General features: G+C 30.8%; 109 protein-coding genes, 1 pseudogene and 4 riboswitches (1 of these 114 running past the window's edge). Of the genes and pseudogenes, 75 read left to right on the forward strand and 35 right to left on the reverse strand.

The features are described 5' to 3' along the window. Positions 1-801: the 5' end (the start) of a methyl-accepting chemotaxis protein gene (locus JOC70_RS06780; RefSeq protein ID WP_204598132.1), read on the reverse strand. It extends 915 nt beyond the left edge of the window; 801 of the gene's 1,716 nt are visible here — the first part of the coding sequence; its start codon is at positions 799-801; its stop codon lies off the left edge, out of view. 247 nt (positions 802-1,048) lie between these two features. Between JOC70_RS06780 and JOC70_RS06785 the strand changes: the two genes are divergently transcribed. From JOC70_RS06785 to JOC70_RS06845, 13 genes are all read left to right on the forward strand, one after another. Beyond that, positions 1,049-2,107: an AI-2E family transporter gene (locus JOC70_RS06785; protein WP_204598133.1), complete on the forward strand. Its 1,059-nt coding sequence runs from the start codon at positions 1,049-1,051 to the stop codon at positions 2,105-2,107. A 385-nt stretch (positions 2,108-2,492) separates the two neighbouring features. Next, the gene (locus JOC70_RS06790; protein ID WP_204598134.1) at positions 2,493-3,425 is read left to right on the forward strand and encodes a ribonuclease H1 domain-containing protein; all 933 of its coding nucleotides are present in this window, start codon (positions 2,493-2,495) and stop codon (positions 3,423-3,425) included. Between the two features lie 71 nt (positions 3,426-3,496). Then, positions 3,497-4,303, forward strand: coding sequence for a hypothetical protein (locus JOC70_RS06795; protein ID WP_204598135.1), 807 nt, complete (start codon positions 3,497-3,499; stop codon positions 4,301-4,303). Positions 4,304-4,929: 626 nt separating this feature from the next. Beyond that, entirely contained in the window at positions 4,930-6,243 is a 1,314-nt protein-coding gene (locus tag JOC70_RS06800; protein ID WP_204598136.1) for an aspartate kinase, read from the forward strand. Between the two features lie 618 nt (positions 6,244-6,861). After that, positions 6,862-7,353, forward strand: coding sequence for a metallophosphoesterase family protein (locus JOC70_RS06805; RefSeq protein WP_204598137.1), 492 nt, complete (start codon positions 6,862-6,864; stop codon positions 7,351-7,353). 299 nt (positions 7,354-7,652) lie between these two features. After that, positions 7,653-8,576 (forward strand): ribokinase, encoded by a 924-nt coding sequence (gene rbsK, locus JOC70_RS06810; protein WP_204598138.1) that lies wholly within the window; start codon positions 7,653-7,655, stop codon positions 8,574-8,576. A 27-nt stretch (positions 8,577-8,603) separates the two neighbouring features. Then, entirely contained in the window at positions 8,604-8,999 is a 396-nt protein-coding gene (gene rbsD / locus JOC70_RS06815; RefSeq protein ID WP_204598139.1) for a D-ribose pyranase, read from the forward strand. Between the two features lie 14 nt (positions 9,000-9,013). After that, positions 9,014-10,519, forward strand: coding sequence for a sugar ABC transporter ATP-binding protein (locus tag JOC70_RS06820; protein WP_204598140.1), 1,506 nt, complete (start codon positions 9,014-9,016; stop codon positions 10,517-10,519). Positions 10,520-10,567: 48 nt separating this feature from the next. Beyond that, on the forward strand, positions 10,568-11,503 hold the full coding sequence (locus JOC70_RS06825; protein ID WP_204598141.1) for an ABC transporter permease: 936 nt from the start codon (positions 10,568-10,570) through the stop codon (positions 11,501-11,503). Positions 11,504-11,544: 41 nt separating this feature from the next. Further along, a complete protein-coding gene (gene rbsB / locus JOC70_RS06830) occupies positions 11,545-12,456 on the forward strand; it encodes a ribose ABC transporter substrate-binding protein RbsB (protein ID WP_204598142.1) in 912 nt (303 codons plus the stop codon). 277 nt (positions 12,457-12,733) lie between these two features. Beyond that, positions 12,734-13,732, forward strand: coding sequence for a LacI family DNA-binding transcriptional regulator (locus JOC70_RS06835; protein WP_204598143.1), 999 nt, complete (start codon positions 12,734-12,736; stop codon positions 13,730-13,732). A gap of 61 nt (positions 13,733-13,793) precedes the next feature. Next, positions 13,794-14,234: a bacteriohemerythrin gene (locus JOC70_RS06840; RefSeq protein WP_204598144.1), complete on the forward strand. Its 441-nt coding sequence runs from the start codon at positions 13,794-13,796 to the stop codon at positions 14,232-14,234. Positions 14,235-14,254: 20 nt separating this feature from the next. Continuing rightward, on the forward strand, positions 14,255-16,828 hold the full coding sequence (locus JOC70_RS06845) for a 3'-5' exonuclease (RefSeq protein ID WP_341534864.1): 2,574 nt from the start codon (positions 14,255-14,257) through the stop codon (positions 16,826-16,828). 286 nt (positions 16,829-17,114) lie between these two features. Here JOC70_RS06845 and JOC70_RS06850 read toward each other — a convergent pair whose 3' ends face one another. Further along, positions 17,115-18,146 carry a glycoside hydrolase family 25 protein gene (locus tag JOC70_RS06850; RefSeq protein WP_204598146.1) on the reverse strand — a complete coding sequence of 344 codons (1,032 nt, stop codon included), beginning with the start codon at positions 18,144-18,146 and terminating at the stop codon, positions 17,115-17,117. Positions 18,147-18,340: 194 nt separating this feature from the next. Between JOC70_RS06850 and JOC70_RS06855 the strand changes: the two genes are divergently transcribed. Next, complete coding sequence (locus tag JOC70_RS06855) at positions 18,341-18,667, forward strand: YqfO family protein (RefSeq protein WP_204598147.1); 327 nt, start codon at positions 18,341-18,343, stop codon at positions 18,665-18,667. A 356-nt stretch (positions 18,668-19,023) separates the two neighbouring features. On the opposite strand, the gene JOC70_RS06860 is transcribed toward JOC70_RS06855, so the two are convergent. After that, positions 19,024-19,218, reverse strand: a complete 195-nt coding sequence (locus tag JOC70_RS06860) for a HepT-like ribonuclease domain-containing protein (RefSeq protein ID WP_279381239.1) — start codon at positions 19,216-19,218, stop codon at positions 19,024-19,026. Between the two features lie 507 nt (positions 19,219-19,725). Between JOC70_RS06860 and ptsP the strand changes: the two genes are divergently transcribed. From ptsP to JOC70_RS06920, 12 genes are all read left to right on the forward strand, one after another. Further along, positions 19,726-21,342: a phosphoenolpyruvate--protein phosphotransferase gene (gene ptsP / locus JOC70_RS06865; protein ID WP_204598148.1), complete on the forward strand. Its 1,617-nt coding sequence runs from the start codon at positions 19,726-19,728 to the stop codon at positions 21,340-21,342. Positions 21,343-21,380: 38 nt separating this feature from the next. Further along, complete coding sequence (locus JOC70_RS06870) at positions 21,381-23,393, forward strand: glucose PTS transporter subunit IIA (RefSeq protein WP_204598149.1); 2,013 nt, start codon at positions 21,381-21,383, stop codon at positions 23,391-23,393. A gap of 193 nt (positions 23,394-23,586) precedes the next feature. Further along, positions 23,587-25,056 carry a hypothetical protein gene (locus JOC70_RS06875; RefSeq protein WP_204598150.1) on the forward strand — a complete coding sequence of 490 codons (1,470 nt, stop codon included), beginning with the start codon at positions 23,587-23,589 and terminating at the stop codon, positions 25,054-25,056. Between the two features lie 156 nt (positions 25,057-25,212). Continuing rightward, positions 25,213-25,689, forward strand: a complete 477-nt coding sequence (locus tag JOC70_RS06880; protein ID WP_341534873.1) for a sigma-70 family RNA polymerase sigma factor — start codon at positions 25,213-25,215, stop codon at positions 25,687-25,689. Between the two features lie 2 nt (positions 25,690-25,691). Then, the gene (locus tag JOC70_RS06885; RefSeq protein WP_204598151.1) at positions 25,692-26,582 is read left to right on the forward strand and encodes a hypothetical protein; all 891 of its coding nucleotides are present in this window, start codon (positions 25,692-25,694) and stop codon (positions 26,580-26,582) included. A gap of 935 nt (positions 26,583-27,517) precedes the next feature. Beyond that, on the forward strand, positions 27,518-28,159 hold the full coding sequence (locus JOC70_RS06890) for a GTP-binding protein (protein WP_204598152.1): 642 nt from the start codon (positions 27,518-27,520) through the stop codon (positions 28,157-28,159). A gap of 105 nt (positions 28,160-28,264) precedes the next feature. Continuing rightward, positions 28,265-28,588: a hypothetical protein gene (locus JOC70_RS06895; RefSeq protein WP_204598153.1), complete on the forward strand. Its 324-nt coding sequence runs from the start codon at positions 28,265-28,267 to the stop codon at positions 28,586-28,588. A gap of 57 nt (positions 28,589-28,645) precedes the next feature. Then, positions 28,646-29,371, forward strand: coding sequence for a TIGR03943 family putative permease subunit (locus tag JOC70_RS06900; RefSeq protein ID WP_204598154.1), 726 nt, complete (start codon positions 28,646-28,648; stop codon positions 29,369-29,371). A 148-nt stretch (positions 29,372-29,519) separates the two neighbouring features. Continuing rightward, the gene (locus tag JOC70_RS06905) at positions 29,520-30,452 is read left to right on the forward strand and encodes a metal ABC transporter solute-binding protein, Zn/Mn family (RefSeq protein ID WP_204598155.1); all 933 of its coding nucleotides are present in this window, start codon (positions 29,520-29,522) and stop codon (positions 30,450-30,452) included. 62 nt (positions 30,453-30,514) lie between these two features. After that, the gene (locus JOC70_RS06910; RefSeq protein ID WP_204598156.1) at positions 30,515-31,024 is read left to right on the forward strand and encodes a hypothetical protein; all 510 of its coding nucleotides are present in this window, start codon (positions 30,515-30,517) and stop codon (positions 31,022-31,024) included. After that, positions 31,011-31,322, forward strand: coding sequence for a nucleoside triphosphate pyrophosphohydrolase (locus tag JOC70_RS06915; RefSeq protein WP_204598157.1), 312 nt, complete (start codon positions 31,011-31,013; stop codon positions 31,320-31,322). The genes JOC70_RS06910 and JOC70_RS06915 overlap by 14 nt, the downstream gene beginning before the upstream one ends. 266 nt (positions 31,323-31,588) lie before the next feature. Beyond that, complete coding sequence (locus JOC70_RS06920) at positions 31,589-32,170, forward strand: hypothetical protein (RefSeq protein ID WP_204598158.1); 582 nt, start codon at positions 31,589-31,591, stop codon at positions 32,168-32,170. 45 nt (positions 32,171-32,215) lie between these two features. Here the strand turns inward: JOC70_RS06920 and JOC70_RS06925 are convergent, their stop codons facing one another. The 3 genes from JOC70_RS06925 to JOC70_RS06935 are packed head-to-tail and all read right to left on the reverse strand — an operon-like array spanning position 32,216 to position 35,099. Then, positions 32,216-33,007 carry an ABC transporter ATP-binding protein gene (locus JOC70_RS06925; RefSeq protein ID WP_204598159.1) on the reverse strand — a complete coding sequence of 264 codons (792 nt, stop codon included), beginning with the start codon at positions 33,005-33,007 and terminating at the stop codon, positions 32,216-32,218. Between the two features lie 5 nt (positions 33,008-33,012). Further along, positions 33,013-34,080 (reverse strand): FecCD family ABC transporter permease, encoded by a 1,068-nt coding sequence (locus tag JOC70_RS06930; protein ID WP_204598160.1) that lies wholly within the window; start codon positions 34,078-34,080, stop codon positions 33,013-33,015. After that, on the reverse strand, positions 34,080-35,099 hold the full coding sequence (locus tag JOC70_RS06935) for a FecCD family ABC transporter permease (protein ID WP_243429066.1): 1,020 nt from the start codon (positions 35,097-35,099) through the stop codon (positions 34,080-34,082). Before JOC70_RS06935 ends, JOC70_RS06930 begins: the two co-directional genes overlap by 1 nt. 197 nt (positions 35,100-35,296) lie before the next feature. On the opposite strand from JOC70_RS06935, the gene JOC70_RS06940 reads away from it, so the two are divergent. Next, positions 35,297-36,256: an ABC transporter substrate-binding protein gene (locus JOC70_RS06940; RefSeq protein ID WP_204598161.1), complete on the forward strand. Its 960-nt coding sequence runs from the start codon at positions 35,297-35,299 to the stop codon at positions 36,254-36,256. 786 nt (positions 36,257-37,042) lie between these two features. On the opposite strand, the gene JOC70_RS06945 is transcribed toward JOC70_RS06940, so the two are convergent. After that, positions 37,043-39,631, reverse strand: a complete 2,589-nt coding sequence (locus JOC70_RS06945; RefSeq protein WP_204598162.1) for a putative bifunctional diguanylate cyclase/phosphodiesterase — start codon at positions 39,629-39,631, stop codon at positions 37,043-37,045. Positions 39,632-40,034: 403 nt separating this feature from the next. Next, on the reverse strand, positions 40,035-40,457 hold the full coding sequence (locus tag JOC70_RS06950; RefSeq protein WP_204598163.1) for a GNAT family N-acetyltransferase: 423 nt from the start codon (positions 40,455-40,457) through the stop codon (positions 40,035-40,037). A gap of 276 nt (positions 40,458-40,733) precedes the next feature. Between JOC70_RS06950 and JOC70_RS06955 the strand changes: the two genes are divergently transcribed. From JOC70_RS06955 to JOC70_RS06990, 8 genes are all read left to right on the forward strand, one after another. Then, positions 40,734-42,566: an ATP-binding protein gene (locus JOC70_RS06955; protein ID WP_204598164.1), complete on the forward strand. Its 1,833-nt coding sequence runs from the start codon at positions 40,734-40,736 to the stop codon at positions 42,564-42,566. A 9-nt stretch (positions 42,567-42,575) separates the two neighbouring features. Beyond that, on the forward strand, positions 42,576-43,154 hold the full coding sequence (locus JOC70_RS06960) for a response regulator (RefSeq protein WP_204598165.1): 579 nt from the start codon (positions 42,576-42,578) through the stop codon (positions 43,152-43,154). A 17-nt stretch (positions 43,155-43,171) separates the two neighbouring features. Beyond that, positions 43,172-43,711: a hypothetical protein gene (locus JOC70_RS06965; protein WP_204598166.1), complete on the forward strand. Its 540-nt coding sequence runs from the start codon at positions 43,172-43,174 to the stop codon at positions 43,709-43,711. A 16-nt stretch (positions 43,712-43,727) separates the two neighbouring features. Beyond that, positions 43,728-44,126 carry an NAD-binding protein gene (locus JOC70_RS06970; RefSeq protein WP_204598167.1) on the forward strand — a complete coding sequence of 133 codons (399 nt, stop codon included), beginning with the start codon at positions 43,728-43,730 and terminating at the stop codon, positions 44,124-44,126. A gap of 31 nt (positions 44,127-44,157) precedes the next feature. Beyond that, positions 44,158-44,808, forward strand: coding sequence for a potassium channel family protein (locus JOC70_RS06975; protein ID WP_204598168.1), 651 nt, complete (start codon positions 44,158-44,160; stop codon positions 44,806-44,808). Between the two features lie 122 nt (positions 44,809-44,930). Next, positions 44,931-46,457: a TrkH family potassium uptake protein gene (locus JOC70_RS06980; protein ID WP_204598169.1), complete on the forward strand. Its 1,527-nt coding sequence runs from the start codon at positions 44,931-44,933 to the stop codon at positions 46,455-46,457. Then, a complete protein-coding gene (locus tag JOC70_RS06985) occupies positions 46,436-46,918 on the forward strand; it encodes a hypothetical protein (RefSeq protein WP_204598170.1) in 483 nt (160 codons plus the stop codon). The genes JOC70_RS06980 and JOC70_RS06985 overlap by 22 nt, the downstream gene beginning before the upstream one ends. A 22-nt stretch (positions 46,919-46,940) precedes the next feature. Continuing rightward, positions 46,941-47,621: a Crp/Fnr family transcriptional regulator gene (locus tag JOC70_RS06990; protein ID WP_204598171.1), complete on the forward strand. Its 681-nt coding sequence runs from the start codon at positions 46,941-46,943 to the stop codon at positions 47,619-47,621. A gap of 109 nt (positions 47,622-47,730) precedes the next feature. On the opposite strand, the gene JOC70_RS06995 is transcribed toward JOC70_RS06990, so the two are convergent. Beyond that, positions 47,731-48,231 (reverse strand): TspO/MBR family protein, encoded by a 501-nt coding sequence (locus JOC70_RS06995; RefSeq protein WP_204598172.1) that lies wholly within the window; start codon positions 48,229-48,231, stop codon positions 47,731-47,733. A 173-nt stretch (positions 48,232-48,404) separates the two neighbouring features. On the opposite strand from JOC70_RS06995, the gene JOC70_RS07000 reads away from it, so the two are divergent. From JOC70_RS07000 to JOC70_RS07040, 9 genes and pseudogenes are all read left to right on the forward strand, one after another. After that, complete coding sequence (locus JOC70_RS07000; protein WP_204598173.1) at positions 48,405-50,111, forward strand: methyl-accepting chemotaxis protein; 1,707 nt, start codon at positions 48,405-48,407, stop codon at positions 50,109-50,111. Positions 50,112-50,300: 189 nt separating this feature from the next. After that, positions 50,301-51,107, forward strand: a complete 807-nt coding sequence (locus tag JOC70_RS07005) for a formate/nitrite transporter family protein (protein ID WP_204598174.1) — start codon at positions 50,301-50,303, stop codon at positions 51,105-51,107. A gap of 12 nt (positions 51,108-51,119) precedes the next feature. After that, entirely contained in the window at positions 51,120-52,145 is a 1,026-nt protein-coding gene (gene asrA / locus JOC70_RS07010; RefSeq protein WP_204598175.1) for an anaerobic sulfite reductase subunit AsrA, read from the forward strand. After that, entirely contained in the window at positions 52,138-52,935 is a 798-nt protein-coding gene (gene asrB, locus JOC70_RS07015; protein ID WP_204598176.1) for an anaerobic sulfite reductase subunit AsrB, read from the forward strand. The genes asrA and asrB overlap by 8 nt, the downstream gene beginning before the upstream one ends. Positions 52,936-52,949: 14 nt before the next feature. Continuing rightward, positions 52,950-53,918 (forward strand): sulfite reductase subunit C, encoded by a 969-nt coding sequence (gene asrC / locus JOC70_RS07020; protein WP_204598177.1) that lies wholly within the window; start codon positions 52,950-52,952, stop codon positions 53,916-53,918. Between the two features lie 116 nt (positions 53,919-54,034). Continuing rightward, the gene (locus JOC70_RS07025) at positions 54,035-54,466 is read left to right on the forward strand and encodes a hypothetical protein (protein ID WP_204598178.1); all 432 of its coding nucleotides are present in this window, start codon (positions 54,035-54,037) and stop codon (positions 54,464-54,466) included. A 137-nt stretch (positions 54,467-54,603) separates the two neighbouring features. Further along, a riboswitch (Fluoride riboswitch) is annotated at positions 54,604-54,662 on the forward strand. Positions 54,663-55,035: 373 nt separating this feature from the next. Next, entirely contained in the window at positions 55,036-55,308 is a 273-nt protein-coding gene (locus JOC70_RS19500) for a CrcB family protein (protein WP_204598179.1), read from the forward strand. 72 nt (positions 55,309-55,380) lie between these two features. Next, positions 55,381-55,440, forward strand: a riboswitch (Fluoride riboswitch). Between the two features lie 122 nt (positions 55,441-55,562). Then, positions 55,563-56,873 (forward strand): annotated as a pseudogene (locus JOC70_RS19505) (voltage-gated chloride channel family protein); the annotation flags it as partial. An 828-nt stretch (positions 56,874-57,701) separates the two neighbouring features. After that, positions 57,702-57,867, forward strand: a riboswitch (M-box (ykoK) riboswitch). Positions 57,868-58,064: 197 nt separating this feature from the next. Continuing rightward, positions 58,065-59,306, forward strand: coding sequence for an NRAMP family divalent metal transporter (locus JOC70_RS07040; protein WP_204598180.1), 1,242 nt, complete (start codon positions 58,065-58,067; stop codon positions 59,304-59,306). 124 nt (positions 59,307-59,430) lie between these two features. On the opposite strand, the gene JOC70_RS07045 is transcribed toward JOC70_RS07040, so the two are convergent. Both JOC70_RS07045 and JOC70_RS07050 read right to left on the reverse strand, forming a co-directional pair. Further along, positions 59,431-60,192 carry a CPBP family intramembrane glutamic endopeptidase gene (locus JOC70_RS07045; protein ID WP_204598181.1) on the reverse strand — a complete coding sequence of 254 codons (762 nt, stop codon included), beginning with the start codon at positions 60,190-60,192 and terminating at the stop codon, positions 59,431-59,433. A 33-nt stretch (positions 60,193-60,225) separates the two neighbouring features. Further along, positions 60,226-60,411, reverse strand: coding sequence for a DUF6440 family protein (locus JOC70_RS07050; RefSeq protein ID WP_204598182.1), 186 nt, complete (start codon positions 60,409-60,411; stop codon positions 60,226-60,228). A gap of 224 nt (positions 60,412-60,635) precedes the next feature. On the opposite strand from JOC70_RS07050, the gene JOC70_RS07055 reads away from it, so the two are divergent. After that, positions 60,636-61,106: a methylated-DNA--[protein]-cysteine S-methyltransferase gene (locus JOC70_RS07055; RefSeq protein WP_204598183.1), complete on the forward strand. Its 471-nt coding sequence runs from the start codon at positions 60,636-60,638 to the stop codon at positions 61,104-61,106. Between the two features lie 320 nt (positions 61,107-61,426). On the opposite strand, the gene JOC70_RS07060 is transcribed toward JOC70_RS07055, so the two are convergent. Then, positions 61,427-61,891: a DUF2892 domain-containing protein gene (locus JOC70_RS07060; RefSeq protein WP_204598184.1), complete on the reverse strand. Its 465-nt coding sequence runs from the start codon at positions 61,889-61,891 to the stop codon at positions 61,427-61,429. A 233-nt stretch (positions 61,892-62,124) separates the two neighbouring features. On the opposite strand from JOC70_RS07060, the gene JOC70_RS07065 reads away from it, so the two are divergent. Further along, complete coding sequence (locus tag JOC70_RS07065) at positions 62,125-63,114, forward strand: hypothetical protein (RefSeq protein ID WP_204598185.1); 990 nt, start codon at positions 62,125-62,127, stop codon at positions 63,112-63,114. 306 nt (positions 63,115-63,420) lie between these two features. Here the strand turns inward: JOC70_RS07065 and JOC70_RS07070 are convergent, their stop codons facing one another. The 3 genes from JOC70_RS07070 to JOC70_RS07080 all read right to left on the reverse strand — a co-directional run bounded on the left by JOC70_RS07070 (position 63,421) and on the right by JOC70_RS07080 (position 67,667). Next, entirely contained in the window at positions 63,421-64,821 is a 1,401-nt protein-coding gene (locus JOC70_RS07070; RefSeq protein ID WP_204598186.1) for a hypothetical protein, read from the reverse strand. A gap of 219 nt (positions 64,822-65,040) precedes the next feature. Then, positions 65,041-65,979, reverse strand: coding sequence for a DUF2935 domain-containing protein (locus JOC70_RS07075; RefSeq protein ID WP_204598187.1), 939 nt, complete (start codon positions 65,977-65,979; stop codon positions 65,041-65,043). Positions 65,980-66,236: 257 nt separating this feature from the next. Continuing rightward, positions 66,237-67,667 (reverse strand): hypothetical protein, encoded by a 1,431-nt coding sequence (locus JOC70_RS07080; RefSeq protein WP_204598188.1) that lies wholly within the window; start codon positions 67,665-67,667, stop codon positions 66,237-66,239. 237 nt (positions 67,668-67,904) lie between these two features. Further along, a riboswitch (SAM riboswitch) is annotated at positions 67,905-68,015 on the forward strand. Between the two features lie 73 nt (positions 68,016-68,088). Between JOC70_RS07080 and JOC70_RS07085 the strand changes: the two genes are divergently transcribed. From JOC70_RS07085 to infC, 4 genes are all read left to right on the forward strand, one after another. Beyond that, a complete protein-coding gene (locus tag JOC70_RS07085; protein WP_204598189.1) occupies positions 68,089-69,045 on the forward strand; it encodes a methionine ABC transporter ATP-binding protein in 957 nt (318 codons plus the stop codon). A 3-nt stretch (positions 69,046-69,048) separates the two neighbouring features. Beyond that, positions 69,049-69,690, forward strand: a complete 642-nt coding sequence (locus tag JOC70_RS07090) for a methionine ABC transporter permease (protein ID WP_204598190.1) — start codon at positions 69,049-69,051, stop codon at positions 69,688-69,690. Between the two features lie 32 nt (positions 69,691-69,722). Then, entirely contained in the window at positions 69,723-70,538 is an 816-nt protein-coding gene (locus tag JOC70_RS07095; protein WP_204598191.1) for a MetQ/NlpA family ABC transporter substrate-binding protein, read from the forward strand. A 110-nt stretch (positions 70,539-70,648) separates the two neighbouring features. Further along, on the forward strand, positions 70,649-71,137 hold the full coding sequence (gene infC, locus JOC70_RS07100) for a translation initiation factor IF-3 (protein ID WP_204598192.1): 489 nt from the start codon (positions 70,649-70,651) through the stop codon (positions 71,135-71,137). Between the two features lie 96 nt (positions 71,138-71,233). On the opposite strand, the gene JOC70_RS07105 is transcribed toward infC, so the two are convergent. Further along, positions 71,234-72,442: an alanine--tRNA ligase gene (locus JOC70_RS07105; protein WP_243429067.1), complete on the reverse strand. Its 1,209-nt coding sequence runs from the start codon at positions 72,440-72,442 to the stop codon at positions 71,234-71,236. Positions 72,443-72,616: 174 nt separating this feature from the next. Here JOC70_RS07105 and JOC70_RS07110 point away from each other — a divergent pair, with 174 nt between their 5' ends. Then, on the forward strand, positions 72,617-73,006 hold the full coding sequence (locus JOC70_RS07110) for an ACT domain-containing protein (protein WP_204598193.1): 390 nt from the start codon (positions 72,617-72,619) through the stop codon (positions 73,004-73,006). A gap of 88 nt (positions 73,007-73,094) precedes the next feature. After that, positions 73,095-73,433: an arsenate reductase family protein gene (locus JOC70_RS07115; RefSeq protein WP_204598194.1), complete on the forward strand. Its 339-nt coding sequence runs from the start codon at positions 73,095-73,097 to the stop codon at positions 73,431-73,433. 116 nt (positions 73,434-73,549) lie between these two features. Here JOC70_RS07115 and JOC70_RS07120 read toward each other — a convergent pair whose 3' ends face one another. Both JOC70_RS07120 and JOC70_RS07125 read right to left on the reverse strand, forming a co-directional pair. After that, positions 73,550-74,017 (reverse strand): GerW family sporulation protein, encoded by a 468-nt coding sequence (locus JOC70_RS07120; protein WP_204598195.1) that lies wholly within the window; start codon positions 74,015-74,017, stop codon positions 73,550-73,552. A gap of 15 nt (positions 74,018-74,032) precedes the next feature. After that, positions 74,033-74,590, reverse strand: coding sequence for a hypothetical protein (locus JOC70_RS07125; protein ID WP_204598196.1), 558 nt, complete (start codon positions 74,588-74,590; stop codon positions 74,033-74,035). Positions 74,591-74,860: 270 nt separating this feature from the next. Here JOC70_RS07125 and JOC70_RS07130 point away from each other — a divergent pair, with 270 nt between their 5' ends. Next, the gene (locus JOC70_RS07130; RefSeq protein WP_204598197.1) at positions 74,861-75,430 is read left to right on the forward strand and encodes a DNA-3-methyladenine glycosylase I; all 570 of its coding nucleotides are present in this window, start codon (positions 74,861-74,863) and stop codon (positions 75,428-75,430) included. A 59-nt stretch (positions 75,431-75,489) separates the two neighbouring features. Here JOC70_RS07130 and JOC70_RS07135 read toward each other — a convergent pair whose 3' ends face one another. Further along, the gene (locus JOC70_RS07135; protein WP_204598198.1) at positions 75,490-75,729 is read right to left on the reverse strand and encodes a GIY-YIG nuclease family protein; all 240 of its coding nucleotides are present in this window, start codon (positions 75,727-75,729) and stop codon (positions 75,490-75,492) included. A 170-nt stretch (positions 75,730-75,899) separates the two neighbouring features. On the opposite strand from JOC70_RS07135, the gene JOC70_RS07140 reads away from it, so the two are divergent. After that, positions 75,900-76,577: a hypothetical protein gene (locus JOC70_RS07140; RefSeq protein ID WP_204598199.1), complete on the forward strand. Its 678-nt coding sequence runs from the start codon at positions 75,900-75,902 to the stop codon at positions 76,575-76,577. Between the two features lie 126 nt (positions 76,578-76,703). Here the strand turns inward: JOC70_RS07140 and JOC70_RS07145 are convergent, their stop codons facing one another. Then, positions 76,704-77,003, reverse strand: coding sequence for a spore coat protein (locus tag JOC70_RS07145; RefSeq protein ID WP_204598200.1), 300 nt, complete (start codon positions 77,001-77,003; stop codon positions 76,704-76,706). A 1-nt stretch (position 77,004) separates the two neighbouring features. After that, on the reverse strand, positions 77,005-77,217 hold the full coding sequence (locus JOC70_RS07150; protein ID WP_204598201.1) for a hypothetical protein: 213 nt from the start codon (positions 77,215-77,217) through the stop codon (positions 77,005-77,007). A gap of 163 nt (positions 77,218-77,380) precedes the next feature. Between JOC70_RS07150 and JOC70_RS07155 the strand changes: the two genes are divergently transcribed. Beyond that, positions 77,381-78,295 (forward strand): hypothetical protein, encoded by a 915-nt coding sequence (locus JOC70_RS07155; RefSeq protein ID WP_204598202.1) that lies wholly within the window; start codon positions 77,381-77,383, stop codon positions 78,293-78,295. Between the two features lie 136 nt (positions 78,296-78,431). Next, on the forward strand, positions 78,432-78,914 hold the full coding sequence (locus JOC70_RS07160) for a PIN domain-containing protein (RefSeq protein WP_204598203.1): 483 nt from the start codon (positions 78,432-78,434) through the stop codon (positions 78,912-78,914). A gap of 179 nt (positions 78,915-79,093) precedes the next feature. On the opposite strand, the gene JOC70_RS19160 is transcribed toward JOC70_RS07160, so the two are convergent. Further along, positions 79,094-79,915: a ferritin-like domain-containing protein gene (locus JOC70_RS19160; protein WP_243429068.1), complete on the reverse strand. Its 822-nt coding sequence runs from the start codon at positions 79,913-79,915 to the stop codon at positions 79,094-79,096. A gap of 285 nt (positions 79,916-80,200) precedes the next feature. Here JOC70_RS19160 and JOC70_RS07170 point away from each other — a divergent pair, with 285 nt between their 5' ends. Further along, positions 80,201-80,707 carry a GNAT family N-acetyltransferase gene (locus JOC70_RS07170; protein WP_204598204.1) on the forward strand — a complete coding sequence of 169 codons (507 nt, stop codon included), beginning with the start codon at positions 80,201-80,203 and terminating at the stop codon, positions 80,705-80,707. An 18-nt stretch (positions 80,708-80,725) separates the two neighbouring features. Further along, positions 80,726-81,922 (forward strand): oxygen-binding di-iron domain-containing protein, encoded by a 1,197-nt coding sequence (locus JOC70_RS07175; RefSeq protein WP_204598205.1) that lies wholly within the window; start codon positions 80,726-80,728, stop codon positions 81,920-81,922. 789 nt (positions 81,923-82,711) lie between these two features. Here the strand turns inward: JOC70_RS07175 and JOC70_RS07180 are convergent. The 3 genes from JOC70_RS07180 to JOC70_RS07190 all read right to left on the reverse strand — a co-directional run bounded on the left by JOC70_RS07180 (position 82,712) and on the right by JOC70_RS07190 (position 85,022). Further along, entirely contained in the window at positions 82,712-84,097 is a 1,386-nt protein-coding gene (locus JOC70_RS07180; protein ID WP_204598206.1) for an MATE family efflux transporter, read from the reverse strand. 300 nt (positions 84,098-84,397) lie between these two features. After that, positions 84,398-84,826, reverse strand: coding sequence for a DMT family transporter (locus JOC70_RS07185; RefSeq protein ID WP_204598207.1), 429 nt, complete (start codon positions 84,824-84,826; stop codon positions 84,398-84,400). Between the two features lie 40 nt (positions 84,827-84,866). Beyond that, complete coding sequence (locus JOC70_RS07190; protein ID WP_204598208.1) at positions 84,867-85,022, reverse strand: hypothetical protein; 156 nt, start codon at positions 85,020-85,022, stop codon at positions 84,867-84,869. A 230-nt stretch (positions 85,023-85,252) separates the two neighbouring features. On the opposite strand from JOC70_RS07190, the gene JOC70_RS07195 reads away from it, so the two are divergent. Beyond that, positions 85,253-85,750: a QueT transporter family protein gene (locus JOC70_RS07195; protein ID WP_204598209.1), complete on the forward strand. Its 498-nt coding sequence runs from the start codon at positions 85,253-85,255 to the stop codon at positions 85,748-85,750. Positions 85,751-85,850: 100 nt separating this feature from the next. On the opposite strand, the gene JOC70_RS07200 is transcribed toward JOC70_RS07195, so the two are convergent. Together JOC70_RS07200 and JOC70_RS07205 are read right to left on the reverse strand one after the other, a co-directional pair. Continuing rightward, positions 85,851-87,434: a glycoside hydrolase family 57 protein gene (locus JOC70_RS07200; protein ID WP_204598210.1), complete on the reverse strand. Its 1,584-nt coding sequence runs from the start codon at positions 87,432-87,434 to the stop codon at positions 85,851-85,853. A 5-nt stretch (positions 87,435-87,439) separates the two neighbouring features. Next, positions 87,440-87,820 (reverse strand): DUF4912 domain-containing protein, encoded by a 381-nt coding sequence (locus tag JOC70_RS07205; protein WP_204598211.1) that lies wholly within the window; start codon positions 87,818-87,820, stop codon positions 87,440-87,442. A 267-nt stretch (positions 87,821-88,087) separates the two neighbouring features. On the opposite strand from JOC70_RS07205, the gene JOC70_RS07210 reads away from it, so the two are divergent. Further along, positions 88,088-88,672, forward strand: coding sequence for a flavin reductase family protein (locus tag JOC70_RS07210; protein ID WP_204598212.1), 585 nt, complete (start codon positions 88,088-88,090; stop codon positions 88,670-88,672). A 65-nt stretch (positions 88,673-88,737) separates the two neighbouring features. Here the strand turns inward: JOC70_RS07210 and JOC70_RS07215 are convergent, their stop codons facing one another. Together JOC70_RS07215 and JOC70_RS07220 are read right to left on the reverse strand one after the other, a co-directional pair. After that, on the reverse strand, positions 88,738-89,442 hold the full coding sequence (locus tag JOC70_RS07215) for a DUF421 domain-containing protein (RefSeq protein ID WP_204598213.1): 705 nt from the start codon (positions 89,440-89,442) through the stop codon (positions 88,738-88,740). Between the two features lie 133 nt (positions 89,443-89,575). Further along, positions 89,576-91,063: a flotillin family protein gene (locus JOC70_RS07220; protein ID WP_204598214.1), complete on the reverse strand. Its 1,488-nt coding sequence runs from the start codon at positions 91,061-91,063 to the stop codon at positions 89,576-89,578. 399 nt (positions 91,064-91,462) lie between these two features. Between JOC70_RS07220 and JOC70_RS19510 the strand changes: the two genes are divergently transcribed. Beyond that, positions 91,463-92,434: a CAP domain-containing protein gene (locus JOC70_RS19510; RefSeq protein ID WP_204598215.1), complete on the forward strand. Its 972-nt coding sequence runs from the start codon at positions 91,463-91,465 to the stop codon at positions 92,432-92,434. A gap of 182 nt (positions 92,435-92,616) precedes the next feature. Next, positions 92,617-93,489: a CAP domain-containing protein gene (locus tag JOC70_RS07230; protein ID WP_243429069.1), complete on the forward strand. Its 873-nt coding sequence runs from the start codon at positions 92,617-92,619 to the stop codon at positions 93,487-93,489. Between the two features lie 110 nt (positions 93,490-93,599). Here JOC70_RS07230 and modB read toward each other — a convergent pair whose 3' ends face one another. Beyond that, positions 93,600-94,256, reverse strand: a complete 657-nt coding sequence (gene modB, locus JOC70_RS07235; RefSeq protein ID WP_204598217.1) for a molybdate ABC transporter permease subunit — start codon at positions 94,254-94,256, stop codon at positions 93,600-93,602. 69 nt (positions 94,257-94,325) lie between these two features. Next, on the reverse strand, positions 94,326-95,105 hold the full coding sequence (modA, locus tag JOC70_RS07240) for a molybdate ABC transporter substrate-binding protein (RefSeq protein WP_204598218.1): 780 nt from the start codon (positions 95,103-95,105) through the stop codon (positions 94,326-94,328). Between the two features lie 265 nt (positions 95,106-95,370). On the opposite strand from modA, the gene JOC70_RS07245 reads away from it, so the two are divergent. The 3 genes from JOC70_RS07245 (at position 95,371) to JOC70_RS07255 (ending at position 98,547) form a co-directional block, all read left to right on the forward strand. Then, positions 95,371-96,603: a M16 family metallopeptidase gene (locus JOC70_RS07245; protein WP_204598219.1), complete on the forward strand. Its 1,233-nt coding sequence runs from the start codon at positions 95,371-95,373 to the stop codon at positions 96,601-96,603. A gap of 46 nt (positions 96,604-96,649) precedes the next feature. After that, the gene (gene recX / locus JOC70_RS07250) at positions 96,650-97,294 is read left to right on the forward strand and encodes a recombination regulator RecX (RefSeq protein ID WP_207755246.1); all 645 of its coding nucleotides are present in this window, start codon (positions 96,650-96,652) and stop codon (positions 97,292-97,294) included. 80 nt (positions 97,295-97,374) lie between these two features. Further along, complete coding sequence (locus tag JOC70_RS07255) at positions 97,375-98,547, forward strand: transglutaminase-like domain-containing protein (protein WP_243429070.1); 1,173 nt, start codon at positions 97,375-97,377, stop codon at positions 98,545-98,547. 51 nt (positions 98,548-98,598) lie between these two features. On the opposite strand, the gene JOC70_RS07260 is transcribed toward JOC70_RS07255, so the two are convergent. The 3 genes from JOC70_RS07260 to JOC70_RS07270 form a co-directional block, all read right to left on the reverse strand. Beyond that, positions 98,599-98,952 carry a tetratricopeptide repeat protein gene (locus tag JOC70_RS07260; RefSeq protein ID WP_204598221.1) on the reverse strand — a complete coding sequence of 118 codons (354 nt, stop codon included), beginning with the start codon at positions 98,950-98,952 and terminating at the stop codon, positions 98,599-98,601. Positions 98,953-99,060: 108 nt separating this feature from the next. Continuing rightward, positions 99,061-99,864 carry an ABC transporter permease gene (locus JOC70_RS07265; protein WP_204598222.1) on the reverse strand — a complete coding sequence of 268 codons (804 nt, stop codon included), beginning with the start codon at positions 99,862-99,864 and terminating at the stop codon, positions 99,061-99,063. Beyond that, positions 99,864-100,625: an ATP-binding cassette domain-containing protein gene (locus tag JOC70_RS07270; protein ID WP_204598223.1), complete on the reverse strand. Its 762-nt coding sequence runs from the start codon at positions 100,623-100,625 to the stop codon at positions 99,864-99,866. Before JOC70_RS07270 ends, JOC70_RS07265 begins: the two co-directional genes overlap by 1 nt. 343 nt (positions 100,626-100,968) lie before the next feature. On the opposite strand from JOC70_RS07270, the gene JOC70_RS07275 reads away from it, so the two are divergent. From JOC70_RS07275 to JOC70_RS07320, 10 genes are all read left to right on the forward strand, one after another. After that, a complete protein-coding gene (locus JOC70_RS07275) occupies positions 100,969-101,292 on the forward strand; it encodes a hypothetical protein (protein WP_204598224.1) in 324 nt (107 codons plus the stop codon). Positions 101,293-101,294: 2 nt separating this feature from the next. Continuing rightward, positions 101,295-102,338 carry a V-type ATPase subunit gene (locus JOC70_RS07280; protein WP_204598225.1) on the forward strand — a complete coding sequence of 348 codons (1,044 nt, stop codon included), beginning with the start codon at positions 101,295-101,297 and terminating at the stop codon, positions 102,336-102,338. Positions 102,339-102,358: 20 nt separating this feature from the next. After that, positions 102,359-104,350: a V-type ATPase 116kDa subunit family protein gene (locus JOC70_RS07285; RefSeq protein WP_204598226.1), complete on the forward strand. Its 1,992-nt coding sequence runs from the start codon at positions 102,359-102,361 to the stop codon at positions 104,348-104,350. Positions 104,351-104,373: 23 nt separating this feature from the next. Beyond that, complete coding sequence (locus tag JOC70_RS07290) at positions 104,374-104,799, forward strand: ATP synthase subunit C (RefSeq protein WP_204598227.1); 426 nt, start codon at positions 104,374-104,376, stop codon at positions 104,797-104,799. Positions 104,800-104,817: 18 nt separating this feature from the next. Then, positions 104,818-105,126: a V-type ATP synthase subunit F gene (locus JOC70_RS07295; protein ID WP_204598228.1), complete on the forward strand. Its 309-nt coding sequence runs from the start codon at positions 104,818-104,820 to the stop codon at positions 105,124-105,126. Between the two features lie 18 nt (positions 105,127-105,144). Next, positions 105,145-105,762 carry a V-type ATP synthase subunit E gene (locus JOC70_RS07300; RefSeq protein WP_204598229.1) on the forward strand — a complete coding sequence of 206 codons (618 nt, stop codon included), beginning with the start codon at positions 105,145-105,147 and terminating at the stop codon, positions 105,760-105,762. 6 nt (positions 105,763-105,768) lie between these two features. Continuing rightward, on the forward strand, positions 105,769-107,541 hold the full coding sequence (locus JOC70_RS07305) for a V-type ATP synthase subunit A (protein ID WP_204598230.1): 1,773 nt from the start codon (positions 105,769-105,771) through the stop codon (positions 107,539-107,541). Positions 107,542-107,543: 2 nt separating this feature from the next. Then, a complete protein-coding gene (locus JOC70_RS07310; RefSeq protein ID WP_204598231.1) occupies positions 107,544-108,923 on the forward strand; it encodes a V-type ATP synthase subunit B in 1,380 nt (459 codons plus the stop codon). Further along, positions 108,923-109,531, forward strand: coding sequence for a V-type ATP synthase subunit D (locus JOC70_RS07315; protein ID WP_204598232.1), 609 nt, complete (start codon positions 108,923-108,925; stop codon positions 109,529-109,531). The genes JOC70_RS07310 and JOC70_RS07315 overlap by 1 nt, the downstream gene beginning before the upstream one ends. A 151-nt stretch (positions 109,532-109,682) precedes the next feature. After that, positions 109,683-113,987 carry a 2-hydroxyacyl-CoA dehydratase gene (locus JOC70_RS07320; protein WP_204598233.1) on the forward strand — a complete coding sequence of 1,435 codons (4,305 nt, stop codon included), beginning with the start codon at positions 109,683-109,685 and terminating at the stop codon, positions 113,985-113,987. Between the two features lie 79 nt (positions 113,988-114,066). Here the strand turns inward: JOC70_RS07320 and gltS are convergent, their stop codons facing one another. Next, positions 114,067-115,257 carry a sodium/glutamate symporter gene (gene gltS / locus JOC70_RS07325; RefSeq protein ID WP_204598234.1) on the reverse strand — a complete coding sequence of 397 codons (1,191 nt, stop codon included), beginning with the start codon at positions 115,255-115,257 and terminating at the stop codon, positions 114,067-114,069. Positions 115,258-115,343: the final 86 nt, after the last annotated feature.

The following is a 115,343-nucleotide window of genomic DNA, read 5'->3' on the forward strand; positions in this document are numbered from 1 at the left end:
CTTAAAAGACTCAAGTATGGATGAAACATTATCCACAGTTTGCTTAACTGCACCTGTAAGTTCTCCAATTTCAGATTCGTTTACAGGAAGATTGACATCTACAGAAAAGTCTCCTTTAGACACTTCAATTAAAATATCTCTTAATTTTTTAATAGGGTTTATAAGTTTAGTTGTATAAACGTACACGTTTACTAAAGTAGATGCAATTAGAGCAAAGGTTAAAATCATTAAAAGTATTATATATCTAGCTAGCACTGCTTCAGCTATTTTTAGCTCTTTGGCTGACTTGTCATCTATGCTATTTTCGAATCTTATTAGCGCATCTGTTAAAGCATTTGACTGAGTATCATAATTAGAATCAAACATTAATTGGCGTGCTTTATTAAAGTCCTTTTGTGCAACTGCCTTAACTGCTTCTTGCTCTATTTGTCTTAATGCATCAGATGATGTCTTAGCTTTTTCAAGTAAACTTAGCTGTTCCTCAGGTATATCAAGTTTTATTAAATTTTCTTTTGCATTTTCCATAGATTTAGTTTGGTTTAATTCTCTCATGTAGTTATCGTAATGTTCCTTTTCGCCAAATTGAACATAACTTCTTGCTTCTGATGATAAATAATCAGTGGCATCTCCAAATTTTAATCCCAAATCTTTAAGATTCGTTCTTTTAGCTTGTATATTTTGTTCCGTTTTAAATGCCATTTTAATAAGTACGCCGCCGCTAATTAATAAAATTGCAAGGACGATTGCAATGGTACTTAAAATGCGATTAAGCGTAGATTGTTTCATTGCTTTTTTTCTCATGTTGATAACCCTCTTTTGTAAAAATTTTTTATAATATTGAAGATTATACCATATAGTGCAACAAATAGCTAATGCCAAAAGTAAATTTATTTTTAATATTTAAATACAAATTTATCTTGAAAAGCTAATATAATATTTCAATTAACCACAAGCAATTCAGCGCTTGATACTATAGAAAAGAGATCGGGGCTTGAATTTTAAGGTATAGGGGGAAAGTGAATGGTTAATACTAATTTTGAATTAGAAAATGGGGGCGATTATTATAAAAACTAAAACTCAAATAATTCAAATATTAGTAATAATAAATTTAGGGATACTAGTCTTTATTTTATTGGGAAGATTAAGTATTATTCATAAGCTTATGCTAACTATAGCTAAGGCATTCTTAATTCCTCTGTTTATTTCAGCACTGCTATTTTATATAATAAGACCTCTCAATGATATTTTTATAAAAAAGGGACTTACTCGAGGCAAAGCAAGTTTACTTTCATTAATAATATTTACATTTATTTTAAGTGGATTATTATCTTATTTTAGTAAATATGCATATGGACAATTCGAACAACTTACAAGACAGATGTGGGCAATTTTAAATAATAAAGAACAAATTGATGGATTTATGAGTTGGATAAACAGTTTTATAAATGTAGGTAAAATATATGCATTAATAGCAGCCTCTGCTACAAATTACATTCAGCAAATAGGATATAATTTTATGAGAGTTATAGGATATTTTATGAATGCATTTTCCACAGTATTTCTTATAGTAGTTATAGTCTTTTATATGCTTAAGGATGGAGATAAGTTTAAAGATAAGATTTTAAGGATGATACCTACAAGGCATAAAAAAGTTTCAAATGAAATATTGTCTGAAAGTGATACCATACTTAGCCATTATGTCACAGGTCAAGCAAAGGTAGCATTGTCACTAGCCAGTATGATATTTTTAGGCTATAAAATTATAGGGATGCCAAATGCACTACTTCTTTCAACCATAACGTTTATACTTGCATTTATACCCTTTGTAGGATTTTTTATTTCAATGATAATTCCTGTGGTCATAGCAATAGGAATGGGACTCCCTATGTTTTTAAAGCTTATAGTTTTATTTATCATTGTTCAAACTTTAAAGGGAAGAGTTGTAGTACCATTAGTAATGGCTAAAAGTATGAACATACATCCTTTAACTGATATATTTTTGGTAATAGGGGCAATAGCCATAGGAGGACCATTTACTGCTTTTGCAATAGTACCAATATATGCTATTATAAAGAATATAGTGATGATATTTTTTAATGCTAGATAGGTAGTGTGGTCTTTGCATCTAGGAAAGCAGTTCATTTCGCTAAGGGCGGCTAATCTTCTAAAATTCAAAATTTCTAAACCTTCTAAACTCGCTAACGCTCAAACAATAGAAGGCTCCTAACGGAATTTTAAATTTTAAAAGAAAGCCGCTCTAAGGCTTATTCAATGCTTTCTACGATGTAAATACCATACTCTATAAGCATTAAAAAATATCTTTATGTAAACTGATATATTTAAGGAGAGAATTTCGCTTTGCGAAAGTTCTTTTTAGATCTATATAATTAAAGAAATTCAACGATACGAATTTCATCAATAAGTAGTTTAAATGATATTTTTAATGTTGATTCTATACTTGGTAATCAACATTATCTTAAAAGGAGGAACATATGGGGAAAAAGGTTTACGCAATTAAAGAAGGGTACGATTTTGAAAGTAATAAAAAGATAGAAGATTTAATAGTAGGCACTTGGGCTGAATGCTTAAAATATGTTAAGGGAGTTAAGGGGGCTAAATATAAAAGCTTTGAATCCATGGCGGAAGCTAAAAGTTTTTTAACTGATACAAAGAAGCTCTTAAAGAAGGGTGAGGATTCATATCCTTTAGATATACCTCATGCATATGTAGATGGAAGTTTTAATATGTCTACGGGTAAATTTGGGTATGGACTAGTAGTGGTTTGTGATAATGTGATAGAGTATATAGAAAATGGAGCACCAGAGGATGATTCTAAAAAGGCTTTAAGGCAAATTGCAGGAGAGCTCAAGGCTTCAGTTAGAGCAGCAGAATATGCAGTAGAAAAAGGATATAAAGAAATTGTAATTCTTCATGATTATGAAGGGATTTCTCATCATGCAACAGGATACTGGGAAAGAAGAGATAAGTCATCTGAGGAGTATTACAATACAATGAATAGGCTTATGACAAATCATAATCTTAAGGTGATTTTTGTAAAGGTAGATAGCCATACCGGTGATCTTTATAATGAAATTGCTGACGAGGAAGCTAAAGCAGCCATAAATATGGAGCTCCCTAAGATTACATTGAAATGGCTTAAGGAACATAAAATTAAGGTAATAAATGAAGAGATTAAAGAAGAACTTTTAAATATAACATCTCAAAGTGTAGAAGAAAACATAATAGTATTAAATAATAACATTGAAGATATTAACCCAGTTAATAATGATGAAAATATAGAGATTGTAATATCAAAACTTATTAATGCATATAAAGAGAAGGATATTAACTTACATAAATATATTAAAGGATTAAATGATAGCTTGAAAGATGAAGTGATATTGGAAATGATAAAGAAAATTTAAATTCTATTAGCACATTTTTAAAAAAGTCTTCATATTATATAACGTAACATTTTAAAAATAGGGGTGTAAATGTGAAAAGAAATATGAGGAGTAGGTATTATCAAGAAATGTACAGGGATGATAACGAAATAAATAAGAGTAAATATGACTCAGATATGAATAACATGGATGACATTTACAATATTAAGGACATAGGGGATACAGATAACGTAGCTGGAGTAAAAGATGTTTACGACATGGACGACATGAATAATATGACTGGAATGAAAGACATATATGATATGAGCGACATGAATAATATGACTGGAATGGAAGACATATATGATATGAATAATATGAACAATATGACTGGAATGAAGGACATATATGACATGAATGATATGAATAACATGACTGGAATGAAAGATGTTTATGATATGGATGATACGGAAAACTCAATGATGCATCATTGTATGGATTGTCCAATGTCACAAGGATTACAAGGGACACAGACAGGCAGACCAATGTGTCCAATGATGGGTATGCATGATATGCACCACGGAATGTGTCCAATGATGGGTATGCACGATATGCACCATGGAATGTGCCCAATGATGATGTGCTGCATGCCATGTGGAATGCATCCAATGATGGGAATGCACGGTATGCACCATGGTATGTGTCCAATGATGCCAGATGTACAGGGAATGTATGATATGGATGACGATGATGATTATGATAAGTGCCATAAAAAAGTAAAAAGTAAAATGAAAGAAAATAAATGTAAGTGCGGTATGAAGGATATAGATGACATAAAAGATCTTCATGATAAGAAATGTGGTAAACATGACAAATGTAAAAAACATCGTATGTATGGAATTTATTTAGACGAAGACTAGAAAAAATACGGTATTTTTAATGTTAAATCTTTCGTCTGGGTTCTGCATTTAAGAAACCGTTCACTGCGCAAAGAATCTCTAATATCTCTAAATTTCAACCACCTAAACTTTCTAAACTCGCTGTAGCTCAGACAGTAGAAAGTTTTTTACGGTGTTTTAAATTGAGAGATAAAGAGCTTCTAATTGCTTGTTCAATGCTTTCTACAATGCAGAACTCAGACTAAATTTAACATTAAAAATGTCCTTATCTACACTGCTGAAGGAGGGAATTTCGTTTTGACGAAATTCCTTTAAATTTATAAATATTATCCGCTCTCAGCGAAATGAACGCATAAAGATCTTTTAGGGCGGCAGCCCAGGACGGTATAAGAACTTACACTAAATAAGTGAGGAACTTTAATTTAAAAGTTAACGCTTTCTTAAATTCAAATCCTATACGGAAGATTCAACATTAAAAACGTCTCAAATTCCTTTTTAGATTAGAATTAACAATTGAAAACTTTATGGTAAAGTAATATAATCTTATTAATTTAATAACTTGTGAATTTGTTGCGCTAATTTATTAAATTAAGGGGCAAAAATTGATAATTATTTGACAAAAAACTAATGAAATAGGGGGCTTTTTTATGAATGAAATTATTGTAGCAAAATTTGGTGGCAGTTCTTTAGCAGATAGTGAACAATTTAAAAAGGTAAAGTCAATTGTAATGGAGGATTCAAGAAGAAAATACATAGTTCCTTCAGCACCGGGAAAAAGATTTAAGGAAGACTATAAGATAACTGATTTATTATATCTTTGTCATGCCCATGTTGAGCAAAACATTTCCTTTGAGGAAGTATTTAATATAATTGAAGAAAGATATATGGGGCTTGTAGAAGAATTAAATCTAGATTTAGATATAAAAAGTGAACTTAATATAGTAAGAGAAAAGGTTAAAAATGGGGCGAGTAAAGATTATACAGCGAGCAGGGGAGAATATCTAAACGGACTTATACTTGCAGCTTATCTAAACATTCCTTTTGTTGATCCTAAGGAATTGATATGCTTTAATGAAAAAGGAGTACTTGACTTAGAAGTTACTGTTAAAACGGTAAATGAAAAGTTATCAGATATCCCAACAGCGGTAATACCAGGGTTTTATGGTGCCTTAGAAAATGGAGATATAAAGACATTTTCAAGGGGCGGTTCAGATATAACAGGATCTATAATATCAAGAGGAGTTAATGCAGCTCTATATGAAAACTGGACAGATGTTTCAGGATTTTTAATGGCAGATCCAAGAATAGTAGATAATCCAAGAAATATAGAAAAAATAACTTATAAGGAATTAAGAGAGCTTTCTTATATGGGAGCTACAGTGCTTCATGAAGAAGCTGTATTTCCAGTAAGAGAAGCTGGAATACCTATAAATATCAAGAATACAAATAGTCCTGAAGATAATGGAACTCTTATAGTTAGTGATGATAACTTTGAAAATACATACAATACTATTACAGGGGTAGCAGGTAAAAAGGACTTTACTGTAATAACAATTGAAAAGACAATGATGAATGCTGAAAAAGGATATTGCAGAAGGGTACTTTCTATCCTTGAAGATCATAATATGGCATTTGAACATATGCCTTCAGGAATAGATAACGTATCTGTAATAGTTTCTAATTCAGAGTTAAATGGAAAGCTTGAGGAAATACTAGAAGAAATAAGATTTAAATGTAAGCCTGATTTTATAGAAGTTCATGGAGATATGGCTTTAATTGCTGTAGTAGGTAAGGTTATGAAAAGAAATGCAGGAATTTCAGCAAAGTTATTTAATGCATTATATGAAAGCGATGTAAATGTTAGAATGATTACTCAGGGCTCCAGTGAAATAAATATAATTATAGGGGTTGAAAATGGAGACTTTGAAAAAGCACTAAAAGTTATATATGAAGCGTTTTAATGTTGAAACACAAGTATGAAATTTGCATTTAGGTAAGCGTTCGCTTCGCAAAAAAGGACTAATATTTCTTCATTTTAAAACACCTAAGCCTTCTAAACTCACTTCGTTCAGACAATAGAAGGCTTTATACGGTGTTTTAAAATCAGAAATAAAGTCCTTTTAATGCTTGCTCAATGCTTACTACAATGCAAATTCCATACTTGTAAAATCAACATTAAAATCATAGTTAGCGTGTGCTTAATGGCTTTCTACAATGCAAATCCCATGCCTTTGTATTCAACATTAAGAATTCAGTGTTGAGTGGTAACTGAAAAATACTTTCTACGATGCAAATTCCATACTATAATTCAACATTAAAACATGGTTGGTATGTGTGCGGAAGGAGGAAATTCTGTTTGTACAGAATTTCTTTGATAACTATTAACTATTTAGTATTAAGTATTAATTTTTTTTAGCGTTAGGCTCATACAGGCTAGAGATTAATAGTTAGTGATTAGGGATTGATAAATAGAAAATATAATAAAAAGTAAAAAAATCGATAAAATACTGATAATCAGTGCCTTAATTAAAAAATATTTCATATCATAATATGTAACAAAATTATAGGGCGGTGTTTAAATGAAGATAGGGGTAACAGCAGATACCCATTTGAGTAAGCATCCTGAAAAAATAGAAGAGATTATAAAGAGATACTTTTCTGATGTGGATTTAATTATTCATTTGGGGGACTTTACCTCAATTGAGGTGCTTCATAAAATGCAAAAGTATAAAAAGGTTATTGCAGTTTACGGAAATAATGATAAGGGAAAACTTACAGAGGAACTTAGGCAAAGTGAAATAATAAACATAGAGGGCTATAAAATTGGACTTTATCATGGGCATGGTTCTGGGGAAAATACCATGGATAGAGCATATAATGAATTTGAAAAAGATAAGGTTGATATAGTTATATTTGGACATAGTCATCAGCCTATTATAAAGACTAAGAGAAAAACGCTTCTAATAAATCCAGGCTCTCCAACTAAAAAACTTAAGGAAAGATGGTACTCCTATGTGCTTCTTGAAATTACTAAGAAAAAGATAGAAGCAAAGGTTGTATTATATAATTAAAATGAAAAGCACTAATCTAGAATTGTGATTATGTGCTTTTTTATATTTATCATTTATTAATGTTTAGTTATCCTTTTTTTGGGAACAATAAAGTTTGTTAATATATTGATAAATAGGTTGTTAAATTTAAGGCAAAGTATAGCATAATGTTAAACTGGTTAGTATAAGTAGTATAGCACATTGGTGTAATTCAAAAAAAATATGTCATGTAAAACGTTGACATTGAATATATAATATTATATAATTTAGTAAACCGGTTTAGTAAATCGGTTAAGTATTGTTAGGTGGGTGAATACTTAATGAAAAATAGTATTTGTGTACTAGGAAGTCTTAATATGGATATAGTGCTTAAAGTTCAAAGAATGGTTAGAAGCGGAGAGACGATACTTGCTAAGGGATTTGATAAAATTCCAGGAGGTAAAGGCGCTAATCAGGCAGTAGCAGCAAGAAGACTTGGAGCTAACGTATATATGGTAGGTAAAGTTGGAAACGATGACAATGGCAACAGCCTAGTTGAAGCTCTTAAAAATGATGATGTAAACTTAGAATATTTATATACAGATGAAAAAGAACCTACAGGGATGGCAATAATACCTGTAGATGATGAAGGAAATAACTCAATTATAGTAGTTTCTGGATCAAATATGGCTATAACCAGTGAAGATATTAAAAAATCAGAAAAAGCTATAATAAATTCAAAGGTGCTTATAACTCAATTTGAAACACCAGTTGAAGTAAGTATAGAAGCATTTAAGATGGCAAAGGAAAATGAAGTTATAACTATATTAAATCCAGCGCCAGCAAGAAAAGTCCCAGAAGAACTTTTAAAATATACGGATATAATTGCGCCAAATGAAACAGAAGCATATGAACTTACAGGAATAAAAGTGGATAGTGAAGATACAATAAAGGAAGCTGCTAAAACTTTTTTAGATAAAGGAGTTAAATTTGTATTAATAACTTTAGGGGAAAGAGGAGCAGCGCTTATTTCAAGGGATGAATTTTGTATAGTCCCAGCTCATAAGGTTAAGGCTATAGATACAACTGCAGCTGGAGATAGTTTTATAGGTGGTGTGGCAACAAAACTTTGTGATGAGGAAAGCTTAAACTATACAGTTTTGACAAAAGCAGTAACTTTTGCAAACAAGGTTTCTTCAATAGTAGTACAAAGAAAAGGAGCTCAAACGTCACTACCTACACTTGAAGAAGTAATGAAAGCTTAATTATTATTAGATATGGGAGGAACACCGATGAAAAAGACCCCATTATTAAACAGCGAAATATCAAGAGTTATATCTCAAATGGGTCATACAGATAGTATTGCCATAGGAGATGCAGGTCTTCCGATACCTAACTCAGTTGAAAGAATAGATTTAGCGGTTATAAAGAATTTACCAACATTCATAGATACATTAAAGGCAATTTTAACTGAACTTGAAATAGAGGAAGTTGAAATTGCAAGAGAAATAAAAGAGGCTAGCCCTGAAGTTTATGAGAGTATAGCAAAAGAAATAGGAAACGCAAAAATTACATGGATAAGTCATGAAGAATTAAAGGAAAACTTAAAAAAATGTAAGGCAGTAGTTAGGACAGGAGAGCAGACACCATATGCCAACATAATTTTAAAATCTGGCGTAGTTTTTTAAAGGGGGAAATGATTATGGAGAATAAGACACCTCTATTGGAAATGCAAAATATATCAAAATCGTTTCCAGGGGTAAAAGCCCTTCAAAATGTAAACTTAAAAGCTTATGGTGGAGAAGTAATGGCTCTTTTAGGTGAAAATGGAGCAGGTAAATCCACGCTTATGAAGATTTTAAGTGGTGTATATACAAAAGATGAAGGAAAGGTTTTTATAGAAGGTAAAGAAGCAAACGTAACAGGAATAAAAGATGCTGAGGCTCTAGGTGTATCTATAATACATCAAGAATTAAGCTTGCTTCCGAATCTTACCATATATGAAAATATATTTTTAGGAAATGAAAAATATAACGGTATTTTTAGAAAATTAGACAAGAAATATATGATAGAAAAAAGCAGAGAGCTTTTAAGTAGAATTGGATTTACTACAGATCCAAGTACTATGACATCCGACTTAACTGTAGGGGAAATGCAGATGATAGAGATAATAAAGGCTGTATCCAAGGATTCTAAAATAATAATTATGGATGAGCCAACTACTGCACTTACAGATGTGGAGACAGAAAAGCTATTTGAAGTTATAGAAAAGTTAAGAAGTGAAGGAATAGCAGTAATATATATATCTCATAGAATGGATGAAATATTTGCAATATGTAATAGAGTAACAGTTTTAAGAGATGGACAGTATGTTGGAGAGGCAATGGTAAAGGACGTAGATAAGGACAGCCTTATTGCTATGATGGTAGGAAGAAAACTTGAAGAACAATTTCCTTATAGAGAAGAGAAAAAGGGAAATATAGTTTTAAAGGTTGAAAACTTAAGTTACAAAAATAAAGTAAAAGATGTTTCTTTTGAAGTTAAAGCTGGAGAAATAGTAGGGTTTGCAGGCCTTATGGGATCTGGTAGAACTGAGACCGCAAAAACTATATTTGGAGAATACAGAAAAACTTCAGGCGAAGTATATATAAATGGAGAAAAGGTCAATATAAATTCTCCAAAAGATGCTATAACACATGGGATAGCATATCTTTCTGAGGATAGAAAGAAAGAAGGATTAGTGCTTAATATGACTGTTGGAACAAACATGACATTAAGCAATCTTAAAAAGTATGAAAATACATTTAAGAGAATAGACACTAAAGAAGAGCTTAGGGAAATTAAAGAGTATATAGAAAAACTTTCAGTAAAAACTCCTTCTCATGCTCAAATGATGAAAAATTTAAGCGGTGGTAATCAACAAAAGGCAATAATTGCAAAATGGATCATGCTATCACCTAACTTACTTATAGTAGATGAACCTACAAAGGGTATAGACGTAGGAGCTAAAAAAGAAATTTATGAAGTTTTAAATGAACTTAAAAAAGAAGGAAAAGCAATAATTATGATTTCTTCAGATATGGCAGAAATACTTGGTGTAAGTGATAGAGTTATTGTAATGAACGAAGGAAAAGTTACAGGAGAGCTAAGTCGCAGCGATGCAACCCAGGAAAGCATAATGAAATATGCAGTAGGAATTAGAGAGTAATCAGTTGTTAATAACTAATGATTAGTGAAAATGAAAGGGGAAGAACTGATGAATAAGGATGTAAAGAGCACGCTTTTGAAGTTTAAATCATTACTTGGATTAATAGTTCTTTGTGTGATTATATCAATTGCAACTCCAAGATTTTTAAATATAAACAATATATTAAACGTACTAACTCAGGTTTCTGTTAATGCAATACTTGCAATAGGAATGTCTTTTGTAATACTTACTGGAGGAATTGACCTTTCCGTAGGCTCAACTTTAGCACTTGCAGGAGCAATAGCAGCAACTTTTGCTAAAGGAGCGGGTGGTGGAATAGTGGTTCCACTTTTAATAGCAATTGTCTTAGGCGCTATAATAGGACTTTTTAATGGTGTATTTGTTTCAAAGGGCAAGATGCAGGCGTTTATCGTTACCTTAGCAAGTATGACAATATTTAGAGGAGCAACTTATGTATACACTAATGGTACTCCGATATCAGGGATTTCTGGAAACTTTATAAACATAGGAAATAAGAAAATAGCAGGAATTCCAATGCCAGTTCTTATAATATTTTTAGTTTTCATAATAGCTTGGTACATTTTAACTCAAACAAGATATGGAAGATATGTATATGCACTAGGTGGAAATGAAGATTCAGCAAGGCTTTCAGGTATAAATACTGATAAAGTGAAAACACTAGTATATGTAATAAGTGGAATTACTGCAGCACTTGCAGGAGTTATAGTTACTAGCAGAGTAGGTTCTGCTTCACCAAATGCTGGAGCAGGTTTTGAATTAGATGCAATAGCAGCAGTAGTACTTGGAGGAACAAGCCTTTCAGGTGGAGAAGGTTCTATAACAGGAACTTTAATAGGTGCTATGATAATAGGAGTTTTAAATAATGGATTAAATCTTATGAATGTTTCTCCATATTATCAGTCTATCGTAAAAGGTGCAGTAATATTATTTGCTATATTACTTGATAAGAGAAGTAAAAAATAATTAAAAAATAATTAAAAAATTAATAAATGGAGGAGTTTAAAATGAAAAGAACAAAGGTAAAAATGCTTTCACTTGCTCTAACTGGAATGCTTATGCTAGGAGGTCTTACAGGCTGTGGACAGCAAGCAGGACAGAAAAAAGATAGTAAGAAAATTGGTCTTGCAATATCAACTTTAAACAATCCTTTCTTTGTATCTATGAAGGAAGGCGCTGAAAAGAAGGCTAAGGAACTTGGATATGAATTAGTAGTTTTGGATTCTCAAAATGAAGCTGCAAAAGAAAGATCTAATATTGAAGATTTAGTACAGCAGGGAGTTGCAGCAATAATTGTTAACCCAACAGATAGTGATGCAGTAGTAAATGCTATAAAAGTTGCAAATGATGCAGAAATTCCAGTACTTACTGTAGATAGAAAGTCAAATGGTGGAACTGTAGCAACTCATATAGCTTCTGATAATGTTAAGGGCGGACAAATGGCAGCAGAATTTATACTAAATAAATTAGGCGGGAAAGCAAACATAGTTGAACTTCAAGGAATACCAGGTGCTTCTGCAACAAGAGATAGAGGTACAGGGTTCCACAAAGGAGTAGACAATAAAGCTGGGGTTAAGGTTGTATCAAGCCAGCCAGCAGATTTTGATAGACAAAAAGGATTAAGCGTTATGGAAAACATAATACAGGCTACTCCAAACTTTGATGCTATATTTGCTCACAATGATGAAATGGCATTAGGTGCTTTAAAGGCATTAAAAGGTAAAAAAGCTTTAGTTGTAGGATTTGATGGAACAGCAGATGCTATAAAAGCTGTAGAAGCTGGAGAAATGGCAGCTACAATTGCACAACAGCCAGATTTAATGGGAACTATGGCTATTGAAAATGCAGTTAAAGTTATAAAGAAAGAAAACGTGGAAAAAGAAATACCGGTAGATTTAAAAATTGTAGAAAAGAAATAATTTAGTAACTAGTGGAGGTACTAGGTTCTAGGAATAAGGAGATAGGAAATGTAGAAAGTTTTTATATGGAAACTTTCATCCAGTTCTAAACCCTAAGTCCTAATTCCTAGTACCTTTTTACTCTATAGGAGCTTTTTTTATACTATATGTTGTAATTAATTTGTACAAATGGCTTACTATGTTATAAAATAAATTAGGATATATGAATTTATTGAGAGATTTACCATAACTAGTAACTATTGATTTTTAACTATTAACTAGAACAAGAGGGGTTTTTATGAAGAAAATTACAATGAAGGATATAGCTGAAATGGCTAAGGTATCTAAGACCACTGTATCTATGGTTTTAAATAATAGAGAAACAAATATAAGTGAGGAAACTAAAAATAGGGTGTTGGAAATAGCAAACAAATATAATTATATTCCCAATTCTATTGCAAGAAGCTTAAGCACAAAGAGAACAAATACTATAGGAATAATTTTACCTGATATAACAAATCCATTCTTTTCTGAAATTGCAAGGGCAATAGAAGATGGAGCAGGAAGCTTAGGGTATAATGTAATATTCTGCAATACAGACAATGAGGAAGAAAAAGAAAAGAGATACACGCAGCTTCTCATAAGTAAGCTTGTGGATGGAGTTATATTCATTTCAGGTGGAGAAGGATATCAAAGTATAAAGGTATTAAAAGATAATAATATTCCCTTTGTAGTGGTGGACAGACATATAGAACTTGAAGAAGAACATTACGGAGTGTATGTTTTAAACAAAGAAGGAATACGAAGGGGAATGGAGTATTTATATAATAAAGGAAAGAAAAAAATTGCCTTTGTGAAGGGGCCTTATGGCTTAAAGACCTCTGAAGAAAGGTTTTTAGGATACAAAGAGTGTATGGATATAAAAGGATTCTATGATGAGGCTTTAGTGGCACAAGGAGACTTTACTATTGAAGGTGGAATAAAGGCTACAGAAGAGATATTAAGTAAAAATGAAAATGTAGATGCAATATTTTATAGTAATGATATAATGGCTTGTGCAGGCATAAAATACCTTATAAAGAAAGGTATAAGAATACCCGAAGATATAAGTGTAATGGGATTTGATAACATAACCTTAGCAAGTTTTTTTGAGCCAGAACTTACAACTTTAGCACAACCAATATATTTAATGGGAAGAGAATCCTGCAAAATGCTTATAGATTTAATCCTGGAAAATCCTATAGATAAAAATCAGATATATTTTGAAACAGAACTTATTGTTAGAAAAACAGTCTAGAATATATATTTAGTTAGTTTAATTTAAAGATTAATTATTAAATAAAAAGGAGGAGATGAAGGTGTTTGAATGGAAAGAACAATATGACACTGGGGTTAATGCAATAGATGAGGAGCATAGAAGACTTTTTGAAATAGGAGGCCAAATATATGCTTTAGCTAAAAACGATAATTACATTGATTACTATGATAAAATAATGGATCTTATAGAAGAACTTAAAAGTTATACTGTGTATCATTTTAATAATGAAGAAAAAATAATGAAACTTTATGAATATCCTAAATATGATGAACAAAAAGACATGCATTATAAGTTTATACAAAAGATTAATAATTTAGACTTAAAGGCAATAGATGCAAACCAACAAGGATCGATCTTAGAACTTCTGGAGTTTGTATGTAAATGGATAGAAAGTCATATATTAAAGGAAGACGTTCAGATAAGAGATTATTTAGAAGATTTAAAAACAGGAGTAAAACTTAAACTAGGAAAAAGATACTAACTAATAATATGGAGGGTACTGTGCTAAATTTTAATAATGAGCTAGCTAGCTGTAATGAAAAGCAACTTTCAATAGTACAGGAATTAGACAAAAATGTACTGCTATTGGCTTCAGCAGGAACGGGAAAAACCAGAACACTATGTCTAAGAATTGCAAATATATTAGAGGGAAAAAGGGCAGCGGCAGAAGAAATACTATGCTTAACCTTTACAAATAGAGCATGCAGGGAAATGACAGAAAAAATAAGTGAAATGCTTGGAAAGATTGGACAAAGAGTAAGAATAAAAACATTTCATAGTTTTTGCTTTGATATTATAAAAGAAGAGGCAAAGGAACATACGGACATACCTTCTGATTTTATAATATATGATGAAGAAGACACAAAGGAAGTAATAGGGGAGTTTAATATGAATAAATTTCCTGTAAACTCCCTTCAATCCTTTATAAGAGAGGTTAAAGAAAAAAAGGCAATTTATAAACAAGGTACTTATGAGGAAATAATAGCTTCATTATATAAATATGATATGGAAAAGATAAAAGCCATATGTGTAGATAATAACTATAAGGTAAGGCTGGATATGGTAACCTATCTTGAAACCTATGGGGCTAAATTTATAGAAGCCTATAATTCAAGGCTTTCAGAAAGACATGCAGTGGATTTTGATGATCTTTTATTGAATTGCAATGAATTATTTTTAAAGGAAAAGATAGTAGAAAAATGGAGAAAAAAATTTAAGTATTTACATATAGATGAAGTTCAGGATACAAGCGAACTTGAATACAACATCATTTCTAAATTGTTCCTTAAGAATAACATCTTGATGTGTGGTGATAAATTTCAAACCATATATGCTTGGAGAGGATCTAATCCAGAAATTATACTTAAGAAATTTAAAGAAGATTACACTCCTACATTTGTTGCTTTCGATGAAAACTATAGAAGCAGCGAAACACTCTTAAATGCCTCCTATGAATTTTTAAAAAATGCCTTTAATGAGGAAGTAAGTGAAATATATAAAGATGGGATAGAATCTAAAGTAAGCTTTACAGGAGATAAGATTAACCTTAAAATTGCTTCAGATTTTAATGAAGAAGCTAAGTGGATTTTTCATAATATAAGTGCTCTTAAACAGCAGGATGTAAAAAAAATTGCAATACTTACAAGAGGAAATAGAACAGCTAAAGATTTAAGCTCTATTTTTACTATGATTAATGCAAGCCTTACTAAGGAAAAAAGGTTAGAGTTTTTACTTGTGGATGATTTTAAATTTTTTAGACGACAAGAAATTAAGGATATACTTTCTTATTTAAAATTAATTAAAAATCCTTTTGACTATACAAGTCTTAGAAGAATAATCAAAAGATTTGTAAAAGGGGTAGGAGATAAGAGCATAGAAGAAATAGAAAGTAAAGATGCTAAGGCGCTTGGGATTAGGCTTACAGATTTTATTAATAGCTTTACACTAGATTATGGAGAGCCTTATAGACCACTTTTGGATGGCTTAAGTGGGGGAAATGTAGTTATATTTGATGTGGAGAGCACAGGAGTAGATACTGAAAAGGATGAAATAATTCAAATATCTGCAGTGAGAATAAATGATGAGGGTAAGATACTAGATAAATTTGAAAAATTCTTAACACCCACAAAAAGCGTTGGAACTTCCTATGATGTTCATGGATTTAGTGATGATTTTTTAAAGGAAAATGGAGAACCTAAAGAAAAGGTTTTAAGAGAATTTAAAGAATATGTGCAGGATAGAATTGTACTTGGACATAATGTATCCTATGACATAAATATTTTTAATAGCGAGCTTAAAAGGTTAGGTTTAGGATATGCAGAATTTATAACTCATTTTGATACCTTGGATTTGAGCAGAAGATTTTATCCAAAACTTAAAAATCATAAGCTTGAAACCTTAAGTAATTTATTTGATACGGAAGTAAAATCTAGCCATAATGCCATAGATGATGTACTTGCAACTAAAGATATACTTTTAAACATCTTAACAGATAAGCTTTTACCTATTCTAGATGAAAGAGAAGAATTTTATAGTAGATATAGTGAAAAGTTTATGGAGCTGTGCGATGATATTAATGATTTAAGGGAAGAAGCAAAGATTGCAAGAACCTTTGATATCATTACACACATAGTAAATATTTCAGGAATAAAGGATGTATATAGTAAAGAGCCTCAAAGAATTGAAAATGTAAGGAATCTTTACCTCATAGCTAAAGAGGGAGATAATGAAACAATGGGACCAATGGAAGCTTTAGCAGAATTTTTAAAACTTACAGCTCTTTCAAATACTGAAATAGAAAGTATAACTTCAAAGAGGCCTAAAATTCCAATTATAACAGTGCATCAAGCAAAGGGAGCAGAGTTTGATCACGTATTTTTGGCAGGTCTTCAAGAAATGATATTTCCAAGTTACCAATCAGTAAAGTCAGGTGACTTAAGGGAAGAGGCAAGAACCTTTTATGTAGCTATGACCCGAGCTAAGAGAAATTTATATTTGAGTGCTTCAAGAAATGGTGGCAAAAAGCCAAGCAGGTTCTTGGATATGATACCAAAAGAGTTTGTTGATAACAACTAATTGATATCAGATATAAACAGAAGCATGATTAAATAAAAGGAAAATGCGACATTTTTAATGGTGAATGTTCCGTATGGGATTTATATCTAAGAAAGCGTTCATTTTGCTAAAAACGGCTAATATTTATAAATCTAAAATATCTAAGCCTTCTAAACTCGCCTTAGCTCAGACAGTAGAAGGCTCTTAACGATATTTCAGATTTATAAATAAAGTCGTTTTAAAGCTCATTCAATGCTTTCTACGATATAAATCCCATACTGCATTCACCATTAAAAATGTGTGCATATTAGTCGATGGGATAATCAAATTTATCAGGATAATTTAAAAATAAATTAGAGTCTCCTTGTGTAGAATTATTACCACGATATCTATTTTGAGGTACTATTACGCTAGTTCGTCTAGTTGAAAAATCTCCGTCTGTGTCAAAGGCTTCTATGGCAACTTCAATTCCTCTATCAGGTCTAACTCTTACTCGACTTAGAGGAATTACATAGGAAGTGGCATTTTTGCTTAAGGTAGTTATATAATTTGCATTTGCAAATAAGTTATATCCATTTAAGTCTATGTCAGGGTTCTTATTCCATGAAACATAAATATTTTTGCTATCCATAGTTGCACGCAGTCCAGAAACTGGTACAGGAGGTCTTAGAAGATCTATGCTGTCAGGACCCCAGTTTAAGTCTACAGGATTGCTAACACCTCTTATTATTCCGTTTTCTGTATACTGCCAAATTCTCCATCTTGTCCAGCCACCAGCATCTCTAGGAATTGGTGGGTTTCCTGGAATGCTTGGATACATTGCTATCCATAAAGGCATATGACTAACAACAAATCCACGGCCTGGAATGAAGAAATTATTATAAAGTTCAATAAAGAAAGCTCCAGTATATAACATAAGTTGTCTTCTAGTTAATCTTTCAAAGGTGGATTCAAACCTCAATATCCAATTAAGTAAAACTGAAGTAGGTATGGACCTATCAGTTGGGGTCTCAACGTCAACAACAGGGAATATATCGCCGTAATCTCCTTCACCAAAAGCTGCCTCTAAGGTATTTGCGAAGTCAGTAGCTTGAAGTTCTGCAGTTCTTAAATCATAATTTGGAAGTGCATAGTGATAGGCACCAACAGGAATTCCAAATTGTCTAGCACCTCTCGCAAATTCAAAAAATTTCCTATCTATTCTAAATCTGCCGGTACCAGAACCGGATGCTCTAAGATATATAAAGTCTACAGTTCTAGCTAGCTCTTGAAAGTTTACGTTTTGACTAAATTCATTCAGGTCTGTTCCAAAAAGGCTATTATCATTTCTAGGTTGCATTGATTCCTCCACAAAAAAAGTTCTCTTACATAGTATATTAAGTTAAGCACCATTAGGTGACATATTTTAGTTGTAGAATATTAGAAATTTATTTTATTATAGTAAACAGAAAAATTGATATTAGCCTAAATAAGGTAAATAATATATTAAGAGAAAAGAAATAAATATGTGATTTAAGAAAGGATGTATGTACTATGGATATTAGTGTAGTAAAAATAGAAACCTTCATTCCAGAGGAATATGTAGATAAGTTAAGAGAAGCTTTAAACGAAATTGCAGCACTAAGCATCGGAGGAAATTATGATAATTGCATGGCAGTTTCAAAGGTAACAGGATATTGGAGGCCGCTTAAAGGCGCAAATCCATTTGAAGGAGAAGTAGGGGAGCTTTCCAGTGAAGAGGAGTGTAAGGTAGAATTTTGTTGCCTTATAGAGGTGGCAAAACAAGCAGTGGAAACAATAAAAAAGGTGCATCCTTATGAAGTACCTGTAATAAATGTTATGCAGCTATTAAACTTCTAGAAATATTACGACATTTTAAAATAATGTTGAACCTACCGTATGAGATTTGCATCTAGGAAAGCGTTCATTTTGCTAAGAGCGGCTAATATTTATAAATTTAAAATACCTAAGCCTCCTAAACTCGCCGTAGGCTCAAACAGTAGGAGGCTCTTAACGGTATTTTAAATTTATAAATAAAGCCGCTCTAAAGCTCATTCAATGCTTTCTACGATGGAAATCCTATACTATATGTTCAACATTAAAAATATCACCTACAGCTGCTGAGGGAAGAAATTCAGTCAACTGAATTTGTAAAATATTTTAGGAATTAGTACATAAAAGTCTTTTAGGGAGGCAGCCCTGGAGGTTACAAGAAATCATAGCAGTAAATGAAACGAATAGAAAAGTTTAATTTGATAGTATGATAATAAATTGTTGTTTATTATATCATAAACTAATCCTCTATCTAATTTCATATAATCGTGGACCAAGATATTTCTAAATCCAGCCATATTACATAAGTTATTTTTTAAAGTTTCATTAATTATTTTATCTCCTAAAATATTCACCATTTTTTATTTTTTCAATCATTGTATTATCATATATATCTGAGTAGTATTTAAAATCAAAGTACTCTCGCAAAGATAAAGATTCAAAATCAGCTCTTTCATCATGATCTTTGATAAATATTCCCTTATGAATTATTTCATATATTAATAATAAAGAAGAAACACTATTTAAGGAAACAACATCTACGTCTTTCTTAAAAAAAGTTTTACCTTCTTCTATAATATCGCCTCTTTAATCACCACCAAGTTTAATCTTAAAATATTAATGTTAATTGTAAGTATATTAACCATTATATTATAGCACATACTTATAAATTTCAGACATACCATCCAAGTATTTAGTGACAATGCAACTAAATCATTATCTTTATAAACAAGTTTCTATTGTTTTAATTATTGATTTTTCGTAAATACTAACCATAGATTGATGATATGCATACAAAATTGATACATATGCAAGATAGATTAATGAAAATAGGGGTTGTAATAAATATACGAGGAGGAAAAGTAATGAAAAAAGGTATAGCTGCGTCAAATGGATATGCTATAGGGCAAGTATTTATAAAAGAAGATAAAGAAATTTCTATAGTAGAAAGAGTTATAGAAGATTTAGAGGAAGAAAAAAATAGACTTCAAAGTGCTATAGAAAGTTCAAAAGATCAATTAACAAAGATAAAAGAAAAGGCAGAAAGAGAACTTGGAAGTGAGAAAGCAGCAGTTTTTGAAAGTCATATTATGCTTTTAGAGGATCCGGAATTTACTGGAGCTGTTGCTATGAATATAGAGTCAAGCAAGATAAATGCGGAAAAGGCGTTAAGTGATGTTATAGAAATGTATATGGGTATTTTTGCTGCTATGGAAGATGAATATATGAGAGAAAGAGCTGCAGATATAAAAGACGTTGGGAATAGAGTACTATCTAACTTAGCAGGAACAGTAGAAAATGCATTAGAAGACTTGAATGAAAACACAGTAATTGTAGCGCATGATTTAACTCCTTCTGATACTGCTGGGCTAGATAGAAGCAAGGTTATTGGATTTATAACCAATATAGGTGGAAGAACATCACACAGTGCAATAATGGCAAGAACCTTAGAGATCCCTGCTGTTTTAGGTTTAAATGATATAACTGAAAGCGTTAAGAATGGGGATATAGTAATTGTAGATGGATACCAGGGAATAGTCTTAATTAATCCAGATGAAAGTACTATATCTAATTACAGGCAGAAAAAGATAGATTATGATAAGGAAAAAGAAGAACTTAAAAAGCTTATAAATGTAGCAACCGTGACTAAGGCTGGAAAGCACGTAGAAGTTTCAGGAAATATAGGTAAGGCAGAAGATATCTATCAAGTTCTAGAAAATGGAGGAGATGGCGTAGGATTATTTAGAACAGAATTCTTATATATGGATAGAAATGATATGCCATCAGAAGAAGAACAATTTGAATCATATAAATATGTGGCTGAGAAAACAGAAGGTAAACCAGTGGTTATAAGAACACTTGATATTGGTGGAGATAAAAAATTACCATACTTACCACTACCTAATGAAATGAATCCATTCTTAGGCTATAGAGCTATAAGACTTTGCTTAGATAGAAAAGATATATTTAAGATACAATTGAGAGCATTACTTAGAGCATCTGCTTTTGGTAACATAAAAATAATGTTCCCGATGATAGCTTCCTTAGAAGAATTCTTAGATGCAAAAAAAATACTTAAAGAATGCATGGATGAGTTGAAGAGAGAAGGAAAGGACTTTAATGAGGAGCTGGAAGTTGGAATAATGGTGGAAATACCATCTGCAGCTATTTATGCAGATGAACTTGCAAAACATGTAGATTTTTTTAGTATAGGAACTAATGACTTAATTCAATATACTTTAGCTGCTGATAGAATGAATGAGAAAATTTCATATCTATATAATCCGAAACACCCTGCAGTTTTAAGGCTGATAAAGATGACAATAGATGCTGCGCATAAAGAAGGAAAATGGTGTGGAATGTGTGGAGAGGCAGCAGGAGACGAAGATATGATACCAATTCTTGTTAAATATGATCTTGATGAATTTTCTATGAGTGCAACTTCCATATTAAAAGCTAAACAAATTATAATGAACAACTAATATATAAGAAGCTTAATAGAGCAATAGGAGGTATTATTATGAGAAAGATATTTGCTGTCTTGCAAAAGATAGGTAAATCGTTAATGCTGCCAGTATCTGTTCTACCAGCAGCAGGATTGCTATTAAGATTTGGTCAACCAGATTTATTAAATTTACCCTATATGGCTCAAGCAGGAGATGCTATATTTAGCAATCTTCCAATGATTTTTGCCGCTGGAGTTGCTATTGGTTTTACGGGTGGAGAAGGTGTTGCAGCTTTAGCTGCTGTTGTGGGTCAGTTTGTTTTGCAAGCAGCTATAAAAGTAGCAAGTGCTAGCGGTGCGGCAGCACTCGCTACAAAACTTGCCTCTGAGCAAGGAATAACATTAGAAGCATTTATGAAAACAGCAGCCTATACTGATGTAGTTTCACAGACAACTATTAATATGGGTGTTTTTGGAGGTATATCAATAGGTTTAATATCAGGTGCTCTATATAATAGATTTCATGATATAAGGCTGCCACAAGTTCTTGGATTCTTTGGGGGAAAGAGATTTGTACCAATTATAACTTCCCTTGTAGCTTTAGTCTTTGGAATTATTGGAGTTAGCATTTGGGCACCTATTCAAAATGGAATAAACGTATTTTCACATTGGGCATCAACTTCTATATTAGGACCAGCGTTTTATGCAGCAGGCAAAAGATTATTGATTCCAGTAGGATTACATCATATGTATTATCCTGCATTCTTATATCAATTTGGAGAATATGTATCAAATGGAGTAGCTTATTTTGGTGACTCTCCAAGATACTTTCATGGTGATCCTACTGCGGGATATTTCATGGCTTCAGAGTTTCCAATATTGATGTTTGGACTTCCAGGAGCTGCTTTAGCTATGATTGCAGCAGCTAGAAAAGAAAATAGAAGAAAAGTATCTGGCATGATGATTTCAGCTGCATTTGTGGCTTTTCTTACAGGGATAACAGAACCAATTGAATTTTCATTTATATTTGTAGCACCTATGTTATTTGTATTTCACGTTGCAGCTGCATTCTTATCTGGTATTATTACAAGTTTATTAAATATTAGACTTGGGTACACTTTTTCAGCTTCCTTTATTGATTATCTATTGGGATTTAAATTTGCAGGTAATCCATGGTTAATGTGGTTAGTTGGATTAGCTTTCTTTGCATTATATTTTGCAGTTTTTTATTTTACAATTAGGGCTTTAAATTTAAAAACTCCTGGTAGAGAAGATGAGGAAGAAGCAGTAGTAGCTCCTATAAATGCTAAAGGTAGTGAAAAAGCTGCAAGGGTACTAGAAGCAATAGGAGGAAAAGAAAATATTGAAGTTTTAGATGCCTGTATCACAAGGCTTAGGCTTACTTTAAAGGATCCGTCAAAGGTTGATAAGGGTACACTAAAAGCACTTGGAGCGGCGGGAATATTAGCTGCAGGCAATAGTATTCAAGTTATTTTTGGAACAGAAGCAGAAAAAATTAAGGATAATATAAAAGCTATTATAGCAAATGGAGGTTATGTTAAACCATGTAGTAATGAGACAAAAGAAGAACTTAAGGAAGTAGCTATCGATGATAATAAAAACGCTGTTAAAGGTTCTTATTCATTATATAATCCAATTGATGGTGAAATTGTTGAACTAGAAAAGGTTCCAGATGATGCCTTTTCACAAAAGATTTTAGGAGATGGCTTTGCAGTGGTACCTTCTGGGAATAAGGTGTATGCTCCAGCAAGTGGAGAAATAACAGTATTGTTCCCAACTAAGCATGCTGTGGCAATTACAACAGAAGAAGGATTAGAAATTTTAGTTCATATAGGAATAGATACAGTTAACTTAAATGGTGAAGGATTTACAGCTAATGTTGAACAAGGTGATAAAGTTAAAAAAGGAGATTTATTAGTATCTTTTGATGCCGAGTTTGTTGAGAAAAATGCAAAGAGTTTAATTTCTCCTGTAGTTATAACCAATATGGAAAAGGTAGAGAATCTTACAGTTGACTTCTCGAAAAAGAAGGCTATGGAAGAGGCCGCAAAAATTATAACGAAATAAAATTTATATAAGAAGTATTAGAGAGGGATCTATGTTATCTCTCTCTAGTACTTCTTTATTTATATATGTAATAAAGTCGTTGATTTTTCTATAATAGCACTGATTTATTACCATTTTAATATTATATATTACAACATTAAATACTTTAAAAGTTGAGAAACAATAATTTTAAAAATTAGGGGGAAGATTTATTATGGGAAGATGCTATGAAGATGATTTTATATGCAATCCAAGATGTAATGAAAATAATTTTATATATAAACCAATAAAAACAAAGAAATGTTCTAAATGCGGTAATTTGCTGGAGAATCCAAGCTTTGAGGCAGGTTTAACTGACTGGGTTACAAATAACGTAAGTGCATCAGGAGAAAAACCCTTTGAGGGAACAGCTATAGCAAGAATGGGACAGACAGCGCCTAGTATGTTTCAAGATGTTCTATTAAATAAAAACTGTAGAAAGCCATTGCTATTAAGTTTTGAAATTCTTCCAAGTCTTATTGAATTTGATGTGTTTGTTGGTAATCTTATAGTAGAGGTACTTTGGCTGAATGATGAAGGAGAGATTATAGGTACTGGACTTAGAACTCTTATACCTGAGGAAAGAACATCTATTACTCAAAATAGATTGACCTTTGTTGAGATAACTGATTTGCCACCTAGTGATGCAGCTGCGGCAAGACTTCAATTTAGTAAAGGATCAACAACTGATAATTCGAAAAATTTACTAGATATAGATCAAGTAATACTTGCCCCAATAGATTCAATTAATTTAGTAAAAAATTCAGGATTTCAATTAGCTTTAACAAATTGGAATGCCATTGATACCACAGCACAATTTACAAATGTTTATGAAGGAACGGGAACAGCGGAATTGGATGCTAATGGTAGAGTTTTTCAAAGTATACCAATTAATCAATTGCCCCGCAATTCTAAGTTTTTATTGAGTTTTGCTGTTATTGCAAGTTTTGATGTAGGCTCAATTAGAGCTCAAGTTATATGGTTAGATAAATTTGGATCTCCTATTGGAACAGGATTAGATTTATTAATAAATGGAGGTGTATTTGAGGATCAGCTTAACTACACAACCTATGTAGATATAACTAATGAAGCTCCTAAAAATGCAGTTACAGCTGAAATTAAATTTATAAACACCAATGCTCTCAATGTGTTTCAAATAGATAAAGTTATATTTGCAAGGGTTATGTCAACAAATCTTTTGCAAAATCCAAGTTTTGAAAATGATTTAACATTAAGTCCGTGGATAGGGGAAGGAGCTAATGTAGTACAATCTATTAAATCATATGAAGGGAATAGACTTGTAAGAATTGATGGTAATGGAGGGTTCGTAAGTCAAGAGGTCCCAGTAGAATCAAAGCAGTGCTATCTTTTAAATTTTGGATATGAACCTTTTAGTTCTGATGCTTCTGGAAATTTGCTTGCAGAAGTATATTGGTTGGATCAGAATGGACAAGAAATTGGACTTGGACTTAGTATTAATCATAAAATTGATTTTGAAACAGGTGATAGATTGCTAACCTATTTAGGAGTTACTGAGGCTGCTCCAGATAATGCAGTTAGAGCAAGAGTACAGTTCTCCAGATCCGTTAGTGTTGAGGCGATTGCAATTGATATAGATAAAGTTGTATTTGCACGACTTGTATAAAATATAATTAGGAAATTCTGCCTAGGCAGAATTTCTTTTTTATTTGAAACTTTTTGCGTAGTAATAAAGTCTAATGGGTGTAATAATTGTATCAGCTGATGCTTTAAAATATATTGGGGGGTGTGAGCTATATTTAGCTTTACAAGAAATAAGATTATTAATGATAAGGAATTTGAAAATTTAATAAAAGAAAATAAGGAAAGGTTATATAAAATTGCATATAGTTATGTAGGAAATTCTTACGATGCTATGGATATTGTTCAGGAAGCAGTTTATAAGGCCTATGTTAAGAAAAGTAATTTGAAGCAGCCTGAGTATTTTATAACTTGGATAACGAGGATATTAATTAATTGTGCTATGGATTTCTTGAAAAAGTCAAAGAGGGCAACGAATTTTGAAGAGAATTTTTATGAAGCTGATAAAAGGAAGATTAGTTCAGAAGAAATAATTGATTTGTATTCTGCTTTAAAGGATCTAGATGAGAGGTCAAAAACTATAGTAGTCTTAAGGTACTTTGAAGATATGACACTTAAAGACATTTCAAATATTCTTGATTTGCCACTAAGCACTACTAAGACCATACTTTATAGAGCACTTGGCAAGTTAAAAATAAAATTAGAGGAGAATGATTAATTATGAGTAAAAAAATAGATGAGTTTAAAAAGAGCTATGATGATATAGAAATTCCAAAGGAACTTGATGATAAGATTAATTCAGCAATAAAAAGAGCAAAAATAAGAAAGAAGTTTAATGTAACAGGGGGAGCAGTAGCAGCGGCAATTGTTACTTTTACCTTGTTTATAAATACCAATGCTGCATTTGCAAAAAGCATGAGTTCAATGCCAGTACTCGGAAAACTAGTTCAAGTTCTTCAGTTTAATAAGGGTATAGGATACGGTGGAAATATAACAGATGGAGCAGATATATCATCCATAGAGAACGCTAATAAGGGTAATACCTCAAAAATTACAATCAATGTATCAACCATTATGAATACTATGAATAAGTTTAAAGTGGAGTATAAGGATTATCCAAGTACTATGATTTTTACAATGTATGGAACAAGAAATATGAGTGCAGAAAAAGAATTTGAAGAACTAAAAAAGAACCCTTTCATAAAAGATGTTTATAAAATAATAACCTTAGATGATTCTACCGTAAGATTTGCAGTAGTCTTTAATTCCCCAGTGCAGTATGAAATAAAGGAGTATAAAGATCCTGCTAAAATTGAAATAAGCTTAAAAAAGCTTAAGTATGATAAATCAAAATCTATATATTCTGTTAGAACTGCATCTTATGAAATGGGAGAAGGCATTGGGATGGTTGATGAAATGTTTTTGTACGTTGAAGACAGAAGGATACTAAAAGATGAAAGTGAAAAGTTTGCTGTAGAGCTTAAATACTATGACTCTAAAGAAGAAGCTGAAAAAGCTCTTAACGATTTTAAAAATGAATTTGGAGATATAGTTAAGTTATTCATTGAAGAAAGAAAAGAAGGGAAAGCTCTAAAAACTATTCAACAGTAGATGATATATTACCACGTTTTTAATGCTCTGGGTCATATAGAATTTTCATCTAGGAAAGTCATTGAGTTATGGTAACATCTCAGCAAACTGAGATGTGCTGATTTATAACGAAATCATAGATTTCTATAAATCATGCAATAACGGCTAATATTTATAAATTCAAAATACCTAAGCCGCCTAAACTCACTGTCGCTCAGACAGTAGACGGCTGTTAACGGTATTTTGAATTTATAAACAAAGCCGTTCTAAGGCTTATTCAATGCCTTCTACGATGAAAATTCTATGCTCCCAGAGCATTAAAAAGTTCTTTATGTGAACTACTAAATGAAGAAAGTCAGCTAACTGAATTTCTAAAATATTTTAGAACCTAGCACAGAAAGATCTTTTAGGGCGGTAGCCCTGGAGGTTACAAGAACTTATACGAGATAAATAGAAAACTTAATTTATAAGTTAAATATAAGGCAATCTTATGAAAGATTCTTAATAAAAAATAGAATAATTAATATTTTACGACCTATCGGTCTGCGGGCCTACCAGCCCTTTGCCAAGTGTTAATTTATTAAAAAGGAACTTTCGCCAAAGCGAAATTCCTTCCTTTAGTAAGGTAAGCGTGAAGACATTTTTAATGGTGGATTTAGTATGAGATTTGCATTGTAGAAGGCTTTGAACAAGCAATTAGAAGCTCTTTATCTATGAATTTAAAGCACCGTAAAGAACTTTTTACTGTCTGAGCGACAGCGAGTTTAAAAAGTTTAGGTGATTTAAATTCATAAATAGTAGAGCTTCTTTACGCAGTGAACGCCTTCTTAAATGCAAATCCCATACGGAAGATTCAACATTAAAAATGTCGTAATATTCTTTTTGTATCATATAAGATTTTTTTCAAGCATAACTATAATATTGTGGAAAGCGCAAGAATTATAAGGAGTTGAATTATGGAAATTAAGAGTGATATTGAAATAGTGGCGGGAGTTTTGGGCTCAGGAAAAACCTCACTTATAAATGCACTACTTAATATAAATTTAATACCTAAAGAAAAAGTTCTTATTTTACAAGAGGAAATAGGAGGAAGAGAAATTGAGAAAAGATTTAAACAAAATAGTAATATAATAATTAGGAGTATTTGCACTGAACAGCCACTTACAAAAGAATATTTTAAGTACTTAGCAAATTTACATCATCCTAATAGAATCATAATTGAAATGGATGAAACAAAAAATCTAGAAGAAATACTTGGAATGCTAAATGAATCAGAAGTGAAAAAAATTAGTAAAGTATCTACTATATATTATGTGGCAGAGGCTCAAAACTTTGAAAATTATTTAAAAAACAATAATTCATTTTTAGTACCTCTATTAACTCACAGCAATTTAATACTTTTAACAAAATGTATATTTTTAAGAAAAGGCCAATGGGAAAGTATAAAGCTTGCTATAGAAGATATAAATCCAAAAGCTTTTATGCTAAGAGCAGACAGTATGGGAAGTATTGAAAGAGTACTTAAAGAATCTCATTTAATAGATAGAGGCATACTTAAGAAGTTAAGATTTAGGCTTAATAAAATTCTATGTATTTAATGAAGGCTTTAAATACTGTTAGTTGCGGGGGAGGGATTAAGCATAGAGAGATATTCATATTTAACTTTTAAAAACCTCATAAAGCTTATAGGAACAATATTAATTATGTGGGCTTTATGGATAATTTTTGTACTAAATGGAGAAGAACTTTTAGGACATGGATTTAAAGAATTTTCTATTATATTTATAAGCATATTACTTACAGCACTTCCATTTATATTATTAATATCATTTATAACTTCATTTATCCAAGCTTTTTTTAGCCAAAGTGTAATCTCAAAGAGAACTTTTAAAAGTAGGAAAGTTTTGAAGTATAATAACCAATCATTAGATATTTCTAAATTGCTGCAGGAAACTACTTATAAATTCATGCTTATAGGAAAATATTTTATATTTGGTGCTTTAGTATATTCTTATTTGTATTTTTAGTAGTTTTAGATTCAACTATTAATGATATTTTAAGGTGATATTATGAAGAGATTTAATATGGAACATTTATTAAACTTTATAGTTTTATTTAGTTTGGTCACAGCACTATTTTATTTGATTAAAACAGGAAACATAAATAACTTGTTACATCCTCACATGCAAAAGTTAACTTTAATATCCTTAGGTGGGTTAATAATTCTTACTATAAATGAGTTTTTTAATATATTTTCAATGATTGAGAAAAAAAAGTTAAACATTATAGGATATGAAATATTTTTTGTAACCATAATTATAGGAATGTTTGCTTCAGTAGGTGGAATGCATGTGCATGAAAATACTAATAAAAATATAATTTTAAATTTTACTGAAAAAAGTAGCAATATTAAAGGTGATACACATGAAAGTGCAAATGTTGAAGCTATAGCAGGCGGAAGTATAATAATTGATGAAAAAAATTATTTATATATGATAGGGAAAATAAACGAAGATAGGGATGTATATAAAGGAAAAAGTATAGTTTTAGAAGGCTTTATATTTAAAAATGATAGTTTTAAAAATGATAAATTTATAACTGCACGATTTGTTATGAAATCTAGTGCTATAGATGCTCAAATAGTAGGGATACTTTGTAAGGATAAGGACTCTTCTAATTTTAAAATAAACGATTGGGTAAGAGTTGAGGGAATAATCGATTATGAAAAGGTTTCTGAAAAAGACTTAACTGTATTAAAGGTTAAACGGATTCAGAAGGTTGAAAAACCAGAAAATAGCTGTATCTATTAACTTTTATACTGATTTGTTTAATAAATTGTAAACCCTGTTGACTTTATAGGTGGCTGAAACTATTATTAATATAGTCTTTGGTTTAAAAAATTATTTATGAGTGATTTTTTAAACCAAAGACTTATTTTTAAGCTACGAGGTGAAAAGTTTGTTAAAGAAAATCATGCGATCTATAGCAATTCTTGCAATCATGGTAATTTTTCCCGGATGTGCTAATGATTCAACAGTAAATGGTGATAATAAAGATCTACCAAAAGGCTCTGATAGTAAAGTTCCTGTTGTGGTAACTTTTAATCCAATGAAGGAATTTGTAAAGGCAATTGGAAAGGATAAAGTACACATAACCACTATGATACCTACTGGAATGGTTCCACATAATTTTAAGCCGCGAAAAGAAGAGTTAAGTCATTTAAAGGCAGCAAAGCTATTTGTGTATAATGGTATGGAAATTGGTGAATGGGTAGATGAAACACTTGAAAATATTAATAATAAGGATTTAATTGTTGTAGAAGCATCAAAGGGAGTAGAGTTTTTACAAAATCCCGAAACAAAAGCAGGGAAGTATTATGGAAACTATGATCCCTATACTTGGTTAAGTTTAAAAAATGCTCAAATAGCATCAAAAGATATAAAAGAGGCGCTGGTTAAAATAGATCCTAAAAATAAAGATTACTATGAGAAAAACTATGATGATTTTTCTGCAGATTTAGATAACTTATATACAGAATATAAGCGTAGATTCTCTCAGGTTAGCAAAAAAGTAGTATTAACGGGGCATCCAGCATTCGCATATCTATGCAGAGAATTTGGACTTGAACAGGTAAGTATAGAAAATTATATTTCAAAATCTGTACCATTGAAAGAAGAAATAAATAAATTGTCTAAATACTTTAAAGATAACTCTATAAAGGTGGTTCTTGTAGAAAATGGGGAAAATATTGATATTTTAAATGCTCTAGAAAGAGATGTAGGAATTGAAGTTAAAACAACATATTGTATGGAAAAAGGACAATCGGATAAAAGTTATATAGATAGCATGAGAATTAATTTAGATAACATATATGCGAGTTTAGCGAAGTAGGAAACTACTTCGCTTTTATGTTATAATTAAGTTAATGTATTACAATAATGGGGGACTTAGGAATGCAGCTTATATATATGATATTTATAATTTTTTTTATGTTTTTTATTATAATGATAGGAAGGGAAACTTATTTTATAATAAGATATTTTAGATATGATGGAATTAAAGTAAGAGGTAAGTTTTGGAACAATGCTTTCTGGTGTGTATTTAATATAGGAATATATAGTTTGCCTATTTTTATGGGATTAAAGTCAATGGAATATGAGTATAAAGTTATTATTTATATGAATTTAATAATGATTTTATTCAATATAGTAAGTATATTTTCTAAAGGAACTAATATTTTGATAAATGAGGAGGGAATAGTTTATCAAGGAAAGATATATCCTTTTTCAAAAATGGAGTATTGTCATATAGATAAAACGAATAAATTACAGTTTAAAGGTAAAAATTATAAAGATATAATAAAAACTACTTCAACCATAGAGTTTGATATAAGCGAAGAGGATAAGTATGAAATAAATTCCTTAATTAGAGGAGGAGTGAAAAACACAAATGAGTCTATGTAATAAACTTGTGAGAGATAAAATACCTGAGATACTGGAAAAAGAGGGCAAAAGGTATGTAATACAATATGCAGAAAAAGAAAAGATGTTAGATTTATTAAAAGATAAGCTTAAGGAAGAAGCAAGAGAATTTTTGCAAGATAACAGTTTAGAAGAACTTGCAGATATAGTTGAAGTAGTTTTTTCTTTAGCTAATGAACTTGGCTACTCAGAGGAAGAAGTTTTAGTTAAAAGAACTGAAAAAAGAGAAGAAAAGGGCGGCTTTGAGGAAGGTATAGTACTTGAAAGAGTATGTGAATAAAAAATTTTCATGAATGTTTATATTTTGTAGCTTAAAAAAGTTTTTGTTAAAATAATATTTATAAGACAGCAAATAAGAATATTAGATAAAAATCGGAGATAATCCGATTTTTTTATTGCTCGTTTTCTCAATATTAGAATTGTATACTTACCAACTATATTTTATTTAATTAAATAGGCATTTAAAGCTGTTTGTTTACATATAATTGTATAAAAACAGCAAGTGGAAACTATTAACTATTAAATAAAATGCGGGGGGATTAAACTATGCATATAAAGGATTTAATTGAGAAGTACGGAAGTGATTTAAGCCATCTTACTTTAGAAGACTTTAAAGATGTGGATTTTACTAAAACTTATAGGGATATATTAGAAAATCATAAATACACAGTAACTCACCTTCCTAATCTACCAGAGCTTTTTCAAGTTATAAAAGATAAGAGCTTATATTTAGGTTATATTCCAGATGGAGATTATTCTAACTTTAATTTTCAGGATGTAAATTTAAATGGATGCACTTTTAACGAAAAGTCAATTTTACCTAGTGATTATGACTTATTTCAAAATATAAGATATAAAAGTTTAGAAGAAGTAACCTTACCAAAAGGAGATTATTCCAATTATGATTTTACAGATGTAAGTGTTTTTGGGACAACATTTACTTCAAGCTCTATAATTCCTAGGGACTTTTTTAGTAAGGTGTATAAAAAAAGCGTAAAATATGCATTATTACCTTTAGCGGATTATACTGACTACGATTTCCAAGGAGCAGACTTAAATATGGCATTTTTTAGACAAGGTTCTGTGCTTCCAGAAGAACTTAAAAAATCAGCAGTGAATCTTTCATAGCTATTAAGCCTAGTTGTTTTAAACTAGGCTTTTATAATTTACTATTTATATTACCTCATCGAGATACTGATATGTTATGCACATAGGAGTTTTAAACAAAGGGCACTCAATTATTTTTGAATTTATTCCAAATACATCTTTAATAAGTTTTTCGCTAATAACTTTTTTAGGGTCTCCTTCAGCATAAACCTTACCATCTTTTATTGCAATTATATGGTCTGCATATCTGCAAGCTAAGTTAATATCATGTAAAACTATAACAATAGTTCTCTGTTCTTTTTTATTTAGCTCCTTTAGCAAGTCAAGTACTTCAATTTTATACTTTATATCTAAATGATTTGTAGGCTCATCTAGTAAGATAGTATCAGTTTGCTGTGCCAAAGTCATAGCAATCCACACTCTTTGTTTTTGACCACCAGAAAGATCTGAAATTCTTTTATGTTTAATATCACTTAAGCCAGTTTTCTCTAAAGCATAATCTACAATTTTCTCATCTTCCTTGCTCCATTGACTAAAAAAACTTTGATAAGGATATCTACCTTGCTTTACAAGATTGAATACAGTTAAATCAGATGGAGCTGAAGGAGTTTGAGTGAGTATAGCAAGCTTTTTAGCTATCTCATTTGAAGACTTTTCAAATATATTAATATCATCTAAGAGGACTTGTCCAGATTGAGGTTTTGCAAGTCTTGAGATAGTTCTTAGTAATGTAGATTTCCCACAGCCATTACTACCCACTAATATAGTTATTTTATTTTTAGGTATAGTTATATTTATATCTTTAAGTACTATATAATCATCATAAGCTAAAGTTAAGTTTTTTGTTGATATACTCATTTTTACTACCTCCTTTTAAGAGAATCTTGATTTTTAATTAAAAGATATATAAAAAATGGGGCACCTATTCCAGCAGTAAATATTCCTACCGGTAAATCTAAAGGAGAAAATAAAGTTCTGGCTGCCACATCTGATAAAACAACAATTATTCCACCCACTAATGTGGATAGTGGAGCTATATTTTCAAAAGATGAATTAGTTAATTTTCTAGATATATGAGGAGCAATAAGTCCTACAAAACTAATTCCGCCGCCAACTGCTGAAGCACCACTGGCTAAAGCAGCACTTAAAATCATAAGTATAAATCTATTTTTTTCTACTAAGCTTCCTAATCCCATAGATATACTATCGTCTAAATTTTGCATGTTTAGCTCTCTAATGTATATCATGGTTATTAAAAATAAAGCCAAAAACCAAAGGGATAACAGCTTAACATGGGTCCAATTAGTGCCATATACTGTTCCAGTAATCCATAGTTGAGCTTCTTTTATAAATATAACAGGCCCATTAATTATAAGTATTGACGTCAATGCTTTTGCTGCACCTGCTATAGCTATACCAATCAGTATAAGCCTGTAGGGAGTAACCCCTTTTTTAAAGGATAAAAGGTAAACTAAAATTACTACCAAGAAGGCACCAGCAAAGGCAAATATAGGCATATAAAATATACTAGTTGTTAAGGCGTTATTCTTAGGGTCAGTAAATAGTGTTAAGAAAATAAGTGCACCTACAGATCCACCATCTGTTATTCCCATAATATTTGGAGCTGCAAGGGGATTCTTGACAACTCCCTGGAGTATTGCGCCAGATAACCCTAAAGAACCTCCAACTAAAAATGCAACTAAAGTTCTTGGCAGTCTTATAGTGTTAACAATTAAGGAATTTCCACCAGTAAGATTTCTATCAAATAAAATTTTAATTACTTCAATAAAGGATAAATTTTTCTGCCCTATGCTTAAACTAAATATTATGGACAATAATGATAGAATTATAGTAATTAGTACTATAAGAGCGCTTCTTTTTTCATATATTAAAGAAAAATTTCCTTTTCTAAATATCAAAAACTTTTTCATCAGTTATTTTCCGCCTTTCTAGCTATATAGATAAAGAATGGGGTACCTATAATAGCTGTAACTGCACCAACAGGAAGTTCCTTTGGATATATAATAAATCTTGAGGCAATATCCGCAGATAATAAAAATATAGATCCTAGGACTATACTATAGGGTATTACCCATTTAAATTCAGAACCAACTAAGAAACGAGTAAAATGAGGAATAACTAAACCTACCAATGCAATTGGGCCTGCAACTGCCACAGAAGCACCAGCAAGTATAACCACTAATAAGATTATGCTAAGCTTTAAGAATTCTGTATTTAGTCCTAGACCCTTAGCCATTTCCTCACCAAGAGAAAATATATTTAATTTATCTGAAAGTAAAAAACAAACTATCCAAGCTATAACTAAAAATGGCATTACTTTTAATAACAAGTCTAAGCTTCTACCTTCAACAGATCCAGTAAGCCAGTATAAAATTTCTTCCATAGTTTTCTCATCTTTATATAATACAATTTGAGTAAAAGACATAAAGAATGCAGAAATTGCAGCACCGGAAAGAGTTAAGTCAAAGGTTTGAACAGAACCCTTTAAGCCTCCAGCTAGTCCATATACAAGAATTACTGCTATAAAAGCTCCGATAAAGGAAAAGAGTACAGCAAAATCTTGAGATAAATTAGGGAAATAACTATATATAAAAACCATAAAAAATGCAGAACCAGAATTAATACCAAGTAATCCTGGAGAAGCCATAGGGTTTTTGGTAAGAGTTTGCATGAGCACTCCAGAAAGGCTTAAGCTTCCACCTATAAATAATGCAGTTAGAGCTCTAGGAACTCTAGAAGTTTTTAAAATTATCTGTTCAGTAGTGTTTTCATAGTTTGTATATGTATTTAATAAATCCCAAGGGGAGGTCTTTATATAACCTAAAAGCAAGCTGCCTAAAAAACAGCATGCTAAAAAAACAATAAGTGCAGCTAATACTATAAATTTTGATTTATTACTTTCTAAATTAATTTTTTTAATCTTAATCAAGATAAACATCCTTTCATATATACTATATAAGTGCGTGTAAAGTTTATTGAAATAGTTCACTTTTAATATAAACTATTATCAGCTAATCGTCAATGAAAATCATTAACAAATGTAACTGAAAATCATTTGCAATTACAAAAGGTTTATGATAATATATAAATCGTCATAAAAAATAAATTTTTAAAAGAGGTGTACATATGAAGGCAAGAAAAATTTTAAAGACTTTAGCAATATTAACTGCATTTGCAAGTATCACAGCATGCTCAGGGAAGAGTAATGAAGTAAAACCAGAAGCAATTGCAGAAAGCAATAAAAGAGTAATAGAACATGCTATGGGAAAGACAGAAATAAAAGGAGAGCCTAAAAAGATAGTAGTACTTACAAACGAAGGTACAGAGGCATTATTAGAGCTTGGAATCAAGCCAGTAGGTGCTGTTCAGTCATGGACAGGAGACCCATGGTATAAACATATAGAAAAAGAAATGGAAGGCGTTGAAAACTTAGGACAAGAAAGCCAAGTTAATATAGAAGCAATAGCAGCTTTAAATCCAGATTTAATAATTGGAAATAAAATGAGACATGAAAAAATATATGATCAGCTTTCCAAAATTGCACCTACAATATATTCAAATACATTAAGAGGCGAATGGAAAGATAACTTTAAGTTTTATGCAAAAGCATTAAATAAAGAAAAAGAAGGAAATGAAATAGTTAAAAAATTTGACGATAGAGTATCAAGTATATCTAAATTAGCAGGAGACAAATTAAAGACAGAAATATCTATAGTAAGATTTATGCCTGGTAAAACAAGAATTTACCTAGGAGATACTTTCTCTGGGACTATTTTAAAAGAAATAGGATTTGCAAGACCTGAAAATCAAAGAAGTAATGAATTCACTGTAGAAATAGGAAAAGAAAGACTAAAAGAAGCAGATGGACAAGTTATGTTTTACTTTACCTATGAAACAGGGGATGGTAAGGGAACTGCTAGAGAAAAGGAATATTTAGAAGATCCTATGTTTAAAACATTAAGTGTATCTAAAAACAATAGGGTTTATAAAGTAGATGATGCTATATGGAATACAGCTGGAGGAGTTAAGGCCGCAAATCTTATGCTTGACGATATAGAAAATCTAATTAAATCAAACAAACTATAGAAGTATTACGACATTTTTAATGTTAAATCTTTCGTATGGATTCTGCATTTAAGAAAGCGTTCATTTTGCAAAGAAGCTCTAATATCTCTGAATTTAAATCGCCTAAACTTTCTAAACTCGCTGCCGCTCAGACAGTAGAAAGTTTTTTACGGTGCTTTAAATTCAGGGATAAAGAGCTTCTAATTGCTTATTCAATGCTTTCTACAATGCAGAATCTATACTAAATTTAACATTAAAAATGTCTTCATCTGCACTGCTAAAGGATGAAATTTCGTTTTGACGAAATTTCTTTAAATTGACACTTATCAAAGGGCTGGTAGGCCCGCAGACGGATAGGCCGTAAGATATTAAGTATTCTATTTTTTATTAGAAATCTTTTTTTATATTCCCATATCTTTAATTTATAAATTAAACTTTTTCCTTTATTCCTTACAGGCTCTTGTAGCATTCCTGGGCTGCCGCCCTAAAAAATCTTTCTGTGCTAGATTCTAAAATATTTTAGAAATTCAGTTATCTGAATTTCTTCCTTCAGCAGCTTATATGAAGAACTTTTTAATGCTCTGGGAGCATAAAATTTTCATCGTAGAAGGCATTGAATGAGCCTTAGAACGGCTGTATTTATAAATTTAAAATACCGTTAAGAGCCGCCTACTGTTTGAGCGACAGCGAGTTTAGGCGGCTTAGGGATTTTAAATTTATAAATATTAGCCGTTTTCGGCGAAATGAACGCCTTCCTAGATGAAAATTCTATACGACCCAGAGCATTAAAAATGTCGCAATATCCTTTTAACGTATAATAGGTGCTGTCATTAAATTTCTGTTATCTATGACTTCTAAAAACTCAGAAACTTCTTCAAAGGGTAAAGGCTTGCTATAGTAGTAACCTTGAATTTCATCACATTTTTGCTTTTTTAGTAGTGCCCATTGTTCTCTGGTTTCAACACCTTCAGCAATTACTTTAAGCTTAAGATTTTTAGCAAGAGATATAACTGTATCTACTATAGATTTAGAATCCTCATCTCTCACCATATCACGGATAAAACATGCATCTATCTTTAAGGTGTTTATTTTAAAATGTTTTAAATATTGTAAGGAAGAAAAGCCTGTACCAAAATCATCTAAGGAGATACTAACTCCCATCGAATGAAGCTTGTTAAGTATATTAATTGTAAGAGCTACATCTTGAACAGCTATGCTTTCTGTAATTTCGAGTTCAAGCCATTTTGAATCAAGACCTGTTTCTTCTAATATTTTTTGTACTTTATAAGCAAAGTTAATATCAAGAAATTGCTTTACTGAAAGATTTACAGCAACTTTAATAGGTTTAACGCCCATATCTTGAAGTAATTTATTTTGTATACAAGCTTCTCGTATAGCCCATTCTCCAACTTCAATAATAAGGCCTGTTTCTTCAAGAATTGGTATGAATTTAGATGGAGGTATTATACCAAATCGCGGGCTATTCCATCTTAAAAGTGCCTCCATGCCTATTATGCTCTCTGTATTTAAAGATTGCTGAGGCTGATAGTAAAGTATAAACTCATTGTTTTTAACTGCCTGCCTAAGACTGCTTTCCAGTTTTAAGTTTTCATTTAATTCATCGTTCATTGAGCTATTGAAGAACTTATATGAGCTCAATCCAGAGTTCAGTTTTGCTCTATACATTGCCATATCAGCATTTCGTACAAGGGAAGCATAGTTTTCTCCATCCCTTGGATAAACTGAAATCCCAATACTTACGCCAATGTAAAACTCCTTGTTTTTAAATACAAATGGAGTAGATAAAGCAGTTATTATTTGATCAGCTATAATAGCTAAATCACTTTCCTCACTTATATTAGGCACTAATACTGTAAACTCATCGCCGCCCATTCTAGAAAGTATACCAAGAGAGCCTATAGCTAAATTAATTCTCATTGAAACCAACCTTAAAAGTTCATCTCCAAAGTGGTGGCCCAGGGTATCATTCACAATTTTAAATCTATTTAGGTCTAACAGCATAACCCCAAAAGTTTCATTATCACTAGCAGCAACTTCGTTAAATTTATCATTAAAGGCAATTCTATTCGGAAGTTTGGTTAAAGGGTCCTCATAAGCCATAGTTTCAAGAGCATGTCTTGCTATATTGACTTGATTAAATTTCTCCTTTAATTTATCTGAAGTTATTTTAAAGTTTTCAATTAAGGTGGTATATTCATGGACTAAACTTGAATTCCAGTTTATAATCTCATTATTAAAAATCTTATTTGGTAGATTTGCAGTTGTAATGGTAAGTTCTTTTATAGGTTTTGTCAATGCATCAGAAGCTATTAACGCTAATACAAGCCCTATAATAATTAAAAGTGTTATAATAGATAAGGTTTGAATAAAGAAGTATTCCATTTGTTCATAATAAGGCTTAATGGGTGTTTCTATAATAACTCGAAATCTAGTATTATCAATAGTAAGCTTTAATTCTTTAACAACTAAAGAATATTTCAACTTACGCATAGGAGATAAATTTTTATATGTAGGATACAACAAGACCCCATAGTTTCCTAAATGTATATTGGCTTCTTTATATCCTGAAATGGTGTACTTAACTGAAAAGTTTCTATTAGGATTACCAACAGATATAACTTTATAATTATCATCAGCTAGAACTACAGATTGATTGTTACCAAAGTAGTCAGTATTTATGGCCTCATAAAGTGAATTTATATTTATGGATTTTGTAATTATAAATTCTGATCTCTTATTTATCTTATATTCTAGATCCTTTATTGTATCAGTAAGTTTAATTCTATAAATTATGATGACAAGAATTATAGAAGGAATTAATATGCAACCTACAACTATATTAAAAAATATTCGACTTACAGGTATCAGGGTATTCTTGGTGTACTTTGTAATTTTCTTCTCAAGTTGAAAATGAGTTAAAATTATGCTTGCAAAGAACGAATTTAATATACCATTTATGATTGCTTTAAGCGATATTATGGTTGCATGATAAGATTCAGTATTAAATACAAGCTTTGAAAAGATTACAGATATAGGTACACCGACAAAGATCCAAAATATAAGGTCACTAACAATTAAATATTTATTCCGTTTTTGCAGTAAAAAAACTATAAGTATTTCTAAAGGAAATATGATAAGTGAATCCCATCTATTTAATAAGGTATAGTTATGCAAGCTTGCTAGTATACTTATGAAAATAGCAGGTGTAACTCCATATATATCCATAATTAAAAATGCAGCTATACTCCCAAAGAAAATATATATACCTAGAAACGAAGTTATTGCAAAATAATTTAATGCAATAGCTAAAGTGGATAAAATCAAGAAATAAATTATTGACCTTTTATTAATAATCAAATCTTTATTGTATAACAATTTCACCTACTCCTAAACTGTATAATAATGATTTAATATGCATAAATCAATATATCTCAATTCATTGAGATATTTCTTTGCATGATTTGTAAAAATCTATGATTTTGTTATAAATCAGCACATCTCAATTCATTGAGATGTTTCTTTGCATGATTTGTAAAAATCTATGATTTTGCTATAAATCAGCACATCTCAATTCATTGAGATGTTTCTTTGCATGATTTATAAAAATCTATGATTTTGCTATAAATCAGCACATCTCAATTCATTGAGATGTTTCTTTATTAATGTTAACATATTATGAAATTTTTAGGAAGTTATTTTGTGTAGAATAGAAGACTTGATTTAAATAATTTATGGAAGTTATCCTTTGATTGTAAATTGTAAAACAAGATCCTTTTTACTACTCAGTGAATCCCTTAAGCTGCATTACCTCAGCATTCTTAAATAGTGCCATACCAGTTTTCATCTTTTTAAAGCCTAAACTTTCATAAAATCTTTCTTTGCCAATAGCTGCATATAATATGAAATTACACTGAGGAATGGATTCTATTATATTTTCAATAATCATTTTACCAATACCCTTTCCTTGATACTCGGGTATTACTGCTACATCATAAATTCCAGCTTGATAGGCTTCATCTGAAAGGGCTCTTCCAAAGCCAACCAGCTTCTCATTATCATAAACAAACACTGCAGTGTAACTATTGTCAAACGCTCTTTTATGAATCTCTGCATCAAAATATCCCATTCCAACTTCCTTTAAAATCTCAGGTACTAAGTTCCAATTTACATTCGATGAGTCATGTGTGATTCTTAAGTTCATTAGTAATACCTCCAAAAGTTTTAATTTAGTATATACAATTTTATATTAACAAATAATAGTATTAAATTGCATATAAATATAAAATTACTTATAAAAACATTTAAAATGTGAATAAAAATCATATATTTAATTTTCTTATGTACTAAGAGCAATGTAGTGAAATTATTTTTAAATTATATACAAATAAGTCTTTATTACTTTCTTTAGTGTAGGTATATAAGATTGATGGTATATTGTAATGTCATTATACTTAATAGTGTTTTAGGAGTGATATTTATGATAAAGGGTTTAAAACAAAAGTTAACTACTATATATCTAGTACTTGTATTAATTATTGCAATGGTAGGGGGCTCAGGTGTAGTTACACTTAGCAATTTAAAAGGTGCTGTAGAGGGACTTATGATAGCAAATTATAAAAGCATTAATGCAGCTAATAATATGATGGAAGTACTAGAGAAGCAGAATATAAATATTATCAATTATATACACATGGGAAATTCACAAATTACAAAGGAATTTTACAACAATAGTAATGAGTTTTATGAATGGTTCAATATAGAGTCAAGTAATATAACAGAAACAGGAGAAAGGGAATATGTAGAACAAATAAAAAATGAATATGTAGATTTTATGAGGCTATTCTCAAAACTTCAAGAAATAAGAAATACAAAAGGAACTGAAGAAGCTTTAACTTTTTATGATAATGAAGTTATATCTTCCGTTACTTTAATTAGGAAAGATTTAAGGGGGATATCTACAGTAAATGAACAAGTGATGTTGAAAAATAAGGATTTGGTTACAGGTGATGTAAGAAATTCAACGCAATTTATTTTGATATTATCCATAACTTCAGTATTAGGAGGGTTCTTCTTATCTATATTTTTGATAAATAAATTTTTAAAGCCTATTTATTTATTAACAGAGACTATTAAATTGGTGAAAGATGGAGACTTGAATCAGCAAACTCCTGTTATTTCAAATGATGAGATAGGTGTACTTGCTAAAGAATTTAATAATATGATTAAAAGACTTCAAGCATTTGAACAAAGTACTTTAGGAAAGCTCATGGAAGAAAGAAATAAGTCTATAACTATAGTTAAGAGTATATCTGACCCATTAATAGTGTTAGATACTAGTTTTAAAGTAATGGTATTGAACAAAGTTTGTGAAAAGTTTTTTAACATAAAAGAAGATAAAGCTATAGGAAAACACTTCTTAGAGGTTATAAGGCATGGAGAATTATTTGATTATATATGGGAAACCTATGAAGGAAATGAAGAGACTACTCCAAGGATAATGACAATAAAAAATAATAACAAAGAATACTACTTTAATATAACTCTTTCTGTAATAAAAAATGGATCGTCAACTATAAACGGTATTATAGTATTTCTTCAAGATGTAACTGAATTAAAAGAGTTAGAAAAGATGAAAAATAACTTTGTATCCTCTGCTTCTCATGAATTTAAAACTCCACTAACATCACTTATGATGGGGGCAAGTCTCTTAATGGAGAAAAATATGGGAGTTATAAATGATAAACAACAAGAAATTATAAAAACTATTCAAGAGGATGCAGATAAACTTTTAAATTTAGTAAATAATCTTTTAAAGCTCTCTACAATGGAATATGATAAGTCTTTGTTTAAGCTTAAAGAAGAAAATATTGAAGATATAATTAATAATTCGGTGAAAGATTTTTACAAACTGGCTGAAAGTAAAAATGTAGAAATATGTGTTGATATAGAAAAAAAATTACCTAAAGTAATGGTAGACTTTGAAAAACTTACATGGGTAATAAATAACTTATTAAACAATGCATTGAAATTTACAACATCAGGAGATGAAATATATATAAGCAGTTATAAAAATCATAGCAAAATATTTGTATCAATTAAGGATACAGGTATAGGAATATCAGAAGAGTATGTAGATAAAATTTTTGATAAATTTGTTCAAGTTAAGGGGCAGGACTCAAGTAATTCAGGCACAGGACTTGGACTCGCTATTTCTAAACAAATAGTGGAAGTACATTCGGGAGAAATTTGGTGCGAAAGTGAATTGGGAAAAGGAAGTAATTTTATTTTTACTTTGCCGATAAAGAATTGAGGTGGAAAAATGAAAAAAGCTTTAGTAATAGATGATACTAAGAATATAAGAACGCTGTTAACAACTTGCCTCGAGATGAATAACTATGAAGTTATAACAGCTAAAGGCGGAGAAGAAGCAGTTAATGAATTTAAGAGACAAAAGTTTGATATAGCTTTTTTAGATATAAAGATGCCTGAAATAAGTGGTACAGAGGTATTAAGACAAATAAGAAGTTTGAAAATTAATACACCAGTTATAATAATGACAGCTTTTGCTACAGTTAAAAATGCAGTGGATTGTACCAAACTAGGTGCTGTAGCCTATTTGCAAAAACCATTTACTTCAGAAAAGATTAAAAGCTTATTAAATGAAATTGAAAAGGATGAAACATTAATTACAGATATAAGCGGTTATATTAGTTATTCTAAAAAACTTATAAAAGAAAATAAGCCAGAAGAAGCATTGAAGTTTTTAAATAAAGCATTAGCCATGAAAGCCAACGATGGACAAATATATTATTTGATAGCAATATGCTACAAACGCATGGGCAAAGAAGAAGAATGCAGGAAGTTCTACAAAGCAGCTCAAGTTTTTGATTATAAGTAGTGTAAGGAGATTTGATTATGTTTAAAGATTATTGTGATTTTAATCATGAATGCATTATAAATTTTATTGGAAATATAATTGAGGGGGAATATGGAGTAAATAAAATCCACAAGATATTTTTAATAACAAAAAACAATATAGCCTATGATATGTTTTGTAATTTGCAGCATGCATCTGAAACATTAGTGTTTTCAAGGGGAAATAATTTAGATAAGACACTTCTTTTATATACTTTACTAACATCTGCTGGATTTGACTGCAATTTATGTTATGCAGTAGTTAAAGATAACTCAAAATTAATAAGTAGAAGTGGAAAAAATGTAAAATGGTTTTATGTAACAGTAAATTATTTTGGAAAGTTAATTGAATTCGATTGTAGTTTTGATAGAAGTTTTATGAATGCAGCCCAAATAAGGCATATTTCCCAAAGTTGGGATTTTAAGCTAGAAAATTATGTTTATAAAAATGAAAAGTTATTCAATGTAGTTAAAAGATGTTCTATAAATATGAAAGAAAGAAACGATGAGTTTTCTGAACTTGTTTGTACAAGCTATTAAAATGGAGGATATACATATGCATGTTATAATTGTAGGCTGTGGTAGATTAGGAAGTACCATAGCAAGATATTTAGGAGAAAATGGACATGACGTAGTTATTATAGATAATGATGGAGAGAGGCTTAATAATGTAGAAAGCTCATTTAATGGAATAAAGATAAAAGGAATAGAATTTGATACAGATACTTTAATGGAAGCCGGAATAGATAAAGCAGATATATTTTTAGCACTTACACCAGATGATAATAAAAATATAATGGCATGTAAAATAGCAAAAGATATTTTTCAAGTTAAAAAAGTAATAGGAAGGGTTAGTAATTTAAATATGGAAAGTGCTTATTTAGATTTAAGTATAGATGTGATAAATCCAATTAAGTTAGCAGTAAATAGTTTAAATGAAAAGATGTTTAGTTAAATAATTCTATTATTTAAAAGGAGATTTTGATATGAAAGCGCTTGTAGTTGGGGGAGGAAAAGTAGGGTATTATTTAGTAAAAACCTTAAAAAGTAAGGGGTATAAAATAACTCTTATAGAAAGAGATAAAACTTTATGTAACAAAATTGCTGAGGAGTTAGAAATAGACGTAATATATGGAGATGGAACAGATATAGAGGTCTTGAGAGATGCAGGTATATATGATACTGAAGTAGTAGCAGCAGTAACAGGAAAGGATGAAGAAAACTTTACCATATGCCAAATAGTAAAAATGAAATTTTGTTATTGTGAAACTATTGCTCGTATAAACAACCCTAAAAATAGACAAGTATTCAAGGCATTAGGTATCGATAAGACTGTATGTAGTACAGAAGTAATTGCAAATCTTATAGAAAGTGAATTAAATCATAACAAAATAAAGGTAGTGCAACCTTTAGATAAAGGAGAAATGATTTTAGTAGAGGCTGTATTAGATAAAAAGAGCAAGTGGAAGGATAAAACTATAAGTGCTATTGATGCACCAGAGGGATGTGTAATAGTATCTATATATAGAAATGACAAAATTATATATCCTAAAGGAAGTATAGGATTAAAAGAAGGAGATAAAGTGTTTATAGTTGTTAGCATGTCTAATAAATGCATCTTAGAAAAAATACTTTAAGGAGGAGCAATTGTGTTAAATAAGAAAAAGATATTAAATGGAGTAATAATGGAAGTTATATTTACATCTATACTTGTAAGTACAGTATTTATGATTAATATTATTATAATGAGGTAAATGCTATGATAAAAACAAAACACTATAATTTAAAGTTGATATTATATTATACAGGATATATCATTTTGGGAATTGCCATGCTTATGTCAATTCCCTTAATTACAGCCATATTTTTCAAGGAGTGGAATGTAGTACTAGATTTTATTATAAGTATGAGTATTTCTGCAAATATAGGTATTTTATTTATAATATTTTGTAAGAAAAGCAAGGATATTATAAAATTTGAATGGAAACATGGCCTTGTAATAGCAGCCTTTTCTTGGATTATATTGACATTGTTATGTGCCATACCCTATTGGTTAAGTGGAAATTTCAAACAATTTATTGATGCTTGTTTTGATGTAATGAGTGGCTTTACTACTACAGGACTTGTACTAATACAAAATCTTGACCATGTATCTTATGGGTTAAATATGTGGAGACACATAATAACCTTTGTTGGTGGGCAGGGAATGGTAGTTATGGCTTTATCTTTTCTTGTAAGAGATACCGTTGGAGCATATAAGATGTATGTTGGAGAAGGTAAAGATATAGAATTGGTGCCTAATGTAAAAGGTACTGCTAAAATTATATGGATCATAAGTATGATATATTTGGTTTTGGGAACAATTTTTCTATGGGTTAATGGGATTTTTATAGGAATAAAGCCTGTATCAGCTTTTTTTCATGGATTATTTATATATATGTCAGCTTGGAGTACGGGAGGATTTGCTCCTATGACTCAAAGTTTAAACTATTATCATAGCTTAAGTTTTGAAATTACATCAATTATATTTTTTACAATAGGTTCCTTTAATTTTGGGCTTCATTATGCTATTTGGCAAGGAAATAAAAAAGAGATTATGAAAAATATAGAAACTCAAAGCTTTTTTATAACCGCTATTTTAGCTAGTTATTTCGCAGTTATAGGATTAAATAAGTTACAAGTATATGATAATGCAATAGCCATGTTTAGAAGAGTAGTATATAATATACTTTCAGCTCATACTACCACTGGTTTTGGTAATATATATGCAAGACAATTTGCTTTACAATGGGGAGATTTTGGATTACTTATAATAATTATTGCTATGCTTATAGGGGGTTCGGCTTGTTCTACAGCTGGAGGAGTTAAGGGACTTCGTATAGGAATTTTATTTAAAGGGTTAATAGGAGAAGTAAAAAGGCTTTTATCTTCAGAAAGAAAGATAAATATAATAAAATATCATTATATTAAGGATAATGTTTTAACAGAAGGCATATTTAAAAGTTCTTCTATAGTAGTTATATGTTATATAGTTCTTTTTACTTTAGGAATTGCTATAGGAGTATATTATGGATATCCATTAGCTAGTGCAGCGTTTGAATCTGCATCCGTAGCAGGAAATGTAGGTTTGTCTATAGGAGTAACAAACGCAGATATGCCATATTTAATGAAGCTATACTATATAATTGCTATGTATCTTGGAAGACTTGAATTTATGTCTGTATTTGCTTTAGCGGGATTTATTATTGGAGGTATTAAGAACATATGCATAAAATGTTTAAAATAATTTTAGTACCAGTATTAGCGATATTTATGACTTTTATAGTATCAGCTGAAGAAAACATAAGCTTGAATGATTTAATAGAAAGATATAAACAATATAATAATAAAACTGTAGTTGTTACTGGGGAAGTTATAGGGGAGCAAATGAAAAGAGGAGAATATAGCTGGATAAATATAAATGATGGAACAAATGCTATGGGGATTTGGGTAAGAAACGATTTAGCTGAAAATATAAAAATATTTGGTAGTTATAAGAATAAAGGTGATATAATTCAAGTAAAAGGAGTATTTCATATAAATTGTGTAGAGCATGGCGGAGATATAGATATACATGCAGATAGTTTATCTATTATGGAAAGAGGATATAATATTTCTCATCCTATCCAATCTACTAAAAAAACTGTTGCAAGTATTTTAACTATAGTAAGTATGATCTTAATATTTTTATATTATAGAGTAAAATAAATTTAAAATGGAGATATAAAATATGGACTTGGGAAATTATATTAATGGCATAAATATCTTTAAAGAAGTAAATAAGGAGGCCCTGAAAGCTTTAACAGAAAGAGCTAGTATACTAAAGCTTAAAAAAGGTGAAAATCTCTTTATGGAAAAGACAGAAGTTACTAATATATATATTGTAGTAGAAGGAAATGTAGTGCTTTATAGGTTATCAGAAGGTGGACAAAAAAAGATAGTATATATATTAGGAAAGGATTATGTAATAAATGAAGTTATAATGGATGGAAAATTTGCATCAATTAGTGCAGATGCCTATGAAACTTCGTTGATTTTATCAATACCTAAAGATAGTTTTATGAAGGCAATGAGTCTTGATTGGGATTTTAATTATAAGATAATATGCTCCATGTCTAAAAAAATAAGAAGACTTTATAGGCAGCTTAAGAATACTGTTCCTTTAAAAATAGAAAGAAAGGTAGCAGCAAAGCTTTGGAAGTTATCTAAAGACTATGGAAAAACTGTTAAAGATGGAGAAGAAATAGCCTTAAGTATTACTGTAAACGATATGGCAGAAATGCTTGGAAGCTCTAGAGAAACTATATCCAGAGCAATTAAAGAACTTAAGGAACATGAACTTATAGTTACAGATAAGAGAAAAATAATAGTAAAAGACAGAGAAAAGCTGGCAGAGTTTTTTAGGAAGTAGAAAAAGGCTTAAAGTATTCTTTTAGTAACCAGTAGCCAGTTATAGAGTTTTTGCGATGCAAAACTATATTTCACTGGTTACTTGTTACTGTTTTGCTTGGTAGAATATGTTACATTTCATTGAGCATCCATATGGAAAGGTTCAAAACTCCTGCAAAAGATACCCAAAGTATATAGGGAATTAAAAGATAAGCTGATATCTTATCATGTTTTGCAAACTCAAAGGTGGTTAAAAGAATAAACACAAGAAGTACAAGCAATTCTATAAAAGCAAGTCCATAAAGGTTAAATCTAAAAAATATGAATGTCCAAAGTAAATTTAAGCCAAATTGGATGAAATAATATACAAGTGCTCGTGTAACATATTTCCCTTCCTTTTTTAATAATAATATTCTATAAAGGGCAATGGACATAAGTAGATATAGTATTGGCCACACAACTGCAAAGACCCATCCTGGAGGGGCAAAGGGCGGTGTTATTAAATTTGAATAAGTTTCTCTATTAGACATTCCAAAATAACTAGATAATGCAGCTATTCCTTCTGTTAAAATTATAATAGAAATTAACAATGGAATATTTCTTTTCCCATCTACTTTAAAGATATTTTTCATTTTCCATACTCCTTTTAATATTAACCAATATAAATATATTCCTTAAATTTTAGTTTATGTTACAGTAAAGCTTTTATGTGAATAAAAGTTTGAATATATACTCACTTTTCTTAAGTTGCCTTATTATATTACGAAAAGTATATTATTACCGAAAGGGGATGGAGATAAGATAAATGAAAAATATAAAAAGTATAAATATAAAAATTACATTACCTATTTTTGTTATGTTTGTTATTTTTGTCAGTGTTACGATTGTCCAAATTAGGGCTGTACAAAATAATTTATCAGAAGTAAAACAAATGAATGAAAAATACTTTGCTACGCTTTCAAAGGCAGAGGAGTTAAAGTTAAATGTTGTTCAAGTTCAACAGTGGCTTACAGATATTAGTGCAACAAGGGGAGCAGAAGGTTATAATGATGGTTTTGAAAAAGCAGAAGAGCATGCGGCAGGCGCGAAGAAAAATTTACAGGAGCTTATAGAAATTAATCCTGAAAATAGTAATGAGATACAGGCTATCGAAAAAGCTTTTGAGCCTTATTATGAAACTGGTAAAGTTATGGCTAATGCATATATTACTGGAGGTCCCAGCAAGGGAAATGCTACAATGCTTAAGTTTGATAAAATGGCCCAGGAAGTAAATGGACAAGTAGATAATTTTAAGAACAATTCTAATGAAAATATAAAAAATGTTATTGCAGATATACAAAGAAATATACATGTAACAATGGGTATAATGGGAATTTCAATTATTATAGCTGTAATAATACTTATTATGGCATGGTCATATGTTTCTAAGAAAGTCGTAAAGCCTATTTTTAATGTATTAACCAAACTTCGTGAAATGGCAAATAGTGAAGGAGACTTAAGCCAGCATATTGAAGTTAAAAGTAACGATGAGATAGGAGAACTTGCTCAAAATATAAATTTACTTCAAGACTCTTTTAGTAATATAATATCTACAATTACGTGTGAATCTTTACAGGTAGGAGATATAGTTAATAAAACAAATAATAATATACAAAATCTTACCTTACAAATTGGGAATGTACTGAAAACTACAGAAGAAATGGCAGCAAGCATGGAAGAATCCGCAGCTTCTACAGAGGAAATGGATGCATCAGCTGTAGAAATCAAAAAGGCCGTTGAAAACATTGCATCTAAAGCTGAAAATGGAACTGAAGTTATAAGGGAAATCAGTAAGCATGCGGAAGAGTTAAAACAAAATGCAGTAGTTGCTCAACAAACTGCACAAACAATAGGTATGACAACAAGTCAAAAATTAAGCTCTGCGATAGAGCAGGCTAAGGCAGTAGAGGAAATTGGATTGCTTACTGATGCAATACTACAAATAGCTTCACAAACAAACCTACTTGCACTGAATGCATCTATTGAGGCAGCAAGAGCAGGGGAAGCCGGCAGGGGGTTTTCAGTTGTAGCTAATGAAATTAAAAAACTTTCAGAGGATTCAAAGAATGCTGTAAGCAAAATTCAACAGGTCACAAAACGAGTAATGAATTCTGTGGAAAATTTAAGTGAAAGTTCAAGTGAGATTTTAGACTTTATCAAACAAAATGTAATAAAGGATTATGAAATTCTAGTAAATACTGGGGAGCAGTATTATAAGAATGCAGCGTATATGGAGGACTTTGTTTCAGGTTTAAGTAAAGTGCTAGAAGAGATAACAGTTTCAATGGAAAATGTAACAAAATCCATTGGTGAAGTATCTGCATCAAATAATGAAACTGCACAAGGTACTGAAAGTATTGCAGAAAGTACTACTGAGGTTTTCCAAAAGTCAAATGAAGTGTTGGAGCTTATAAATACTACAAGTAAAAGTGTTAACAAGCTCCAGGGTATGGTTGCTAAATTCAAAGTATAAAAAAATATTAATCAGACCTACTGACTGAAAGAAGGAATTTCGTTTTGGCGAAAGTTCCTTTTAAATTCAATAATCACAAAGTTATAAAAAATATTTAGAAAACATAAAAGTATGTGATAAAAATCACATACTTTTATGTTTTTATCATTTAAAATCATACATGTAAATTGATTAGAGAGGAGATATATCATGTTTAGTGAAGAAATTAACAAAGTTGGAAATGCAGGAGAGGCAAAAGCAAAATTACTAAAAAACAATCCTTTTGGGTATACGATATCATCAGCATTAGCTGGAATTTATGTAGGAATTGGTATAATACTTATCTTTACAGTAGGTGGATTTTTTAATGCAGTAAATTCACCAGCTACAAAACTTCTAATGGGAATTTCTTTTGGAATCGCCTTAAGCCTCGTAATAATGGCAGGATCAGAATTATTCACAGGTAACAACATGGTTATGACTATATCTTCTTTAGATAAAAAAACAACTTGGGGGGAGACCTTTAAAGTTTGGATTGTATCATATGTTGGAAATTTCATAGGTTCAGCACTTTTAGCGCTTATTTATGTAAAAAGTGGACTTGCATCAGGACCAGTGGCAAGCTTTATAGTAAAAGCTAGTGAAACAAAAATGAACTTACCTTGGGATCAATTATTATATAGAGGAATACTTTGTAATTTGCTTGTATGCTTAGCAGTATGGTGTTCTTTTAAAATGAAAGAAGAAGCTGGAAAATTAATTATGATATTTTGGTGTCTATTTGCATTTATAACAGCAGGATTTGAGCATTCAGTAGCAAACATGACATTGCTTTCAATAGGACTTTTAATTCCACACAGTGGAGCAGTAACATTAGGTGGACTTTTCCACAATCTTATATTCGTAACGCTAGGAAACATGATTGGTGGAATAGTTTTTGTAGCACTTGCTTATTTTTCAATAGCTAAAAACACTATTAAGGTTTCAAATTCTAATACAATCAAAGAAAGTAAATAAGAGGTGATAATAATGGGATTAAGAATGAGAAGACAAGACTTTAACAATATTATCAAAAATTTATCAAAAGAATATAAGGTTTATGCACCAGTAACTTTAGCTGGCAAGGGAAACTTTTCAGATACAGATTCTATAAGGTATGAAGAAGTTAAAGATGGAGAAAAGATAAATTTAGTAGATAAATCACATTTTTCATATAAGGAAGTTATACTTCCAACAACTCAAACATTGTTTTACTTCACTGAAGATCAGTGGATGGAACCTAAAATAGATGATAAAAAGATATTAGTGTTTTTAAGAAGCTGTGATATGCATGGGGTAAAGAGAGTAGATCAAATTTACTTAAAAAATGGCGCAGAAGATCCTTATTATAAGGCATTAAGAAATAAGGTGAAATTTGTTTTAATAGGATGTGAAAATTCCTTTGAAAATTGCTTCTGTGCATCCATGGGTACAAATAAGACAGCTGATTATGATATGGCAGTAAATGATGGTGGAGGGTACATTGAAATCGATGTAAAAGATAATAATCTTTCAATATATTTTGAGGGAGTAGAAGCAGAAAAATTAGATGTTACTCCAGCTTATGTAGAAAGTAATGATATAAATGTAAACATTCCAGATGAAAACAAGGTAGATCTTGGAGAAGTGGCTAAATTACCATTATGGAATGAATATAACGCAAGATGTATAGCTTGTGGAAAATGCAACTTTGTTTGTCCAACTTGTACATGTAACTCAATGCAGGATATATTCTACAGGGATAATAAAAATGCAGGAGAAAGAAGAAGAGTTTGGGCATCTTGTCAAGTAGATGGTTACACAACTATGGCAGGTGGACATGGCTTTAGACAAGATAAGGGACAAAGAATGAGATTTAAAGTTCTTCATAAAGTTTATGATTTTAATAAGAGATTTGGGTATCATATGTGTGTAGGATGCGGAAGATGTGATGACGCATGTCCACAATATATATCATTCTCAAACTGTGTAAATAAATTAACTGACGCTCTAGAAGGAGGAAAGGCTAATGAATAATCCATACATTCCTTTTAAATCCGAAATATTAGATATAAAAAAGCATACTGACATAGAATATACGTTTAGGATGGAATACCAGGGAGAAGCTAAGGTAAAACCTGGTCAGTTCTTTGAAGTTTCAATTCCAAAGTACGGTGAAGCTCCGATATCTGTTTGTGGAATAGGTGACGGCTTTGTAGAATTAACTATAAGAAGGGTTGGAGTAGTTACAGACGAAGTACACAAGTATGAAGCAGGCCAATGCTTCTTTATGAGAGGACCTTATGGTAATGGATTTGATGTAGAAAACTTCAAAAATAAGGATTTAGTTATAGTTGTAGGTGGAACAGCACTTGCACCTGTTAAAGGAGTTATAGACTATTTTCATAAAAACAGAGAAGAATGTGGAAACTTTAGCTTAATAGCAGGATTTAAAAATGTAGATAGCGTACTATTCAAAGATGATATAGAAGAATGGAAAAATAACATAGATGTAACAATTACTGTGGACTCTGCAGAAGAAGGATATAAAGGTAACGTTGGACTTGTTACAAAATATATACCACTTTTAAACTTAAAAGATAAGGAAAATGCTCAGTTTATAGTTGTAGGACCACCTGTAATGATGAAGTTTGCTGTAGCAGAGGTTTTAAAACTTGGAATAGAAGAAAAGAATATTTGGATTTCTCAAGAAAGAAAGATGTGCTGTGGACTTGGAAAATGCGGACATTGTAAAATTGGAGAAACATATATTTGTTTAGATGGCCCTGTATTTAATTATACAGAGGGTAAAAAGCTTATAGATTAGGGGGGAGATTAACTATGGATATAAATACTAAAGCTTTGAAGAAAAATGCCTTTAGAGTAACTAAAGAAAGAAATAAGACAGCTTTAAGAGTGAGAGTGCCAGGGGGACATCTTCCTTCAAAGGTTTTACCTGTAATATATGAAATCGCCGAAAAATACGGAAATGGAAATGTACATGTGACGATTAGACAGGGTTTTGAAATACCAGGAATTGATTTTGATAAGATGGATGAGGTAAATAAATTAATTCAACCTGTAATAGATGAACTTGATATAAACCAAAAACATAAGGAAAAGGGATATTCAGCAGCAGGTACTAGAAATGTGTCAGCTTGCGTAGGAAACAAGGTATGTCCTTTTGCAAATTATGATACTTCAAAGTTTGCAGCAAAAATAGAAAAGGCAATATTTCCAAATGATTATCATGTTAAAATTGCATTAACAGGATGTCCAAATGATTGTATAAAAGCAAGAATGCAAGACTTTGGAATAATGGGTATGACAATGCCTCAGTATGATGATCACAGATGTATATCCTGCGGAAGATGCGTAACTAACTGCAAAAAGAGAGTAACAGGAGCTTTAAAACTTGAAAACTTTAAGGTAGAAAGAGATCATGAAAAGTGTTTAGGCTGCGGTGAATGCGTAGTAAAATGCCCCAATAATGCGTGGACAAGAAGTGATGAAAAATATTATAAACTTGCTATCATGGGTAGAACAGGAAAGAAAAATCCACGTCTTGCAGAAGATTTTATAAAATGGGTGGATGAAGAAAGTATAATAAAGATTATATTAAATACTTATGATTATATCAATGAGTATATAGATAAAGATGCTCCAGAAGGAAAAGAGCATATAGGCTATATAGTAGATAGGACAGGCTATGAAGAGTTTAAGAAATGGGCTCTTAAAGATGTAAAATTACCAGAAATTGCAGAAGTTGCAGATAATATTTACTGGAGCGGAATTAAGTACGCTAAATAGGATAGTGCCACCCACATGACAAGTGGCAAGTTAATAAAACTTGCCACTTGTCATGTGGGTGGCACTTTAAGTTTTTTTCATTAATTTTGGGGTACACTAATCTTGAGGTGATTGGGATGAAGGCAATTAAAAAAATTATAGCAATTTTAGCTATTTTATTTATATTTCCGGCAACTATTTATGCAAAAGATTATAACGATATAGAAATTTATGATATAAAAAAAGATAAACTGATAAAAACAGTTCAGTCTAATAGTGAAATTGAAAATCTAGTGATAAGTTACCTTCAAGAAATAGACGGAATATATGCAAAGCTTAATCCCATACCAAAAGAAGGCTATGCAATTAAAGTTTCTTTAGAATCGCCGTTAGTATTACAAAATGAATGGATAAATGATATAGTAGATCAAGCAATTATAGTACTTCCCAAAGAAGAAGGACATAAAGCATTTTTTATTATTTTTGAAAATGAAGATAAGTTGATGTGTTTTACTTTTAAGGGAGATGTGGAGCAATTTTTAAGAAAATTAAAATTTAAGATAATTTAATAAAAGGATGATTTATATGCTATACTATGACTAGTAAATTCATAACTATTTTTAAAATTTTTTCTATTAGGTCTGCATAAGCAAAGTCTAGATTGAATAATATTATTAACAAAAAAGTATTTATGGCATATAATTATAATGTAAAAGGTGATGGAGTTCACCGTTAATGCTAATAGCTAATGACTCCTACAAACAGTGAGATAATGATGTTTGTAGGAGTTTTTTACATTAATTGTAAAAATTTTTGGCTTATTCTGACTGAAGTTATATCTTACATATATAGGAAGGGGAAAGTCTATACTATTTTATAGGGGGATGAGTATCATGAAGAAGTATATTTATATTGGTGCTGGAGGAGCCTTAGGTGCAATAATAAGATTTATAATTTAACATATACAAGCCTCTAGATCTATAGACAATATACCGTGGAATACTTTAGTGATAAATATTACTGGGAGTTTTTTATTATCTTATATATTTATCACTTATTATGAAGTATATAAGTTGAATGATAACTTAAACTTATCCATTACAACGGTTTTTTTGGTGCTTATACAACGTTCTCTACCATGTGTAAGGAAATTGCTAAACTTATAAATACTGCACATCTTTATTTGGCAGTCTTCTATATAATTCTTTCAATGGTAGAAGGTAACTTATATCTGTTATTAGCAGATGGATTTTTTGGAGCGTATACTACTTTCTCTACATTTATGTATGAAGGATTTACTCTTATTAAGGATAAACAAAGTTTAAATGCACTTATCTATATTTGTGGTTCATTATCATTAGGGATTTGCGGGTTTGAATTAGGAAATTTAATAGAAGCAATTATCAGATAAAATTGTGAATAAATGATCTTTTATATGGATTATTATGGACAAGTGTTTAAATCTATGATAATATTATTTAGGAAAATTTGAGGCGATGGAGTTCGCCATTAAATGCGTAAAGCTGATGACTCCTACAAAGTGGTAATTTTTATAATTGCTAGTTTGTAGGAGCATTTTTTGTTTTGTTGATAAACCAAAATAATTATTTATATATAAGGAGTAGATTATACAATATAAAAGAAAGGAGATACAAATTGAAAGAAATTAGAAAAGATACAAAAAACAAAGTAATCATTTTAAATAGTCAAAATAACAGTGTAGTATTGAGTTTAACATTTATTAAGTGGATTATCATTGGAGCAATAGTAGGTATTATTACAGGATTTGCTGCTGCTTTATTTTTAAAAAGTTTGGAATTAGCTACAGCACTTCGTATGAAGTATACTTGGTTATTATTCTTTCTTCCACTTGGAGGTGCTCTTGTTAGCTTTTTATATTCAAGATATGGTAAGAATTCTTCAAAGGGTAATAATTTAATAATAGAGAAGATTAACGAAAGTAGTGGTCGAGTGCCTTTCCGGATGGCTCCACTTGTTTTCTTTGGTACGTTTATTACTCATTTATTTGGTGGGTCTGCTGGAAGAGAGGGCACAGGCGTTCAGATTGGAGCTAGTATAGCAGAAGGAATAGGTGATTTGCTCAAGTTAGATAAGGTAGATAATAGAATTATTCTTATGGCTGGAATAAGCAGTGGGTTTGCAACTGTATTTGGAACACCTTTAGCAGGGACTATCTTTGGACTTGAAGTGGTTGAACTTGGAATTATGAGTTATGAGGCTTTAATCCCAGCATTTACAGGAAGTATTATTGGTGATTTTATGGTATCTTTTCTAGGTGTTCATCATACTCACTATAAAGTTGTAGGGGTTCCAGATTTAACGTTACTAACAATAATAAAAATAGCTTTTGCAGCAATCTTGTTTGGATTAACAAGTAAACTTTTTAGTGAATTAACACATAAATTAAAAGAATTGTTTACTGAGGGCTTTGAAAATTCAACAATCAAGAGCTTAGTTGGAGGTATGCTTGTTATTGTCTTAGTATACATGTTTGGAACTAGGGAGTTTCTTGGATTAAGTATTCCACTTATATCTGAATCATTTAGTGGGCAAGTTCATCCATTTACCTTTTTAGGTAAAATAGTATTTACTTCTCTAACTTTAGGAACAGGATTTCAAGGAGGAGAAGTGACACCACTATTTGTAATTGGTTCTACCTTAGGAAATACGTTATCAAATGCACTTAATATGTCACCGTCATTTTTAGCATCACTAGGATTAATTGGAGTTTTTGCTGGTGCAACAAATACACCAATAGCTTCATTTATACTAAGCATAGAGATGTTTGGTTCACAAGGAATAGTATTTGTATTTATGACTTGTGCAATTAGCTATATATTTTCAGGGCATACGGGCATCTATACTTCTCAAAAGATCCGAAGAAGTAAAAGTAAGTTAATTGAAGTGCCTCATAATGCAACACTTTCGTATTTTAGACAAAATAATAAGAATAAGACTAAGGAAACTAAACAAGTTTTAGTTGGTCAGTTTAGATTTGGACGTTCAAGTGTTGAAATTCCAACTTTAGAAGGACTGAATCTAATTAGGGTAAAGGTAAGTGGAAAAGGTGTTAGATTAGTACATCATTCATATAATCCTGATGGTTCAATTTGGTCTGCAAAATCTATTAATGGACAACTTGAATATATTAACTTAGATAATTATAGTAAAGAAATACATGCAATTTCTGTATCACAATCCTATGGGAAAAAGGATAAATTATTATTGATAAATGCTAATTTATGGGCAAGTGTTGAAATTGATTATATCGGCGAGCAGCCTAAAAATACGGAAGTAAAAACATCTAATAATGATTATGATGATGCACATGAAGAAGGCCAATCTCATATTATAAATATGGATAGTATACTTGTTGGACAGTTGAATATAGGGGAATCCAGAGTTGAATTACCAGCTGAAAAGGGAATAAATAGATATGTAATAAACGTTAAAGGTGGGGACATTAGACTAAACCACAGCTCATATAATCCAGATGGGCATACCTGGTCAACACCTCCAGGAAATAATGAAAGACAACATATTGATTTATATGAAGGTACTCATACATTAGATATATTCGTTAGTGAATACTATGGTAAGAAAAATAGAATTGAACTAGTTAACGGAAGCTTTTTTGACAGCGTAGAAGTTAGTTTTTTAGCTCAGAAAGTAAACCTTACAGAAGAGACAGTGGAAGATATTGATTAAATAATATTGACAAGTGTTATAAAAGGTATTATCTTGAATAAGATATGAATTTAATAAATTAATCTTTTAAACTTAATAATGTATTGTTAGGTGAGGCTCCTATACTAGATATATGCTACTGCCCAAAAATATCGAAAGATGCCAATGGGTTAACAGGTACTGCCGAATTAAGGTTTTACTTAATGTAGCTGGAATTATTCCAAAGCTGTATAGTGCTAAAGCTCAACGAAGGATATAGTTTTCTAGTTGTTGTTTTATAGAGCCTTTTTTGAGGCTCTTTTTTTATTTTTTATCAGGAGGTGAAATTAATGGAGGCAGACCCTAGTCATTTATGTATAAGCGGAATACAACTATTAAAAATCAATAAGTGTAGAGAAGTTCTGCTTCCGTTAATGGAAGTTAAGGATTGTTCTTTCACGAAATAGGGAGGATAATTTTATGAAAAAGAAGAATAAATTTTTATTTATACTAAGTATTATAGGACCAGGACTTATAACGGTTAATGCAGGTAATGATGCAGGTGGCATAGCAACTTATGCAACTGTAGGTGCTTCCTACGGCTATAAAATGCTATGGGGACTTCTATTAATAACCTTTAGCTTAGCTGTGATTCAAGAAATGAATGCTAGAATGGCTGTAGTTACGGGAAAGGGACTATCAGATTTGATAAGAGAAAATTATGGTGTGCGATGGTCATTATTGGCAATGAGTGTATTATTTATAGCTAACTTTGGAGTATGTGTTGGAGATTTTGCTGGAATTGCTGCAAGTGTAGAGCTATTTGGTATCAGTAAGTATATTACTGTGCCTATTATGGCGGTTTTAGTTTGGTTCCTCATAACAAAGGGTTCCTATAAGAAAACAGAAAAAGTTTTTTTAGCATTTACCTTTATATTTTTCACTTATATTGTAACATGTATAAAGGTTCACCCAAACTGGAGGGTGGTTATGAAAGCAACAGGTATACCTACAATAGATTTTAGTAAAGATTACATCTTAACATTTATAGGAATGATAGGAACAACAATAACACCATATATGCAATTCTTTCTTCAATCATCAGTGGTAGATAAGGGGATTAGCGTAAAGGAGTATAAGTACGAAAAATTAGACGTGTATTTAGGTGCTCTTTGGGGAGACTTAGTATCATTTTTCATAATTGTTTGTACAGCAGTAACTCTATATAAGGCTGGTGTCAAAATAGATAGTGCAGAGCAAGCTGCTATGGCTCTAAAACCTATTGCTGGTAATTATGCTACAATACTTTTTGCTCTTGGATTATTTGGTGCTTCAGTTTTAGCTACGATGGTAATTCCACTATCAACTACTTATGCTATTTGTGAAGCATTTGGATTTGAAAGCGGATTAGATAATTCGTTTAGCGAAGCAAAGGTTTTTTACGGTATATTTACGTTTATGATTATATTTAGCTCTGCTTTAGTACTAATACCTAAACTATCCCTTGTAGGTATTATGCTTGTTACTCAACAAATTGCTGGTATGTTATGTCCAGTAATTCTTATATTCATGGTATTGTTAGTAAATAATAAAGAGATTATGAAGGAATATACAAATAATAAGCTTCAAAATATAGTAATATATATAACTGTAATATTTATTATTACTTTATCTACGATACTATTTGCATATCCCATACTAGGTAAGTTAGGGATATTATAGAAGTGAATTTAGATAGGAGGCTATAAGTTAATATTAGAATTGAATAATATGCATAAAGTTATATATTTTTCAAGAGCCTTCTATGATAATAGTAGGCTCTTTTTATTCTAATTCCTTGAATCTATTATTCAACCCAAACAAGCGGAATCAGGCTTAGTGCTAGTCCAATTCCAAGTATTACACGGATATAAAGTGCAAGCCTTAAGTCATTTCTTTTCCAAACTAAATGTGCAAATGGCCAGTAAAAAAGTAAATTACTAAAAAGTTGCCATGGAGCATGAAAATGGTATATACAAAACAATATAGAATTTATAAAAGGTGAAGTAGATTCATACTCTGAAATTCTAGGAAGCAGGTATCCTCTAAAATATAATTCTTCTATCAAGGGTGCAATAATTCCGAGTACTATAAAGCAAAGTATAAATGTAACTACTAAAGTAGTAGTAGAGTATTTTGGCGCATTGTATATAATATCATTTACATTAAACCATTCAGGTAAAAAAGAAAAAACTTTATTTATAATTATTGGATCTATCACAAGTCCTATAAAACCAAGACATACAGCTCCCCAGATTACTAAAGCAGGTATCAATAAAAGATATTCATCCAAGGATAATTTGCTTTTAAAATTAAACATCTCTTTTAAGGACATTTCTCCATTAATTTGCTCCCCTTGATAAAGTAAGTATCCAAGTTCAAAGGGAAGGGATGTACAAATCATAGAAAGTATAAAAGCAAACATAGATGGAAATCCATATGCCACTGCAATAGGGGCAGTAAGGCAGTAAAAAGTAAGTGAAAGTAATCCTGGGAATAAGTGCAAAAATATTGATTTTAAAATAGAATGTTGTTCTATAGTTTGATTAGTTAAAGCTTCTTGAGACATAAAATCCCTCCTTAAACACTGAAGAAATGCTTATTATTTTTCTGCAGGAGAAATTACAGGGTTTCCTTCTCTATCTAAAAGGACAGTAAGTCCACCGGCATATCCATCATAGGTAAACAAATAATTTACTCCTGTTTTCTTATCAACAATTATCTTATAGCCAGAGAGTTTTCCTTGCTTGTAAAGTACCTGAAACCTATCTTCACCTTTATTAAACATAAAATTCCCCCTTAATTTTATCCTCTATCTATATATACTAATTGACCTACATGTAATATCACTAATAAAAAAATTTCTTTGCATAATTTATTAAGTTGTTTAAAATATAAGAGAATAGTGATTACTATACCAATTAATTGGCGTAACTAAAAGTAAGATACTTCAAATGCCTAAGGGAACTACTGTAGGAAGTGTTAAGAATAAAAAATAAGGAGGAATACATTTTGGAAAATACATATAAAGCTTACTATAATTCACCAATTGGAATAATTGAGGTTATATCAAATGATAATGGGATTTTATCTGTAGACTTTGTTGAAAAACAAAAGGATATATCAGAAAGTCAACCAGAGGTATTAATACAGTGTATAGAAGAATTGGATGAATACTTTAAAGGACAGCGTAAAAATTTCACTGTGAAACTAGAAATTCAAGGTACTGAATTTCAAAAAAAGGTTTGGAATGAGCTTACAAGAATACCTTTTGGGGATACAGTAAGTTATAAATATATTGCAGAAGCTATTGAAAATCCGAAGGCAGTCAGGGCAGTTGGAAATGCCAATCACAATAATTCTTTAGGAATAATAATCCCTTGCCACAGGGTGGTTGGAACAAATGGTAAGCTTACAGGTTATGCAGGAGGAATTTGGAGAAAAGAGTGGCTGCTTCAGCATGAAAAAAATACTAACATGTAGAATTTTCTCAATAAGTATTAATTATTTAGTAGTAACTAAAATACGTCATTAAATACTTAGTATTTGTTTTAGAAGTGCTATTGATAATAATATACTTATTATAAGGGTAAGTCGCAATAGTAATATATGACGAGCTAAGGGGCTGTCGCATTAAGAAATTAAACCGCAATATATTGTATTAGACTTTTAAAAGTCTAATACAATATATTGTAGTTTTTATTCTTTGTGCGACAGCCCCTTTAACTTTAACATTATTCATAAATATAGCTAATATTTAATATAACAGTTACTACTAGCCATTGAGGATTAGAGACTGGTAGCTAAGTTAAGTCTTTAAAGTCTCCTCTAAGGATTTTAAGTGCTGTAATTTCAGCTAGAAGTTCATAAGGAGTTTTTTTCCCTAGTGATCTTATTATAGGAAGTGGAGGACACCAGCCTTGAATAGCATGCTGAAGGAGAAAGGCTGAAACTCCACAGGAAAGAATAAGCCATTTTCTATCTACGAATTTACCCAAAATTAAGCTTACAAGTATTACTGCAGCAGCATTGGCTTCTAAAATTCTTTCTGTATCCCATTCACGCTGAAGTTCATCTATTCTTTTAGAAATTTCATTTCTATCTTTTGTTTTATAATAGACTATATTTTTATAAATTCCAGTAAGTATTTTTTCGTTAGATTTCATATTTGTATTTAAAGCAACTCTATTTACACTCTTAGGAATAAGCCTGTCATATGTATATATGTCTTCTGTAAGTAGCTTTTCAATAGCAGTTAATATTTCCATTAAGAATCTCACCTTTCTAATTTAATATGGTTATTTTATGCATTTAAAGGCTGCATATACATAATAGTAAGAAAGATGTTAAACAAATATTTTATATATTTATGATGCTACATCATTTTCTTCATAATAATTTTAGTGCATGCAAGTTATTGAACAAAACGAAGTTGTTATAATATTTGCTAAGTCAAATCAATATACTTTAAGAGAAGCTTATTGATTTAATTGGAGGAAATATGACAAAAGCTAAAGGAAGAATTTTTACAATAATGAGTTCTATTTTAATAATTTTATTAGGAGGGTTTTTATATTTAAACTTTTATGGTTCTAGAGATAAGGCAACTATGGTTATGGGTGGACAATTTCAAAAGCAGCCAGTTGAAAAAAAAGAATATAATATAACTTCTCCAAAGACAGATGCTGAAAAATACTTTCGTCCATCTAAACTTGGTATTTTAAATGATAAGAATTTTGATTATAAGTTCTTTGATTTGTTTTCAGAAAAAGACTCTTCAAAAAATACACTTCCCGAATACCTTTTAAAGACTCCAGAGGATGCTATAATAAATTACTTTAGCGTTTTAAGAGAAGCAGAAAATTTAGATGAAAATAAAATGGGTGGATGCGGTACAATAGGTAATGCTAAGTACCCATATCCCGTAGCTTACTCATTTTTGTCAACAAATTATAAGGGGAAATTAAGTTTTGAAAAGTATCTCAAATCTTTTAAAAATATAGCCCATATAAATTTAATTAAATTAAAGAGAGTACCTTTTGATTTGAGTTATCCTACAAGTTTAAGATATTTTATAGAAATTGAAACTATAGAAGGATCAGAAAAAGATGGAACATATTTTTCTTATTATTATGGATATATATACCTTTCTCAAGAAGGGAATGGATATAAAATAGAGAATATAGACTTTTATGGAGAAGATTTTTTATGTGCAGCGTATCATGGATGGGCGCATAATGCCGAGGCATCTGTACTTGTTAGGTATGGAAATTGGTGTTCACTTGTAAAGAAACTTCAGCCTACCAAGCAAGATGGATATGTAAAAAAGATATATTTTGAAGGTACAGATGGGCATGATTATTTAATTGAATTTATACAGTTAACCAACGACACAGACGTGGAAATAGCGCAATATAGAAAAAGCAAAGATGGAAAGTGGGAATTTATAAGACTTAATCCAGAAAAGTGTTTGGAAGATAAAAAAGAGTAAAATAGAGAAGGATAAAAATTTTTAGAGAAATCAGAAGAAAAGACAGAGGTATAGATACAACAGATGATATAGAAATATTAAGAAAAGGTGAGTATGGAATTTTAAAAAGGTTATATGGAGCAGGAATAGAACATATTAAAGAAGCAAATAACAGAGTAAAAGTTATAAAAATATCTATTGAAAGTGTTACTGGTAAGGCAAGGACAGGGTAGTAATGTTTCAATTAATTAGTAGATAAAAGAGAGGGGATTTGCTATAAATCGCAAGTTCCCTCTCAAGTATTAACTCTTAATCATTAACTAAATCTTACACAAGACTAGCTAGAACAACTTTATCTATTTCAATGGTTGCATTATCTTGGTCAGAGAAAGATTTAGAAAATTGAACTCTTGCCATAGCTGCATTTTCTGGAGCAGGCTCTGTAATTCCTAAATAAGTGAGCCACTTAAGGACATCAATAGCAGTACCACTACCAATAATAATGCTGAGACCTAATCCAATTTCACGTCCAGTTCTATCAAGCCATTTCACTTGTACAAGTAGATTTCCGGCGCTATTTGCTCCAAAAGTTCTATATCCAAAGCTAAATAAATAGCATCGTTCTGGAATAATAGAAACATCTTGATAAATATAGCCTGCTATTTCAGGTAGATTGACTAATCTAGCTCCTTCATAAGAATCTGGATCTTGATATTGCTCTACAGTAGTTCCACCACTGGCTATCCATGGACTTGGAGAATTAGAATTCTCAAAGCTTGGATTTACCAAAAGATTTGTGGAAGTAACCTTTGAGAATATAACTTTATCAATGTTGAAGTTACCTGATATACCAGTAGCTGTAAACTTAATTTGAGCTGTATTTGCATTTTTGGGAACAGGTGTAGTTACATCAACATAAGTTACATAATTATGAGCAAGAACAATAGCTTGTGAATTTATTGATAAATCAAGCCCCGTACTAATTGGATTTCCGTTTTTATCCAACCATGTTACTTCAACCTTAAGCGTAGAATTAGCATTAGTGCTAAAAACAGCGAAGCTTAATAAGAAAGATGACCCACGAGCAAAACTATTAATTGGTATATTTTGCACCAAAGTACCGTTAATGGCATTGAGCAGTATATTACCAGTCCCCTCATAGTTTGACGTAAAGGATTCGTTGGCATTAGTACCAGTCCAAAATTGTTTACCTAGTTCAAATCCTGAGTTAGTTACCAAATTAATTGAACTTATTGGAGTAAGAATTATTTGATCTATATCTAATATATTATCGAGATTAATAGGCAGAGAGCCTCTAGTAAATTGCAATCTAGCCATTACAGCATTATCAGGTGGTAAATCAGTTATTTCTACAAAAGTTAATCTATTTTTAGAATTAGAAGTTCTTTCAGAAGGTATAAGTGTTCTAAGTCCAGTAGCTATAATACTTCCCATAGAATTTAACCAAAGAACTTCTATTATAAGATCACCAACAGCACCAGTTCCACTGTAAATTTGAAAACTTACAAGTAATGGAGAAGCACAGGTACCTTCTAGTAAAACATCTTGAGATAAGATAGCGACTCCTGAATCCATTCTTGCGTTGGAAGTTCCTTCAAAAGGTTCAGAAGATTGTGCATGTCCTAATATAAACACATTGTTGCTTTCCCAGCCAGTTAGGTTTAATTCAAAACTGGGATTTTCCAATAAATTATTACATCTTAACATAAAAACATCTCCTAAAGTTTTAATATATTTGTTTCTCATTTTTTTAGCATAGTATTAATGTTATAGTACATGATATTAGTGATATGTAATATGTGTTACAGACAAGCATAAAATCAAAAGAAAGTCCCTGTTAGGGGGACTTTCATCCAAATTTATTATCTGTTCATGATTATTTGCAATAGCAGTATCATTTGAATATTGATACTTAGAGATTAGCTGTCATCGTCTTGCTTTATTATTTGTATCTAAGCTCTTAAGTGCCTTTAAGTAATGATTTGCTTCCCTTAAAACGTGATCGGAGAGCAGGGGTAATATTATTGATTTTACTTTGCAAGATAGTATGCCCTCTGTTCCTTGAATTTTGAAATCTCTAAGCTTTGTAGTAGCTTTTAAGCTGTCTTTTGTCACTTCTTTAAGTTTTGACATATCATCAAAAAGCTTTAATGCTCTCTTATTTAACACATCAAATTCATCGCCAAACTTATCAGCCATTTCAATTAATACTTCTTCTGTTGGATCTAACATTCCTCTTATAAATTTTGAGTGTTCTGCCATAATTTCATTCCAGAAACTTTCCTGTTTTACTATCTCTTGATTTATGTCAATATCAACTCTTTTTTGTAGTTTTGCTAGCATACTAAAATAAAATAATGCTTCTTCTAAAACATGCTCTGTAAGTGCAGGATAAAGGCCTATAAACATCTTGCATTTAAAAACATTTTCTTTTAGCACTGATTTTATTTTAATAACGGAATTCATGACATCCATGATTTTTTGATTTAATGAAAATACTTTTTCGGTAAGTCCTTTCGTAGTCTCCATAGCATTGAATTTAGGGAGTGCAAGTTCTGCCTTTGTAAATTTTGTGTCAATTGTTAAGCCGGTATAAAATTCCGTAGTGTCTTCAGCTTTTAATGTATATTTTGTAACTATATCACCAGTTTCGTCCACAACTGGAGATATAACTCCTCGTGATAGCATAATTGTATTTCCAAGTAATTTTTCAAGATTACATTTTAAAGTATCAATATCATTTATTAAATAAGCATCTTTAGGCATAAGGAAAGCACTTACAAAGATTAGATGTTCCTTCATTATTCGTAAGAAGAATAAGTTTAGTTCTAATGAATTTTTTACAAATTGCTCGTTAGAAAGCATGATTTTCTCCTTTATTTTATAACTTACATAATTAGTATATTTAAATGTCCAGCCAAAGGTTCACAGTATTAGCAATATTATTAAATAAAATTTAATGATTAGTTTATGTTTACTAATTTCTCAACTGTAAATTTTAAAGGAAATTTCGAACAAGCGAAATTTCCCCCTTAACACTTGAGTATTTAATATTAACTTTTATCTAAAACGAGCAACTAATTCTTTCAGATGGTTGTTTCTAATAAATTTCTAGTTGGAGCCTAACAACGCCATTTTGAAACCCAGACTTCGCATCCTTCAAAAGGATTAGCAGTTCCAATGTAGAGTTTACCATTCTTTGAAGGAAGCAGATTTCTTAAACCATAATTACGAGGATTACCAAGGCCGTTTAAACTTATATATCTCCAGTCTGAGCCATCATTGGAAACCCATAAGTCTCCACCAAAGGTACCTTTCATAGTCGCTAAAGATTGTATAAGAGATTCTATTAGTGGTGCATAATTGTAGTCTAGGTCTAAGGAATCGATATTTAAGGATGCCTGATCTTCGGTATTTGAGGTAGATAATCTTGATATAATGCTAGGGAATTTTGCTATTAAAGTTTTTAATAAAGTGGCAAACAATATTGAATCATCCCAGGTGCCCAAATACAGCTTATTGTTATATACATCAAGCTGCCAGCAATAAGCATTAGAAATATCCCAAAGTCCTGCTGGAATATTGGGTCTTCTAATTCCTCTAGTAGTTGGGTTTGTAGGAGAAATAGCTTCATTTCCTATAACTACCTTCCAAGTATCATTAGATGAAACGCGTATAAGATCAAAGCCTTTTGGAGGAACAAATCTTTGACTAGGGTCTATACTGAAAACTCCAAACCATATTCCTGTTCCAACGTATAAATCTCCTTTGAATGCTTTCATGCTTAAAGGTAATTGATTCAAGGCTTCTCCAGCACCTTTATCTACAACAAGCTTCCAATCATTCTCTATAGGGGATACTCTATTGGTTCTCCAAACTTCAAATCCTCCAGGAGGAGCTGTGCCAATATAAAGATGATTATTGAAGCTTTCCATTGAAGCAATTTCTCCACGAGGATTATTTGCTCCCGTTCCTATTTGAACTCGTGTCCACCCATTTTCAGGCTCGTTTGTTTCATATAAGATAGTCTCTAAACTTCCACCAAGTCCTTTCATTACGCCTAAATACATTCTTCCATTATGCTCTACCATGGCTCTTGCTGTATCACCTTCTGTAAGACCATCACTTACGTCTTTCCAATTTTCACCATCCTCGGACATTAACATTTTGACTGCAGATGAGAATGAATTAGCAGCAGCTAATAATACTTTTTTTCCTGATGTTGTAGTGAAGTTAATCATATATCTAAAATCCCCTATGCCATCTTGAGGATTAGACTTATAAACTTGTGTCCAATTTTCAGATCCATCTTTGTTATAACGCCAAATTTCAGCTCCTGGATTTATAGAAGGTTTTGGTATAAATACTTCAGGTATATATTGTTCAGGTAGGTTAAAGACAAATCTTAAAACTGTATAAACTATATTTTTTCCTACTCCAACATATATATAATTGCCTAATTCTCCCATAGCCCAGGCATAATTATTCTGATGTCCTAGATTACGATCTTCATAAAAACCATTAAAAGGTGTTATTTTTTCAAATCTATTCATAAACATCACTCCTTATATGAGTTATACATGATTTTCAGAAATCTTTGACTTCGTTGTAAATCAACACAGCTCAATTCATTGAGATGTTCCCCTATAAAATTAAGATAACATCTCAAGCTTGTACTATAATATATGATGGAGAATTTATAATGTCACATTTTATAGAATCATTAGAAAAAAAAGTTATTGACAACCCTTGACGATGGTAATATAATAAAAAACAATAAAAGCGAATAGGACTTATCAAGAGTGGTGGAGGGACTGGCCCGATGAAACCCGGCAACCAATATATATTATTGTGATATATATAAGGTGCTAAATCCTGCAGCGTAAGCTGAGAGATGAGGGTAGACGGGATCTTTTCAGACCTAAGGTTATCCTTAGGTCTTTATTTTTTTATTAGATAGTAGGAGGTGCAGCAATGATTGAAATAAATAATGTTAATAAGTTTTTTGGAGAAGATCAGGTTTTGCAAAATGTGAGTATTACTATAGAAAAGGGAGAAATATATGGAATTGTAGGACACAGTGGGGCAGGGAAATCAACACTTTTAAGATGTATAAATGGTCTTGAAGGTTATGATGGAGGAAACGTAATAGTAAATAACAAAGAAGTAAAGGAACTTAAAGAAAGAGAGCTTAGAGAGTTTAGAAAAAACATAGGTATGATATTTCAAAATTTCAGTTTATTAAATAGAAAAAATGTGTGGCAAAATATAGCTCTTCCTATGGAAACCTGGAAGTATAGTAAGGAAGATATAAATAAAAGGGTAAGAGAACTTTTATCTCTTGTAGGATTAGAAGATAAGGCCCAAAGTATGCCAAAGGAGCTAAGTGGAGGACAAAAGCAAAGGGTGGCAATTGCAAGAGCATTAACTCTTAATCCAGAAGTTTTGTTATGTGATGAAGCTACTTCAGCATTAGATCCTAAGACAACAAAGTCCATTTTAGAATTACTAAGAGAGATAAATAATAAATTAGGTATAACAATTGTAATAGTAACTCATCAAATGGAAGTTATAAAAGAAGCTTGTTCAAAAGTTGCTTTAATGGAAGGTGGAAAATTAATTCAATCTGGAAAGGTAGAAGAAGTATTCTTAAATCCAAGTAAAGATTTAGAAAATCTTTTAGGAGAAGAAGAGGTATTGCCAGAAGAGGGGATAAATATAAAGTTGTTCTTCCCAAAGGAGATAAGTAAGAGTTCTGTAATAACAGCTATGGCTAGAGAACTTAACATAGATGTGTCCATTGTTTGGGGAAAACTTGAAAAGTTCAATGGAATAGTACTTGGAAGTCTTGTAATTAATACTACAGAAGATAAGAAGAATCAAGTTACTTCTTATCTAGATAGAAAAAATGTACATTGGGAGGTGCTATAAAGTATGGTAACTCAAATATTACTTCCGGCTTTAGGTGAAACTTTAATCATGGTTTTAATTTCTACAGCTTTAGCAGTATTAATAGGATTTATACCTGCAATTATAATGATAATAACAGCTAAAGATGGATTAAAGCCAAATGAAGCAGTTTATAAAATTTTAGATACAATAATAAATATTTTAAGATCATTTCCTTTTATAGTTTTAATGGTAATACTTATACCAGTGACAAGGTTTATAGTAGGAAAGTCCATTGGAACTCCTGCTGCAATTGTACCACTGACTATAGGCTCAGCGCCTTTTGTAACAAGAATTATAGAAGCAGCTTTAAAAGAGGTGGATAAAGGAGTAGTTGAAGCTGCAAAATCCTTTGGGGCCAGTATTTCACAAATTATATTTAAAGTAATGCTGCCAGAAGCACTTCCTTCTATTGTATCAGGGATAACCCTTACAGTAATTAGTGTAGTAGGATTTTCAGCAATGGCAGGAGCTATTGGTGCAGGTGGACTTGGATATGTAGCAATAAGATATGGGTACCATATGTTTAGAAATGATGTTTTGATAGCCACAGTAATAGTTTTAGTAGTTTTAGTTCAATTGCTTCAAAGCATAGGAACTTTAATATATAAAAAAGTAAACAAATAAAAAAAATTTTAATAAATGGGGGGCATTTTATAATGAAAAAGAAAATATTATCAGCAATACTTGCAAGTACAGTAGTTTTAGGGGCAATTGGCCTAACAGGATGTGGGAATAAGGAAGCAGCTCAGCCTGCAGAGAAAAAGAAGATAGTTGTTGGGGCAACTCCAGAACCACATGCACAAATATTAGAAAAAGTAAAACCTATATTAGAGAAAAAAGGTTATACTTTAGAAATCAAGGTATTTGACGATTATGTTATTCCAAATACAGCAGTTGAACAAGGAGAATTAGATGCAAACTTTTTTCAACATATTCCTTACTTAGAGCAGTTTAATAAAGAAAAGGGTACTCATTTAGCTTCTGTTGCAAAAGTTCACTTAGAACCAATGGGAGTATACTCTGATAAAATTAAAAATTTAAAAGATTTAAAAGATGGAGCAACAATAGCAGTACCAAATGATTCAACAAATGGATCAAGGGCTTTAAGATTACTTGAAAAAGAAGGAATTGCTAAGTTTAAAGAAGGAGAATTAATCACTAAGTTAGATATTACTGAAAATCCTAAAAATATAAAAATAGAAGAATTAGAAGCAGCTCAGCTTCCAAGAACTTTAAAAGATGTTGATGCAGCAGTAATAAATACAAACTATGCTCTGCCAGCAGGATTAAATCCAACTAAAGATGCTTTAGCAATTGAAGCAAAGGATTCACCATATGCTAACATTATTGCAGTAAAAGAAGATAATAAGGATAAGGAATATATTAAAGCTTTAGTTGAGGCTATTAATACACCAGAAATTAAGAAGTTTATAGAAGAAAACTATAAAGGGGCAATAATTCCATCATTTTAAAAATAAATTCGCCTTTAGAATATATTCTTTGTAATATTACAAAGAATAAGGTATACTAGAGATATTGTATAAAATCAAATTTTGGAGGCGGTATTATTAGTAAGGATGTTATGTTAAACGAACAGATTAGAGAAAAGGAAATTAGGTTAATTGATGGAGATGAAAGCAAAATTGTAAGCACTAGAGATGCTTTAATGATAGCTGAAGAGAGAGAACTAGATTTAGTTATGATTTCTCCTAATGCCAATCCACCTGTATGTAGAATAATGGACTACAGTAAATTCCTTTATGAGCAATCTAAAAAGGAAAAGGAAAACAGAAAAAATCAAAAAGTTGTTAATCTTAAAGAAGTAAGATTAAGTCCAACAATTGATGTGGGTGACATTCAAATTAAAGCCAATAATGCTAGAAAGTTTTTAACTAATGAAGATAAAGTTAAAGTTTCCATTAGATTTAAAGGAAGACAAAATAACAATACCCAAGTAGGGTTTAAAATTATGGAGTCATTTGTTGAGTTAATAGGAGAAATTGGAACTATTGAAAAACCAGCAAAACTTGAAGGAAACAATATGACTATGATTTTAGCACCAAAAAAATAAATTGCAGTGCAATTTAGTATAGTCACTAAATCCCTAGTGTCTAATCGTTATTAGATACTAGGGATTAGTTATTTTTTGATATTTACTATAATAAAATTAATCCTGAAAATAGGTGCACACTTTCTTGTAGGCATATTCAATGCAGGAAATTAAATTATTATTATCTTTTCCTCCGCCTTGAGCTGAAAAGTCGCTTCCGCCGCCCTTTCCATCAATTAAAGTTATGGCATCCTTTAAAAGTAAATTCATGCTTATAACTTTTAAATCCTTTGAACACATAAAAACTAATTGAGCTTTATCTTCAGTTTTTATTGCAAATAAAACTATAGCTTTAGGATAGGATACTAATTTAGAAGCTAATAAGTTTATGTACTTTAAATCCCCATTGTCAAATATGTTTTTAATTATTTTAACACCATTTATATTTTCAGAGTTATTTAAAATCTCCTTAACTTCATATTCCGCAACCTGTGCCTTTAAGACTCCCTTTTCACTTAGAGCATCATTGAGTTCATTTCTAAGATTTTGCACTTTTGCTAGAGCATCTTTTTCATTATCACATTTTAGTAAATTAAACATAGATTTTATGTACTCATGTTTTAAAACGTAATCAGAAACTGCCCGTAAGCCACACAAAAATTCTATTCGAGTATTCTTTCCTAAAGGTTCCCATTTGACAATTTTAATTACTTGAGCCTCTATAGTGGAATTTGTAAGTAATTGGGTATATGGAGCTATAATAATGTCTTCAATTTTAACTACTCTAATCTTTTCATTTCCCTTTGGGGAGACTTTCTTAACCGATAGTTTTTTTAGCTCTGATTTTGTTGCATAAAAGCTTTCGATGCTAATGTTATTAAAAACTATTTTATTCGCTATTTCCTCAACTCTTTTGATTTCATCAAAGCTAATAACCTTATCTATATCAATATAAGTGTAATTATCCTCATAGTGAAATTTAACTGTATTTGCATTGAATAGTTCTAAAAAGTAATGAGAAAGTAATACCTTCCCAATATTATGCTGCATATAATTATATTTTTTGCTCCAATTTATAGTACATTTCACCTTATGAATTTTTATAGGCTTTGTTTCAAGTACATGATATACTTTTTCATCATTCTCATAGACATAAATTACAGGGATAGAACTTATTTCTCCTGTATCACAAGGCATATTTTCTGAACCAGGATAAAAATAGGTTTTATCTAATTCAACATGATATTTATTATCTTTTTCAACTATATTTAATATCTCAGCAGTAAATTCATTCATATATGGATTTTCATAATAAAGCTTTTCCAAAGTATTCACTCCTTAAAATGTGGCAATGTCCTTTTATTTTATCACAAAGTATAATAATAGTTTATCCTTTTGGTGGAAATATATAAAAATATAACCTATAATTTTAGTATGTAATAAAGTTTTCGTATAATATTTATATAGATAAGGGCTATAGAAGAAATGGAGTGGAAAGTTATGATAGAACATAAATTAAGCCTTAGCTTATTAAAGGATAAATTTGGGGTATGTAGATTAGATATTAATGAAGCTATTCCAAGTTGGGGAACAAAGGGTGAATTTTTTTCAATAACTAAAACAGCAGATGAATTATCAATTGTATGTAATGAAGAAAACATCCCAAGCAATATAAAGTGTGAAGTGGAATGGAAAGCATTAAAAATTGAGGGACCGTTAGATTTTTCACTCATAGGTATACTTTCTAAAATCAGCAGTTTACTAGCTAAGGATGGTATAAGTATATTTGCTATTTCAACCTATGATACAGATTATATTTTAGTTAAGGAAAGCCATATTGAAAATGCAATAAGCGTATTATTGAGAAATGAATATGATGTAATTAAATAAAACATATTTTTAATATAATAAATAAGTTATGATTTAAATATTTAGTAAAGGTATTATTTACAAACTAGTACAAAGGAGAAATTTCTAAATGAACATTCAAATTTATGGAACTAAGAAGTGTTTTGATACAAAGAAAGCAGAAAGATACTTCAAAGAAAGAAAAGTTAATTATCAATTTATAGATTTGACAATAAAAGCATTAAGTAAAAGAGAGCTTGAAAGTGTTAAAGCAGCAGTAGGACTTTCAAATTTAATAGATAAAGAATCCAAGGAATATGAAAAATCAAATCTTCAAAATATCAGAAATGATAGTGTCAAAGAAGAAATACTTTTAAATAATCCAAAGCTTTATAAAACACCAATAGTAAGAAATGGTAAACAAGCAACTATAGGCTATGAACCAGAAGTATGGAAAGAATGGGAGTAAGTTAGGCATTAGGAGTAAAGTACTAAGGAAAATGAAATGGAAACTTCAGCAATGAGAAGTTTCCATTAAATATATTTATACAAGGTATCACTAAATTAAAATCTTCCTAGCACCTATTAGGACATACTTCCTGATGAGCTGCTAGAGCTATTTTGTTGCTTGTTTTGGGTAGAATTTTGACTACTTTGTGATTGACTTTGGCCCTGATTTTGATTCATACCAGGTTGCATCATATTCTGGCCTAAAGTTGATAGTGCCTGAGGAATTTTATCCATCATTTGTCCCATAGTACTTTTTTCGTTTACTGGAAGCATTGATACATTATCCTTATCTATAACCATAACTGAACTTGTAGAAACTCTAGCACCTAAACCAACACCATTGGAGGCGTTAGTACTATTTACTGCTTGCATTTTTGTTGACATACCAGTATTTCCATAACCAAGTGTAACAGACATTACAGGAACTAAAGTTTTATCTCCTACAGATAGTGGTTTACCTAAAACTGAATCTGTATCTACAAAATTGTGAAGATCTGAAAATAATGTACCTAGATTTTGTGAAAAGTTTGTAGTATCATTCATAATAAAATCCTCCCTTTATTTATTAGCATTCAAAGGCTGCATTGCTAAATTTAATTTTCTTAGTTTAAAAAACGTAGTTATTATTGAAATTGCACTTATTTGAGCTGTACCCGTTATATTGAAGTAGTCGTAATTCGCATTGAAATCAGGATTATTGTATATAACATTTATACCAAGATAAGTTGATGCTAAATTAATAGCACCGCAAACCATTCCAGTGATAGAAGGATCCTTAAAGCTATAAGAAGCTTCAATATCAATGGAATAAGGTTTTAAATTACGTGTAAGTTGTATTTTTTCAATATAATCTTTAGCATGATTAAGTGTTTTATTTGTAAGATTTTTAGTTGAAACTTTTTTATTAAGTAAATATAGTGTGTAAAACATTTGTTCATCAGTTTTAACTATGACTAATTTTAATAATGGTTTTAACCATGTTGTAATTAGATTGAAATTTGTATACTCATAAGAACTAAATGCAAATGAAACTTTTAAAGGTACGGTAATTAATAATGCTGCAAGTATCAAAGATAAAAACACAAGTAAAAGTATCAAGCTTGAAAGTATATACATAGACAACATCTCCGTTTACTATAAGAAGCATGCATGGGCTATAGAAAATTATAATTTTGTTATAAGCCAATACATATCAATTTGAAAGCATAGTTGATTAATTATGCTTCTATATATAGTATGGAAAGTATTAACCAAAGTATTAGTTGTAAGTTATTGATAAGTTATCAATATTTGATGTTATTATAATAAAATGTAATTTTAAATTTAATATCAGGGTAAATTTGTGAGCAAGATAAAAAATATAACGTTTATTGGAGATGAAGAATTATGAAAAAGAGATGTTCATGGTGTGGCGATGATGAGCTTTATATAAAATATCATGATGAAGAATGGGGAATTCCTGAATTCAATGATAACAAGCACTTTGAATTTTTAGTATTGGAATCTGCTCAAGCAGGTCTAAGTTGGATTACAATTTTAAGAAAAAGAGAAAATTATAGAAAGGTATACGATAATTTTAATGTTAATTTAGTGGCTCGGTATGATGAAGAAAAAATTCAAGAGTTGCTAAAGTATGATGGAATAATAAGAAATGAAAAAAAGATTAGAGCTTCTATAAGTAACGCTGAAAAATTTATTGAAGTTCAAAAGGAGTTTGGAAGCTTTAGTAAATATATGTGGAATTTTGTTGGCGATAAACCTATAGTTAATTCTTGGGAAATAGAATCTCAGATTCCATCTAAAAATGAATTATCTGAAATAATAAGCAAAGATTTAAAGAACAGAGGATTTAAGTTTTTGGGACCAACTATAGTATATTCATATTTGCAAGCTATGGGGATAATTAATGATCATATAGTTGAATGCTTTAAGTATGAGGAGTTGAGATCTAAATAAAAATAATGAAGTGTTTGAAGGAATTTAATACAAGACAATTGAAATATTAAATATAGATTCTATTTATTTATCAAGTTCAATTTTTGAGTTCTAGAGAATTGTTTTATGGCATATTCTCTCTTTTGGGCAGAAATTTTATCCGCATATTCTTCAAAATACACAAGTTTTACAGGAAGTCTGCATCTAGTATATTTTGCGCCCTTACCACTAGAATGAGTTTTTATTCTTTTATTTAAATCATTTGTCCAACCAGTATATAAAGTTTTATCAGAGCACTCTAATATGTAAACATAACACATAAAGCTAGTCCACCGTCCTTGAAATAGGAATAAGGTGCTGGATACTAGAAAACTACTATGCACCATTAAGTAAATTATATCATAGTTTTATTTGTAATCACTAGTCGCTAATCTCTAATCTCTAATCTTTAGCGATTGGAGAATAGTGATTACATAAAAGGGGGGTAATAATGAAAGAAAAAGGTTATCTAAGGATTGTTAAAGTGTTAAGTTTAGCAGTAATTTTAATGTTTACTTTATATTTTCAAGGCTGTAATAGTAATAATACAGGTAAAGAAAATAAGACTGATATAGTTAAAAGCAGTGGAGAAATTGTAGAAACAAAACTTACGGATAGAGAAAAGGAATTACTTCAAGGGTTAGATATAGATAAATATTTTATATTTGATGCTAATATTAAAGATAAAAAGATAGGTTCTTTAGAACTTTGGGTGGATTATTATGAAAAGGGAAGTTTTAAAAATAAGTGCTTTGGGTTAAAAAACGATATTCAATTACCTAAAGAAAAAAATATTAAAATGATTTTTTCAACTCAAAAATTTATGGGAAACAAATCTGAAGAAAAATGGACATTTTCTACATCATCTAATAGAAGTGGTGGAAAGGGAAGCACTAATATTAAAGTTTCTGAAAGCATTCGAGGACTAACTTGGGCAAGTATCCAAAAAAGTGAAATAGTTACTGAAAAAGAGATGATTTTAGCAGCTATCGCTGGAACCGAAGAAAATGGCATGTCAAGTATTTCTATTGATGAGATTAATGCAGATGATGAAGTTATTAAAAATAAAGCAACTGAAAGGCTTTTAAAAAATGATTATGTCTATATAATAAAATGCAAATTTAGATAAAATGTCAGACATATTTTAGGCAATAGGTGTTAAGTACAATGTATTAGAAAATATAGAAACGTTGCTGTTCAAAGTTTCATCTAATACTAGTACCTAGCACCTTTGGCCTAACACATAATAAGATTTTTACTGATTTTGATTAACCATTGTTTGAGATTTTTTATAACTATCAGAGAGCTGCTGATTAGGGGAAATATAAGGATTTTCCCAACCACGATTTATTGCAAGTTCTAAACCTCCAGAGTGTCCAGCGATAACCTGGCTTAAAGATGATGAATATATTGCTCTAAGTTCTGGAGTAGCACTTGTTAAGGCTGCATTAAGATATGCATTAGCGAGCCCTGTTGATCCAGCTAACATATCATGAGATATAACTTCATCATTAATATCTGTAGTATTTTGAACTATATTACTTAATAAAGTCATATTACTGTACCTCCTGTATTATATTATTTTCGTTGATAAATTGCTGAATTCCTTTTATTCTGCCTTCTGCTGCTAATATACCTGCTTCAGCCTGCTGTTTTAATTCTTGATCAGAAATTAAACCCTGCATAGCTTTTGAAACTGCTAAACCATCTTTCTCCATTTTAAGCATGGATGTTAAAGATAATACTTCTGCTTCAGAAAGTTTTCTCATATTAATTACCTCCAATTTATAAAATCTAACCGAATTTATTGTGCGTAATTTTAAAATTATTAATCATGTAATTTCTTGGATTGTAAGTATTGGATTTGTAGAGGTTTATATATAAATTCTAAGTTAATTATTAGTCTTTATAAATTAAAGAGGAGATGTATAAATGAAAAAAAGAATATTATACGGTATTATAATATTAATTTTTATATTAAATGTAAAATTATTTTTTGATGTGTCTTACATTAAAAATGAAATTAACTCAATACGAAATACTACATCACACTTAGATAATAGAATAAATGACATTAGTTCTAATGTTTCAAGAACCCTTAGTGAGTTTTATGAACAAAAAAAGTGGATATATAACACAGAGCATAATGTGATTAGTTTAAGTAAAGATCTGAAAGAGGCAAAGATTGATTTTAAATGGAGTTTACGCGAGCTTAGCAATGACTACCAGGTTTATCTTTTCTATGGGGTAGTGGAAGGAGAGAACCAGAATGTGGTTAAGTGGAATGAGATTAAGGCTGAAGACTTAGGAAATTTAAATTATGCATGCACATTAACTATTCCGTATCTAAACAATTATCAGTTTAAAGTAGTTGCCAAAAATAATAAAAATATAATCAATGAAAAACTTGAATATATTCCGTTTTTAGATAAATTCGACAAAAGAATTAATATAAATGCTATGCCCAATACGAAGACATTTTCAAAGGGACAGGTGGATTTGAAATTTGATGTAGATATCTCGAATAGATATGATTTAAGCTTTGAGACAGGTGCTTCAGAAATTGATGGAAATAAACTTAAAATAAAGAATATAACAATAAAGGTCTATAGCAATAATCAATTGAAAAACGAAAATAAAATATTAGAAAATGGAAGCATAAAGGATAAGAATACCTCTTATAGAAAACCTATTGGAATGCCAGAAGAAATAAAACTAGAAGAAATACATTATGAAGGCAACATTGAATATGATACAGATTCCAATGAACATAGTAGAGAAAAGATAGAAGTAATAGTAGAAGATTATATGGGAAAGGTTTATACCAATATTAGCCATGAAATATAAAAACATTATTGATTAATCCCTAATAGGTAAAAATGTGAGTATCACTAAATTATCGTTAGGGATTAATTTAATTTCATGATATTTTAATATTTTTATTTATATAGGAGAAAATTAATAGAATGAAGGAGAGGATGAAATGGAACATAAAGAGTATTTATTAGATGCAAATATAATTATAAAGCTTTGGAAGAAATGTCCCCAAGTAATAGATGCAATAGAAAGTACAGAAAACGTTGATTTTAAAATTTCTAAACATATAGCAGAAGAACTTTCTACTAAGGAATTTAAAGAATTTAATGGAGTACCTGTACTTACAAATAAGTTTCTAAAATTACTAAATCACGTAATAGAAAGAAGTAGTTGTAGTATACAAGAGAATTTAGTCCCTAATGCAGATATTAGATATGATTATAAAAAAAATATATATTATATAAATGAAAATAAGCTCTCTAAAAATGATTATGAGCTTATATGTATTTGTAATGATGAGAAATATGTTTTAGTTACTGATGATAAGAAAATACAACGTGGAGCTAAAATTATATTAGGAAATATTAGTGTCTTAAATTTTGATGAATTTATTGAAGAGCTAAAAGGTTTTAATATATTTATTGAATAAGAGGGGGAAGTAAATGCTAAGACAATTTGAATTCATTAAAAAAATCGCTAAGCTCTAACCACTAACCGCTAAATGCTATTAACTAGTTTAATATAGCAATTAGTAATTGGAGATTAGCGACTAAATAAATAGTAAGACAATATACTCAAAATATATTAATTCTGATGTTGACTTTTAATCTAGAACCTAGTTCCTGAATTAAAACATCTTGCATCTGAATACAATAAATTATAAAGGCTACCATGTCTAAGTTCATCGCTTATGATTTCAGATAACATATTTAACTGAACTCTATCTTGAATAGCAAATACAATTTGTCTATATTTTTGAATGGTATCAAGTTCACTAAGTAATGCTCTTTTAATTCCATCACAATAAGAAGTAGGTCTTTCAAACCCACTAGGTTGAGAAGGGCTAAGTCTTCTACTTGTTAGCCTAAAATAAATTCCTCTAAACATCTGATTATGTCTTCTTTCATCATTTCGTATAGTTGTAAGTATATTTCTTGCCTCTTCTGTAGGGGCGATGCTGATTAAATAATTATAAAATAATTCATCTTCTGTCTCACCGATTACTGCATCTTGTATAAGATTTAGTGCTGATGAAAAGTTACCAGGATAGGTATATGGATCTACTTGGCTGAATATCATATCTTGTTGTTGGCTTGGTAGTCCTTGTTGGCCCTGCATGCCTTGCTGCTGGCTTGGTAGTCCCTGTTGACTCATCATGCCTTGTTGTTGGATTGGTAATCCCTGTTGACCAATCATACCTTGCTGCTGGCTTGGTAGTCCTTGTTGGCCCTGCATGCCTTGCTGCTGGCTTGGTAGTCCTTGTTGACCCATCATGCCTTGCTGCTGGATTGGTAATCCCTGTTGACCAATCATACCTTGCTGCTGGCTTGGTAGTCCTTGTTGACCCATCATGCCTTGTTGTTGGATTGGTAATCCCTGTTGACCAATCATACCTTGCTGCTGGCTTGGTAGTCCTTGTTGACCCATCATGCCTTGCTGCTGACTAGGTAATCCTTGTTGACCCAGCATACCTTGCTGTTCTAGCATACTTTCTTGTTGACCCATTATATCTGGATCACCAAATATATCTGGTTGATCAATAATTTCTTCTTCTACTGCAAATCTATAGTCACATGGGAAAAAAGGACAGTTATAAAAATACATTTGATTTCCTCCTAAAAACTAAGTACATTAACATGGTATGAAAAGTATTAATGGAGTGTTACAATATAGAAAAATTATAAATATAAATAGCAATTAGGGGGAAGATTATATATGTATATTGATACAAAGCTTGAGAATTTTAAATTAAGATTTGCAGAAGAAAAAGATGCTGTATTAATTTTAAAGTTTATTAAGGAATTAGCGGAATATGAAAAAATGTTAGACCATGTAGTTACTACAGAGGAAATATTAATAGAGTCATTATTTCAACGTAAAACTGCTGAAGTTGTTATTGGGGAATATGAAGGAGAGCCTGTGTGCTTTGCATTGTTTTTTCATAACTTTTCAACTTTTTTAGGCCGCCCGGGGCTCTATTTAGAAGATTTATATGTAAAACCTCATATGAGGGGAAAGGGAATAGGAAAGATTATGCTTTCTTTTTTAGCTAGTGTAGCTGTGGAAAGAAAATGTGGAAGATTTGAATGGTGGTGTCTTGATTGGAATGAGCCGTCAATTAACTTTTATAAATATATGAATGCAGTTGCTATGGGTGATTGGACTGTATACAGATTAGCGGGAGAAGATTTAAGGGGGCTTGCAAGAGAATTTGAAAAATAATAAACTAGGAGGGTTTTCATGAGGGAATTAAAGAAGAATGTTTATTGGGTTGGAGCAGTTGATTGGATAGTAAGAGCTTTTCACGGAGGGGAATTATCAACACATAGGGGAAGTACATATAATTCTTACATTATAAAAGATGAAAAAACGGTACTTATAGATACTGTTAAAGAGAAACTTACAGATGAGTTTTTGCAAAATATAAAGGAGGTAGTAGATCCTACTACCATTGATTATGTTGTAGTAAACCATGCAGAGCCAGATCATTCAGGGGCTTTACCACATATTATGAAATATTGTCCTAATGCAACAATTGTAGTATCTAAAAAAGGTTTAGAAACTACTAAAAAACATTATCATGAAAATGAGAGTTGGAATTTTAAAGTTGTAGGCACAGGAGATAAGATAAATATAGGAGAAAATGATATTGTTTTTGTGGAAGCAAGTATGCTTCATTGGCCAGATAGTATGTTTACATATTTAACTGGAGAAAATACACTATTTTCTAATGATGCCTTTGGACAGCATTATGCATCTTCAGATATATTTAATGACATGGTTGATGAAGATGAAGTTTGGCAGGAGTCATTAAAATACTATGCAAATATACTAACTCCTTTTAGTAAGCTTGTTACTAAAAAAATAGAAGAGTTACAGGGGATGAATTTGCCTATTGATATAATAGCTCCGGCTCATGGGGTTATATGGAGAAAAAATCCTATGGACATTGTGCAAAAGTATTATGAATGGGCAAAGGGAAATTCAGAAAAAAGTGTAGTTATTCTGTATAATTCTATGTATGGTGCAACTCATAAAATGGCAGATTATATAGCTCGTGGTATTGGCGAAGCAGGATTAAGCTTCAAAATTTATAATTCAGCAACAGCAGATAAAAATGACGTTATTACAGATATTTTTAAATCAAAGGGAATATTACTTGGCTCATCTACCATAAATAACGGTATATTGTCTACACTTAGTCAATATATTGAAGAGATAATGGGGCTTAAGTTCATAAATAAAGTAGGGGCTTCCTTTGGAAGTTATGGTTGGAGTGGAGAATCTCCTAAGGTACTTAAGGAATATTTGGAAAAGGCTAAAGTAAAGGTGCTAGAGGAACCATTAAGTATAAAGTACACACCAACTGAGAAAGAACTGCAGCAATGTGTACAGTTTGGAAAGATCTTTGGGGAAAAGTTATTAAAAGAACTTTAAAAGGATATTACGTTATTTTTAATGTTGAATCTTACGTATGGATTCTTCATTTAGGAAAGCGTTCATTTCGCAAAGAAGCTCTAACATCTCTCAATTTAAAGCACCTAAATTTTCTAAACTCACTATCGTTCAAACAGTAGAAAATTCTTAACGTTGCTTTAAATTGAGAGATAAAGAGCTTCTAATTGTTTATTCAATGCTTTCTACAATGCAGAATCCATACTAAATTCAACATTAAAAATATCTTAATGCACGCTGCTGAAGGAGGGAATTTCGCTTTGGCGAAATTTCCTTTAAATGAACACTTATAAAAGGGCTGATAAGCCCGCAGACCGATAGGTCGTAAGATATTAAGCATTCTATTTTTTATCAAAAATCTTTTACTGTACTACCTTATCTTTAACTTGTAAAGTTTTTTATTTACTTAGTGTAAGTTCTTGTAATGTTACGGGCTGCCGCCCTAAAAGATCTTTATGTGCTAATTTCTATAATATATTAGAAATTCAGTTAGCTGAATTTCTTCCTTTAGCAGGTGTAGATGATATTTTTAATGTTGAACATATAGTATGGAATTTGCATCGTAGAAAGCATTGAATGAGCTTTAGGGCAGCTTTATTTATAAATTTAAAATACCGTTAAGAGCCTCCTACTGTCTGAGCCTACGGCGAGTTTAGGAGGCTTAGGGATTTTTAATTTATAAATATTAGCCGCTCTTATCGAAATGAACGCTTTCCTAGATGCAAATCCCATACGGTAGATTCAACATTATCTTAAAATGTCATCTTATTTCTATGCAACACATTCTGTAACGTTTCTGACCCATTTATCAGATAAAAGCCTTGGTATAGCTATAGAAATATTTACTACTTCTTGAATACATACTAGAGCTACTACCATATGAACTGGAAGTTTTAAGAATAATGCCCCTATAAAGGCTAACGGAACTCCTACTACCCAAAGAGTTGCCATTTGAAGCTTAAAAGAATATTTGGAATCCCCACCACCTTGAAGTATTCCAATGGCAAACACTGTATTAAACATTTTTAAGAACATGGTAGCTGAAATTATATATAATATATAAATACCGCTTGTCCTAACTACAGGGGAAACCTTGAAGAAGTCTATTATAGAAGGTGAACTAATTGCAAGTATTGCCCCCATAATAATTCCTAAACTTATTGATATAAATGCAAAGCGTCTTCCATAAAGCTTACCTTTATGTTCCTGGCAGGCACCAATAGCATTGCCTATCATGACTGAAGCTGCATTTGCAACTCCAAGATTTACAACCATAAATAGGTTTTGTATATTAGAGGTTATTTGGACTGTAGCTAAAGCCTCAGTTCCTATCTTTCCATAAGCAACTACATATGCAATATTACCTAGTGCCCAACAAGCTTCATTTAATATAACTGGAAGTATTATTTTTGAAGAACTTTTCACAAGTTTTAAGTCGAAATTGAACATATCCTTAAGGTTTGAAGCAAGCACACCGCCAGTTTTATATATATAAATAATCATTATTGTGGCTTCAACTATTCTTGCAATTAAGGTAGCGAGAGCGGCACCCTTAACACCCATAGCTGGAAGTCCTAGGTATCCAAATACAAATATGATATCAAGAATAGCATTTATTAAAACAGCTATGCCGCTAACCATCATTGGAACCATTGCTTTACCTACACATCTAGAGGCGCAAGCATAGTTAAAACTTATTGCTGTGAAAATATAACTTAAACTTACAATCCTTAAAAAGTTAACTCCATGTTCTATGACTATAGGATCACTGTTGAATATAAGAACAATTTGTTTTGGGAAAATTAAAGCTACTAAAGTAAATACTGTAGATAATATAGCAAGTCCTAAAAATCCTAATCCTAAGAACTTCTTGATATGTTCCACATCTCTTTTACCCCAAAATTGAGATATAAATATGCCGCATCCTCCTACAATCCCAAGAATTAATAGATTAAATAAAAAATAATATTGATTTGCAATACCTACTGCTGCAATTTCTTTTTCTCCAAGTCTACCTATTATAACAGTATCAATCATGTTTAATGAAGAAGTAAGGAAGTTTTGAATAGTTATAGGTAATGCAAGTTTTAATAAGTTAGTTTTGAAGCTTTTATCATTAATAAGACTTCTAAAGAAACTATGTGATTTTGCTTTCATTGATGTTCCTCCTATGTAATAAAATACTTATAATGCAATTAGTCTATGTCTATTTGAGATGGAATTGGAAAATACAAATTGCTAACAAATTAGGGTAAATAAAAAAACACTTTGATGAAGCTTTTCAAAGTGTTTACCTTCGGCACTTGGACAACTATAGTTTTACAATTGTCAGTTATATAAAGTTTTTATAAAATTATATATAATCATTAGCAAATAGTTACTGCTAAAATTAGATAATAATAGTGTTTTCTTTTGAAATTATAACAAAATATAACTTCAATATCAAGGAATAATGTGTTATTTTACTATAAACCACACTCCTACTAAAGTAAATAGCACTCCAATTATCTCATTTATTCCCAAGGGCCTGAATTTATATATAAATGTATCTAAATAAAAACTACTAAGTATTTGAGAAGCAATAACTAAAGTAAGGGTAACTGTTATTCCTAAGGATGGTATCGATTTAGCAGTAAGATATATTATAAGTGCCCCAAAAATTCCTCCTGTGAGTAAAAGTGGTTTAGTTTTAAAAACCTCAGAGGATTTAGCTACATTGCTATTTAACATAAGAGGAATAGAAAATATAATTACCCCTATAAAAAGATTATAAAATGTAGCTATAGAAGGAGTAGTTATTTCACCTAGTTCTGAACTTATATAGGATTCAGCTGTAGTAAATAAACCTACAAGTATTGCAAATATGTAGGGCAGCAGTTCCTTCAAGTATATCATCTCCTTAAATTCAAGTATATTATCTTAAATGTTATTTATCATAACAAATTATTGAAGTTTCAAGTTTAAATTCCTTAAGAATTTTTTCAGATTCTATTTTGTGACCAATGTAGATTAGAATAATTTCAACTATTAATATAAATATTAAAGTAAAAAGGAGCCTATAAAAATTAGATAGTTTTTTCATAATATCCACCCCCTAATGTATTTTATGACAAGGAGGTACGTGTAATGTTTAAAATCTATAAGAAATTATAAAGTAGTTTATCTAGTATAATATCTATAGTGATTAAAAGAAGTGTATTTTGAATTGACTTATAAAGTTATTTGCATTAAACTTATCAAGTATTAAGTTCATATATGTACAGGCAGTTCGTAACCATCCTGCCTTAAAATAAAACTATGGAGGTATTAAATATGAAAAAAAATACACGGAATTTGGCACTAAGTGCTATAATTGCTGCAGTATATGCAGTTGTTACAATGTACTTAACTTACCCTATGAGTTATCAAGCATCTCAATTTAGAGTTGCAGAAGCTCTTACAATACTGCCATTTTTTTCAACGGCAGCTATACCAGGTCTCTTTGTAGGATGCTTAATATCAAATTTATTAAGTCCTGTTGGACCACTAGACATAATATTTGGGTCTTTGGCTTCACTCATAGCAGCCTTTATGACTTACTTAATTGGAAAGAGTAATTTAAAGTTTAAAAAGTATTTAGCACCACTGCCGCCAGTAGTAGTGAATGCGCTTATAGTAGGTTGGCTTTTAAACTATACTTTAAAATGGCCTATTGCAATAACTATGCTTCAAGTAGGGCTTGGACAAATTTTAGCATGCTATGGTCTTGGTTTACCGTTAATGCTTTTTATAGAAAGAAATCAACAGCTAAAAAGAATATTTAGTAGTTAGATAAAAAATTAAGCTTTGCACTAAAGAATTAAATTAATAGTTCTTTAATGCAAAGCTTTTTTATTTTATATTTGTAAAATCATAGATTAATAAACATGAGCTACAAACTCTTATATATAGAATAGTCCATATTAGGGAATATATTATCAATAGATTCTATTTTATCTAAATACTTTATATCGATTGTATTCTTAGTTATTTGTTCGTAAAGTTTATTAAATCTTTCTATATGAGTATTTAATCTATTTACTGCATATTGTACCGAAGTGTTATTTTTTATTATAAATGGCCAATCTGAAGATTCGGCTAAAACAAGTTCACGAGCAGCCTCATTAAGAGCTCTTTTTTGCAGCGAAGTAGGTTTTTTAAAACTATTAGCAAGTCTTATCATCTTCTCTGCAGCTTCGTGTAAATCCTTGTATATCCAATCATTTGAACTATTAATCCAAACTGAGTAATCTCCATGCTCACCCCAGCTAGAAGGAGAGGGACTTGAACACTGAACTCTAGTATGTTTTTCTAAGTATTTTTTAGGAGTTGTAAGTTCATAGGAAGTCCAATCTTCTGAAGATCTTTTTAAGAATTCATATATAAAGTCAGGGCCTTCAAACCACCAGTGACCAAATAATTCAGTATCATAAGGACAAGTTATTATAGGAGGTATATCCATATGAGAACTTGCTTTTTCTATTTGGTGATGTTTGCAATGTGCAAAGTGACCACCATGGCTTTCAGATTTAACTGAAGCATTTTCTGGCACATAATATTCTTTATTATCTGTAGAACCTGTTATTCTATGATATTTTAACCCCGTATCAACCCTTATGCCAGCTTTGTTTAAATAAGGCTGGATATATTCCATAGGAAGCTCATAGCCTATATCTTTATAAAATTCTCTATAATCAGGGTCACCAGGATAACCTATAAAATTGCTCCATACTTGATGAGAAGATTCCAAATCACGTCCAAAGGCACATAATCCGTTAGGGGTTACAATTGGAGCATAGGTTCCATATAAAGGCTTTGGTGAAGCATTTAATATACCTGTATTTTCAACTAAGAAATATTTTAGTCCATTTTCTTTAAGTACATCATCTAAATTATAGCTATAAGCGCATTCAGGAAGCCATATTCCAGAAGGCTCGTGACCTATACAATCTGTATAAGATTTTACTCCAGTATAAATTTGAGCTTTCACAGTTTCGGGATTTATAGAAAGTAGAGGTAAAAGTCCATGGGTTGCAGAGCAAGTTATTATTTCGAGAACTCCTAGCTTATCAAATTTTTTAAATGCATTCATAAGTCTTTTATCATAAGCTTTATATGTTTTTAAAAGCCCCTTAAACCTTTGGTTATAAAATAACCCTAAGTGCTCTAGCTCCTTGTTTCCTTTGTTTCTTAAGATTTCTTTTTCTGAAAGCTCTATGCTTTTTGTCAAATATTCTTCATATTTTTTATTTAAATAGTTATCCTCAAGCATTGCCATAAGAGGAGGGGTTATGGACATAGTTATGTTAAAATTTATACCTTCATCTAAAAGTTTGTCATAACCTTGAATTAAAGGTATGTAACATTCACTCATAGCTTCAAATAGCCATCTCTCTTCTAGAGCATCATCTATTTCTGGATGTCTTATAAATGGCATATGGCTGTGAAGCACCATAGCTACGTATCCTTTTTTCAAAAAAATCACTCCTTAATATCCTTGTAGTAAACTGATGTATCTTGAGATTCTATCATTCGTGGAGTTGTAACTCTGTTAGAAGTAACAACATCTATATAAGTATTGTCTGGAAGAAGTCTTTTAAGTTTTACTAAAATATCTATAGCATCTTTATCTAAATCTATATACCAATTATCAGCAAAAGTATCTATAAATATGCTTTCAATTTCCTTCTCTTCATTCCCATGTAACTCATAAACCTTAAGAACAGGTTTTGAGCTGTTCCACAGTGCCTCCCCGTGCTTATCACTAAATTCCTTTATAAATAAAGGAGACACTGAAAAATAGCAATAAACTCTACGTGCACTTTGTACCATAAGAACAATTTTTGATTTTGTGCTATTCATTAAGTAATTCACCCCATATCCTTGTAATTAATGAAACATCTCAATGAATTGAGATGTAGTGATTTGTAATGAAATCACATATTTTTATAAATTATGCAAAACAAATTGTATTTATTAAGTTCTACATATATTTAAAAACTCCTTTACTTAGTATATAATTTATAAGAAATCGCTATGCAAATTTAAGGAATTAGGATAAAGATGCTATGGATTAGTACCTAGAACCTAGAAGCTTGCGAACAACTTTTTAAATTTTGGAGGTAAATTATGAGTAGAACAAATTTTAAGGGCAGTGCTATGTTGAATCCTGTTCCTGTAGTTTTAGTAACTTCTAAGAACTCAGAGGGAAAGGTAAATGTATTTACAGCGGGGTGGGTAGGAACCGCTTGTACAAGACCTCCTATAATATCACTTGCTATAAGACCTGAAAGGCTTTCTTATGAATATATAAAAGAAACAGGAGAATTTGTAGTTAATTTACCATCTAAAGATTTGGTAAAAGCAGTGGACTTTTGTGGCGTTAAGTCTGGAAGAGATTTAGATAAACTAAAACACTTTAATTTAAATATAGAAGAAAGTGAAAGTATTTCAGTTCCATCTATAAAGGAATGTCCTGTGGCATTAGAGTGTAGATTAAAAGATATTATAAAACTAGGTTCTCATGATCTGTTTTTAGGAGAAGTGACCAATGTACAGGTAGAGGATTTTCTTATAGATGAAAAGGGAAAGATACATTATGAGAAGGCAAATTTGATGAGTTATTGTCATGGAGAATATTATCCATTGCCTGAAAAATCAATAGGTAAGTTTGGGTTTTCAGTACAAAAGAAAAAGAAAAAGAAAAAGAAGTAGACATTTTTAAAAAGATGCTTAAATCAACTCGCATATATAAAAGGAGAGGTTTAGGCATCTTTAGTTTACTTATACACGAAAATCTTCATGTTGTCCTTATTATCAACGGTTCCAAGCAGAACGTTTTTTACTTCAATTTGATATGAGTTTTTTAAGTTGGAAATAACCCAATCTTCATTCTTATGAATTTGTTCTAGTTCCTTGGTAATAATTTTACCTTCTTTAATAATTGTTCTAGGCAAATAAAAAGGTTCTGCTTTCAGTTGATAGTATGAAGGGGTAAGGGGTTCATATTTTGGATCCAAAAAAACAGAAATCTGTCCATCTGCTTCCCAAATTGCCAATGCTACCTTTTTTACATCATCTACTTTTGCTTCACGTAATTCTTCTAATAACACATCAATAGATATTCTTGCTTTTTTTAATCCTTTATAAAGGATTTCTCCATCTTTAACAACTATGATTGGTGAATTGTTAAGAACTTTTCTTAAAGACGGAAACCTAAGAATTCCAAATATGCCGCCCAGATAAAGAACAACTAACACAATTGTAGTAACAATAGACCCTTGTAAACCAAGCCTTTCATCAGATAAAGGATGAGCAATAACATTTCCAATTACTAAAGCAATAACAAAATCAAGGAGTCTTAATTGAGATATGGTACGTTGTCCTAAGGCTCTTGCAACTGTAACCAAAAAGAAAAAAGCAATAATAGCACGAAGAATCCACTGGAGGGTGGTAAGTGTTTCTTGACCTTGTAAAAAACTCATATGATGCATCTCCTCTATGTAAAAAGTTTATCACGCAGTTTAACACTAATGTTATTTTAACCAATAATAAATAAAAAAATTAAAAGAGGATAAATAAAAATTTATCCTCTTCGCAATAAAATATATATACGGATTATTGATCCATGTTAGCCGATACTGCTTCATCTTTAATATCTTTTATTTCAGCCGTAAGATCCTTTGGCTTAATATCATTAGAATTAGCAGCCATATCTTTATTAACAAAATTATTTAACACCTTTGATAAATCTACGCCGGTTAAGCTTTTTAATACTTCAAAACCATTTGCAGTTACATCTGTAACTATTTTGGACACTTTTGATGCGCCCTGAGTGCCTCCATTGTCTATTACAGTTAAATTATCTATCTGTTCTAATGGCTTAGATACTTCCTTCATTACATCTGGTAACTTATTTACAATCATTTCAACTACTGCAGCTTCACCGTATTTCGCCATTGCTTCTGCAAGTCTATCTTTTGCCTCAGCTTCGGCAATACCCTTTGCCTTGATAGCTTCAGCTTCTGCTAGACCTTTTGCTCTTATTGCTTCTGCATCTGCTTGAGCTTGTATCTTTTTCGCATCTGCCTCAGCTATTGCTCGTACTCTTATTGTCTCAGCTTCAGCTTCAGCTTGTTTAATTGCTTGTATTTTATGTGCTTCAGCAGCAACCTCGATTTCATATCTTTTAGCATCAGCAGGCTTTTTAACTTCAGCTATTAATTTCTTTTCCACAACTAGTGCTTCTTTTTCAGCAAGTTCGGCTTGTTGCTCAGCCAGTATTGCATTATTCTCAGCTTCTTGCAATTTATATGCAACGTCAGCATTTGCTTTCGCCTTATCCTGTTCAGCTCTATAGGATTCCAATTTTATTCTTTTATCTCTTTCACTTTGAGCTATTTCAGCCTCAGCTTCTAATTTTGCCTTTTGACCTTCCCTTGTAGCACTTGCAGTTTTAATTTCTGTATCTCTCTTTCTTTCAGCTTCAGCTATATCAGCTTCAGACTTTGCTGCTGCTATTTGAGGCTTTGCTCTGTTTTCAAGGTAACCACCTTGAGTGCTTATCTTTAAGATTGTATAAGATATTAGGATTAAACCCATTGATTCTAATTCATTTCTTATATCATCTTCAATTCTTTGCTCAAAAGAAGCCCTATCCTCGTTTATTTGCTCTACTGTTAAAGTAGAAATTATACCCCTTAATTTACCTTCCAATATCTGTTCAACTATGGTTCTTATAACATTTACGGTATTATTGTCTCCGCCGCTGCAGAATTGTTCAACAGCTTTTAATATATTTTCAGTATCATTTTTAACCTTTACTACAGCAGTACCTACTATATTTACAAATATACCTTGTCTTGCAGGAGCTTCATTTACATCTGTTGTCATGGATATATTCTCCAGTGATATAGTACAAGATGTTTCTAATATAGGGATCATAAAACCCCCTTTTCCTGATAAAACTCTTTTCTTTAATCCTGTAATAACAAGTGCTTTGTCAGCAGGTACCCTTCGCCAAAAACATAATATTACTGCTAATACTACTATTACAGCAATTATTATTGGCAGCAAATGAAATAGTGAATTTAATAAATTTTGCATTTTAATTTTCCCATCCTCCCTTTTGATAATTCTTTTGATGTATTTGTATATATTATATTCTACTATAGATACTTACACTTAAACACTATTTAGGAAAATTTAATAATATTTAGGAAAACTTAATAATATTTAATGTGAGAAATGATAGCATAATATTTTTTTGCAAGAAAGTTTAAACTTATATATACATCTTTATCATTTATATTTATTTTTATAAAGCTTGATTTTCTTAAGGTCATAGAGGTTAGGAGATAGAATAATTGACTTTCATAACTGGTGAATTAATGCAAATAAATTATGCAATTGATGGTATTTTTAAAATAGTGTTAAAATTAGCGAAAAATCATGTTATAATCAATCTCGTGAAATGCCAATAAAAGTGATAGAGGGGGATTATCAATGAAAAGATTAGCGATTTTTGTATCAACAATTGCGATAATAGCATCTCTAGCTTCAGGATGTAGCAATTCATCAGTAGAAAAATTAGCAGGGGCTAATGGTACACCAATAGCCATTGAAAATGGAGAAGGAACAAAGAAACCAGTAGATGTTAAAGAAGAAATTTCAAAAGTTGTGGATAATAAAGAAACTAATAATATACAATCCAAAGAGGAAAAGGATACTAATATATCTGAAGATAAAATATCTACAAATAATGAAGATAAAAAAGAAGTAATTGAAACAGAAGGTAAAGAAGTTGATGTGCGAAATAATGATGAATGTATTACTGATGAAAATCAGTGGACAAACATAATAAACCAAATTAGTAATTCACCAATTAAGCCAGAAGTTACTACACCAGTAAAGCAGCCTGAAGATAAGCCAGAAGTCACTGCGCCAGTAGAACAACCTGAAGATAAACTAGAGGTTACTATACCAGTTGAACAACCTGAAGATAAACCAGAAGTTACTGCACCAGTTACAAAACCTGAAGTGAAACCGGAAGCTCCAAAGCCAACTAATCCAGAGAATAATCTAGGACAAGCTGGGGATTCACAGGTAAATGAATTTGAAAAGGAAGTAGTAAGACTTACAAATATTGAAAGATCAAAAGAAGGTTTAAAACCATTAACATTAAATGTTGAATTAAGTAAAGTTGCTAGAATAAAATCTAAGGATATGGTAGATAAGAAATATTTTGACCACAATTCACCGACCTATGGATCACCATTTGATATGATGAAATCCTTTGGAATTTCCTATAAAGCAGCAGGAGAAAACATTGCCTATGGACAAAGAACTCCAGAAGAAGTTGTAAAAGGATGGATGAATTCTCCTGGGCACAGAGCAAATATATTAAATGGCAACTTCACTGAAATAGGTGTAGGTTTTTATAATAATTACTGGACACAGATGTTTATAGGAAAATAATATAATTTCCAATATGGATTTTAAGTATAGAAGAAAAAGAAAATTTACCAGCTAAAATTAGAATATATAAACAATTCTAAATGTAATTTCTGGTACTTTTTAAATTTTATTAAAATTTATAGAAAAACATGTTATAATGATTCTGGTGAATGGCCAAGAAAAGAGATATAGGAGGATTATCTATGAAAAGAGTAGCAGTTTTAGTATCTACAATTGCGATAATAGCATCCTTAGCTTCCGGATGTAGCAGTTCATCAGCTGAAAAACTAACAGGTGCTAATAATGCGCCAATAGCAATTGAAAATGGAGAAGGGATTAAAAGCCCAATTGACCTTAAAGAAGAAATTGCAAAAGTTACAGAGAATAAAGAAGCTATAAAAGAAAATGACAACAAGGTATCAGAAGATAAAACGTCTACAAGTAATGAGGATCAAAAAGAAGTAACTGAAACTAATAAACAAGAAGTTGCTGTGCAAAATAATGATGAATGCATTACTGATACAAATGATTGGACAAACGTAGTAACTCAAGTTAAAAAACCACAAACGACTAAACCAGTAGTGACAAGACCAGTGGTTACAAAACCAGTGGACAAGCCAGAAACTACTGCACCAGTAGCACAACCAGAAGCTCCAAAACCAACTACTCCAGAAAGTAATGTTGGACAAGCTGGAGATTCACAAGTAAATGAATTTGAAAAAGAAGTAGTAAGACTTACTAATATTGAAAGATCAAAACAAGGATTAAAACCATTAACATTAAATGTTGAATTAAGTAAGGTTGCTAGGATAAAGTCTAAGGATATGGTTGATAAAAAATATTTTGATCATAATTCACCTACCTATGGATCACCATTTGATATGATGAAATCCTTTGGAATTTCTTACAGAACAGCAGGAGAAAATATTGCCTATGGACAAAGAACTCCAGAAGAAGTTGTAAAAGGATGGATGAATTCACCAGGACATAGAGCAAATATATTAAATGGTAACTTCACTGAAATAGGTGTAGGTTTCTACAATAATTATTGGACACAAATGTTTATAGGAAAATAATTCAATTATTAATTAGAAGGGCTATCTCAAATTGTATTTTGAGATAGCCCTTTATTATACAGATGAATATTTTTATGGAAATGATATGAAAAATTAATATATAGATTATACTAAGAGCATTTTTTCTTTAAATATAAGTTCAATATAAGGTTAAGTGAGAGGCTAAGCAGGATAACTATAAATACAAGATTATTGGCATAATTAGTATTACCTGATTCTACTGAAAAGTAAATAGCTAAGGGAATGGTTTGAGTTTTACCAGCGATATTTCCCATAACCATAAGTGTTGCTCCAAATTCTCCAAGGGATCTGCAAAAGGATAATATAATTCCACTAATAAGTCCTGACCAACACATGGGAATCATTATATGAAAAAATACTTGAAATTCCGAGGCACCCATAGTGCGGGCTGCTTCTATATAAGACTTGTCTATACTTGTTATTGAAGATTTTACGCTTTGATACATAAGAGGAAAGGACACTATAACAGCTGCTATAACTCCTGCACTAGTTGTAAATATAATTTGTAAATTAAAGCTTTCATATAATAGCTTTCCTAAAGCGCTGTTTTTACTAAGAACTATGAGTAATATATATCCTATAACTGAAGGAGGAAGTACTAAAGGAAGGCTTAATATAGTTTCAATAAAATCTTTCATTAAAGTGTTGTTCTTCCAAAGAAGTTTTAAGACAATTAAGCTTAGTATAAGAACTATAGTTGTAGATATAATGGAAATCTTTAAAGATAAAATTATTGCATTACCCATAGTAAGTGTCAAACCTTTCGTATAAATAATAATTATTAGAAGCTTTCATATGACAATGATAAGTATTAATTAATAATTAAATCCGTGCTTCTCAAATATCTTTTTACTAGATTCTTCATTTAAATAATATAGAAATTTCTGAGCCTCTTGTTTGCTTTTAGAGTTTGTAAGTATGCCGCATTTATAAACTATTTCACTATGACTTTGTGGTGGAATGTTTACAATGCTTATTTTATCTTCTTTACCTAATGTATCTGTTTTAAATACTATTCCACCATCTACATTTTGTGTAAGTACGTAATTAAGGACATCTTTTACAGTTCTTCCATAAACAATAGTACCCTTTAAATTTTCAAAAATGTTATAATAATTAAGAGTTTCAAGCCCATATTTGCCTGCTGGGACTGTTTCTGGAGTTCCTATGGATAACTTGTCTAGCTTTGTTTTACGTAAATCTTCAATAGATTTAATATCTCCATGGTTTTTAAAACTTTTATTTATTATAAGAACTATCTCATTTTTTATGGTGTATTCTCCTAAAGTTTTATCTATTATATTAGATTTTAAAAGTTTATCATAGTTATCCTTATCTGCAGAAAAATATATATCTACAGGTGCACCTTCTTCTATTTGTTTTCTAAGGGTGCCCGAAGCAGCATAATTTATGTTTATTTTAATATTGTTTTCTTTTTCAAAATTACTTTTTATTTCATTTAATGGTTCCATAAGGCTTGATGCAGCTGATACCACTAGAGATTTATCGGTTTCTTTAGTGGATGAGCTACCACAGCCTATAAATATAAAAAAACAAGATATAAATAAAATACAATTTAAGATATATTTTTTCATAAAACCACTCCTTAAATTTATAAAATATGGGTATATTTACTTGTATTATATCACAGTATTTTATAAAAGGTAATTTTACTAAGATTAACATAAAAATATGTAGTAAAATATTCATTTCACTTTTAAGAGTATATAAATTATAATAAAATTGAGATATTTTTAGATAATGGTGATTAACAAAGTATAAAATTTGCACTTAGGAAAGTATTGACTAATTATTAACTATATAACTATTAATTTAAGCGTAGCAGAGGGAGATAACAATATGTTTGATTCAAAGTTAAGTACATTACCAAATGGTTTAAATTTGGTTTCTATAAAAAAAGATACACAGGTATTTTCGCTTCATGCAGGAGTTAAGATAGGTTCTATATATGAAGAAGATGATGAAAAGGGAATTTGTCATCTTATTGAGCATATGCTTTTTAAGGGAACTGAAAATAGAAGTAATGAAGTTATAAATAAGGAGTTAGAAGAATTAGGTGGAGAGTATAATGCCTATACAGATCTCGAGTGCACGGTTTGCAGTGTAACTGCCTTAAGTGAAGAGCTTGAAAAGTCGCTAGAGATAGTAAGTGATATGATTTTAAATTCTAATTTTCCTGAGGAAGAGTTAAAAAAGGAAAAAGGAGTAGTTCTAGCAGAGATAAGGACAAGCAAAGATGATGTAGAAGATTATAGTTTTAAAAGAATAAATGAGCTATCATACGTTAATAGTCCTTTAAAATATGATACTTTAGGTACAGAAAAACATGTGAAAAGTTTTACAAGAAAAAAGCTTATAGATTTTTATAAAAGTCACTATATACCTAATGATATGTATGTAAGTATAGTGTCACCTTATGATCATGATTTTGTATATAAATTAGTGGAAAAGTATTTTAAAAATGCTGAGGCTAAGGAAAGTATTAGTAAAAAGGTTAATGTAGAAGCAAATATTCCTGGCATCCACACATCATATAAAAAGGATATAGAGCAAAGTACGATTATTTATTTATTTACTTTTCCAAAGCTTACTAAAGAGGAAGAAATGGCTCTTAAGATATTAAATCATAAATTAGGGGATAGCGGCAATTCTATGCTATTTAGAAATTTACGAGAAGACAGAGGACTTGCTTATGATGTGTATACAAATCTTGATACTACTGATTATGTGAGATCTTTGTATATTTACACTGCAGTTGCAGAAGAAAATATAAAAGAAAGTATTAAAGTTATAGATAAGTGTTTACAAGATATAAATGAGGCAAGAATATCATTTGATGATGCAACTATAAATCTTATGAAAAAGGTGTTAAAGACCGGAATCGTATTTACATTAGAAGATCCTACCGACTTAAGTAATTACGTAATACATCAAATGATTGACGGAGAAAGTATACAAGGATTTTTAGATGATATGAAAAAAATTGAGGAAATTAAGGAAGAAGATATATATAAAATAGCGCATACTGTACTCTCAAATCCAACTATTCATATTTTAAAGAGTAATAAATAATAGTTAATGATTATTAGGTATTGATTGTAGCAACAAGGAGGATGTTTTGGAACACATTATAACAAAGATTGAAGTACAAAAGAGAAATAAAAATAGAGTTAATGTTTATGTAGATGAAGATTTTTTATTTGCATGTAGTGCAGAAATAATTTATAATTATGGACTTAAATCTGGAGAAAAAATAGATATAGATAAGATAAAAATCATAATTGAAGAAGATAATTATATAAAGTGCAAAAATGACGCTTTGCATAGTATAGAAAAGGCTTATAAGACAGAAAAACAAGTTGTGCAAAAGCTTTTAGCAAAGGGGTATGAAAAATCAACCATAGAGAAAGCAATTTTATTTTTAAAGGAGTACAACTTTTTAGATGATAGTAAGTTTGCTGATATGTATGTAAAAGAGAAATTGTTAAGTCAGGGAAGAAATAAAATAAAATATTCTTTAATGCAAAAGGGATTAGATGAGTCCTTGATTAAAGAAAAACTTCAAAATATAGATAAGGAAAAAGAAGGAGATTCTCTAGAAAGAATAGGTATGGCAAAGTATGAGCAGCTTATAAAAAGGGAAGAGGATACTCGCAAAATATATAAAAAATTAGGGGACTATCTTATGCGGAGGGGGTACCCTTGGGACGATGTAAAGTCCTTTTTAAATCGTGCTTTAAAGGAAGCATCTCAATTAGATTAAAGAAAATATCTAAAATTAATCCACTGTGCTAATTGCGACGCAATCAAGGATTTCTGCAAATTATGAAAGGGAGGGATAACATGTTGAAAAGTGTGAATCCAATTACTTTAGCTTTGATTTTGGTGTTTATATATCCAATAATTAAGGGATTTGTATTTAAGTTCTCATCTAAAAGTTTAAAATTTGACATACAAGAAATAAACAAAAGTATATCATTTATTATATCGCTGCTTCTAGGTGTAGTTTACGGAAAAAAACTTTTTATTCAGCATGATACAGGAGTATATAAAAGACTGTATGAATCAATACCTCCTAATATATTAGAGTATATAGAAGGTAAACCTTTTATAATATATATATTTATAATACCTGCAATCATGATGATTATATATAGGATAGCGTTATTTATACTTAATGCCTTAAATAGCATAACATCCTATCCTCTTTTAGATGGAATAGAAAGTTACTTAAGGCAAAAAAATAGTTTTTTCAAAAGTATAGTAGGGGGAGTATTTCAGTTTCCTAAGGCTATATCCTATATTTTATTTGTTACTTTAGCATTAAATATAGCATCAATATTTTATACAAATGATTCTTTTAATAAGTATTTGGAAAATTCTAAGGTTTATAATTATGTATGTAAAACTACAATAATTCCCGTAACAAATTCAAATCTTGCAAAGAAGCTTCCAGAAGTTATAAATAATTCATTTAAAATAGTTGTAAAAGAATCAAGTAATTCAACAAATATAGACAATCAGTCAAAGAGAACTGTTGTATATTATAATGGTGTAACTTTAAATGAAGGAATAAAGTCTAATAAGCAAATAGATAACTTTGCAAAAGAGCTTGTATCTAAAGACAAAACAAGTAAAGATAAGGCAAAAACATTATATACCTGGGTTGGTGAAAATGTAGAGTATGATTATGATAAAGCATACAAGGTTTTAAATAATAATTTTCAAGTAGAATCAGGGGCAATACCAACATTTGAGACTAGGGAAGGAATATGTTTTGATTATGCATGTCTTTATGTGGCTATGGCCAGAGCAAATGATATACCAGTAAGGTTAGTTACAGGACAAGGATTTAATGGAGTAAGTTGGGTAAGCCATGCTTGGAATCAGATATATATTGCTGAGGAAGATAAGTGGATAAATGTAGACCCTACATTTTATAAGGGTGGAAATTATTTTAATAGCAAAAGATTTGATTTAGATCATAAAGATGCAAATATTGCAGGAGAATGGTAGAAGCAGGGCGTTTACGAGCAAAAAGAAAGAAATTCTGTGGGAGCAGAATTTCTAATTTTTTCTATATTTTTTCATAATTATATTTATAGCTTTTTCGCAATCTTTATCTTCGTTGTCTAGTGCCCAGGCGGTATTAAAATATATTAAAGCTTTTTTATTATCCTTTAACATTGCATAACAGTATCCTAAATTAAAAAAGTATTTGCTGTCCCTTTTTAAGTTTACTGCAGATTTTAAAAGAGGAATTGCATTGTTATAATCTTTAAGTTTTATAAAACATACTGCAGAATTATATAAAGAAGCTGCTTCGTTTTCTTTAACAAGTATTGATTTTTGATAAAGGGATATAGCTTTTTTATACTCTTTTAAATTATAATAATCATTTGCCTCTTGAAAGTAATTCATTAAAAACTTCCTCCTTTGGTTACATTTCCTCTAGTATTAATATATTTTATATAACCTTTAAATATTACATTAGAAATAATAACCAAAATGGGGAAAAATATTCATGATTTATCTGCGAGATTGAGTATTAAATTTTTTTTCTATTAGAGCAACAGCTTCATACATAATATAGGCAAGTACAGAAAGTATAATTATACTCATCATTACCATATCAAGTTGAGAAATTTGTCCTCCAAATATTATTAAGAATCCTAAGCCGTCCTTCGCTACCAAGAATTCTCCCATTATAACTCCGACCCAAGAAAGACCAACATTTATCTTAAGAGCAGAAACTAAAGTAGGAACAGATGCTGGTACAATTAAATGAGAGAGTATCTGCCACTTATTAGCTCCAAAGGTTTTTAAAAGTTTTATTTTATCTTCATCTACTTCTTTAAATCCATTCAATACACCTATTATTGTTACAACTATGGATATAAGTAATGCAACCATTATTATGGCCTTCATTCCATTACCTACCCAAAATATTATGATAGGTGCTAATGCTACCTTAGGAAGAGCATTTAGAACTACAAGATAAGGATCAAGAACTTTGCACCAAAAATCCGACCACCATAATAGTATTGCTACAAGAGTTCCAAGCACAGTACCAAGCAAAAATCCGACGGTTGTTTCAAAGCAAGTAACCAATATATGCTTAAATAATGTGCCTTCACTGTATATTTTTAAAAGGCTTTTCCACATCCTTGATGGGGTACTGGTTAGGAATGGGTCTATCCATTTTAGCTCACCCGCAATTTCCCATAACGCAAAAAATAATATTAATATGAGAAGCCTAGTTAAAGTAATTTTCCATTTGTTTTTTTTGATATTTTGAATATAATTTTCGCGCTCTTTGTTAAAGTCAATCATTAGGAATTCAACTCCTTCCAAAGTTCATTGAAGTACACTCTAAAGTTTGAAGCTTCTCTACATTTTAATGGTGATTTACATTCTAAATCAGAAAAACTTATCTCTAATTCCCTCTTAATCTCAGCAGGTCTATTAGATAAAACTATTACTCTATCAGACATGGAAATTGCTTCTGATAGATCATGAGTTACCATAATTATTGTTTTTCCTTCTTTTTTCAATATATTATATATATCGTCACTTACATTAAGCCTTGTTTGATAATCCAGTGCAGAGAAGGGTTCATCTAGTAGAAGTACTTCAGGAGTTAAGGCAAGAGTTCTTATGAGAGCAGCCCTTTGACGCATTCCTCCAGAAAGTTCTTTAGGATAATGGTTTTTAAAATCCCATAAATTATAATCTTTTAAAAGCTGATCTATTTTTACTTTTCGTTCTTCTGTTAAATTATGTTGAATCTTTAAACCAAGTGTAATGTTGTCCCATACTGTTAGCCAATCAAATAGATGATCTCTTTGAAACATATATCCAACTTTAGAAGAAACCTTATCTACCCTTTCAGCATCTATAAATATTTCTCCAGAAGATGGCTTTAGAAGTCCTGCTATTATATTTAAAACTGTTGATTTACCACAGCCAGAAGGACCAACTATACTCAAAAATTCACCATCTTTTACATTAAATGATATATTGTTAATTGCCATCGTAGAATTTGATAAAGAGTGATAATTCATGTATATATCTTTAACAACTACTTTATCCACTAAAACCAACTCCTTAATATTTTCAATCAGTAAAGTTATATTTTAGTATATGTGAATAAAGACTAAAGTGATAATGAATATTAAGTTAAATGCAAATCTCATACGGGAGATTAAACATTAAAAATGTAATGATTACCCCAAAATGTTCCATAAAAGTAAATGGCAAACTATATAGACTGATTATATGAAGAAATTATTAGTTTTACACTCATTAGTTCAAATAATTTATGGTATATGATGCTTTTAAATCTAAAAATACAGGAGTACAATAAACAAATAAATATGAAAATGTTAATAAGAATGGTGAAAATTATAATGATAATTATATGAATGGGGTGAATATATGCAAAATGCAATTAAAAGTATTATATCTATAGATAAAGAAGCGGAAAAATTAAAAATGCAAAAGGAAGAAGAATTAAAGAGTAAGAAGAGAGAAGCCGAGGAAAAAGTAAAATTACTATGGAAGAAAACGGACGAGGAAATTCTTAAGATAAAAGAAGAGATTATAAGCAAAAATAAACTTGAAGAAAAAGCGATAATAGCAAGTATTGAGAAGGAATTAGAAGAAAAAGAAAAAAAATTTAAAAATAAATATGAAAAAATAAAAAATAAGGTGGTAAAGGATGCTATAGAAAATATTGTTGCCTTAACTAAGGAGGAATAACTATGAGAAGTGTTGCAAGTTTTGCAGCAGTTAATACTAAGGCAAAGGCACTTAAGGGGAAACTCCTTACAAAAGATCAATATGAGGAACTTATAAACGCCAAAGATTATGTACAGGCCATTAGTTATTTGAAGGAAAATACAAATTATAAAGAGGCACTAAAGAATTATAATATACAGGATTTGCATAGAGGACAATTAGAAAAAATATTAAAAATATATTACACTAAAAGTTTTTATAAGTTCAGTCATTATCTCAGAGGTGATTATAAAAATTTAATAAAAGTGCTTTTTATGAAACTTGAAATAGAAGATTTAAAGGTAATACTTAGAGGTAAGTATCTGGGGAGAGAGAAGGAAGATTTACAATCCCTTATGGCCTATAAAAATCCGTTAAGTGAAATAAATTATGATGGTTTAATCTCAGCGAGAAATATTGAAGAAGCTACTGAAATACTTAAGAATACAAAATATTATAATCATATTTTTCCACTGATTAATTCTATAAAAGAAGAGGGTATGTTTAGAGTAGAAATGTCACTGGATTTTTCATATTTTAGTGAACTTAGAAAGATTGAAGAAAAAATTCATAAGGAAAGCCGTGAAATCCTTAAAAGTATAATAGGTGTATACAGTGATCTTTTAAATATACAATGGATCTTTAGAGGTAAAAAGTACTATAATATAGCACCAGAAATTTTATTAAACTACACAATATATGATGGATATAGGCTTCACTTAAAGGATTTAAAAAATCTCTGCTATTCAAAAAATATGGATGAACTATTCACTTTGATAAAATATACTCCATATATAGAGGTGTTTGGAGAAGGGAAAAAGGACGATCACTTGATAGAAAGCGATATATTACGGTATATGAAAAATTTGTACTTAAAATACGCAAAAGAAAATCCTATGGATATATCTATAGTGGTCTCTTATTTAGAATTAGCTCTTTTAGAAATAAAGTATATAGTATCAATAATTGAAGGCAGAAGATATTCATTAGATTCACAAGAAATCCATAGATATATAAGTGACTGTTAAAATTTAGGAGGTGGGGATTTGTGTCCGTAGAAAAAATGAAAATGGTAAACATTATAGGAACTATGGATTTGCTTGAAAATGTAGCTAAACAGGTTGTGCTTTTTAATGGATTGCATCCTGTAAATGCTATGAATGAAATAGATACTACGGATTTTACTATTTCTGCTACAGAGGATAACTTAGAAAAAATTGTTGATTTAAATTATGTAAAACCTTATGTGCATGAAAGAGACTATACACCTATTGAAACACATATAAAAAGAATTTTAGAAATTGTAAATTTTAAGGAGAGCTTTCCGGTACAAGAAAAAGAACTTATTTTAAATTATGAAGAACTTTTAGATAAAATAGCAAGGATAGATGGGAAGTTTCAAGAGATTTATAAAAGGTTACTGGATAAAAAAGAAGCACAGGAAAAAGTAAAGCTATTTTTAAATAATATATCCTACTTTAAAGACATAGATGTACCTTTGCAAAAAATAAAAAATTTAAGCAATTTCTATGTGGAAGTATACAAATTAACACTGGAAAGTTCGCATAAATTAAAGATTAATTATGAAAATATACCATCTATGGTGAAGAAGGTATATAAGGCTAAGGATTATAGAGTCGTAATAATCATAACTCCTAATATGCTAAAAAATGAATCAGACAGAATACTGAGTTCTTTAAACTTAGAAACTGTTGAAATGCCATGGCAATATGAAGGAACACCGCTTCAAATACAGGAAAAACTAAGGCAGGAGTTTAATGAGCTGCAAAGAGAAATATTAGAACTAGAAGCACAGATGAGGAAAATATATGAGGAAAATAAACAAGAAATAAATATACTCAATGTAAGCTTAAGACTTCAGCTTAAAACTTCCGAACTTAAGGATTATGCTGCATGTACAAATGAATTTTTTTATCTTTGTGGGTGGGTTTCGGAAGAGAAAATAAAAAATCTCAATAAGAAGTTAAGTAATTTTGGGAATAAAATAATTATTTTGAGCAAAGAAGCTAATGAAATAAAAAATAAAACTACAGTCCCACCAACAAAGCTTAATAATAATTCTATTGTAAGGCCTTTTGAGGTTATGGTAAATATGTATGGTACTCCATCCTATGATGAAGCAGATCCTACATTATTTTTAGGGATTAGTTATATGCTTATATTTGGAGCAATGTTTGGGGATGTAGGGCAAGGACTTGTATTTTTGATTGCAGGATTATTTTTAAAGTATAGAATGAGAAGAGTAAATTTAGGAGGAATACTTGCAAGGCTAGGAATAAGTTCAGCTATATTTGGGTTTCTGTACGGAAGTGTATTTGGGTTTGAAGATGTAATTCCAGCAGCATTTATAAGACCTATGGAAAATATACAAAATGTTTTAATTATGGCAGTGATATTTGGATGTATGCTTTTAATAGTAGGATTTATATTTAGCTTAGTTAATAACTTTAAAAGAAAAGACGTGGAAAATGGGGTGTTTGGGAAAGATGGAGTAAATGGTCTTTTATTTTATATGCTTTTGCTTTACTTTGCATATTCAAAGATTTTGGGGATAAATACATTTAGAACTTCGGCATGGATGGTTTTATTTATAGCAATGCTTATGATGATGGTATTTAAAGAACCTTTAGCCAATTTAGTAACGGGAAAAAGACCATTTTATAGTGAAAGTAAAAGTGATTACTTTATAGAAGGAGGATTTGGAGTATTGGAGACTCTTCTTGGAATGTTTTCAAATACCATATCCTTTATAAGGGTAGGAGCTTTTGCATTAAATCATGTAGGATTATTTATAGCATTTAGTTCACTAGCAAACATGATGAATTCTGAGGCAGGGAGTGTATTTATGTATGTTTTAGGAAACATCATAATAATTGGACTTGAAGGGCTTATAGTATTTATTCAGGGATTGAGGCTGGAATATTATGAACTATTTAGTAAGTACTACGAGGGGGCAGGCACGGAATTTCAACCAATAAAACTTAATAATAGTAAAAGTTTAATTAGTGAAAATAGTTGAATTTATAATGAGGAGGAAAAGTAATGTTTTATTTATTATTAATTACATTTTGTATAGTTTTAGGGACAATAACTTATGGATTTACAGAAAAAACTAAAAGGGATTTAGATGGAAATAAAAAAATTAAAAAAATACTTAAGATAAATCTTGGAGCATTCATTCCAGTTATAAGTGCTGCAATAATATTTATGATACCAGACATAGTAAGTGCAGCAGAAACTGCTTCAATTGCAACTGCGTCAGGAATGGGCTACATTGCAGCAGCATTATGTACAGGACTTGCAACAATAGGTGCAGGCTATGCAGTAGGTGTAGTGGGCTCTTCAGCGCTTGGTGCAGTATCAGAAGATCCTAAAATATTAGGTAAAACACTTATATATGTAGGACTTGCAGAAGGTATTGCTATATATGGACTTATAATTTCTATAATGATACTTTCAAGACTATAACTTAAGGAGTTTACAATTATGAAAGCTTTTTTAATAAGTGATAATGTAGATAGTCTTGTAGGACTTAAAACAGCAGGAATAAGAGGAAGTGTGGTTCATAAAAGAGAAGAAGTATTAGAAGTATTAGAGGATTTATTAAAGGATAAAGAAATAAGTACTATAATAGTTACAGAAAAAATAGCAGAGCTTATTCCAGGGGAGTTAAGCAAAATAAAATTATCTAAATTGTTACCTCTTGTGGTAGAAATACCTGATAGACATGGTTCTAAAAAAGAAGAAGACCATCTTTTAAATTATGTAAAAGAAGCTATAGGGTTAAAACTTTAAAAGTTTGAGGTGATATATATGACTACTATTGAAGATAAGTTAAAGTTATTTACTAAAATAGTGTTTAATGAAATAGATGAGCAGTATAAAAAGCAAGAGGAAAAAAATACGAATGAAATAAATCAAATTATATTGAGCGAAAATGAAAAAGTAAAGAACTATAAAAATAAGACCATAAGAGATATAGAAAAGAAGATTACAGCAAAACAAAGAGAAGAGATATCTAAAGTTAAAATGGAGATGCAAAGAAAACTTTTAAATACAAAAGAAAAAATAATAATAGAAACAATAGAAGAGGTAAAGAAAGGATTAAAGGAATATAGCAGTACAGAAGAATACAGAGATTATTTACTGAGCGAAATTAAAAGTTTAAAAAACCATGAAGTACCTGAAAGGTTTATTTTATACTTATCAGAAGAAGATATTGAGAAATATAAAGAGGATATACAAACAGAGCTTCAGGACATTTCACAGTCCTTTAATATAAAACCTTCAAGAGTTCCCATAATTGGAGGCTTTATATTAGAGGATGAAAATAAGAAATTTAGAATAGATAATAGTTTGATTTATAAAATAGATAAATTAAAGGAAGTAGTAGGTGCTAAGGTTATGGATCAATTGAATGAGGAGGCATAAAATCTTATGAAGGAAGGAATAGTAATTGGAATAAATGGTCCTGTTGTAAAAGCCTCAGGTATGAGTAAATTTCAAATGAGAGAAATGGTAATGGTGGGGGAGCGAAAACTTATAGGAGAAGTAATTATATTAGAAGGAGATATAGGAACCATACAGGTGTATGAAGAAACAGGAGGGCTTAAAGCAGGAGAAAACATTGTATCTACGAATAGGCCGTTATCGCTGAAATTGGGACCAGGCATTATAGGAAATATATTTGATGGAATAGAGAGACCGCTAGAAAAGCTAAATCAGCTATCTTATGGATTTATTCCAGAGGGTATAGGACTGATTTCTCTAGATAATGAAAAGCTTTGGGAAGTTTCTATAACAGCTAAGACAGAAGAATATTTAAAATCTGGTGATGTATATGCTGAGGTTCAGGAAACTCCACTTTTAAAGCATAAGCTTATGGTTCCACCAGGTGTGGAAGGAAAAGTTGTATGGGCAGCGGAAAGTGGTAATTATAATATAGAGAAAATAGTTATAAAGCTATTAAAAGATGAAAAGAATTATGAACTTCCTCTTTATCAAATGTGGCCAGTAAGAAAACCAAGACCTGTAAAAGAAAGAAAAGCACTAACTGTTCCACTAGTCACAGGACAACGAATATTGGATACTTTTTTCCCTATAGCAAAAGGAGGAACTGTTGCAATTCCAGGGGGATTTGGTACAGGGAAAACTATGACTCAACATCAGCTTGCAAAGTGGTCTGATGCTGATTTAATAGTGTATATTGGCTGTGGTGAGAGAGGAAATGAGATGACAGAGGTTTTAGAGGATTTTCCCAAATTAATAGATCCTAAATCAAATATGCCTTTAATGAATAGGACTGTTTTAATTGCAAATACTTCAAATATGCCTGTGGCAGCAAGAGAAGCTTCTATTTATACTGGAATTACAATTGCTGAATATTTTAGAGACATGGGATATCATGTTGCTATAATGGCAGATTCAACATCACGTTGGGCAGAAGCACTAAGAGAAATATCTGGGAGACTGGAGGAAATGCCAGCTGAAGAGGGATATCCAGCATATCTACCTACAAGAATTGCAGAGTTTTATGAAAGAGCAGGTTATGTTGAGAACTTAAATGGAACGGAAGGGTCTTTGACGGTTATAGGAGCTGTATCGCCAGCTGGAGGAGATTTTTCTGAACCTGTAACTCAGAATACAAAAAGATTTGTAAGCTCATTCTTAAGTTTAGATAAGAGACTTGCATATGCAAGGCATTACCCAGCTATAAACTGGCTAACAAGTTATAGTGGATATATTTCTATGCTTTCAGATTGGTATGAGGAAAATATTTCGGACACAATGATGGAAATAAGAGGTAAAGTACTTAAGATATTATTCGAAGAAGATAAACTTCAAGAAATAGTAAAACTTGTAGGAGAAGATGTGCTGCCAGATGACCAAAGACTTATTCTTGAAGTTGCAAAGATTATAAGAATTGGATTTCTTCAGCAAAATGCCTATCACAAAGAAGATACTTTTGTACCATTAAATAAGCAATTTAAAATGCTAAATCTTATAAATGTTTTATATGAATGCTCAAGTATAGCAGTAAAGCAAGGTATTCCAATTTCCAAAATAAAAAATAAAGATTTATATGAGGAAATCACAAAAATAAAATATAATGTACCAAATGAAGATTTAAGCAGTATAGATTTATTGGAAGAAAAGGTTGAAAACTTTTATAAAAAGCTTATAGAGGAATATGGCAGAGAGGAGGCGTAGATATGAAAAAGGAATATTTAACTTTAGATAAAATTCAAGGCCCTTTAATAGTATTATCTCAAGTAAAGGGAGTATCTTATGATGAAATAGTTGATATAGTAGTAAATGAAAATGAAAGAAAAAAAGGTAAAGTAGTTCAAATAGATGGAGATAAGGTGGTAATACAGGTATTTGAAACAACTACTGGCATATCTACTCAAAATACTGCTGTAAGTTTTACAGGAGGGCCTCTTTCTATAAGCCTCTCAGAGGATATTTTGGGAAGGGAATTTAATGGAGTGGGAGAGCCTCGGGATGGTGGTGGAAAAATATATACAAGCACTAAATATAATGTGAACGGAAGACCCATGAATCCTGCTGCTAGAAAATATCCTCGAAATTTTATTGAAACAGGTATATCTTCAATAGATTGCTTAAGTACTCTCATCAGAGGACAAAAGCTACCTATATTTTCTGGAAATGGCATGCCGCATAATGAATTAGCTGCTCAAATTGTAAGACAGGCAAAGTTAAGTGGAAATTCAAAGGGTGAGTTTGCAGTAGTATTTGCAGCTATGGGAATAAAGCATGATGATGCAAATTTTTTCAGAAAAAAATTTGAAGAAGCAGGAGTTGTAGAAAGGGTTGTTATGTATACTAATTTAGCAGATGACCCAATAGTAGAAAGAATTGCTACTCCACGCTGTGCATTAACTGCAGCAGAGTACCTTGCATTTGAAAAGGGAATGCACATATTAGTAATAATGACTGATATAACAAACTATTCCGAAGCGCTAAGAGAAATTTCATCTTCTCGGGAAGAAGTGCCAAGTAGGAAAGGGTACCCGGGATATCTATATTCGGATTTAGCTTCTCTTTATGAAAGAGCTGGAATGATGAAAGGAAGAGAAGGATCTATAACACAAATACCAATACTTACAATGCCAAATGATGATATAACACATCCTATACCTGATTTAACAGGATATATTACAGAAGGACAAATAGTTTTAAATAGAGGTATATACCAAAAAAATATATATCCTCCAGTAAATATACTTCCTTCCCTATCAAGGCTCATGAAGGATGGAATAGGTGAAGATTATACAAGAGTAGACCATCCAGATGTATCAAATCAGCTTTTTTCAAGCTATTCCCATGTTCAAGATGTAGTGGCACTAGCTCAAGTAATAGGAGAAGATGAGTTGTCGGAAATAGACAAAATATACATGGAATTTGGAAGGCAATTTGAAGAAAGATTTCTAAAGCAAGGATTTGAAGAAGATAGAAGTATAGAAGAAACCTTAGATTTAGCATGGGATATACTTTCAATTTTACCTAAGGGGGAACTTGATAGAGTAAACCCTAAAATACTTGATGAATATTACAGAGGTGAAGCTTAATGGAAAATATAGCTCCTACCAAGGCCAATTTAATAAGTGCAAAAAGTTCACTTGAGTTTTCTAAACAGGGTTTTGAACTTTTAGATAGAAAAAGAAATGTACTTATAAGAGAACTTATGGAATATGTAGATAAAGCAAAAAGTATTCAAGATAAAATCAATAAAATATTTTCAGAAGCTTATAAGGCGCTTGAAAGAGCTAATATAACTATGGGAATATATGAAGTTGAAGAAATAGCTATGGCAGTTCCTGAAGCAAATGATTATGATATACTTTTTAAATCTGTTATGGGGGTAGAAGTTCCGCGTGTATATTTTAACAAAGAATATATAAAACCATCCTATGGATTTTATAAGAGCAATACTGCAATGGATTTAGCATACCAAAGCTTTAATGAGGTGAAATATCTTATATATGAGCTAGCAGAATTAGAAAATGCAATATATAGACTTGCAGTTGAAGTTAAAAAAACACAGAAAAGAGCCAATGCACTAGAAAACATACAAATACCAAAGTTTAAGGCAACTGTTAAAAGCATTAGTGAAGTATTAGAAGAGAAGGAAAGAGAAGATTTCTTTAGGCTTAAAGTTGTAAAGAAGAAAAAGTAAGGAAAACAAGCAGTTTTAAGAATAAATTAAGCTTTTGTGTGATTTGCTTTAAAGGTATGAAAATTATATAATACCCATATATTTAAAATATATGGGTATTTTTTGAACTGTAAAATTAATTAAATAGAAAGTTTAAAAAGGTGAGAAAGCTATGAGAAAGGTATTGCATTTAGGATTAGATGTGGGTTCTACCACTGTAAAAATTGCAGTATTAGATGATTATTTTAATGTATTATATAGCAAATATGAAAGACATTTTTCGGACATTAAGAGCACTATGATAAAAGTAATAAAAGAAACCTATAAAATCTTTAGCGATTATCATGTAACTATAAAGGTTACTGGATCTGGCGGTCTTGCAGTTTCTAAGTGGCTTGATATACCTTTTATCCAAGAAGTAATAGCATGCACAACTACTATAGATAAATTTATACCCGAAACAGACGTTGCAATAGAACTTGGAGGAGAAGATGCAAAGATAACCTTTTTTCAGGGAGGCCTTGATCAAAGGATGAATGGAACCTGTGCAGGGGGCACGGGGGCATTCATAGATCAAATGGCATCACTTCTTAAAACTGATGCAGGAGGACTAAATGAGCTTGCAGGAAATTACAATGTAATATATCCTATTGCAGCTAGATGTGGGGTTTTTGCGAAAACTGATGTACAGCCTCTTTTAAATGAAGGAGCAGCTAAAGAGGACATAGCAGCTTCCATACTTCAAGCTGTAGTTAATCAAACTATTAGTGGACTTGCTTGTGGAAAAGTTATAAGAGGTAATGTGGCTTTTTTAGGGGGTCCACTTTGTTTTTTATCAGAACTAAGACAAAGGTTTAAAGAAACGTTAAATTTAAAGGAAGATCAAGTTATCTTTCCAGAAAACTCTCAGATCTTTGTTGCTATGGGAGCTGCCATTTCATCAATAGATGATAAAGCAATTAAGTTTAATGAGTTAAATGATAGATTAAAAATGTTGAATGAAAATATAAATGAAGAAACTAAATCGTTGCAGCCATTATTTTCATCTGAAGAAGACTTATTGAAATTTAAGAAAAGACATGATGAAAATAAAGTAAAAACTAAAGATATAACAGAACATAAGGGAAGCTGTTACTTAGGTATAGATGCAGGTTCCACTACGACTAAGGTAGCTTTAATTAACGAAAAAGGGGAGCTTCTTTATTCTCGTTATGGAAGTAATGAAGGAAATCCTTTAAAATCTGTAATTAATGTTTTAAAAGATCTTTATGGAAAATTACCTAAAGAAGCTAGAATTGTAAATTCTACAGTAACAGGTTATGGAGAAGGCTTAATAAAGAATGCCTTATCCATAGATATAGGTGAAGTAGAGACTATTGCTCATTATAAGGCAGCAAATTTCTTTTTACCAGGAGTAGATTTCATATTAGATATTGGTGGACAGGATATGAAATGCCTTAAAATAAAGGATGGGGTAATAGATAGTATAATGTTAAATGAAGCTTGCTCTTCTGGATGTGGTTCCTTTATTGAAGCTTTTGCAAGTTCTCTTAATATGCAGGTTCAAGATTTTGCAAAGGCAGCACTTGGAGCTAAAAATCCGGTAGATCTAGGTTCACGATGTACAGTTTTTATGAATTCAAAAGTTAAACAAGCTCAGAAAGAAGGAGCGACTGTAGGTGATATATCTGCAGGATTATCATACTCTGTAATAAAAAATGCACTTTTTAAGGTTATAAAGGTAAGAAATGCTGAAAGTTTAGGAAAAAAGCCAATTGTTCAAGGAGGAACTTTTTATAACGATGCAGTACTTCGTGCCTTTGAATGTGTTTCAGGAAGAGAAGCTGTAAGACCTGATATAGCGGGTCTTATGGGAGCTTTTGGAGCAGCAATTATTTCAAAGGAAAGATGTGAGGAATCACATATTACAACATTAATTCCGTTAGAAGAACTTGAAAGTTTCAAGTGGAATACATCTATGAAAAGGTGTGGAAAGTGTGCAAATAATTGTCTTTTGACTGTGAATAATTTCTCGGATAATTCTAAGTTTATTTCAGGTAATAGATGTGAAAGGGGAGTAGAAAAAGAAAGTTCTAGTGAAAGTGTACCAAACTTATTTGAATATAAATATAAAAGGCTATTTAACTATATTCCTCTGAAAAGAGAAGAGGCTATAAGGGGAAGTGTAGGAATACCAAGAGTTCTAAATATGTACGAAAATTATCCATTTTGGTTTACATTTTTTAATGAACTTAAATTTAGAGTGGAAATTTCACCTAGATCGTCCAAAAACGTTTATGAACTTGGACTGGAAACAATACCATCAGAATCTGCTTGTTATCCAGCAAAAATTGTTCATGGGCATATTATGAGTCTTGTTAATAGGGGAATAAATTTTATATTTTATCCATCTATTCCTTATGAACAAAAGGAATTTAAAGAAGCAAATAATCATTTTAATTGTCCTATAGTTACATCTTACCCTGAAGTAATTAAAAATAATATGGATATATTAAATGAAAAACATATTAAATTTATGAATCCTTTTTTACCTCTTGATGACGAAAGAAAGATGTTTAAAAGACTAAGAGATGAATTGAGTGAATTTAATATTTCAAATGTTGAACTTGAAAGAGCGTTAAAACTTGCATATGAAGAGGATAAAAAAGTTAAAAGTGATATAAGAATAAAAGGCGAAGAAGTAGTGAAATACTTAAATACTACAGGTAAAAAAGGAGTTGTGCTAGCAGGGAGACCATATCATTTAGATCCTGAAATAAATCATGGGATTCCTGAAGTAATAACATCTTTTGGTATAGCTGTGCTTACAGAAGATTCAGTAGCACAGTTAGGTAATGTAGAAAGGCCGTTAAATGTTGTAGATCAATGGGTTTATCATTCAAGACTTTATGCTGCAGCAAGTTTTGTAGCTAAGGAAAAAAACTTAGAACTTATACAGCTTAATTCTTTTGGTTGCGGACTTGATGCTGTAACCACAGATCAGGTACAGGAAATATTGAATTCTTATGGAAAAATATATACTGTACTTAAAATAGATGAAGGAAGCAATTTAGGTGCAGTAAAGATAAGAGTAAGATCTTTAATGGCTGCAATGCAAGAAAGAGATAAAAATGGCTTTGTGCCACATAAGATAATTGAACCAGAGAAGAGAGTAATTTTTACAAAGGAAATGAAAAAAAGACATACAATACTTTGCCCCCAAATGGCACCAATACATTTTGAATTAGTACAAGAAGCTTTTAATGAAGCAGGATATAATCTAGAAATACTTCCATCTGTAGATAGAAGTGCCATAGATGAAGGGCTTAAATATGTAAATAATGATGCTTGCTACCCATCTATAGTAGTAGTAGGACAGATAATCGAAGCGTTAAAATCTAGAAGGTATGATTTAGGGAATACTTCGGTTATAATTTCTCAAACTGGTGGAGGGTGTAGAGCTACAAATTATATAGCTTTTTTAAGAAGGGCATTAAAAGAAGCAGGTTTTAGCAGAATTCCTGTTATATCTGCAAATGTAGGAGGGCTAGAAAAAAATCCAGGATTTAAAATAAGTTTAAGTCTTATTAATAAAGGACTTATGGCACTTATTTATGGAGATCTACTCATGAGAGTACTTTATAAAGTAAGGCCTTATGAAAAAATTCCTGGTTCTACTAATCAGCTTTTTAGAAAATGGATGGATAAGTGCAAAGATAGTATAAGAAGTGGAAATCATAAGGAGTTTGAAAATAATATTTGGAGTATAGTTAAAGATTTTGATAGCCTAGAGGTAAAGAATATTCTAAAACCTAAGGTTGGAGTGGTAGGAGAGATATTGGTGAAATTTCATCCCACTGCAAATAATGAAGTGATAGACATTTTAGAAAAAGAAGGAGCAGAAGTAGTAGTACCTGATCTTTTAGACTTTTTTATGTATTGTGCTCATGGTGCTATATATAAACATGAAGAACTTTCAGGTTCGAAGGTTGCAGCTATTATTTCGAGTTCTGCTATAAAATTTATGGAACTTTATAGAAAAGAAATGAAAAAAGCACTCAATTATAGTAATAGATTTAGTGCTCCGCAAAGCATTGAAGTCTTAGCAGAAGGAGCATCAAAAATACTTTCGTTAGGGAACCAAACAGGAGAAGGGTGGTTTTTAACTGGCGAGATGGTAGAACTTATTGAAACTGGAGTTAAAAATATAATATGTATGCAGCCCTTTGCATGTCTTCCAAATCATGTAACAGGCAAGGGTATGATAAAGGAACTTAAAAGAATTTATCCAGGTGCAAATATAGCTGCTATAGATTATGACCCCGGTGCCAGTGAAGTAAATCAGTTAAATAGAATAAAGCTTATGCTATCCGTGGCAAATAAAAATCTTCAGTTTGAACAAAATGCAGTACGCCATAAAGAGCAAAAACAAGATTTTGTTCAAGATTACAATGAAGGATTTCATTTGGGAATGTAAATATAGAATGTAAAATAAAAAGAAGTTCCGCTAAAGCGGAACTTCTTTAAAAATTATCAACTATTAATTAAATTTATTATTAGAAGAAGTTTACGAATGCAGTAATTATGATTGCATTTGTAAAGTCTATTAAGAATGCACCAACTATAGGTAATACGAAGAATGCTCTTGGAGCTGGTCCGAATTTTTCAGAAACTGATGTCATGTTAGCTATACCGTTTGGAGTAGCTCCCATACCAAATCCGCAGTGTCCAGCAGCCGCAATTGCAGCATCAAAGTCTTTACCCATGAAGTTAAATGTAACAAATGTTGCAAATAAAGCCATAAGTATTGTTTGAGAAACTAATATTACAAGCATTGGGCCTGCTATATCCGCAAGTTCCCATAATTTTAATCCAATTAAAGCCATTGAAAGGAATACATTTAATCCTATGGTTCCAATTGCATCTGTACATTTTGCATTAATGTGCCATTTGCCAGTAGATTCGCCAACGTTTAATATTATAGCAGCAATTATCATCGCACTAACGTAAGCAGGAAGAGTTAGTCCCATATTCTTAAATACGTTTCCAAGTACTGCACCAATACCTATTGAAACTAAAACTATAGCAAGAGTTTTAAATAATTCTTCATAAGTAATTTCATCTACAACTTCAGCAGAAGCAGCAGCTGTATTTTGAGCTTCCTTAGAAATAGAAGGCTTTAAACCTTTTCTTTTAATAAGACTTTGTCCTATAGGTCCACCTATTATAGAACCCATAACTAGTCCGAAAGTTGCAGCTGCCATTGCAGCTGTTAAAGCACCTTGCATACCTTGGCTTTCGAATAAAGCACCAAAGGCAGCACCAGTACCATGTCCACCTGTCATAGTTATAGAACCAGCAATTAATCCAAGCTTTGGATCAATTCCAAGTACATTTGATAATATAACACTTAAACCATCCTGGAATATACAAAGCACAGAAGCAAGTAACCAGAATATAACAACCTGTAATCCACCTTTTTTTATTAAGTCTATGCTAGCACCCATACCTATTGTAGTAAAGAATACCATCATAAAAGGAGATTGTAACGTAGTATCCATTTCAAGTTTTAAAAGTCCGTTTTGTCTTAATATAAGGTTTACAATTGCAAATACAAGTCCACCAACAACAGGTGCAGGTATACAGAATTTTTCAAGTACGCTTACTTTTGATCTAAGCCAACCACCAAAGTAGTATACAACAACTGCTAAAGCTGTGGTCTGCATCATATCTAATTTAAATTGCATAAAAAATACCACCTTTCCTAAATATAAATATTAATATAAATATTGTTAAAATATTAATTATGTAAAAATAATATTAAGTTAAAAAT

Origin of the sequence: Clostridium pascui (assembly GCF_016908015.1) — a bacterium.
GTDB classification, from domain to species: domain Bacteria; phylum Bacillota; class Clostridia; order Clostridiales; family Clostridiaceae; genus Clostridium_AK; species Clostridium_AK pascui.

Bases quoted from the DNA above. Each gene is read 5' to 3' on its own strand.
- JOC70_RS06790 (WP_204598134.1), top strand. From the start codon at position 2,493: ATGGGGAAAAAGGTTTACGCAATTAAAGAAGGGTACGATTTTGAAAGT.
- JOC70_RS19510 (WP_204598215.1), top strand. From the start codon at position 91,463: ATGAAAAGATTAGCGATTTTTGTATCAACAATTGCGATAATAGCATCT.
- JOC70_RS06970 (WP_204598167.1), top strand. From the start codon at position 43,728: ATGCATGTTATAATTGTAGGCTGTGGTAGATTAGGAAGTACCATAGCA.
- JOC70_RS07290 (WP_204598227.1), top strand. From the start codon at position 104,374: ATGTTTTATTTATTATTAATTACATTTTGTATAGTTTTAGGGACAATA.
- JOC70_RS07320 (WP_204598233.1), top strand. From the start codon at position 109,683: ATGAGAAAGGTATTGCATTTAGGATTAGATGTGGGTTCTACCACTGTA.
- JOC70_RS06785 (WP_204598133.1), top strand. From the start codon at position 1,049: ATGGGGGCGATTATTATAAAAACTAAAACTCAAATAATTCAAATATTA.
- JOC70_RS06940 (WP_204598161.1), top strand. From the start codon at position 35,297: ATGAAGGCAAGAAAAATTTTAAAGACTTTAGCAATATTAACTGCATTT.
- JOC70_RS06835 (WP_204598143.1), top strand. From the start codon at position 12,734: ATGAAGAAAATTACAATGAAGGATATAGCTGAAATGGCTAAGGTATCT.
- modB (WP_204598217.1), bottom strand. From the start codon at position 94,256: ATGGGTAATGCAATAATTTTATCTTTAAAGATTTCCATTATATCTACA.
- JOC70_RS07280 (WP_204598225.1), top strand. From the start codon at position 101,295: ATGAGAAGTGTTGCAAGTTTTGCAGCAGTTAATACTAAGGCAAAGGCA.
- JOC70_RS06800 (WP_204598136.1), top strand. From the start codon at position 4,930: ATGAATGAAATTATTGTAGCAAAATTTGGTGGCAGTTCTTTAGCAGAT.
- JOC70_RS06975 (WP_204598168.1), top strand. From the start codon at position 44,158: ATGAAAGCGCTTGTAGTTGGGGGAGGAAAAGTAGGGTATTATTTAGTA.
- JOC70_RS07045 (WP_204598181.1), bottom strand. From the start codon at position 60,192: ATGTCTCAAGAAGCTTTAACTAATCAAACTATAGAACAACATTCTATT.
- JOC70_RS07230 (WP_243429069.1), top strand. From the start codon at position 92,617: ATGAAAAGAGTAGCAGTTTTAGTATCTACAATTGCGATAATAGCATCC.
- JOC70_RS06855 (WP_204598147.1), top strand. From the start codon at position 18,341: ATGGATATTAGTGTAGTAAAAATAGAAACCTTCATTCCAGAGGAATAT.
- JOC70_RS07260 (WP_204598221.1), bottom strand. From the start codon at position 98,952: ATGAATTACTTTCAAGAGGCAAATGATTATTATAATTTAAAAGAGTAT.
- JOC70_RS06995 (WP_204598172.1), bottom strand. From the start codon at position 48,231: ATGAAAAATATCTTTAAAGTAGATGGGAAAAGAAATATTCCATTGTTA.
- JOC70_RS06985 (WP_204598170.1), top strand. From the start codon at position 46,436: ATGCATAAAATGTTTAAAATAATTTTAGTACCAGTATTAGCGATATTT.
- JOC70_RS07130 (WP_204598197.1), top strand. From the start codon at position 74,861: ATGAAAAAGAGATGTTCATGGTGTGGCGATGATGAGCTTTATATAAAA.
- JOC70_RS07125 (WP_204598196.1), bottom strand. From the start codon at position 74,590: ATGTATATACTTTCAAGCTTGATACTTTTACTTGTGTTTTTATCTTTG.
- JOC70_RS07155 (WP_204598202.1), top strand. From the start codon at position 77,381: ATGAAAAAAAGAATATTATACGGTATTATAATATTAATTTTTATATTA.
- JOC70_RS07310 (WP_204598231.1), top strand. From the start codon at position 107,544: ATGAAAAAGGAATATTTAACTTTAGATAAAATTCAAGGCCCTTTAATA.
- JOC70_RS06960 (WP_204598165.1), top strand. From the start codon at position 42,576: ATGAAAAAAGCTTTAGTAATAGATGATACTAAGAATATAAGAACGCTG.
- JOC70_RS07000 (WP_204598173.1), top strand. From the start codon at position 48,405: ATGAAAAATATAAAAAGTATAAATATAAAAATTACATTACCTATTTTT.
- JOC70_RS07090 (WP_204598190.1), top strand. From the start codon at position 69,049: ATGGTAACTCAAATATTACTTCCGGCTTTAGGTGAAACTTTAATCATG.
- JOC70_RS07315 (WP_204598232.1), top strand. From the start codon at position 108,923: ATGGAAAATATAGCTCCTACCAAGGCCAATTTAATAAGTGCAAAAAGT.
- JOC70_RS07210 (WP_204598212.1), top strand. From the start codon at position 88,088: ATGAGTAGAACAAATTTTAAGGGCAGTGCTATGTTGAATCCTGTTCCT.
- JOC70_RS06990 (WP_204598171.1), top strand. From the start codon at position 46,941: ATGGACTTGGGAAATTATATTAATGGCATAAATATCTTTAAAGAAGTA.
- JOC70_RS06870 (WP_204598149.1), top strand. From the start codon at position 21,381: ATGAGAAAGATATTTGCTGTCTTGCAAAAGATAGGTAAATCGTTAATG.
- JOC70_RS07060 (WP_204598184.1), bottom strand. From the start codon at position 61,891: ATGGAAATATTAACTGCTATTGAAAAGCTACTTACAGAAGACATATAT.
- JOC70_RS07255 (WP_243429070.1), top strand. From the start codon at position 97,375: ATGTTGAAAAGTGTGAATCCAATTACTTTAGCTTTGATTTTGGTGTTT.
- rbsB (WP_204598142.1), top strand. From the start codon at position 11,545: ATGAAAAGAACAAAGGTAAAAATGCTTTCACTTGCTCTAACTGGAATG.
- JOC70_RS07195 (WP_204598209.1), top strand. From the start codon at position 85,253: ATGAAAAAAAATACACGGAATTTGGCACTAAGTGCTATAATTGCTGCA.
- JOC70_RS07275 (WP_204598224.1), top strand. From the start codon at position 100,969: ATGCAAAATGCAATTAAAAGTATTATATCTATAGATAAAGAAGCGGAA.
- JOC70_RS07085 (WP_204598189.1), top strand. From the start codon at position 68,089: ATGATTGAAATAAATAATGTTAATAAGTTTTTTGGAGAAGATCAGGTT.
- JOC70_RS07265 (WP_204598222.1), bottom strand. From the start codon at position 99,864: ATGATTGACTTTAACAAAGAGCGCGAAAATTATATTCAAAATATCAAA.
- infC (WP_204598192.1), top strand. From the start codon at position 70,649: ATGTTAAACGAACAGATTAGAGAAAAGGAAATTAGGTTAATTGATGGA.
- JOC70_RS06825 (WP_204598141.1), top strand. From the start codon at position 10,568: ATGAATAAGGATGTAAAGAGCACGCTTTTGAAGTTTAAATCATTACTT.
- JOC70_RS19500 (WP_204598179.1), top strand. From the start codon at position 55,036: ATGTGTAAGGAAATTGCTAAACTTATAAATACTGCACATCTTTATTTG.
- asrA (WP_204598175.1), top strand. From the start codon at position 51,120: ATGGGATTAAGAATGAGAAGACAAGACTTTAACAATATTATCAAAAAT.
- JOC70_RS07145 (WP_204598200.1), bottom strand. From the start codon at position 77,003: ATGACTTTATTAAGTAATATAGTTCAAAATACTACAGATATTAATGAT.
- rbsD (WP_204598139.1), top strand. From the start codon at position 8,604: ATGAAAAAGACCCCATTATTAAACAGCGAAATATCAAGAGTTATATCT.
- JOC70_RS06900 (WP_204598154.1), top strand. From the start codon at position 28,646: ATGGAACATTTATTAAACTTTATAGTTTTATTTAGTTTGGTCACAGCA.
- JOC70_RS07075 (WP_204598187.1), bottom strand. From the start codon at position 65,979: ATGCTTTCTAACGAGCAATTTGTAAAAAATTCATTAGAACTAAACTTA.
- asrB (WP_204598176.1), top strand. From the start codon at position 52,138: ATGAATAATCCATACATTCCTTTTAAATCCGAAATATTAGATATAAAA.
- JOC70_RS07110 (WP_204598193.1), top strand. From the start codon at position 72,617: ATGATAGAACATAAATTAAGCCTTAGCTTATTAAAGGATAAATTTGGG.
- JOC70_RS07140 (WP_204598199.1), top strand. From the start codon at position 75,900: ATGAAAGAAAAAGGTTATCTAAGGATTGTTAAAGTGTTAAGTTTAGCA.
- JOC70_RS07190 (WP_204598208.1), bottom strand. From the start codon at position 85,022: ATGAAAAAACTATCTAATTTTTATAGGCTCCTTTTTACTTTAATATTT.
- JOC70_RS07070 (WP_204598186.1), bottom strand. From the start codon at position 64,821: ATGTTAAGATGTAATAATTTATTGGAAAATCCCAGTTTTGAATTAAAC.
- JOC70_RS06890 (WP_204598152.1), top strand. From the start codon at position 27,518: ATGGAAATTAAGAGTGATATTGAAATAGTGGCGGGAGTTTTGGGCTCA.
- JOC70_RS07150 (WP_204598201.1), bottom strand. From the start codon at position 77,217: ATGAGAAAACTTTCTGAAGCAGAAGTATTATCTTTAACATCCATGCTT.
- JOC70_RS06910 (WP_204598156.1), top strand. From the start codon at position 30,515: ATGCAGCTTATATATATGATATTTATAATTTTTTTTATGTTTTTTATT.
- JOC70_RS07175 (WP_204598205.1), top strand. From the start codon at position 80,726: ATGAGGGAATTAAAGAAGAATGTTTATTGGGTTGGAGCAGTTGATTGG.
- JOC70_RS07040 (WP_204598180.1), top strand. From the start codon at position 58,065: ATGAAAAAGAAGAATAAATTTTTATTTATACTAAGTATTATAGGACCA.
- JOC70_RS07245 (WP_204598219.1), top strand. From the start codon at position 95,371: ATGTTTGATTCAAAGTTAAGTACATTACCAAATGGTTTAAATTTGGTT.
- modA (WP_204598218.1), bottom strand. From the start codon at position 95,105: ATGAAAAAATATATCTTAAATTGTATTTTATTTATATCTTGTTTTTTT.
- JOC70_RS06885 (WP_204598151.1), top strand. From the start codon at position 25,692: ATGAGTAAAAAAATAGATGAGTTTAAAAAGAGCTATGATGATATAGAA.
- JOC70_RS07115 (WP_204598194.1), top strand. From the start codon at position 73,095: ATGAACATTCAAATTTATGGAACTAAGAAGTGTTTTGATACAAAGAAA.
- JOC70_RS19160 (WP_243429068.1), bottom strand. From the start codon at position 79,915: ATGATGGGTCAACAAGGACTACCAAGCCAGCAGCAAGGTATGATTGGT.
- JOC70_RS06965 (WP_204598166.1), top strand. From the start codon at position 43,172: ATGTTTAAAGATTATTGTGATTTTAATCATGAATGCATTATAAATTTT.
- rbsK (WP_204598138.1), top strand. From the start codon at position 7,653: ATGAAAAATAGTATTTGTGTACTAGGAAGTCTTAATATGGATATAGTG.
- ptsP (WP_204598148.1), top strand. From the start codon at position 19,726: ATGAAAAAAGGTATAGCTGCGTCAAATGGATATGCTATAGGGCAAGTA.
- JOC70_RS07295 (WP_204598228.1), top strand. From the start codon at position 104,818: ATGAAAGCTTTTTTAATAAGTGATAATGTAGATAGTCTTGTAGGACTT.
- JOC70_RS06820 (WP_204598140.1), top strand. From the start codon at position 9,014: ATGGAGAATAAGACACCTCTATTGGAAATGCAAAATATATCAAAATCG.
- JOC70_RS06920 (WP_204598158.1), top strand. From the start codon at position 31,589: ATGCATATAAAGGATTTAATTGAGAAGTACGGAAGTGATTTAAGCCAT.
- JOC70_RS07095 (WP_204598191.1), top strand. From the start codon at position 69,723: ATGAAAAAGAAAATATTATCAGCAATACTTGCAAGTACAGTAGTTTTA.
- JOC70_RS06860 (WP_279381239.1), bottom strand. From the start codon at position 19,218: ATGGTGAATATTTTAGGAGATAAAATAATTAATGAAACTTTAAAAAAT.
- JOC70_RS06980 (WP_204598169.1), top strand. From the start codon at position 44,931: ATGATAAAAACAAAACACTATAATTTAAAGTTGATATTATATTATACA.
- JOC70_RS07080 (WP_204598188.1), bottom strand. From the start codon at position 67,667: ATGAATAGATTTGAAAAAATAACACCTTTTAATGGTTTTTATGAAGAT.
- JOC70_RS06875 (WP_204598150.1), top strand. From the start codon at position 23,587: ATGGGAAGATGCTATGAAGATGATTTTATATGCAATCCAAGATGTAAT.
- JOC70_RS07120 (WP_204598195.1), bottom strand. From the start codon at position 74,017: ATGAATGATACTACAAACTTTTCACAAAATCTAGGTACATTATTTTCA.
- JOC70_RS06805 (WP_204598137.1), top strand. From the start codon at position 6,862: ATGAAGATAGGGGTAACAGCAGATACCCATTTGAGTAAGCATCCTGAA.
- JOC70_RS07215 (WP_204598213.1), bottom strand. From the start codon at position 89,442: ATGAGTTTTTTACAAGGTCAAGAAACACTTACCACCCTCCAGTGGATT.
- JOC70_RS07220 (WP_204598214.1), bottom strand. From the start codon at position 91,063: ATGCAAAATTTATTAAATTCACTATTTCATTTGCTGCCAATAATAATT.
- JOC70_RS06895 (WP_204598153.1), top strand. From the start codon at position 28,265: ATGTGGGCTTTATGGATAATTTTTGTACTAAATGGAGAAGAACTTTTA.
- JOC70_RS06925 (WP_204598159.1), bottom strand. From the start codon at position 33,007: ATGAGTATATCAACAAAAAACTTAACTTTAGCTTATGATGATTATATA.
- JOC70_RS07065 (WP_204598185.1), top strand. From the start codon at position 62,125: ATGACAAAAGCTAAAGGAAGAATTTTTACAATAATGAGTTCTATTTTA.
- JOC70_RS06850 (WP_204598146.1), bottom strand. From the start codon at position 18,146: ATGCAACCTAGAAATGATAATAGCCTTTTTGGAACAGACCTGAATGAA.
- JOC70_RS07170 (WP_204598204.1), top strand. From the start codon at position 80,201: ATGTATATTGATACAAAGCTTGAGAATTTTAAATTAAGATTTGCAGAA.
- JOC70_RS07160 (WP_204598203.1), top strand. From the start codon at position 78,432: ATGGAACATAAAGAGTATTTATTAGATGCAAATATAATTATAAAGCTT.
- JOC70_RS07050 (WP_204598182.1), bottom strand. From the start codon at position 60,411: ATGTTTAATAAAGGTGAAGATAGGTTTCAGGTACTTTACAAGCAAGGA.
- JOC70_RS07305 (WP_204598230.1), top strand. From the start codon at position 105,769: ATGAAGGAAGGAATAGTAATTGGAATAAATGGTCCTGTTGTAAAAGCC.
- JOC70_RS06950 (WP_204598163.1), bottom strand. From the start codon at position 40,457: ATGAACTTAAGAATCACACATGACTCATCGAATGTAAATTGGAACTTA.
- JOC70_RS07300 (WP_204598229.1), top strand. From the start codon at position 105,145: ATGACTACTATTGAAGATAAGTTAAAGTTATTTACTAAAATAGTGTTT.
- gltS (WP_204598234.1), bottom strand. From the start codon at position 115,257: ATGCAATTTAAATTAGATATGATGCAGACCACAGCTTTAGCAGTTGTT.
- asrC (WP_204598177.1), top strand. From the start codon at position 52,950: ATGGATATAAATACTAAAGCTTTGAAGAAAAATGCCTTTAGAGTAACT.
- JOC70_RS07135 (WP_204598198.1), bottom strand. From the start codon at position 75,729: ATGTGTTATGTTTACATATTAGAGTGCTCTGATAAAACTTTATATACT.
- JOC70_RS07025 (WP_204598178.1), top strand. From the start codon at position 54,035: ATGAAGGCAATTAAAAAAATTATAGCAATTTTAGCTATTTTATTTATA.
- JOC70_RS07180 (WP_204598206.1), bottom strand. From the start codon at position 84,097: ATGAAAGCAAAATCACATAGTTTCTTTAGAAGTCTTATTAATGATAAA.
- JOC70_RS07005 (WP_204598174.1), top strand. From the start codon at position 50,301: ATGTTTAGTGAAGAAATTAACAAAGTTGGAAATGCAGGAGAGGCAAAA.
- JOC70_RS06915 (WP_204598157.1), top strand. From the start codon at position 31,011: ATGAGTCTATGTAATAAACTTGTGAGAGATAAAATACCTGAGATACTG.
- JOC70_RS06930 (WP_204598160.1), bottom strand. From the start codon at position 34,080: ATGAAAAAGTTTTTGATATTTAGAAAAGGAAATTTTTCTTTAATATAT.
- JOC70_RS07205 (WP_204598211.1), bottom strand. From the start codon at position 87,820: ATGAATAGCACAAAATCAAAAATTGTTCTTATGGTACAAAGTGCACGT.
- JOC70_RS06955 (WP_204598164.1), top strand. From the start codon at position 40,734: ATGATAAAGGGTTTAAAACAAAAGTTAACTACTATATATCTAGTACTT.